Below are 112,065 nucleotides of genomic sequence, written 5' to 3' on the forward strand. Positions count from 1 at the left end.
CGCGCAGCAAGCGCTATTGCTACGAAGAGGGGCTGCGCTGCGCGTTGATCGTGCGGGTCCCGAAGAAATGGGCGCACCTGGTGGACATGCCGGCGGGTAGCCAGGTCGACACGCCGGTGACCTTCATCGACCTGGCTCCCAGCGTGCTGGCCCTGGCCGGGTTGCCCGCTCCAGCGCAGATGCAGGGCTCGGCGCTGTTCGCCGTCGCCGAGCCGAGGACGCAGCGCCATGCCTTCGGCATGCGCAACCGCATGGACGAGCGCTACGACTTCGTACGAACGGTCAGCGATACCCGCTATCGCTACATCCGTAACTACCTGCCGCACCGCATCTGTGGCCAGTACCAGGCATTCGGCTGGATGGCCGGGGGCTACCGGGACTGGTTGCGCCTGTTCCAGGAGGGCCGGCTCTCGCCGCAGCAGGCGGCATTCTTCGGTGAACGGCCCCACGAGGAACTCTACGACCTCCGGCAGGATCCGGACGAGGTGGCCAACCTGGCGGATTCGCCCGCGCATCGCGAAAAGCTCGAGGAACTGCGGGGTGTCCTCGACCGGCACATGCTGCAGATCAACGACAATGGTTTCATCCCCGAGGGTTCGCCGCTGGAGGGCTATCTCGAGAGCCGGAAGCCGGGCGCCTACCCACTGCAACGGATCATGCGCCTGGCCGTGATCGCCGCGCGTCGCGATCCGGCCTCGCTGGACGTGCTGATCGCCAGTCTCGACGACGAGAACGAAGTCATCCGCTTCTGGGCCGCGAGCGGGCTGCTGATGTTGCGCGAGCGGGCAGCGCCGGCGCGCGAAAGACTGTTGAAGACGCTCCACGAAGACACCTCGCAGACGCGCATCGTCGCCGCCGAGGCCCTGGTTCACCTGCATGAGGAAGGACCGGCGATCGCGTTGCTTGCCGGCTACCTCGACCCTGGGCGGGACAAGCCGCTGCGCCTGCAGGCGATCAACGCGCTGACCTATTGCGGCGCGCCGGCGCGAGCGGTGCTGCCGGCGCTCAAGACCTGCGCCGAGGACGACGACCAGGACGTGCGCAGTTCCTCCGAGTACCTGGTGCGGGTGCTGGAAGGGCGTTTCGATCCGGAGAAACCGGTGTTCGACCTGTGGTTCTTCCTGCGCCAGCGTGTCGTGGAGGCGATTAGGGCACGGCTTGGCTGAGGGTGGGAGTTTCCCGGCCGGATGACAGCGGCCGGGATATGTCGCGGGAAACGTACCGTGCTCAGCGAACGCCACGCGCCCGCAGGCTCGCCGGGCTGAAGTAGTCTTCGTTCGGGGCCGGCTGGCTGTAGTCGGTGGTGCCGGGCTGCTCGTTATCCAGCCATTGCACCATGTAGCGGCGCGACTGCAGGTCATGGAAGACATCCAGTATCGCCCCGGTGGCCGGCAGCTCGTAGAGTCCCGCCAGGTAGGCCATCGACACCCGCCACAGGTCGCCCCGGCTGTCGTACTGGTCCACCACCGCCACGCTCCAGCTGTCCTCGTCGAGGTACAGGGTGCGCTTGCTGTAGATATGGCGAGCGCCGGGCTTGAGCCTGCCTTCCACCACCCAGACCCGGTGCAGCTCGTAGCGGGTGTATTGCGGATCGAGATGTCCGGGCTCGATCAGATCCTTGTATTTCACCTGGGGACTGCCGAGCCGGTAGTTGTTGTAGGGGATGTAGATTTCCCGCTTGCCTACCAGCGACCAGTCGAAGCGGTCCGGCGCGCCGTTGAACATGTCCGTATCGTCCATGGTGCGCAGCCCGTCGGTGCTGCTGCCGGGGGTGTCGTAGGCGAACAGCGGGGCGCGGCGGACGCGGCGCTGTCCCGGGTTGTAGGTCCAGGCCTGGCGGGGTTCCTTCGCCTGGTCGAGGGTTTCGCGCACCAGGTTCGCCGCGCCGGCCATGCGCGCTGGCGCCTTGGTCAGCGTCTGGTAGTAGAACAGGGTGTTGTTCAGGCCGGCGAAGCTGCCGCCCTGCTGGTAGTACTTGAATAGCATGTTGTACTGGGTGGTGACCGGTGTGAAGCTACCGTCCCGCTGCACGGCGGCTTCCGAGGAGTTACGCACGAAGTAGCTGCCGCGGTAGCGGGCGATATGGTTCCACAGCGCTTCCAGCCCGTTGGCCGGGATCGGAAAGGGCACCCCGCCGAACGCCTCGGTGAAGCCGTTGCCGCCCTCCGCCAGCCTGGCGCTGGTGGCGTTGCGAAAGACGTTGTCGTAGACCCACTGCGGCGCTGCGCCGGTGCGCCGGGTGGGATAGACCGGCATCTGGAAGCTGTCCGGGTAGGCCTTGAACAGGGCGATCTCGCCAGGCGTCAGGTTGGCCTGGTACTGCGCCAGGTTGGCCTGGGTGATGGTGAACAGCGGCTTGTCCGCGGCGAACGGGTCGGGGCGGTGGCGTCCGGGAACATAGCCCGCCGGTGGCTGGGTCAGGCCGCCCTCCCAGGCCGGGATGGTGCCGGCGGCATTGCCGGCTCTCTCCGCGCCCAGGGGCGTCAGGTCGTTCTTCAGCCGCACCGCTTCCCCGGCGGGGACCGCGGCCAGGGCGGCGCTGGTGGCAAGCGCCAGCACGGCGCCGAGCAGGGGGTACAGGTTGCGCATGGTTGCTCTCCATGGAGAGGTCCGCCGGGCCGTCAGGGCACGGCGGGACCGGGTCAGAAGGAGTACTTGAGATTGAGGCCGAGGTTGTCGCGGTCGCGCATGTTGTTGCGCTGCCCGGCGCCGTAGAACTCGGTGTATTGCAGTTCCGCCTCGAGAGAGGCGCGGTAGCTGGCCCTGAGGCCGAGGGTGTGGGCCTTGCGGCCTTCGATGAAGTTGCCGGCCGAGGAGGAGTTGCCCTTGAAGTCCTCCTTGTAGACCAGGTATGGCGAGAGGTTGATGCCGGCCACCACGTCGTTCCAGGTACCCGACAGTTGCAGGGTGTAGCCGTAGGCGTTGCGGTCGACCTGGCCGTCGCGGCCGAAGCCGGCGCCCTTGTTGGCCCCGCTGGCGTAGTGGCGCACGCTGCCATCGAAGGCGGTGTACTTGAGACTGCTGCCGCGCAGGTGATCGCCAGCCAGTTCGGCCACCCCCGCCAGGCTGTCGAAGGACAGCGCCGGGCCGAAGTTGTAGAGGGCGCCGATGGAGGTGTTGAAGGACTCCACGCGTTCATAGTTGTGGACCGTGGAGCTTCCCAGGCTGATCGGCTGGCCGCCGACATTCACGATCTGGCCGGCATTCAGCCGGGGAGCCTGGCTCATCAGATCGCCGAGCAGATCGTCGGTTGCGGCGATGCCGATCGGCAGGTTCGGCCTGTAGGCCAGTTCTCCGAATACCGTGGCATTGCCCAGCGTGGTGTTGAAGCTCACGCCGAACATGCGGATATCCTCGGGATACTCGCGCTGGGCAACCAATTGGTTGGTCACATCGGCGACCGTCGCGCCGTTGATCAGTCGCAATGCCTGGGATGCGGCCGCATTGCCACCGCGAGCTGCGGCGGCGAGCTCGGCGTAGCTACCGAAGCCCCCGAGCGAGGCCAGCCGGTCGAGGTTCACTCCGGCATAGGCGTCGTCCAGGTGGGCGGTCACCGAGGGTTCCTTGGCGTGATAGTTGACGAAATAGAAGCCGAACTCGGTGGAGTTGAGCGATTCCGCGAAGTAGCGGAAGGCCACGCCGAACTGCCCGTCGTTGCGCGCGTTGATATCCGGGCCGACGCTGGCGACCTTGAGCACGCCGTTGCCGTCCAGGTAGGGATTGCCCTGCAGGCCGGCGACATGGTTGCCCGCCAGTTGGCGATACAGGTCCTGGAACTGGGGGTTGGCCAGCGAAGCGACCCTTGCGTAGGCCGTGTTGCCGCCATCGGCGAACAGGTCGGTGCCCGAGTAGAAGGTGCCTACCGGGTCGATCCGGGTTTCCTTCCAGTTCCACTGGTAGAAGGCATCCATCGACAGGTTGTCGGTCAGGCCCGCATTGAAGCTGATCGCCTCGATCGGGATCAGCACCTCCTTCACCTCGGAACCCGGCAGGTGGAAGGCCGAGGCGTCGACCGGGTTGGTGGTGTTGACGCCGCCGCGATAGAACAGGCCTTCGCCCCAGTTGAAGACCTGGCGGCCGAGGCGGGCTGTGAGTGGTCTACCGGCGACATCCCAGTTGCCATAGACGTAGGCGTCTAGAATTTCCGCGCGGTGCCCGGCGACATCCCGCGTCGCATCGGTGAAATGGTCGTCGCGGGGATACGACTGGCTGGGCAGGCGCGGCGAGTCGTTGTCGTAGTAGTCGTTGCGCTTGTCCATGATCTGCGTGTCGTAGAAGGTCGAGCCACGCAGGAACAGGCCATGGTTGCGCCAGGAGGCGCCGAGGTCGGAGGTGATCTTGTAGACCTCGGAGACCAGGCCGGGATCGAAGTTGCGGTTGCCGTCGTTGCCGTTGATGTCGTCGTTGTTCTTGTCGCGGCCCTGGACGCGCCACAGCGCGCCGTAGGAGATGGTGGTGTCCAGCGATCCGGAGACTTCGTTGTCGAGAAAGCTGAACTCCACTGCCTGGGCCTGTTCCGCCAGGCACAGCGGCAGCAGTCCGGCGAAAGCCAGGGCGGTACGCACTGGCGGCTTGAGAGAGAAGGTACCCATGGCGAAACACCCCTTGGTCTGATCATTGTTATCGGGCCTGTGGCCCTGTTGTTGTCGATCCGGCGTGTAGCGTCGTCGCTTCGTCGCTCGGTGACGGAGCGCCGTCACAGGCGCGTCGGGCCGCACCGCGAGACGGTGCTGCCCGGCGGCGGTATTTCAGTGCTTCGGTGCGTCGAGGGCGGCGTTGGCGCGAATGCACTCGGCGAAGTAATGCAGGCTGCGTTTCGGGGTCCGCGACAGGTCGTTGCGATCGACATGGATGAGCCCGAAGCGCTTGGCGAAGCCCTGGGCCCACTCCCAGTTGTCGGTCGCCGACCAGTAGAACAGGCCTTTCAACCGAGCTCCTTCCGCCTGGGCGGCCTGGGCCGCTTTCAGGTAGCTGGCCAGGTATCCGATCCGCTGGTGATCCTCCACCACGCCGTCGCGAGGCGCGGGGTCCGGCACGGCGAAACCGGTCTCGGTGATGTACAGCTCGGGGGCGTCGTAGTCGCGGTGCAGCCTGAGGAGCATTTCGGTAAGGCCATCGGGCTCGACATGGAAATAGTCGGTGCGCGGCAACTGCGCTGGCGCTTCGCCCTGGGCGACGCCGAGGGAGCCGCCGCTGTCCGGGCGAACGTAGATGCGGCTGTAGTAGTTGAGGCCGAGGAAGTCCGGTTTCACCGCGATCAGCTGCATGTCGCCTTCGCGCACCAGCGGTGCCACCAGCCGGTCGACGGGCGCCGGATAGCCCTTGCCGTAGAGGGGATCGACGAAGGCGCGGTTCCACAGTGCGTCCACCAGGTGGACCTGGGTGTCGTAGCGCTGCCCATGCTCGGCGCGCACCGGCTGCAGGTTCACCGTGGTACCGATGCGCGGCCGTCCCGGCAGGCTTGCCCGCAGGGCCTGGAACGCCAGGCCCTGGGCCAGGTTCTGGTGATGGATGGCGGCGAAGGCGGCACTCGCGGAGTCGAGTGCCGGGGCATGGACCTGCGCGGCATAGCCGCGTAGCGCGACGCTGTTCGGTTCGTTGAGGACGATCCACTGGTCGATGCGATCGCCCAGCCTGTCGGCGACGACCTCGGCGTAGTCGGCGAAGCGCTGGCAGATGTCGCGATCACGGAAGTCGCCGGCCCAGGTCGGCACGTCCCAGTGGAACAGGGTCGGCCAGGGGGTCAGGCCGCGTTCGAGCATCGCATCGACCATCCGTTCGTAGACCTCCAGCCCCGCGGCGCTGGCCGGTCCAGGACCGTTCGGCTGCACCCGGGGCCAGGCGATGGAAAAGCGGAAAGCCTGGACGCCGGCGTCGGCAAGTAGGGCTAGGTCTTGCGGGTAGCGCTCTTCGAAACCCGTGCAGAGCGCATTGGTCGAGCCGTCCAGCACGCCGCCGCGCTCGTCGCAGAACAGGTCCCAGTTGCTGCGGCCGCGGCCGTTGCGGCTCTCGGTCTGGGCGGCCGAGGCGGCTACCCCCCAGATGAAACCGGGATTGAAGGGGGCGGGGGATGGCGTCATGGCAAGCTCCTTTTTTCTGGTTGTGTGGCGTGACGGTTCGACGCCGCTAGGCGCCGGGCGGGGAGACGAGACGGAGAGGGCGCGTCGCGCCACGATGCTGGGCGAGGGAGGTGGCGCTCTCTGCTGTGGCGAACGGAGTGCGCGGAGGGAAGAGCGTCGGACATCTGGTTCCTGCCTTTCCGAGCCTGTTGTTGTTATTGCCCGTCCGATGCCGAGGCCGGCGGAAGAGGATGAGATCGGAGGGAGTCATTAAATTATCCGACCGGATAGATACCTGGCTGAAATGGTATTGTCAATGGGAGGGGACCTACGCCAGACTCCGGACCATCCAATCAGATGGGGCAGGTAGAAGCGGACCTATGAATCGACGAGTAGCCAAGCAGGAACGCAGCGAGCAGACCCGGACGGACATTCTGCAGACGGCGCTGGATCTCTTCTCGACGCGAGGGTTCGCCGCGGTGAGCCTGCGCGACATCGCCGAGCGGGTAGGGGTCAACCACGCGATGATCCGCTATCACTTCGGCAGCAAGGAGGAGCTCTGGCGGGACAGCGCGGCCTATCTGTTCGAGCGCCTGGCCGAGGAGATTCCGGCTCCGGACCTGGCGAGCGAGGCGGATCCGGTGGCGGCGCTCAAGCGCTACATCAAGGACTACGTCCACTACTGCGCCCGGCACCCGGAACACGCGCGCCTGATGGTGCAGGAGTCCATCGTGGCGTCGGACCGGCTGCAATGGGTGTCCGAGAACTACATCCGCCCCAATCATGCCCGGACCCTGAAGCTGATCGAGGGCGCCAGCCTGCCTGCCGGGCTAACCGGGATGGACCCGGTCATGCTCCTGTACATGGTGGTGGCGATCGCCCAGATGCCCTACCTGGTCACCGCCGAACTGCAGTTCTCCCACGAGCGCGATGTACTGACGAACGAAGCGATCGAGGCGCACGCCGACGCGGTGGTGAAATTCATCTTCCGTGATTGAGTGCCTGTCCGGACGGGCTACATGGAACGCAATGGACTGATATGCAAAGTTTTTTTCGCGCAGCGCTTGCCAAGGTCGGCGAATCCGTCCATAATTGCGTCCATTCCAGCGGTAAGTGACTTAAAACTCTTTTGAAATCAAAGAGTTATAAGGTCAAATTTATCCAGGAAAGAGAATTTCAGCGCCACGCCGATCGCGTGGCGCTTCGTTCAAAGGCTGAGTAGCAGAGTGGTTATGCACCGGATTGCAAATCCGTGAACGCCGGTTCGATTCCGACCTCAGCCTCCAATAGAAAAGCCCCGTAGCTCAATGAGTTACGGGGCTTTTTTCTTTCCTTGCCCGGGCGAAGCCCCAAGGCTTCGCAGCGCCCCCGTTATCTGCGTGACGGCAAGCCGGCTGGATGATCGCCGGCATGCGCCCGGGCCGCTCGATCCGCTTGCAAGGGTTCGATCCGTTCGGTGCTTTTTACCTTTGCGCGCAGTTTCCTTGCGCGCAACACGCCGAATTTTCCTGTTCCCGCGTAGCGGCAGCAGGCCGCGGCAGTTAGGATGCCTCGACCGCATCCCACTACAGGGAGAGTTTCCATATGCGCTCGCTTACACGAATGCTATGCGCCGGCCTGCTGCTCGGGAGCATGGCGAGCCAGGCAATCGCCGCAGGGATCGACGATATTTTCCACTCGCAGGATACCGACAAGGACGGCGCGCTTTCGCTCGAGGAGGCGCGCGCTGCCGCTCCGGAAGCTTTTCGCCGCCTTGATCGTGACGGCAATGGCATCGTCGACGCGGATGAAATCGCGGCGAACATGGTTGCCGAGGCCGGGCCGGGGATGGTCATTCCGCCGGTGACACTGGCCGCGGTGTCGAAGAGCACTGTCGAGCTTTGGGATGGCAACCGCGATGGCAAGGTCACCGGGCAGGAATATTCGGATTCGGCCGTCACCCTGCTGATGCTGGCCGATGCGGATGGCGACCGCCGGGTGACCCGCGAAGAGTTGCAGCGTTTTCGTGGTGAGCCCGCCGCTCGCTGATGGAACTGCCGCCCCAAGCCCGGCCTTGTGCCGGGCTTTTCGTTTCCGCCGGTGGCGTGCCGTGGGACGTCCGCGCCTGGCCGATCGGGGCGGCGCTGTTCGGCGCGGTAGTTCGGGGCGGCTCGCTTACCTGCCTGTCCGCTTCAGGGAGACCGGAAGACCCCAGGTCAGGTCCTGCATGCCTTCCTCGCCAAGGATCCGGGTCTTCATCGGTTGGATGCGGGCGAGCACCTGGCGGCCTGTCTCGGTCAGCGTCGGCTGCTCGCGAGCGATGAATTTCTTCGTCAGTTCCATCGGTGCCGGTCTCATGTAGACCTGGATGTCCTTCAGGGCACACTGGATATTCTGCGTGTCTACCGCCCTGCAACTTTTCCTGTCGTAGCTCACCGCCGGGGTCTTCAGGTGGAAGCGATCGCTGAGCAGGATCTGCCCGGGCTGTATGGTGAAGGACAGCGGGGCGTGGGCGTCGGGTATCTGCGCCTGCAGTTTGATGGACGGGACATCCTTGATCTTCGTGCCTTCGGTCCAGCCGCCGTCCGAGACTTTTTCCCGCTGGCTGTATTGCTGCGCGCTCCAGCCTACGCACTGGCCGGAGGCGACGTGCACGGCGTTGCAGACGTTCTGCGTGTAGGTATTGTCGGCATAGGCCGCATCGCGCCAGTAATTCTCCTTGACGAAGGTGCGATACAGCACGGCGGACAGGTTCACCAGGCCCTGCGGGCTGGCTTTCGGTTGCCCCTTGGGAGCCTCGACCTGGGCCAGGGTGCTGTCGATCCTGTAGTCGATCCCGCCAGACAGCAGGTAGGTCCCCGGCGGGACGATGTTGACCTCGAGGAAGTCCCACAGGTAGACGGCGTCCTTGATCTTCTCCAGGTCGTTGTTGGCGAAGGCCTGCATGTAGGCGATCCCGGGCACGTCCTTGTTCTTGAAGATGACCCGGTGCGAGTAGCTGGAAAGGTCGGTGACGCTCTTGTTGGGCATGAGCGCCGGCACCAGCACCACGGACATGCCCTCGCGGGTAGCCTCGTCGAGCATGTCCAGGAGCTGGTTGGTGGGGTTCTGCTGGGGGCTGCCGAGTCCGGTTCCGCCGAGAGGCGCACAGGCCGCCAGGAAGCCTGCGGGGGCCAGGAACGCGAAGGGGGTCAGACGCTGGGCGAGCGTTTTCATAAGATATCCTTATCCATACGAAACAATGACGGAGTGCGAACACAGGGAGAATCGTACTGTACTTCCCAAGCCCCAAAAAAGGGGGGGCCAGCATCGCCTGGCCGCCCCGGCACTCGCCAGGTGCGAGGCTTTCTCGCAAGTTGCGGAATACCAGGCCATGCATTGCTGCCGGTTCGACATCGAGGCAGAACGAGATCGGGATGGTATCCCGGCGCAAGGCAGCCCGGCGGAGGGAGACACTGTTCACCACCGGCCTGAACCCGTGCATCGGTGTGCTGCTGTGGGACGATAACTGGATAGTGCTGGGCCATTTGCAGGACTCCAGCAGAGGATCGTTCGAAAAGTCTTACCAAGCGGTGTTGGAAAAGATGCGCGCGGATTCCGCAGGCTCATCGGTCGTCTATGGGGGGATCGCCTATCACCGGCATTATGATGACAGCAGCATCGATCATCGGGAGACACTCAGGAATTTCCTTCGCCTCAATGGGGTCGTGGTCCAGACCGACTCGGTGGGAAGCAACGAGGATGCTGACTCGCCTTCGCTGAGAGTGGCTATCTCACGCTCCTCGAAATATCTCCATCCACAGATCAGGACGGCCCTGAAAAGATCGGCTGAACGCTTCCCCGACGATGCGGTTCCAAAGCCGCTCCAGGTGGCCAGGAGCGGCCAGTACGCCGGTCGGGTCCCGCTCAATGGCGCTCCTGCCATCGCGCTGGTGAGCGGTCAGAACACGGTGGAAACCTTCGACTATGGCAACTTCACTGACAAGATGAAGAAGAATGCACGGTACGCCCTGTAGAACCGCTGTCTCGGGCCTCGCCCGGATCGGATCCCTCGGTCATTCGTGATTTCCGATCAAATCTATTTTACCGCTCCGCCACTTTTTCCTCTTCCCGCGCCTGACTAACCTGCCGGTCCTTCAAGTGCGGGCGCCCGGCGCCCGTGTTATCCCTTCAAGGCGAACTTCATGAAAAACATTCTTCTGCTCAATGGCGGCAAACGCTTCGCCCATTCCGACGGCCGCCTCAACCAGACCCTGCACGAGGTTGCCCTGGCCCACCTGGATCGTCGCGGTTTCGATGTCTGCGAGACCTTCATCGATGGCGGCTACGACATCCAGGAAGAACTGGGCAAGTTCCTCCGCGCGGACGTGGTGATCTACCAGATGCCCGGCTGGTGGATGGGCGCGCCGTGGACAGTGAAACGCTATATCGACGAGGTGTTCACGGCAGGACACGGTAGTCTCTATGCCAACGATGGTCGTACGCGTTCCGACCATTCCCAGAAATACGGCAGTGGTGGGCTGGTCAGGGGCAAGCGCTACATGCTCTCGCTGACCTGGAACGCCCCGCAGCAGGCATTCGACGAACCGGATGATTTCTTCGAAGGAAAGGGCGTCGATGCGGTGTACTTCCCCTTTCACAAGGCCAACCAGTTCCTCGGGATGTCCGGCTTGCCGACCTTCCTGGCGGTGGACGTGATGAAGCGTCCGGATGTGCCGGCGACGGTGGCCGCCTATGAAGCGCATCTGGACAGGGTATTCGGCAACGCCGCTTGAAGTCGGGGCGGCTCCCGTGGCTTGTCGTCGGAGACGAGGGCGGACCGGGTGTGGTGTCGAACGATGCCGGCAAGCGATCCGGTTCCGGGCGTTTACCCGGCGCGTCGGGGCTGGTCTTAAATTCGAATTTTCCCCCGATCCGTCGAATTTGCTTTCATGAAGAACCGCCCGATCCGGCCGGTTTGCACGAATATTCGATTGGGCGCATCGTAAAATGAGCCCGCTTCGAGCGATTCGAAGCCACCCCGACAATGCCGCTGGCAGGATCGGTCCCGGCTCCCGGTGCCGCGAACGCCTGCCGCCGAATTCAGGAGATTCACATGTGTCCTTGCCCTCACTCCCAGGCCCAGGGAGAAACGGACGGAGAGGCTGAGTGGCATAACGCCGCGCTGGACTTCACCCATGCCATGAGCTACGGCGACTACCTGAGGCTGGACAAGGTCCTCGATGCCCAGTTCCCGCTGTCGCCCGACCACAACGAGATGCTGTTCATCATCCAGCACCAGACCTCGGAACTCTGGATGAAGCTGATGCTGCATGAGCTGCGAGCCGCCCGCGAGCACGTCAGGAGCGGCAAGCTGGGGCCGGCGCTGAAGATGCTGGCCAGGGTCTCGCGGATCTTCGACCAACTGGTGCATGCCTGGGCGGTGCTGGCTACCATGACACCGACGGAGTACAACACCATCCGTCCCTACCTGGGCCAGTCGTCCGGCTTCCAGTCCTACCAGTACCGCGAGATCGAATTCATCCTCGGCAACAAGAACGCCACCCTGCTCAAACCTCATGCCCATCGACCGGAGCTGCTGGCAGCCCTGGAGCAGGCCCTGCACACGCCGTCGCTGTACGACGAGGCGCTCCGCCTGATGGCCGCCCAGGGGCTGCCGGTGAGCCAGGAGCGGCTCGCCCGGGAGGCGGCCGCCGGCACCCGCTACGAGGCGTCGGTGGAGGAGGCGTGGCGGCAGGTCTACCAGGCGCCGGAGCGCTACTGGGACCTGTACCAGCTGGCGGAAAAGCTGATCGATCTCGAGGATTCGTTCCGCCAGTGGCGCTTCCGCCACGTGACCACGGTGGAGCGCATCATCGGTTTCAAGCCCGGTACCGGCGGCACCGACGGGGTGGGCTATCTGCGCAGCATGCTCGATACCATTCTGTTCCCCGAGCTGTGGCGGCTGCGTTCCAGCCTGTAGTGCCGGGATAGGCGCAGCGTGCTGCTGCGCCTCAGTCGTTGCCGGCGCTTCCCGCTTCCCACTCCTGCCGCAAGAGCCCCATGAGAACGACGTTCCAGCGTTCCCGGCCGACCCGGGTGGCGGAACGGCGCAAGCCTTCCTCGCGGAATCCCGCGCGTCGATAGAGATGACGGGCGGCGGAGTTCCAGTCGTACACGTTCAATTCCACGCGTTCGATGTCGGTATCGGCGAAGGCCTCGGCGAGGAGTGCATCCAGCATCCGCAGCCCCAGGCCCTGGCCGCGCGCGGTTGGCGCCAGGGCTATGCGAGCCAGGCGGGCGACGCCGTTGCGGCGGTCGAACAGCAATTGGCAATGGCCGATGACCTCGCCATCCCGGCAGGCGCTCCAGAGCAGGCGCAGCGGCGGTTGTCGGCGGCTTTCCGCGAGGTCGCCCTGCAACTGCCCGAAGGTCAGCGGATGCTGCAAGGCAGGCCCGGCCCATTGCACCAATTCCTTTTCCGTGGCGAACCAGCGCCGCAGCGTGGGAAAGTGTTCCGGCTGGAACGGGACGAGTTGCAGTTCCGAGGCGCAACCTGAGCCGGGTATGGGCATGCGGAGTGCCTAGCTCAAGTCATCGGGGGTAGCCGGCGCTTCACCGGAGACTTCTTGACGATGGCGGTATTGGTTTCCGCGTAGCCGTTGACCCGGTCCAACAGCGTGTCGAGCTGCTCCATCGAACGGACCTGGAGGCGGGCGATGAAACAGTCGTCGCCCGTGACCTTGTCGCATTCGGTGAATTCGGCGATCTCCTGGATCTGCCGTTCGACTTCGTGCAGCTTGCCGGGCAGGGGACGGATGCGCACGATCGCCTGGAACTGGTAGCCGAAGCAGCGGGGGTCGACGTCCAGGGTATAGCCGCGGATCACGCCTCGTTCCTCCAGCTTGCGCAGGCGTTCGGCGACGCTCGGGGCGGACAGCCCACCGATCTGGGCGAGAGCCTTGAGGGACAGCCGGGAATCGCCCATGAGGGCGTTGATCAGGCGTTGGTCGATATCGTCGATCATTTTCGTCTCGAAAGGTTTTTCGCCAGGATAACCTCGATAAAAAAGCACGCGACTCACTTTTGCCTTTTCCATGCGCTGGAGAGGCGGCGAGTGGCCTCGGATAATCATAGGCCTGTCTTGCGGGAGAGTGCTCATGAACGATCCGATCCGTCGCGGTACGCTGGAAATGACTTCGGCCATGCTGATCTGCGGCACCATCGGCTGGCTGGTACTGCTATCCGGTGAGCCGGTGCTCGACGTGGTGTTCTGGCGCTGCGTGTTCGGCTTCGCCGCCTTGCTGGCGGCCTGCGCCGCGCTCGGCCTCCTGCGCCGCGGGAGCCTGGGGCGCAAGGCATTCCTGCTGGCGCTGCTCAGCGGAGTGTTCATCGTCGGCAACTGGGTTCTGCTGTTCGCTTCCTATTCGCGGGCCTCGATCGCCATCGGTACCGCGGTCTACAACGTCCAGCCGTTCATGCTGGTCGCCCTGGGCGCGGCGTTCCTCGGCGAGAGGATCACGGCGCGCACGCTGGGCTGGCTGGGGTTGTCTTTCACCGGCATGCTGGCGATCGCCAGTGCCCACGATGACAGCGGTGGCGCGCGCGGCGACTACCTGCTCGGTATTCTCCTGGCGCTGGCCGCCGCGCTGCTGTATGCCTTCGCCGCGCTGATCGTGAAACGCCTGCGAGACACGCCGCCGCACCTGATCGCGCTGATCCAGGTGGGCGCCGGCGCGCTGATCCTCGCGCCGCTGGCCGATCTGGCCGATCCGCCCCGCGGCGCAGCGCCCTGGGCCAGCCTGGCGACGCTGGGCATCGTGCATACCGGACTGATGTACGTGCTGCTCTACGGCGCCATCCAGAAGCTGCCGACGGCGCTGACCGGTGCGCTGTCCTTCATCTATCCGGTCGCCGCGATCCTGGTGGACTGGGTGGTCTTCGAACATCGCCTGGGCCTGGCGCAGTGGCTCGGCGTGGTCGCCATCCTGCTCGCCGCGGCGGGCATGCAGCAGGGCTGGGGGGTGCGCCTGACGCGGCCGGCGATGCGCCGGGAATGAAAAAGCCCCGCGGCGGGCGCGGGGCTTTTGCATGGTGAGGTCAGCCGATCAGTTGCCGAAGACCTTGAAACGCTCGCTTTCGGCGATGAAGGCTTTTTCGCCCGCCGCGGCGGCGATCGAGCCGAAGGGCATCTGCGCGCGCAGTTTCCAGCTTTCCGGCAGGTTCCAGGTCTTGTGGGTCTGGGCGTCGACCAGCGGGTTGTAGTGCTGCAGGCTGGCGCCGACCTTGTGCTCGGCGAGCGCGGTCCAGACCGCGAACTGGGCCATGCCGCTGGCCTGTTCCGACCACACCGGGAAGTTGTCGGCGTACAGGGCGAACTGCTCCTGGAGCTGACGAACCACCGACTGGTCTTCGAAGAACAGCACGGTGCCGGCGCCGGCGGCGAAGGAGTCGAGCTTGGTTTCGGTGGCGGCGAAGGCGTCGGCCGGAACGATCTTCCTCAGTTCGTCCTTGGCAATGTTCCAGAACTGCTCGTGCTCGGCACCGAACAGCACGACCACTCGCGAACTCTGCGAGTTGAACGCGGAGGGGCTGTGCGCCACGGCTTCCTTGACCAGCTCGACGACTTTCTCCTGGGCGACGGGCAGTTGCTTGCCCAGGGCGTAGATGGTGCGGCGGTTCTTGATGGAGGCGAGGAATGCGTCAGACATGTGAGGCTCCTTGTTTGGAAATTGGATTGGATATTAGCGGCGGCTTCGATGAGATCAATGGGAAATAACCGGTGATTCCTATCGGCTGGTGCGATGAATGCCGGCAGCCTGCGGAAAGCCCTGCTGCCGGCCAGTGCTGGAGCGTCGGCAGGCTCATGGGGGCGGCGCATGAAAGTGGAATATCGAGAAAGTCGATGGGCATAAGGAGGTGTGCGAGCGGGACTTTTGATCCAGGTCAGTCTCCCGGTGGGTAAGAAGGGCGGCCAACCTTAAGTGATGGTGACCCGGGAGGCGGGCTCGGGGAGGGTATTGATTGTAGGATTGTCGGACAATTTATGGAGCAAACCATGTTCGAAAGGCTTTCCCCCACCACCATGCTCGCTATCAAGAAATATGCCTATTGGCTCTGGCTGCTACTGGCGCTGTCGATGCCGTTCAACTACTGGATGGCCCGGGGCAGCGAGCATCCGGCGTTCTGGGCATTTGCTCTGGTGTTCGCGGTATTCGGCGTCGGTCCGGTGCTGGACATGCTGTTCGGCCGCGATCCGGCCAATCCCGACGAGGAAACCCAGACGCCGCAATTGCTCGGCCAGGGGTACTACGTGCTGCTGACCCTGGCCACGGTGCCGGTGCTCATCGGTACGCTGGTCTGGGCCGCCGGGGTGTTCGTCGACTACCAGGGCTGGGACTGGCTCGGCCGCCTGGGCTGGATCCTGTCGATGGGTACGGTGATGGGCGCGGTCGGCATCGTCGTCGCCCACGAGCTGATCCACAAGGACTCGGCGCTGGAGCAGGCCGCCGGTGGCATCCTGCTGGCCGCGGTCTGCTACGCGGGGTTCAAGGTCGAGCATGTGCGCGGCCACCATGTGCACGTTTCCACTCCCGAGGATGCCTCCTCGGCGCGCTTCGGCCAATCGGTCTACCAGTTCCTGCCGCATGCCTACAAGTACAACTTCCTCAACGCCTGGCGCCTGGAGGCCGAGCGCCTGAAGCGCAAGGGCCTGCCGGTGCTCGGCTGGCAGAACGAACTGATCGGCTGGTACCTGCTCAGCCTGGCGCTGCTGGTCGGCTTCGGCTGGGCGTTCGGTTGGCTGGGCGTGCTGTTCTTCCTCGGCCAGGCGTTCGTCGCGGTGACCCTGCTGGAAATCATCAACTATGTCGAGCACTACGGCCTGCATCGGCGCAAGGGAGAGGACGGGCGCTACGAGCGGACCAACCATACGCATTCCTGGAACAGCAATTTCGTCTTCACCAACCTGGTCCTGTTCCACCTGCAGCGGCATTCCGACCACCACGCCTATGCCAAGCGTCCCTACCAGGTCCTGCGCCACTACGACGACAGCCCGCAGATGCCCAGCGGCTACGCCGGGATGGTGGTGCTGGCGCTGATCCCGCCGCTGTGGCGCGCGGTCATGGATCCCAAGGTCAAGGCCTACTATGCGGGCGAGGAGTACCAGCTATCGGCCGAGCAGAGCGACACTGCGGCCGCTTCCTGAGCCGGCCCCGGCGAGTCCTGCCGGTCCCGCCCGGATAGCTCTTCGTTCGGGCAGTCCCGCGTCGCGCCGGGTTGTCTATCCTTGGCTGTATCTCGGCAGGGAAAGGAGCCTGGGATGAACATTCGGCAGAGAATCATCGCAGCGGGCGCCATCAGCATCATGGCGGCCATCTTCCTTGGTGGCGTCGGCTTCTGGGGGCAGATCCGCTTGAGCAAGGCGTTGTCGGAGAACGAACTGAGCGTCAACGCCATGCGCAATCACATGGAAGGCGACATGATGCACGATGCGCTGCGCGCCGACGTGCTCGCGGCGTTCGTCGTGCAGCCCGGCGACAGCGCCGCCGGCGACCAGGTCCGGCAGGACCTGCAGGAGCACAGCCGGTGGTTCCGCAAGGTCGTCCAGCAGAACCTGGACCTGCCGCTCGACGATGCCACCCACCAGGCGCTGGTGGAACTGCAACCGGACCTGCAGGCCTACATCGGTTCCGCCGAGGGCATCGTCGAAAAGGCCTTGCGCGATCCGCTGGCGGCGCGCGCCGACCTGCCGTCGTTCGACGAGGCCTTCAAGGAACTCGAAGGGCGCAACGAAGCGCTCAGCAGCCTGATCGAGGCGCATGTCGAGCAGACACACCGCGAGCGCGAGGACAGCATGCGTTATTCGGCCTGGATGCTGGGAGGCGGGATTCTGGTCGCCTGCCTGGTCCTCGGCCAGCTCTGTCGCCAATTGTTGCGCGCCGTCCTGAAGCCGCTGCGCAAGTTGCTTTCCTCGGCCCGGGTGATCGCCCAGGGCAACCTGCAGGAGCCGATCGGCGTCGACAGCGACGACGAAGCCGGGCAGTTGCAGCGGGCGCTGGGCGAAATGCAGGAAAACCTGGGCAGATGATCACCATCATCCGTGAGGAAAGCGAGGAGCTCCACGGCACTTCCCAGGCCATCGGCCAGACCTCGCAATCCATCGTCCAGGGCGCCAGCCAGCAGGCCGACAGCGCCACCAGCATGGCGACGAGCATGGAGCAGATGATCAGCAACATCTCGCAGATCTCCGACCATGCCGACAATGCCCGGGTGATCTCGGCCAAGTCGGAGGAGCTGGCCAGCAGTGGCGGCCAGGTGATCCTCAATGTGGTGGAGGGGATGAGCCGCATCGCCGAGGTGGTCAACCAGTCCTCCAGCAGCATCACCGCCCTCGGCGAGTCGTCGGACGAGATCCATTCGATCATCCAGGTGATCAAGGGGATCGCCGAGCAGACCAACCTCCTGGCCCTGAACGCCGCCATCGAGGCGGCCCGGGCCGGAGAGGCCGGGCGCGGTTTCGCCGTGGTCGCCGACGAAGTACGTGGCCTGGCGGCGCGCACCACCCAGTCGACCCAGGAGATCACCGCGATGATCGAGCGCATCCGCGCCAGCACCGGGCAAGCGATCAGCAGCATGCAGGCCGGTGTCAGCCGGGTCAACGAAGGGGTATCGTTCGCCCGCCAGGCCGGGCTGTCGATCAACGAGATCCTCGAGGGAACTCGTCATGCCGCCTCGGTGGTGGACGAGATTTCCCAGACCATCCGCGAGCAGTCGCGCGCCAGCGACGAAATCGCCCAGCGCGTGGAGCTCATCGCCCAGCGTTCGCAGCAGAACACCCAGGCGATGCACGAGATGGCGGCCACCGCCCGGCGCCTCAACGAGGTGGCGGCAACCATGCGCTCCTCGGTCGAGCGTTTCAGGATCTGAACGCGATCAACCGGTCGACTCGGGCAGGCGCACGAACAGTGTGTAGCGCGCGCCTTCGATCGCTTCGAAGGCGATCAGCTTTTCGATCAGCGCCAGGTTGAGAACCTTGCCCGCGTTGAGCAGGAGCATTCCGTTGTTGGCGTTCAGGTTGCGCGCCAGCACCATGCCCGGCACCAGGTCGCGGGTGCCGTGGGGACTGACCTGAGGGTCGGCCAGGGTGACGTCGGCGAGGATGCTCGCGCAGACCTGGATGAACGGTTCGATCAGGTCCGGATCGTACAGCCGGCCAGCGTACTTGCGGATGTACATCAACGCTTCGTCGCGGTTCATCCGCCGCTCGAGGATCAGCCCACGCTGCAGTTCGACGAAGTCCACCGCCAGCTTGAGCAGGCGCGAGCCGAGCGGAATCGCCTCGCCCTTCAAATGGTCCGGATAGCCGCTGCCGTCCCAGTGCTCCTGGTGGTGGCGGATCAGGCGGGCGGCGTCCTGCATGGGTTCCAGCGACATCAGCAGCGATTCGCTGAGTTCCGGATAGCCGCGGAAACGGTCGCGGTCGTGATGGTAGAGCAGGTCCGAGGGCGCGCTGAGCAGGGTGTCGTTCCAGCTCAGCTTGCCGATGTTGTACAGCGCGGCGGCCATCGCCAGGTCGCGTGCGTCCGATTCGTCGACGATCCCGGTGGCGCAGCAGGCGCGGACCAGCTCGATGATCTGCTGGTTGGTCTGCTTGTCCTTGGGCAGGCGCTGGTTGACCAGCAGGGAAAAGACCTCGGTACCGACCACATAGCTGCGCTTGAGCTCCTCGTAGGCCAGGTCGAGCATGTCGGCGGTCTGCTGCAGCTCGGCGGTGCGCGCCTGCACGCGTTTCTCCAGCGTGGCGTTGAGTTGCTGCAGGCGATCGTTCTGTTCCTGGGTGAGCCGCTCCAGGCGCCGCCGCTCGCGTTCGGAGTGGAGATACTCGAGCGCCTGGCGCAGGGTCAGGAGCAATTCGTCGTCGTTCCACGGCTTGCTGAGGTAATGGTGGATGCGTCCCTCGTTGATCGCCTTGGCGATGGTCGGCAGGTCGGCATGGCCGGTGAGCAGGATCCGAATGGTCTCCGGGAAGCGGCGGTGGACTTCCGCCAGCAGGGCGGCGCCGTCCATGTTCGGCATCCGCGCATCGGAGACCACCAGGTCGACGGGACGACTGTCGAGCAGTTGCAGGGCCTGCTCGCCGCTTTCCGCCAGCAGCAGGTCGTAGGGCTGGTTGCGCAGCAGGCGCCGCAGGCTGCTGAGGATCAACGGTTCGTCGTCGACCAGCAGGACGCTGAAGCGGATCTCCGTCTCGCTGGAAGGAGGTGCGCTATCGTTCATGAGTGTCTGTCCACCGGATAAGGTCATGCCTGAATGTTTCAGGCAAGCATAGTCCTACTCCGGTCCGGGCGACGGCACGCAGGAGAGCCGTGCGGGCGGCCGGAGGAGCGGATCATGGAGACGTTACCCATCAGGAACCGGCGTCTGCTGGTGGTCGAGGAGCTCCAGGTGGAACGCGACCGCTTGTGCGCGGCGCTCGCCGGCGACTACGAGGTGGATGCCGTGGCCAGCGGCGAGGACGCGCCGGCCCGGGTACGTGCGGCGCTGGACGTCGACCAGCCTTATGCGGTGGCTTTCCTGGGCATGTCGCTGGTGTCCGGCCGCTGCTCGCTGCCCGGGCTGCTCTGGCAGCTCGATCCGCGCCTGCAACTGGTGATCTGTTCCCGCCCCGCCGAGTTCCCTCTGCTGGCCGCGCTGGCGGCGGAGGAGCGCCTGCTGCTGCTCGGCTCGCCGGCGCAAGGCGCGGAAGTGCGCCAGATGGCCGGCAACCTCTGCGCCAAGTGGAGCCTGGCGGCCTACCTGCAGTCGCAGGTGAGCCGGATGGAACGGGATATCCAGCGGATCACCGACGAGATCGGGCGGGCCAGGGACGCGCTGCGGAAGGAGATCGGCGAACGCCAGGAACTGGAGAGCCAGCTGGTCCAGACCGAAAAGCTGGCCTCGATCGGCCATCTGGCCGCCGGCGTCGCCCATGAGATCAACAATCCCATCAGCTACATCTCCTCCAACTACACCACCCTGGAGGATCATGTCAGGCGCTTGCTGGAAGTCCTCCAGGCCTACGAAGAGGCCCGCCCGGCGATTCGCGACCAGGCACTGGCGGACCGCCTGGAGCAACTTGGCGAGCGTGTCGAGCTGGCGTTCGTCAAGGAGGACGTCGCCGTGCTGCTGCGCGAGTCCCGCGAGGGGATAGGACGGGTGCGCAAGATCGTCCAGGACCTGAAGAACTTCTCGCGGGTCGACAGCGAGGACGACTGGCAATGGGCGAACCTGCACCAGGGAATCGAGTCGACCCTCAATATCGTCGCCAGCGAACTGAAATACCGGGCGGACGTGATCCGCGAATACGGGGAGCTGCCCGAAGTGCGGTGCTTGCCGTCGCAGATCAACCAGGTGGTGATGAACCTGGTGATGAACGCCGCCCAGGCGATGGGGCCGGAGCGGGGGCGCATCGTGATTCGCACCGGATGTGACAAGGAAAACGCCTGGATCGAGGTGGAGGACTCGGGGCAGGGCATCGCCGCCGATGTCCTTCCACGTATCTTCGACCCCTTCTTCACCACCAAGCCGGTTGGCAAGGGCACCGGCCTGGGCCTCTCGCTATCCTATGGCATCGTCCAGAAGCACGCTGGCACCATCGAGGTGCGCAGCCAGCCGGGCGTCGGTAGCGCCTTCCGCATCGTCCTGCCCCTGGAAGCGCCCGGGCACACCGGCGGAACCCGCGGAAATTAACTGTTGCGCCCGGTCAGGTAACGTAAGACAATGATTTATCTACCGTTTGGGGTGGGTCTCGGTTGGGATGCCGGTTTGGCTCTCACAGCCAGCTCACTTGAAGCGAGATCCTGCCCGGATGGCGAAATCGGTAGACGCAAGGGACTTAAAATCCCTCGGGGGCAACCCCGTGCCGGTTCGACCCCGGCTCCGGGCACCATCGTGTTTCCTGGCGTTCCGCCGATTCCGTAAGAAAATCCCTCCATATTTTCTTTCCGCAATTCCCGATCACTTCCGCAATTTTCTACTTCGCCGGCTTCACTTTCTTGCCTATCCGGTCGCGGATGTAGTGCTCGGTCATCGTTACCGTCGTGTGACCCAACTGGTCCCGGGCCTGCAGAATGTCGCCACTTGATTCGGCGGTATCGGTCCCTCCCTTGGCCCGCAGATCCCTGAACTGGAAAGCAGATTTTGGGATCCCGGCTGCATCCCTGGCCCTGTCGAAACGACCTCTGAGCATGTGATAGGTCATCGGCCGGCCGTCATCGATGACGACCAGGCGCGTCGAGCGGACGCGGTATCCAGTCTTCCTGGCCATAATCCTGTCGATCAGCAGCTTCAGTTCCCCGATCACCTCGATACGACGCTTCGCCAACGTCTTGCCTTGGCGAATTGCCAGAGTGCCGTCGCGGATATCGCGCTCATCCATCTTCAGGGTGTCGGCCACGCGCTGGGCCGTCAGGTAAGAAAGGTCCATGGCATCCTTCAGTCCCTGATCTGCCGCTTCATAGACCGCTGCATAGAGGTCATCCTCGACATACACATCACGCCCGCGCTCTCTGTTCCGTTTCACGCCTGAGCATGGGTGGCCAGTTTGGTGTAGCCCATCTCGCGCGCGTAGTTCCAGATGGCCGAAAAAAGCGAGATTTCCCGATTTGCGCGAACCGGCGCCGACCGCCGGAAGATCAGGTACTGCTTGATGTGCTTCGGCTCGATATCCCCGATGGCTGCAGGTGGGTCATCGAAGAACGCCAGCAGTTGCTTGAGCTCGCGGGCGTTGTCCTTCTGCGTTGTAGGGCTTTTCGTTGGCACGACGTCGATGAAATAGCGTTGAGCCACATAGCGAAACGTGAGCGTCTCCGCTACCTTTGCATCGGCTGTGCGCGCCCTCTCCAGGCGGGCGTATTCAGTGATCGCCAGGCCGTAGTCCGTTCCGAGGGATAGTTCCTGGCGTGGCTTGCCGCCGAGGTCGTAGTAGTAATAGATCTTGTTTCCGCGGCGTCTTTTGCGGAGCCGGGGAATGCTCCCCGGCTTGGTCGGCCGTCTTCCCATTTATCCTGCTTTCCTTGGAGTCCAGCCCGTCTTCTCGGGTTTCGCAGCCGTGGCCGGTGCCAGCAGGCTGGCGGTGATGACGCACGGCCAGTCGTTGGCCTTCACAGTGTGGCGAATGCCATTCTTTTTCAGCACCTCTATCTGCCTGGCCTTGGTGCGCGCCCCAGTCAGTTCGCACACCTCCTCGTGGGTCAAGAATGTGATGTTTTCCATGAGTTAGTGCCTCTTCCCGGCCTATAGCCGGACGCTTCCGCAGCCCTTTCCGTTGGGCCGCGGCATGGATGATTTCAGGTAGGATGCACCGGCTCACCGGTGACGGGACCAGCCTTGGCGGGCATGTGCCCCTGATCCGGTGGGCTTTCGCTGGGCGAAGGTCTGGCCGGGAATGGCGTTCCCGGCAGGATGCCCTGGGCGTCGGTGGCGCGTTGGACGATGTTGAGCGCCACTTGCAGCGCCGCCGCGTCGTCTTGCATGCGCATGAGCGCGGTCATCTTGGGCCGGTGCTCGGCACACACTTTGTCGCGAAGCTGACCGGCGGCGCGGCGAACAGCGTCGGCCGTGCCGTGGTGCTGGAGCACCAGGGCCATGACCAGTACCACGTCGACGCTGTGCATCTGCATCGTTGTGGTCCGCAGGAGTCAGCGGGGAAGGGCGATGCCTGGTTTCTGCTTTATCCGAAGCACCCCTTCTGCCATGCCGCCAGCGTGCGGAGGATCGGGAATATCTCCACCAGCCCTACCACGGCCAGGCCGAGGGCGGTGATGATGCCGAGGGCGGTCAGCGCTCTATACAGGGTCGGAGCCTCCCTCCTGCTCGCTCAGCAGGGCGCCGACTTCAGCCGCCAGGTCTTTCCCGCTCGGGTGTGCCGCTGCGAAATCGACAAGTCGCCGCAAAAGCCCCTCGCTGACCACCACATGGCCTGCGGGGACGGCTCTGGTGTTCCAGGTCTCGGCAATAAGCGGTCTCGGCTCGTCTCCACATGCGTAGCGTGCAACTCCGCTCGCGACGCATCCTTTGGATGCGCACACCGCAACTATTCCGCCGTCTTCCAACTCGACGAAACCGGCTTCTCCTCCGCAGTACGGGAAGGGTTTCAGTTCTTCAGCCATTGTCTTTTTCCATTTTCTCCGGCCAGCCCAATGGCAGCCCGTCATCCCGCGCCAGGTCCTGGACATTGATCATGGCCAGCAGGCTCTCGGCTTAGGAGTGAACGTCGTCGAGGTCCGTCGACCAGCGGTGCGGGGTGCTGTCATGGATGTTGTCCAGGGCTTCGACGATGCCGCGCAGGCGGGTGGCGCACTGCTCGAACAGTTGGTGTTGGGTAGAGGACATGGTGGTGTCTCCGGTTGCTTCGGCGCCGGCGGCCGGCAGCGGGAGCGCTTGCACGGTCCGATCCGTTGGATCGCGCGGGGCTGGGCGGGGGCAACGTGCTGCTATCTGAAGTGACAGGCTCTAAAAAACATCAAACCGAACTTTAGGTATGGTCGAGGCTATTGATTTTTTAATAAGTTAAATAAAAAAGGGGGGTGTATGAAAATCTCAAAGCATTTATTGGTTATGCTTATTTCTTATTCAGCATTAGCTGTTGCCGACTCAGAGATAAAGAGTGGGATGTATTTGCGGGTCGGTGATGGAGGGGTCTTCAATGTTTTTCTTGATAATCATGGAGAAAAGATATTTAGAATTAGGACGCTAGGTAGTAATGGGCACTCTTGCTCTCTGGGGGGAAGGGTTGATGGTTCTAGGATTATAGTGGAAGGGCCGTCATATGCAGATCGATGTGATATTGATGTAAAAAATACTGCTGGCAAAATCGAGTTGTCTAGAGGTCGGGAGAGTCTCGGGTGTAGAGACTACTGTGGACCTAGGGCTGGTTTCTATGGAAGTTACAAGCTTGCATACAGTTTGTGTGCATTTAGTTCTTACAGAAAGAGACTGTCCATGATTGAGGGCGCTTTAAGTTCGGGGGATAAAGACAAAGGGTATTTGCTCTCGAAGGAACTTTATGAGAAGTGCTCGCAGTTCATGGACTCTCTTTCGCGTATGGGGCTGATAAATAAAATATCCGCCTTGAGTTTGCAGCGGGGAGACAAGAAAACGTGTCGTAAAATGCAGGATGATGTGGGGTTCTTTGATTCTATAAAGCCTGAATACCTCCCGCAGGATGAAAGAGTAACGTATGAAGCATTACGTGATGAACATGCTAAGTTGCAGAGTGAGTGTTCGTAAGTTTTCTAAGCAGAGGGTTGCGTTATGGATGATGAAGATTTAAAAGAGCTGGAGAAGACTATATCTGATTTGCTTTCTCCGTATGGAAGTGTGGGGAAGGTAGGCGCCTCACTTGATGAATCGCCTATTACTATATATGCTAATCAAATCCCTTATTATATAAATGATACCTGGCTGGCTAACTGGAGTGTGGCTGCTCGTACAGGGATGGCTCAGTCGCTAATTGACTCTATAAATACGACTATTGGGCGGCCCATGGTCGTGTCTGATCACTATTTCAGAGGGCACGAAATTAGCATAAGAACGGTTCCTGAGACTGGTGGCAGTAATTTGATAACCATGTCTGATTTGTCGGCAAAGCTCAATTCTCAAATAAATACATTCATACAAGATAGGATTGATGAAGACAAAGAAGCAAAGGTTGCTCTAATCCAGCAGTCAATGGAGTCATTGGCTGCTGAACAAATTAATTCCGACTTTACGGCCAGGCATGAGCTTCCGGCTGGTTCTCGTCCAAACACCGTAACGATTCCTCAGGCAGGTGACTCTGCAATCACGGTCGGATATGGATTTGACTTAGGACAGCACGATGAGCAGGAACTGATTTCCATGGGGATACCGGTTTCTACCAGGGACAAGGTTCGGCCTGGTCTGGGCTTGAGTAGAACTGACCCTAATATATATTCTGCGCTTGCTTTAATCATCCCTCCATTTACCGATGATGATGGGATGGTGTTGTTCTCTACGAAACTAAATAGGGTGGCTGGCGCTGTTCGTAGCAAATTCTCTGACGTTTGGAGTGGGTTGCCTCCAGCCGTCCGGACGGTAGCGGTAGATATTTACTATCAATATGGTCAAGGAAAAGTCTTTCCTAATTTTGAGGCGGCAATAAGGCAGCATGATTGGGCTGCTGTAGTCTACGAGTTGAGAAATTGGGATGGTCATCCAAATGTGCCCGGCGACTACAGAACAAATCGCTTGAATGACAGGGCTGACTATCTTCAACAAGCTTTAGGTCTTCCGAACTAGTGGGGTGAAGATATGACTGATGCCATTAGTGCTGCGCAGGATCAAAATATTTATGTGGCGCCTGGCGCCTCGCTAACCACGCTGTACAAGGGGCTGTATAATATCTGCACCCCTGGCGCAGCATTTCCCGAGGCTGAGACGACAGAGGCTTGGGATATTCCTTTAAGGTTGCATCCAGATTTTGTTCCAGGTGGAGATGTAAATGCTGTTAACCAACAGTATGTGACGGCTCTTGCTCAGGAAACATCCAATATTTTGCTATTGGGGTTTCAGATGTCTCAAAATAAAGGTGTAGTGTGTGGCGATCTGGTTCCGCTCATTCAAAGTACTAGGGCTAATCTGGTTTCTGTGAAAGCAAAATATGGGGCAGGACTACTTGGGGTGTTAGGTCAAACGACAAATATTTTGCCTAATAGTGTCTCGATAACTCCCGGTACAGGAGGCGGTGCAACCGATAGCTCAGGCCTCCTAGTTGGCTATGGTGTGAACTTAGGGACCCTTACGGCTGCACAGCTTTCAGCAATGAATCTGCCACAAAGTATCAAGTCGCTCATCACTCCCGGAGTAGGTCTGCACTTAGGTGCTGTAAACTTCAGTGCAGTCTTCAACCAGATTCGCGATGGAGTGCGTTATGTGACGGGCATGGCTCTAACTCTGGCCTACCATGCTCTCTAGGTAATGGCCGGCTGTGCCGGCCTTCTCACTGTAACTGTTTACTCATTCTCTTAATTTCATATGGTTGTCGTCGATCGGCTCGTCCGCGCGGTTGTGCTCGATCGCCTTGTCGGACGGCACCGTGCGCCAGTCCGGCCAACTCCGCGCCTCATTCTTCGCCTGCTTGGCCAGCAGGGCGTCGATGATCTGCGCGGGAGTGGCGCCGGTGCGCCAAGCCCCGTCAAGGGCCAGGATCACAACGTCGATCCACTCGGCTAAGTCACCCGGGGCTTCCTCGATCTCGCGCAGCTCCTTACGGATGTGGTCGATGACGCCAGCGGCGCGCGACCCAGGTCCGAACGTGCGTTCGCTGAACCTGCGCTGGCGCTCCAGGTGCAGGACAAGACGGAACACGTCCAGCCGCCTGCGGGCGCGGCCAAGCGCGTAGGCCTCATCTTGGAACATCAGGAGGTGATCGCTGGTGCGTCCGGTCAGGACATTGAGATAGCGGCTGTGGAGCGCTTCAATGGCAAGGTGATCGTCGGGTGGTTCTGGTTCGTCGTCATGGCTGCACCTGCTGCTGTGAGCGGTTCCAGGGATGCCGGCGCCCGGGCTTGGGCTGCTGGCGCGGGGTGAGGAGTGCGTCGCGCAGGCTCATGCCGGCGGCGACGCGGCGGCGGACGGTCGAAACTGATACAGGAAACCCCGCCTCGGCCTACGGGCTACTACCGGAAGAAAATTTCTCGACGCTTTAACGACTCCCTGAGCGAAGTCGAAACCCTGAGCGCGCCTACAACTCGTGTCGCGCCCGGTTGATCCCCCAAGAGCCGACCCTGTAGGAAGGAAACCATGGCAACAGTCCTAGAACAAGAGACGACCCATGCCGCAAAGAGGCCAGAGGTTGACTTCGAGGTCGGTGCCGCGGGCGTTCGATATCGAGCTTAAATGGAAACCTCTCTTGTTCGAGCAGACGCTTGCCCTTTCCCGTATAAGTGTCCGCCCCGTTGATACGGGTCATCCCTGGACAGTTGTTGTAAGCTCTTGACGGTGTGTCCAGAGTGGTCGAAACGCTACGTCAGCCCTAGCCCCTGCACGCCGGCTCGGTCGTCTGGAAATGGACAAGCGGTGATTTGCCGCTATAGCCGATTACGAACAGAGGATGTTCAAGTTATGGAAACAAAAAAACGTCGGAGCCACATCTGGCTCTTCCACATCGTATTTTTCTGTCAGGCATGCGTCGCCGCCGAGGTTTCGGACGGATTGGAAGAACTTGCCCGAGGCACCGTTATTCTCACTTTAATGGGCACCTCAGCAACCGGCCACACGAGCGATTACATCAGTTCCAACAGCTATGCCTATGCCCGCGAGGACGCGGCAGCATTTATAGCCTCAGAAGGAGCCATCTACGGCGTGCAACTGGAGCGCGCCTGGAGGAAATATCAGGCCGATACTCCTGAACCCAGGCTGGAACTGAGTTCCTTTGCTGCCGGGCTATTGGCACGGAGTGAGATGCAGTGATGGCGGCAGCAAGCGCTTGGTCGGAAAACTGTGATATCACTATGCCTGGCCAAAGATGGCAAAGACACGGCTTCCTCTGTGATTTTCGTGGAACGCGAATCAAGGATGGCATTAAATCGGGGCTTTCCATGCCATCCAAGCTCTTACTGCTGGTCAAACTCCTGGTATGTCTGCCTGTCTATGCCGGGATTGACCTAACTTGGGACAGGCAGGACCACCCCGTCATTGCCAGCAGTTTCTACAGTTCGATATTGATGGTGACAACGAGCATCGGCACCAGTGACCCAAGAGAAGGTACAGAACTCTCTGGAGACGTATCCAAGGAGATCAGCAGCTACGACCGGAAACTCAAGCTGGCGCATGACGATGCGGCCGTTTTCATCGCTAGCAACGGCGCGATCCGCGGTGCGATGCTGCAAGCGGTGCTGGATACCTTGCGCCAGCGCGTCGAGCTTGCGCGCTACAGTGATCTGCAACTGGCGCTGGCAGTATTGGCCTATCCACCCCGCTAGCCGCTGGTGCCAGTGAAGGGACTATAGAAGATCCGCGGCTAGGGTGGCCCAGTTCTTTCTCTTCGTTCCGGGCCCCGTTGAGGTTGTCTGGATCGTAAGCTTACGAAGCGGAGCGCTGGGCTAACTTCGTCTGGGCGTGGATGTTGAGAGCTAGCTGTTCTGCGAGTGGTTGCGGTGTTGTTGGCTACCGAAACTGCGCGCTCGAAGCACGGAAGGAACGCCATGGATATCGAACGGACGCACGTTCACAGCCAGCACGGCATCAACTTCAGCTTGGCAATCATTCGCCTCGCATGGGCAGAGCGCAGCCGGCTGCTTCACATGAAATACTGTCCATCAGCGAAGGCCAGCCATGCGGTGGCTGATCTCGCGATTGAGATTTTCGACAGAATGCAGGCGACGGATCGAGCTTGTGTACTGAAAGTCTTTGTCTCGTTGCCCTTGACCCGAACCCAAGCCGACTCTCTAAACCAGCAGCGCGTCACCATCGCGGGTGTAATCGGTGGGCTTGCGGCAGTTGCAGGTAAACGTATCAACACCTTTGTTGGGATTGGTAGCGGCCTTGCTGTTCGTTGGGCTACTCAGCAGAGTTTGCCAACCTATCACGCTGGAGATGTCATTATCAGCGTTGAAGGGGAGGTGTCCGGCGGGATCGGGCCCCAGCATTCGGTCACGTCGCAGATCGTACCGAGTGTTGGAGAGCCCGCATGAATGATGTCCTTCAGTTCGCGATTTGGGCCGTGGTCATCACCGCAGTAGGCTACCTCGTCCGACCAAGAGGCATCCGCAAATGGCTGGGGGTCGTTGCGTTTGTTGCAGCCTGGGTGCTGATATTTTGCCTTTCTTCCACCAACCTAGTGGGCTTCGATCTTGGCATTCTAGGAATCTGCCTTGTTGTCCTCGGGGTCGACCTTTTCGTTCGTAGAGACCGTTTCTCGAAATCTGACGAGTAAGAGTTGTGGGTTAATAAGAAAGATATGTTCGTTCGAGTGCTAACTCAAGTTGAGTTTATTGAGCAGCTTCGTGCGCTTAGCACAGTGCTGTCGGCTAGGTAAGTGTCAAGTTTCTATAAGTTTGAGAGATAATGTCTGTGGAGATAGACCTGACTCCTGAGGTAAGAAAAGCACTGCACTCAGTTTACGAAGAGGTTATGTGGCTAGCTGGCCGACCGAATGTGACACCAAGTCGGGCGAGAGCTTGGCATACCCATGTCATGGCAGAGAGCTTAAAGCGTCACATTCGGAGGTTCACGGGAATGGTCGCACAAAGCTGTCATGGATAGTGGAGCGGACTTACGCTTGGAACACTATATACGAATCCAGATCACGCTGACGCAACTAGTTGACCTCCATTGAAGTCGGAAAGTATACGGTGTGGGTGGGTTTTTACGGGCACTAATAGATTGCGAGTCTGTTCATATCGTAACGAAGGGTGAAAACTATGCGGCTATGCGTGCAAAAGGGTGCTACGAGACGGCTAAGATTCAGCTTGTAGCTTGGGATGAAATTCACAAACAACGCCGGGATGAACTTTGGCGATTGATGTTGCGAAATGAAGTTTCAAACTACAATAGCTTCCGAGACTGACGGGAGTGGTTTGCCGAGAAATACTTATTTAAAGCGAGGTTGTTTTTTCTCCAAACGTCTTGGTCGGTTCGCCGATTTCCTGGCGTTCCGCCGCTCTCAGCCAAGACGTTCCTCCCTCTTTCTTCCGCAGTTTCCTGCTTCGTCGGTTCATCCGAGGCCTGACAGGCGGCGAGGTAGTTCCCGGTCCGTTTGCTGGCCAGCCGCTGCTACCGGTGGGCTCGCGGGGCGTCCCCCAGTCGCGGACATGAGGTGATCAGAACGGATAGGGAACCGCCCTGGCAGGCTTTCGGTCTGAGCGGGAACAGAAATTCATGACTAGATTCATGAACCCGCCCACCTGAATGCCACCGATACCGATGCTTTGCAGGATTTCCCCCGTTGTCCTTTCCTTTTTCTTCGCCATGGCGGCCGAGGCCGCTGGCAATCTCCAGGACCTGGCCGGTTCGACGATCATTGCCGCCGGCAAGCTCGAAGCCGTGAAATGTCCCGGCGCGGGACTGTACGAATGCGCCGACTGGCCCAGCGGGCTCTACCGCTTCGAGGAGCAGGACGTCTGCCTGACCATCGCCGAAGGCTGCGACTACAGCTGCGATGGAATCCTGAGCGAGAAGAGCGGTACGCAGTCGGTACTGGTTTCCGGGTCCTATCGGGAGCGGATTCGCAAGGTGGAAGGCGCCAAGGTCTCCTGTCCGCGCTAGGCGCGGTGAGACAGCTCCTGTCCGGCAGTGCTTCCGATGAGCGCGGCGGAATGTGCTAGGGTGCGCGCTTTCCTGGAGGAGCGCGGAGCATGGAGCACCCCTACGAACCCCCGCGAGCGACGCTTACCGAGGGCAGGCCGGCGGCGCGTGGTTTCCTGGCCGGCGGACAGCCGCTGTGGAAGGCTTTCTGGCTGTTCTTCGCCGTGGGTTTCGTGCTGGTCGGCCTCGTCGCCAGGCAGGCGATGGTGGCCATCGTCGATCCGCTGATGCAGGAGAGTGACGGCGAACACGCCGTGTCCCTGACCTTGTGGGGAATCATCGGCATCGAGCTGGCGAAGCTGGCCTACCTGCTCCTGAGCCTCGTCGTGGTCTGGCGCTGCGGACGCAATTCGCCGTGGGCCATCGCCCGGCATGCAGGGGTTGCCGTGGTGCTGGCGCTGATGGTCCTGGGCCTGTACTCGATCTATCTGGTGCTGGCTCTCCTGGCCACGCCTTGAGCCGCTTTCCTGCACGTGGGCGATGGCGCGGATGCCGCGCTTTTCGGCCGCCCCGGCGTCGGCCTAACGCTGCAGCCAGTCTTCCAGCTGGTCCGCCAGCATCGGCCGGGCGATGAGATAGCCCTGACCCTCGCGACAACCCCAGGCTTGCAGCAGATGAAGGGTTTCAGGGGTCTCGATGCCCTCGGCGATCACCCGATAGCCCAACTGGCTGGCCAGGCCGATCACCGCCTGGGTGACACTCTGCGCCTTCGGCGAGTCGCCCAGGTCGCGGGTGAACGACTGGTCGAGCTTGATGGCGGTGACCGGCAGGTCGCGCAGGTAGGTCCAGTTGCTGTAGCCGGTGCCGAAATCATCCACCGCGATGCCCATGCCCAGTTCGCGGGCGCGCAGCAAGACTGCCCTCACCGCCGAGGCGTCGCGAATGAGCACGCTTTCGGTGAACTCCAGCTCGATGGCCGAAAGGTCGAGCCCGTGATGCCTGGCGAGCCTGACGGTCTCCTCCAGGAAACCGCTGTCTTCCATTTCCGCCGCCGAGACGTTGATCGCCAGCGTGAGCGGGATGTTCCGTCCGTGCCAGAGAGCCAGTTGCTCCAGCGCATGGCGCAGCACCCAGTCGCTCAACGGGCGCATCAGCGCGGTCTTTTCCGCCAGGGGAACGAACTCGGCGGGGCTGACCGGCCCGAGTTGCGGGTGGCGCCAGCGCAGCAATGCCTCGACGCCGGTACATTGGCCCGTCGCCAGGTCGATCTTCGGCTGGTATGCCAGGTGGAACCCTTCCTCCGTACCGATAGCCTGGGACAGCGAGGCCAGCAGGGTGAAGGCGCGCTGCTGGGCCTGGTCCAGCGGCGGGTTGTAGCGCGCCCAGCCGACGCCGCGGTCACGGGCGTCGTCGGCCGCGCTGACCACCAGGCGCAGCCAGTCCTGCTCGCCGTGGGGATGGTCGGCGGTGAGTGGCAGCACGCCGAGGCCGGGATTGGCCTTGATCGGAATGCCGTGGCAGACCACGGGTTTCTCGAAGGCCTCCAGCAGGCGGATACAGACCGGCTCGGATTGTTCCTGCTGCTGCCGCGGCAGCAGCAAGCCGAAGCGGGTCGGGCTGATCTTGTAGAGGGTGCAGTCCGGCAGCTCGCTGCGGATGCGATCGCGCGCCGCGAGCATGAGGTCGTTGGAAAACGGATAGCCCAGCGTACGAATGATCGTATTGAGCAGGGCGAGAGGCAGGAGGTCGGCGGCGATGACGGTCAGCGCGCCGTCGCGCTGCAGGCGCAGGGAAACGTCTTCCTGCAGGCGCAGCCGATTGTAGAGGCCGGTCGGTTCGTCGATGTAGTTGGTCGAGCGCAGCGTATGGATGCGTGCCATGACCAGCCCGGCGAAGTGCTCGAGCATGGCGATGTCCCGCGCGGACAGCGGTCCGCGGGGTTCCCTGTCGATGACGCAGAGGCTGCCGAGGTTGAGTCCGTCGGTGGTGGTCAGCGGCGCTCCGGCGTAGAAGCGGATGCCCGGCTCGCCCAGCACGTAGGGGTTGTCGCGGAAGCGCGGATCGAGGCGGGCGTCGGCCACCTCGAACACTCCCTTGCCGAGGATCGCGTAGGCGCAGAACGAATCCCGTCGTGGCGTCTGGCGGATACCGAGGCCGATGCTCGCGCGAAACCACTGGCGCTGGTGATCGAGAATGGAAATGAGCGCGATGGGCGTCTGGAAATAGCAGGTGGCGGCGCCGAGGATCGCTTCGAACACTTCGTCGACACCTTCCTCCAGCAGGCCGAGCTGGTCGACGTAGGCCTGTCTGGCGGGCTCGTCGGCGGGATAGGGAGGAGTCGTCATGCTGGAGTCCTGGGTGACTGCGATGTCGCCCATCGACATTCAGTGATGTCATTGTGCCTTTGTTTGCCGGGCAGCGCTGATTTTCCCGGATTGAAGCGATGAAAGGGCGTGAGAGAGTCGTTCTTCGGCATGCCGGGGTGGCCATGGAGAGCGCTTTTCAGTACTGAGAAACCAGCTACCAGGAAATCGGACGTTTCCTATACCGGGCGGCGCTACCGCCCGTTAAAACGGAGCGATCCGCTTTTACCGAGAACAGACATGATCGACACGCTCTCCTTCGCTTCGCGCCTGTGCAAGTTCGTCATTCTCCTGGTCGCGTTGCTGGTCGGCGGCGCCAGTTGCTACCTGTGGCTGGCAGGTCGTCCTTATCGGGACGCCATATCGGCGTTCGTTCCCCTGGTGCTGCCGATGCTCGCGCTGGTGCTGGCGTTCGATCTCTTCCGTGCGCTCGTCCTGGGCCGTCGCTAGGGAGGTTGTCCGCCGGTTCGCCGGCATGCGCTGCATTTCCGTCACTCTGCCCCTGCCAATTCTGGCAGGTGGTGCCTCTTCATCGGCAACCGCTTGAACTGTAGGTCCTTTTTCCGCGCCGGCGTCTTGCCGCGGCGGAGCCAGCCTTGCCTATTCCCTTCGCTCATCTAGACATACTCCATGACTTCTCAGGGACAGGGAGGGGCTATGCAACGCATCGTCATCGTTGGTGGCGGGGTTGGTGGCACCATGCTCGCCAACCTGCTGGTGGCCAGGCTCTACGCGGAGGTCCTCGACGGCAGGGTGCAGGTCCTGCTGCTCTCGGACTCGCCCGATCACTACTACAAGCCGGCGTTCATGTACGTCGCCTTCCAGCAGTTCTTCCTCGAGGACCTGAAGCGACCGGAGCGTTCGCTGTTGCGCCCTGAGGTGGAGTTCCGGGTCGAGCAGGTGGTCCGCTTCGATTTCGCTCGCCAGGAGCTGCATACCCGCAACGGCAAGCGGCACGGCTACGACTACCTGGTCATCGCCACCGGCTGCGTACCGGCGCCCGAGCGTATCGAAGGCCTGCAGGAAGCCGGCGAGCATTTCTACCAGTACCGGCCGGCGCGCCGGTTGGCGGAGCGCCTGGCCAGCCTGGAGTCGGGACGGGTGTTCATCACGGTGAGCTTCCCGAAGACGCCGAATGTACCGCACCAGTGCGGCATCGCCCCGGTGGAGACCACCCTGATGCTCGATGACTACCTGCGCCGCCGCGGTGTGCGCGAGCGCGTCGAGATCGTCTATACCTATCCCACCACCGCCCAATTGCTACGCAACTGCCTGTTCCTGCAGCGGCCCACCGGCGAGATCCTGCCGAGTCTGTTCGAGCAGCGTGGCATTCGTTTCCAGCGTGGCTTCACCCTGGCCCGGGTCGATCCGGAGCGGCGCATCGCCTATTCCGAAGAGGGTGACGAGCAACCCTTCGACCTGCTCATGGCGACGCCGCCGATTCGCGCGGTGGATGTGGTCCGGGAGTGTGGCCTGTCGCAATCCGCCGCCGACGAAGGCTGGTTGCCGACGAACCATGAAACCTTGCAGGTGTATGGCGTCGAACGGGTGTATACCCTGGGCGATACCGTCGATCTGCCGGTAAGCAAGGCCGGAGGCGCCTGCCACAATCAGGCGCCGGTGATCGCCAGCAACATCGCCGCCGAGATTCGCCTCGGCAGTCCTTGCGCGACCTACGACGGACGGGTGCAGGCCGTCGCGCAGATGGGCCTGAACGCCGGCATGCCGCTCTGGTACGACTACCGGCACGACGTCCAGCCGACCCCGCCGACCAAGCTTGGCGGGCTGTTGCGCCAGGGTTTCAATCGCGGGCTGTACTGGGCCGTCGCCCGCGGAATGCTTTGACCCCACACGGGGAGGAGCCGACATGGAAGACCATCGACAGCCTCGCGCCGCGGCGCAGGCCGAGACACCCCTGTTTCCCGAGCAGACCCGGGAGAGCCTGCAGGCCCTGGTTGGCAAGCTGCAGCCACTGATCGAAGGGCGGCGGCTGGACAACCTGGTCGACCTGCTCTCGCTGCTTTCGGATCTCATCGACCTGCTCGATCCGGCCATGGTGGACAGGCTGGCGTCGCTCTTCGAACAGGCCACCAGTGTCGGCTGGTCCGTCGGCAACGCGGTGCGCGTGGCCAAGGCCGAGGTGTTGCGGGAGCAGCCGCCGAACCTGAAGGATCTGTTGCGGCTGTTGCGCGATGCCGATACCCGTCGCGGCCTGGCGCTGCTGCTGGGCAGCCTGCGCAGCCTGGGGCGGCAGCTCGCCGCGGAGCGGGAGGTCGCCCATGGTGCGTGACGACCTGCGCTGCCGTGCGGGCAACGAGACGCATTGGGACCCGACCGCCTACATGCAGTTCGCCCGACTTCGCCAACGGCCGGTGGTCGAGCTGCTCGACCATGTCGACCTGTATTCTCCGGAACGGATCTACGACCTGGGCTGTGGCACCGGGATCGCCACCGAACTGCTCGCCCGCCGCTGGCCGCAGGCCGAACTGCATGGCGTGGACAGCTCCGCGGAGATGCTCGAGGAAGCCGCGCGCCTGCCGATCAGGGCCAGCTGGGAGCGCGCCAACCTGCAGCATTGGTGCGCCGAGCGTCCGGCCAGCCTGCTGTTCGCCGCGGCGGTGCTGCATTTCATCGAGCGCCATTGCAGCCTGTTGCCGCGCCTGCTGGGCCAACTGAGCCCGGGAGGCTGCCTGGCGGCGCACATGCCGAACTGGCGCGATGCGTCCTGGTATCGCCTGATGCTCGATGCGCTGGACAGCGCCGGCCCGGGCGGCACGCCGCTCGGCAGCCCGACGTTGCGCTACCTGATGCAGCAGCGCAACGTGCTCTCCCTGGACAACTACTACCGCCTGCTGGCGCCGCTCTGCGCGGAGGTGGACATCTGGGAGACCGAGCACCTGCAGGTGGTGGACGGCAACGACCCGATCTTCGACTGGGTCAAGGTCTCCGCCCTGCGTCCGGTGCTCGGCGAACTGGACGAGGAGGCGCGCCGGCGCTTCCTCGACCGTTACCTGGACCTGCTGCACCGCTACTATCCGCAGGAGCTCGACGGCCGCACGCTGTTTCCGTTCCGCCGCGTATTCGTCGTCGCCAGCCTGCGCCGCTGAGCGCTCCAGGCCGACCGCCGCTCAATGGTCGGAGAGGAGGTCGACGGCGCCCGGCTTGTCGTGCGCGCCGAAGCGATCGACCAGCGTCGCGCTGGCGGCGTTCAGGCCGAGCACGTCGACCGTCACGCCGCGCTGGCGCAGGCCTAGCACCACCTTGTCCAGCGCCGCGACGGCGGTGATGTCCCAGAGATGGGCGTGACGCAGGTCGATGATCACCTGGTCCACCTGTTCTTTCAGGTCGAAGGCGGCGACGAACCGGGTCGACGAAGCGAAGAACAGTTGGCCGGTGACCTGGTAATGACGGTGCGAACCATCGGCGGACAGCTGGCTGTCGATGTCCAGGTAATGGCCGATCCTGTTGGCGAAGAACAGCGAGGCCAGCAGCACGCCGGCGATCACGCCGAACGCCAGGTTGTGGGTGGCGAGGACCACCCCGACCGTCACCAGCATGACCAGGTTGGTCGACAGCGGGTAGCGCCGCAGGTTGCGGATCGAGTCCCAGCGGAAGGTACCGATCGAGACCATGATCATCACCGCCACCAGGGCCGCCATGGGTATTTGTCCGACCCAGTCGCTGAGGAACACCACCATCAGCAGCAGCGCGACGCCGGCCACCAGTGTCGACAGGCGGTTGCGGCCACCGGATTTCACGTTGATGACCGACTGCCCGATCATCGCGCAACCGGCCATCCCGCCGAGCAGGCCGGTGGCGATGTTCGCCAGGCCCTGGCCCTTGCATTCACGGTTCTTGTCGCTGTCGGTATCGGTCATCTCGTCGACGATGGTGGCGGTCATCAGCGACTCCAGCAGGCCGACCACCGCCAGGGCGGCGGAGTAGGGCAGGATGATCAGCAGGGTCTCGAGGTTCAGCGGAACCTCCGGCCAGAGGAAGACCGGCAGGCTGGCGGGCAATTCACCCATGTCGCCGACGGTGCGGATGTCCAGTCCCAGATAGATGGAGAGGGCGGTGAGCACCAGGATGCATACCAGCGGAGAGGGCAGCAGCCGGCCGATCCGTGGCAGGTGCGGAAAGCCGTAGATGATCGCCAGGCCGGTGGCGGTCATCGCGTAGACCGGCCAGCCGACGTGCGTGAGTTCCGGCAACTGGGCCAGGAAGATCAGGATCGCCAGGGCATTGACGAAGCCGGTCACCACCGAACGCGAGACGAAGCGCATCAGGGAACCCAGGCGCAGGTAGCCGGCGAGGATCTGCAGCACGCCGCAGAGCAGGGTCGCCGCCAGCAGATACTGCAGGCCGTGATCCTTCACCAGGTTGACCATCAGCAAGGCCATGGCACCGGTGGCGGCGGAGATCATGCCGGGCCGTCCGCCGGCGAAGGCGATCACCACCGCCATGCTGAACGAGGCATACAGGCCGATCTTCGGATCGACCCCGGCGATGATGGAAAAGGCGATCGCCTCGGGGATCAGCGCCAGGGCGACGACCAGGCCGGCGAGCACGTCGCCGCGGAGATTGGAGAACCAGTTCTGTTTCAACGTCTGTAGCATCGGGATATCCAGGGGCGAGGCGACGCCTGTGTCCCGGCGGCAGCGGGGCCGCGGGCGGTGTCGAGAAAGAAAAAGGACGGACGAAAAAGCGTTCAGGCGGGCGAACGCGGGCCACGGTCACTCGGACCGTTGTCGGAGGGGGGCAGGGCTATGGCGGAGTAGGCAGCCAGGTCATGGGGCGTGGCGGATGATCGCTTGCAGGGGCGGGCAGCTTAGCCGATTCGACAGCCGAGACCAAGCCCGATTCCGGCCAAAGCCCGCGAGACCTCCTCGCCTCCCGCGGTCGGCGGCAGGGAACCAAACAAGCGAAACGGTTCTAAGCTGTCGAGGGATCGTCCTCGCATGGAGAGAACATGATCATGTTCAACACTCGTTCTGTGCTCGCGCTGGTCGTGAGCCTGTCCCTGATCGGTGGCACGCCTGCCGCCCTGGCCGACCCGGGCAATGGCAAAGGCAATCCGCACGGCAACCAGATGGACGGAGGAAAGGGTAACAAGGGCAACAAAGGCAACCAGGGTGGGAATGACAACCATGGCGGGCCCGGCAACAAGGGCGGCGGCAACGCCGGGCAGAAAGGCAACTCCGGGCAGAAAGGCAACGGTGGCGGCGACTGGAGTTCGGGGCCGCGCATCGACGTCGGCGGCGTGCGGGTGATCCTCGGCGACAACCGCGGCTACTGGAGCCCGGGGCCGGCGCTGCCGCCGGGAATCCAGAAGAACCTGGCACGGGGCAAGCCGCTGCCGCCTGGTATCGCCAAGAAACTCGACGGCCGCCTGCTGGGCCGGCTGCCGCACTATGACGGCTACGAGTGGATGCAGGCCGGTACCGATCTGCTCCTGGTGGCGGTCGCGACCGGGCTGATCTACGAAGTGCTGGACAACGTCCTCGACTGAGAGCCTTCGCTGCGCAGGGCGGATGGCGCCACGGGCGCTATCCGCCGGGATTTGCGCTGAAATGGCGGATAGCCGCGTCGCGGTTATCCGCCCTGCATCGTGGAAACCTTTTCCCTTGCTTCTGGTCAGGCGCGCAGGCGTTGCAGGGCATCGCCCAGTTGCGCGGAGAGGCCGTGGAGGTCGCGGCTGGCGGCTTCGGTCTGCTCCACCTGTTCCTGGTTGCTGGAGGCGATCGAGGCGATTTCCGTGAGGTTGCGGGAAATGTCCTCGGCCACTGCGGTCTGTTCCTCGGCGGCGGTGGCAATCTGGCGGTTCATGTCGCGGATCGACTCCACCGAGGTGGTGATCCGGCGCAGCATCGCGCCGGCGTTGGCGACCTGTTCGGCGCCGGCCTCGCTGCGCGACTGGCCGCTCTCGATGGCGCGCGCGGCATTCACCGCGCCGTTCTGCACGGTATCGATGATCTGGTGGATCTCGGCGATCGATTCGGCGGTGCGCTGCGCCAGCGTGCGCACCTCGTCGGCGACCACCGCGAAGCCACGTCCGGCCTCGCCGGCACGGGCGGCTTCGATGGCCGCATTGAGGGCCAGCAGGTTGGTCTGTTCGGCGATGCCGCGGATCACGTCGAGGACCTTGCCGATCCGGCCGCTGTCGCTTTCCAGTTGGCGGATCACTTCCACCGTGCGGTCGATTTCCCTGCGCATCTCGCCGATGCTGCGGATCGTTTCTTCCATCACGTCCTCGCCGCGCTGGGCGGAGTCGTCCGCCTCGTCGGCGGCCCTGGCCGCGTCGCCGGCATAGCGTGCGACTTCCTGGGCGGTGGCGGACATTTCCTGCATCGCCGTGGCGACCTGGTCGGTGCGGCTGAACTGTTCGCGGGTGCCGGCCGCCATCAGGCTGGCGATCGCGTTCAGCGAGCCGCTGGCACTGTCCAGCTCGCGGGTGCTGCGGCGCAGCCGGTCGAAGATGTCCACCAGGAAGTCGCGCAGGGTGTTGGCGGCCAGGGCCAGCTTGCCGAGTTCATCCCGGCGCTGGATCTCGATGCGCTCGCCGAAGTCGCCGTGGCTGAGCTGGGCGATATGTTCGATCAGGCGTTGCACCGGACGGACCAGGTTGCGGTTGACCAGCCACAGGCTGAGCAGGGCCACGGCGAGGCTGGCGCCGACCAGCACCAGGCTGCCGAGCAGCACGGTGTTCCGGGCTTCGGCGCTGATGGCAGTGGATTGCCGATCACTGGCCTGGTGCAACTCGTCGCGCAGGGCCTGCATCTGCGCGGTGGTGGCGCGGTCGATGCCGGTCACCGCCTGGTCGCCGGCGACGGGGTCGGCGCCGGCTGCGAGGAAGCGCTGTCGGCCCTGGCGGTAGGCGACGCCGAGCTGCCGATGTTCTTCTCGCAGGCGTTCGACCTGGGTCTTCAGCTCGCCTTCGGCAAGGTTGCCGAGCCGGCCGAGGATGTCCTGTACCGCCCGCTCCTGGGTTTCGAACTGGTTCCAGTATTTCGCCTGGGCCTCCGCCTGCCGCCCGCGCAGCAGGACGTTCTTCCATTCCTGGACCTGGCCACGGAACTGCAGGTTGGCTTCGTCGATCAGTTGCGCCGCCTGCACCGGACCGCCGAGCAGGTCGCGATAGGCGCGCACGTCTCCGGTCAGCGAGCCGAAGCAGGCCAGGGCGATGAGCAGCAGTGCCGCCAGGCTGCCGCCGAGCAGGACAAGGATTTGCGCACGTAGGGATTGTTGCAGCATGGAACGCCTCGATGGATTGCCAGGTTGGGCCGGCACGCAGGCTGCGACGGGGCAGCCGAGGACGTCCCTGTGGCCCGGCGAGGTGGGCATGGCGCGTGTTCCGGCTCGCAGAGTATCGACAGCGGATCTGACAACTTGAGGACGATGCGGAGGCCGGGCCAGAGCCGACGAAGGGATATAGCTGGCATGGATGTTCGGCGGGTGTTCGGTTAGTCTCTGTGATGCGTGTCACACTGTGCCAGTCGAAGGAACTGACTCATGGATGTCCCCCCCACCGTTCAGGATGAACAAGCCGTTTCCCGCCAGTTGCACTCGCTGAGCGTGCGCAATCTCGCGCATCTGGCCGCCGCGCTGACCCAGCTGGGCTTCGAGCTGTCGCGCAGTTCGGATCCCGGGACGCGCCAGGCGGCCAGCACCTTCATCGGCCAGTTGGCCAGCATCAACCAGGATATCGACCGGCAGATCGAGCTGCTCGGCGCGCTGAATGCCGACAAGGTCGGTTTCCGCCTGCTGGACGAAGTGGAATATCCGGAGGCGCCCGAGTGAGCGGGGCGAGGGACAGGCAGGCGGGACGGGAGCGTTGCGGGCCGAGAGCGGCAGTCTCTCGGCGTGACGGGAGTCAGTCTTCTTGGCGCAGATCGCTGAGCATCTGTTCCCAGTACTGGTTGGCCTTGCGGTTGAGGTCGAAGGCGGCCTGGCGCAGCTGGTCGTATTCGGCGCCGCTGTAGCCACTTTCGCGCAGTTTCTGGCGTGCGGCATCGGCTTCTTCGCGCAGGCGGTTGTAGGTTGCCTGGTCGTCGGCCCAGGTCCTGCCTGTGCGCCGGGTGTATTTGTCCTGGGATTCAGCCATGGGTTCTCCTTGCGGGCCGGGTGGTTCTCGGAAAAACACTGCGCTGAACAGACTTTGTCCGTCGGCAAAAATTCAAAAAAATCTGACAGGTTGTCTGTCTTCGCGAGTGGTACAAGCGTCCCAACCTTGATCGGCTGCCGATGAAATTTGTGCGTTCCTCGCCAAGTCGGCTAGCTTGTTCAGGCTTGCGTGTTGGCGCGTCCGTTCTCTCCGGTAAGCTGGAAAGGCGGCGGTCGGGCACCAGGAGGCGCGGCGGCGGCATGGCAACGGGTTTGACTTCATCTCTCCCGACAGGGTTTGCGAGTAAGGAAAGGCTATGAGAAACAGGGCGTCCGGCTTGGCGCTGGTGATTGTGGCGGGACTCGTGGCGGGTTGCGCAAGCAGTGGCTATCAGCCGGAAGTCGAGTGGCCGGCCGGCTGGCAGGTGATCACCGAGAGCATCCCGCTGGAAGCCGCCGAGGCCGACCAGCTCGGCTCGCGCCAACTGGCGACGAAGATCGGCCCGGGCGGCGAAAAGGAAGCGAGCATCGAACTGCTCAGCCTGAAGATGCTGGAGGAGGAGTCGGTGGAAATCGACGGCCAGTTCCAGAGCGTCTTCGACGTCGTCCAGTCGGGCTACCGCAAGGCCGGACTCGGCTCGCGCTGCACCACGCCGATCCGCTCCAATCTCGGCGGCCTGGCGTCGCTGGAGACCCATTGCCGGATCAGCCAGGGCAGCGAGGTCCTGCTGACCCAGATCGTGGCGATGGCCCTGGGGCAGCGGGCCATGTATTCCCTCGTGTATACCGCCAGCCCGGCCAACAGCGTGGTCTACCGGCAAAGCTACCTGCGCACCCGGGCCAGCCTGGTCCTGCGCTGAGGCGCCAGCCGGCCGTCTCCAGGGCGCGGCCGGCGCCGCTCAGGCTTCCTCGGGCGGGGCCTGGACGCTGAGATAGCGATGGGCGCCGCAACGCCGGCAACGTTGGCGCAGCATCAGGTCGGGGCCTACCGTGACCAGGCTGCCTGGGTCCCAGCGGCAACCTCGCAAGAAGCAACGCAAGCGCATGAATCCTCCCGGCGGGGCGCGGCCCCGTCCACAGAACAGGCAGTGGCGGCATGGTTCACTCCGGCTTGTTCTTGTGTGGAGATGCGGGCAGCCTGCGGCGAAGCCTCTAGAATGGGCAACCTAAATTCACCGGCTATTCGGCGGCGGGATTCATCACCCAGCTGGCTGCGGTGACCTGGGGGGCCAGGCACAGCTCGCCGACCATCTGCTCCACCAGCGAGTCCTCCTTGTGCAGGGTGAACACCACCGCGTTCACCTCCACGTTGCCGCTGCCTTTCAGCGCGTGGCTTTCCAGGCTCTGCAGGTTCAGGCGGTTGTCGCCCATGCGTTGCAGCAGTTGCATGCGCACCAGGGCTTCGTTGCGCGCCTCGCAGGACACGCTGATCTGGTAGAAGCGCTCCTGCTCGGCCTCGCCCGAGGTGTGGCGCTCCACCACGCGGCCGAGGGCGGGGAGGAACAGGTTGGCGATGACGATCAGGGCGGTGGTCAGGCAGGCCGCCAGGATGAACCCGCTGCCCGCCAGGACGCCGATCGCACCGGTGCTCCAGATGCTCGCAGCGGTACTCAGGCCGCGCACGCTGAGGCCGTCGCGCATGATCACGCCGGCGCCGAGGAAGCCGATGCCGCTGACCACCTGGGCCGCCATGCGGGTCACGCTGACCTCGTTGTCGAGCAGCAGCGGCAGGATCGAGAAGCTCGCGGCGCCGAGCGCGACCATCGCGTGGGTGGCCATGCCCGAGGAACGCTGCCGCCATTGCCGCTCGAGGCCGACCAGCGCGCCGAGGCAGAGAGCCGTCACCAGGCCGATGGCGATATCCGGGGTCATGCTGTGCTCCTGGCAGGAAAACCGCCCATTGTACCCTTTGCCAGCACTCGCCGCAGGTGAGGGCCGGCACATGCGGCTCGCCGCTTGCGTTTACCTTTACGTTAACGTAAACATGCACTTCGACTTCACCGATACCGGCGGACCGGTGTCCGTCGTCGCGTCCTTGCGGCGAGGGACGACGGTTCAGCGACATTCCCAGAACAACCACAACAAGGGAAAGCCATGAATCAGCCGAGCTATACCTCGGGTCGCCAGGACGTCGCCTTGCTGGCGATGACCGTCGGCGACGCCTTCGACACCGCTGCCGCGCGGCATGCCGAGCGCGAGGCGCTGGTGGTGCGGCACCAGGGGCTGCGCTACAGCTGGCGGCAGTTGGCGGAGCGGGTCGACACCTACGCCCGCGCCTTCATCGCCCTCGGCCTGCGCCCCGGCGAGCGTCTGGGAATCTGGGCGCCGAACTGCGCCGAGTGGTGCATCACCCAGTTCGCCAGCGCCAAGGTCGGCGCGGTGCTGGTGAACATCAACCCGGCATACCGCAGCAGCGAACTGGAATACGCGCTCAAGCAGTCCGGTTGCAGCTGGCTGGTCTGCGCGGACGCCTTCAAGACCAGCGACTACCACGCGATGCTCGGCGAGCTGCTGCCGGAACTCGCCGAGGGGCGTCCGGGCGAGCTGGCCAGCGAGCGCCTGCCGGAGCTGCGCGGCGTGGTCAGCCTGGCCGAGCGCGCGCCGGCGGGTTTCCTGCACTGGCAGGGCTTGCCAGGGCTGGCCGAGGCGGTGGGCGCGGAGGAACTGCGCCAGCGCCAGGCGTCGTTGCAGTTCGACGAGCCGATCAACATCCAGTACACCTCCGGCACCACAGGCTTCCCCAAGGGCGCCACGCTCAGCCACTACAACATCCTCAACAACGGTTACCTGGTCGGCGAGAGCCTCGGCCTTGGTGCGCAAGACCGCCTGGTGATCCCGGTGCCGCTGTACCACTGCTTCGGCATGGTGATGGGCAACCTCGGCTGCGTCACCCATGGCTCGACGATGATCTACCCGGCGCCCAGCTTCGACGCCGAGGCGACCCTGCTGGCGGTGGCCGAGGAGAGGGCCACCGCGTTGTACGGGGTGCCGACCATGTTCATCGCCGAGCTGGATCACCCGCGCCGCGGCGAGTTCGATCTCTCCAGCCTGCGCACCGGGATCATGGCCGGTGCGACCTGTCCGATCGAGGTGATGCGGCGGGTCATCGACGAGATGCACATGGCCGAGGTGCAGATCGCCTACGGCATGACCGAGACCAGCCCGGTGTCGCTGCAGACCGGGCCGGACGATGGCCTGGAGCTGCGCGTGACCACTGTCGGACGGACCCAGCCGAGGCTGGAGAGCAAGATCGTCGACCAGCAAGGCAGGGTGGTGCCGCGCGGCGAGATCGGCGAGCTGTGCACCCGTGGCTACAGCGTGATGCTCGGCTACTGGAACGACCCCCAGGCCACCGCCGAGGCCATCGACCCGGCGCGCTGGATGCACACCGGCGACCTGGCGCTGATGGACGACGACGGTTATGTGCGCATCGTCGGGCGCAGCAAGGACATGATCATCCGCGGCGGCGAGAACATCTATCCGCGCGAGCTGGAGGAGTTCTTCTTCACCCACCCGGCGGTGGCGGACGTCCAGGTGATCGGCATCCCCGACGAGCGCTACGGCGAAGAGATCGTCGCCTGGATCAAGCTGCATCCGGGGCACCGCGCCGATGACGAGCAACTGCGCGCTTTCTGCAAGGAGCGCATCGCTCATTTCAAGGTCCCGCGGCATTTCAAGTTCGTCGACGAATTCCCCATGACCGTCACCGGCAAGATCCAGAAGTTCCGCATGCGCGAGGTCAGCATCCAGGAGGTTCGCCTGCTGCCTCACCGCCGCTGAAGGTCGGCAGAGGGATGGAGCGTCGCCGCGCTCCTGCGCTAAGGTGGCGAGTGGCGCGCGGCTAGGCGAGAGAGACGGGTGAAGAGCGACGGGCAGGAGCGGACCACGGCCAAGGGCACCATCTCGGTGCGCCTGGTCGGCGAGGCGCTGGTGGAATGGCGACGGCGCGGTGGCGCCGAGCGCGAGATCCTGGAAGCCGCCGGCATCGAGCCGGAAGTGCTCGGCAAACCCTACGCACGGGTCACCTCCCAGGCCTACTCGCGGCTCTGGCTGGATCTCGCCCGGCGGATGGACGACGAGTTCTTCGGCATGGACTCGCGGCGCCTGAAAAGCGGCAGCTTCGCCTTCATGAGCCGCTGCGCGATCCACGAGCCGACCCTGGAACCGGCGCTGGGCGGTATTCTGCGCTTCCTCTGCCTGCAGTTCGACGATCTCCAGCCGCGCCTGCAGCGGCGCGGCGGCCTGGCGGAAATCGTCGTCGACGAGGCGCCCGGGCGACATGGCCGGGCGCTGGCCTATTTCACCCTGTGGATGATCACCCATGGCCTGGCCTGCTGGCTGGTCGGCCGGCGCATCCCGATCCTCGCCATCGACCTGCGTTGCCCGCAGCCGGACTACATCGAGGACTACCGGGTGATGTTCAGCGACAACCTGCGCTTCTCCCGTCCCGTCAGCCGCCTGCTGTTCAATGCCGACTGCCTGGCCCTGCCGATCCGTCGTGACAGCCGGGAGCTGCGGCGCTTCCTGCTCGGCGCGCCGGCCAACATCCTGGTCCGCTACCGCGATCCGCAGAGCCTGGCGGCGCGCGTCAAGGCCTACCTGCGCAGCCTGCGGCCGGAGCGCTGGCCGGACCTGGAGGCATTGGCCGGACACTTCTTCATGGCCTCCTCGACCCTGCGCCGCAAGCTGTCCCTGGAAGGGCAGAGCTACCAGGCGCTGAAGGACCAGGTCCGCCGCGACCTGGCCATCGCGCGGCTGGACGCCGGCGCGGCGAACTTCGCCGAACTGGCGCTGGAGCTGGGCTTCGCCGATGGCAGCGCGTTCCACAAGGCGTTCAAGAAATGGACCGGCTCTACACCCGGCCAGTACCGTGCGCAGATGCCGGTGGACGGAGGACGCTCGCCCCAGGGACAAGACTGATCCGCCCGGCCTGCTGTCCGCAACGCTCAGCCCACCCGCCGATTGCGCTATCCCGGGCGTGGCGCAGCCCGTTCGGCGCGTCCCGGCGGCCCTCGACTGTCCAAACCGCTCAGGCAGATTGAAGCCTTTCGACATTGCCCCCTGCCGGCCCCGGCGGGAAGATTCCGCTTGCTCCGTACAAAAACAAGCCGAGGAGTCCTTGCAATGCGCGACTACGCCACCACCGCCGCCGGGTTCGATCTGCAGCGGACCGCCGCCGCCACGCTTTCCGGCACGCTTCAGGCGCTCAACGCCTGCGTCGAGTGCTGCGACCGGCATGCCCTGCCGGGACGGATCGCGTTGTTCTGGGAGGGCAAGGATGGCAGTCGCGCCAGCTACACCTTCAGCGAGCTGAAAGCGCTCTCCGGGCGTTTCGCCAATTTCCTCCAGGCCCAGGGCGTACGCCCGGGCGATTGCGTCGCCGGCCTGTTGCCGCGCACACCCGAGCTGCTGGTCACCATCCTCGGCGCCTGGCGCCTGGGTGCGGTGTACCAGCCGCTGTTCACCGCCTTCGGCCCGAAGGCCATCGAGCACCGCGTGGCGACCGCCGGCAGCAAGGTGCTGGTCACCGACGCGGCCAACCGCGACAAGCTCGATGAACTCGCCGATCCGCCTCTGGCCGTCACCGTCGGCGGACCGAAGGGGCAGGGCATTCGTCGCGGCGATTTCAGCTTCTGGGCCGAGCTGGAGCGCTATCCGGCCGAATTCGAGCCGGTCCCGCGCAGCGGCGAGGATCCGTTCCTGATGATGTTCACCTCCGGCACCACCGGCCTGGCCAAACCGGTGCCGGTGCCGCTGAAGGCGATCCTTGCCTTCGTCGGCTACCTGCGCGAGGCGGTGGACCTGCGCCCGGAGGACGCCTTCTGGAACCTTGCCGACCCCGGCTGGGCCTATGGCCTCTACTACGCGGTCACCGGCCCCCTCGCCATGGGCCACCCGACCACTTTCTACGAAGGCCCGTTCAGCGTGGAAAGCACTTGCCGGATCATCCGTGACTACGGCATCACCAACCTCGCCGGATCGCCCACCGCCTATCGCCTGCTGATGGCTGCCGGCGCGGCCGCGGAAGCTGCGCTGAAGGGGCGCCTGCGCGCGGTCAGCAGCGCCGGCGAACCGTTGACGCCAGAGGTGATCCGCTGGTTCGCCGAGAGGCTCGGCAGCACCATCCACGATCACTACGGGCAGACCGAGCTGGGTATGGTGCTGTGCAACCACCACGCCCTGGCGCACCCGGTACGGATCGGTGCCGCCGGTTTCGCCTGTCCCGGCCATCGGGTGGTGGTGCTGGACGACGCGCTCAACGAACTGCCGCCCGGCCAGCCGGGCATCCTCGCCCTCGACCGGCGGCGTTCGCCGCTGATGTGGTTCCCCGGCTACCAGGGGCTGGAGACCGCTGCCTTCGTCGGCGACTACTACCTGAGCGGCGATACCGTCGAACTCAACGAGGACGGCAGCATCAGCTTCGTCGGCCGCGCCGACGACGTCATCACCACCTCCGGCTACCGGGTCGGCCCGTTCGACGTGGAGAGCGCGCTGATCGAGCACCCGGCGGTGATGGAGGCGGCGGTGATCGGCAAACCCGATCCGGAGCGCACCGAACTGGTCAAGGCCTTCGTCGTGCTCTGCGCCGGCCACCGGCCGACGCCGGAGCTGGCGGACGAACTACAGCGATACGTGCGCCAACGCCTGTCGGCGCACGCCTACCCGCGGGAGATCGAGTTCCTCGAGGAACTGCCGAAGACCCCCAGCGGCAAGATCCAGCGTTTTCTCCTGCGCAACCAGGAGATCGCCCGGCAACGCGAGGCGGCGCCCCTGGCGGCCGCCGCGAACTGATTCAGCAGGAGAAACGACGTGCGTATCGAAAATCGAGTGTTCCTGGTTACCGGCGGCAGCTCCGGCCTCGGCGCCGCCACCGCGAAGATGCTGGTGGAGCAGGGCGGCAAGGTGGTGCTGGCCGACATCAACGCCGAGGCCGGCGCGGCCAGGGCCGCCGAGCTTGGCGCCCAGGCGCGCTTCGTCAGGGCCGACATCGCCAGCGAGGCCGACGGCCGTCAGGCCGTGGCCACTGCACTGGAGGCCTTCGGCGGCCTCCATGGCCTGGCCAATTGCGCGGGCGTGGCGCCGGCCGAGAAGGTCCTCGGGCGCAACGGCATACACGCCCTGGAGAGTTTCCGCCGGGTCATCGACATCAACCTGGTGGGCAGTTTCAACATGCTCCGCCTGGCCGCCGAGGCCATGTCCCAGGGCCAGCCGGACGAGGGCGGCGAGCGCGGGGTGATCGTCAATACCGCCTCGGTGGCGGCGTTCGATGGGCAGATCGGCCAGGCGGCCTATTCCGCCTCGAAGAGCGGGGTGGTCGGCATGACCCTACCGATCGCCCGCGAGCTGGCGCGCTTCGGCATCCGCGTGATGACCATCGCCCCGGGCATCTTCGAGACGCCGATGATGGCTGGCATGCCCCAGGAAGTTCGCGATTCCCTCGGTGCCAGCGTGCCGTTCCCGCCACGCCTGGGACGCCCGGACGAATACGCCGCGCTGGTCCGGCAGATCATCGAGAACAGCATGCTCAACGGCGAAGTGATTCGCCTCGACGGCGCCATCCGCATGGCTGCCCGCTAAGCAGGAGGAACAGAACATGAACCGCGAAGACCCGATCGTCATTGTCAGCGCCGCCCGCACTCCCATGGGTGGTTACCTCGGCGACTTCAAGGAGGTGAGCGCCGCGACCCTCGGCGCCGCCGCGGTACGCGCCGCGGTGGAGCGTGCGCGGCTGCAGGCCGACGAGGTGGACGAGGCGGTGCTCGGCTGCGTGCTCGCCGCCGGCCAGGGCCAGGCGCCGGCGCGCCAGGCGGTGCTCGGTGCCGGGCTGGCGCGCGGCACACCGTGTTCGACGCTGAACAAGATGTGCGGCTCCGGCATGAAGGCGCTGATGCTCACCCACGATGCGCTGCTCGCCGGCAGCGCGCGGGTGGCGCTGGCCGGCGGCATGGAAAGCATGTCCAGCGCCCCCTACCTGCTGGAGCGCGCGCGCAGCGGCTACCGCATGGGCCATGGCAGGGTGCTCGACCACATGTTCCTCGACGGTCTCGAGGACGCCTACGACAAGGGTCGCCTGATGGGTACCTTCGCCGAGGATTGCGCCGAGGCCTACGGCTTCACCCGCGAGGCGCAGGATGAGTTCGCCGTGGCCTCGCTGACCCGCGCGCAGAAGGCCATGCAGGAGGGCCGCTTCCAGGCCGAGATCGTGCCGCTGACGGTCGCCGCCGGCAAGACCGAGCGCCTGGTGGACAGCGACGAGCAGCCGCCGAAGGCCCGGCTGGACAAGATCCCGACCCTGAAGCCGGCGTTCCGCGAGGGCGGCACGGTGACCGCGGCCAACTCCAGCTCGATTTCCGACGGCGCCGCCGCGCTGGTCCTGATGCGGCTTTCCGAAGCCGAGCGGCGTGGCCTGGCGCCCTTGGCGGCGATCCGCGGCCATGCCTCCTTCGCCGACGCGCCGAACCTGTTCCCCACCGCGCCGGTCGGCGCGGTGAAGCGCCTGATGCAGCGCACCGGCTGGTCGCTGGGCGAGGTCGACCTGTTCGAGGTCAACGAAGCTTTCGCCGTGGTTGGCATGGCGGCGATGCGCGATCTCGACCTCTCCCACGAGCGCCTCAACGTGCACGGCGGCGCCTGTGCTCTGGGCCATCCGATCGGCGCGTCCGGTGCGCGGATCGTCGTGACCCTGCTCAACGCCCTGCAGCAGCACGACCTCGACCGTGGTGTCGCAGCGGTCTGCATCGGCGGCGGCGAGGCTACCGCGCTCGCCGTCGAGCGCCTGCGCTGATGAATGCGTTGATGAAGAGGAGCCCGCGATGATCCCCCGTGAAGAAGAAGTCCAGATCCGCGACATGGCGCGACAGTTCGCCCAGGAGCGGCTGAAGCCGTTCGCCGCCGACTGGGACCGCGAGCATCGCTTCCCGGCCGAGGCGATCCGCGAGATGGCCGACCTCGGTTTCCTTGGCATGCTGGTGCCGGAGGAGTGGGGCGGCGCGCAGACCGGGCACCTGGCCTACGCCATGGCCCTGGAAGAGATCGCCGCCGGCGATGGCGCCTGCTCGACCATCATGAGCGTGCACAACTCGGTGGGCTGCATGCCGATCCACAAGTTCGGCAGCGCCGAGCAGAAGGAGCGCTTCCTCCGCCAGTTGGCCACGGGGTCGATGCTCGGTGCCTTCGCCCTGACCGAGCCGCAGGCCGGTTCCGATGCCAGCTTCCTGAAGACCCGCGCGCGCCGCGACGGCGACCACTATGTGCTGAACGGCGCCAAGCAGTTCATCACTTCCGGCAGCCACGCGGGGATGGTGATCGTCTTCGCGGTCACCGACCCCGAGGCGGGGAAACGTGGCATCAGCGCGTTCATCGTGCCCACCGATACGCCTGGCTACGAGGTGGTGCGGGTCGAGGACAAGCTCGGCCAGCACGCCTCGGACACCTGCCAGTTGGCTTTCAACGACCTGCGCATCCCGGCTTCGCTGCGCCTGGGCGAGGAGGGCGAGGGCTATCGCATCGCCCTGGCCAACCTCGAAGGCGGCCGCATCGGCATCGCCGCCCAGGCGGTCGGCATGGCGCGCGCGGCGTTCGAGGCGGCGCGCGACTACGCCCATGAGCGGGAAACCTTCGGCAAGCCGATCATCGAACACCAGGCAGTGGCCTTCCGCCTCGCCGACATGGCCACCCGTATCGCCGTGGCGCGGCAGATGGTCCACCACGCCGCCAGCCTGCGCGAAGCCGGCCTGCCGTGCCTGACCGAAGCCTCGATGGCCAAGCTGTTCGCCTCGGAGATGGCCGAGGAGGTCTGCTCCGCGGCGATCCAGACCCTCGGCGGCTACGGCTATCTCAAGGACTTCCCGGTGGAGCGCATCTATCGGGACGTGCGGGTCTGCCAGATCTACGAGGGCACCAGCGACGTGCAGCGCCTGGTGATCGCGCGCAGCCTGTAGGGGCGACCATCCGCCGTTTCCGCGGCGACGCACGCCCAGGCCCGACGGCGCGCCTTCTCCCTCCAGGGGAGGGCGCGGTGAGGCACCTCGGAAGCAAACGCCTGGGCGTCGTTCGCCCTACGCCCCTGGGCAGACGCTCACGCCGGCTGCGCCGCCTTGTTCTCGCGCGCGGTGACCTGCTGGCACAGCTCGATGATCTGTTCGCGCATCCAGCGGTTGGCCGGGTCCTGGTCGGTGCTCTCGTGCCAGTACAGGTGGGTTTCCAGCTTCGGCACGTCGCTCACCGGCAGCGCCGCGTAGTGCAGGTCGTGGTGACGGGCGAAGCGCTCCGGCACGGTCATCGCCATGTCGGTCTGCTGGACCACCGTGGACGCCATCAGGTAATGCTGCGAGCGCAGTGCGATCTTGCGCTGGATGCCCATCTTGCCCAGCGCCAGGTCGATGTAGCCGAGGCCGCTGCGGCGGCTGGAAATATGTATGTGGGTCAGGCCCAGGTAGTCCTCCAGGGCCAGCTTCGGCTTGCCCGCCAGCGGGTGACCGCGGCGCATGGCGCAGACGTAGCGGTCCTCCATGAGCTTGACGTGGCGCACCTGCGGGTCGGTGTTCAGCGGCGCGTCGACGGCGAAGTCGAGGCGACCGGCGGCCAGTTCCTTGGTGGTCTCGCGGCGCTTGGCGAGGAAGCTCTCGATATGCACGTTCGGCGCCAGGCGGCGCAGGCGCTGGAACAGCGGGGGGAGGATGACCGCCTCGGTGAGGTCGGTCATGCTGATGCGGTAGGTCTTGTTCGCCTGCTGCGGATCGAAGCTGCGGCTCTCCTGCACCGAAACCCGCAGCAACTGCAGCGCGTTGCGCACCGGGCCGATGATGTTCTGCGCCATCGGCGTCGGTACCATGCCCTGGGCGGTGCGCACGAAAAGCGGGTCGTTGAAGGTCTCGCGCAGGCGCGAGAGGGCGTTGGACACGGCCGGCTGGGTGATGCCGACGATCTGCCCGGCACGGGTCAGGTTGGCTTCGGTGTAGATCGCATCGAACACGATGAACAGGTTCAGATCGACTTTGTTCAGGTTCATGGCACTGGCTCCGCGACTTTTCTTGTTATTGGGGGTTTGGATGACCCCCATATGGATCATGAATGTTCATGGACGGAAAAAATAGACTGGGCAAATCTTAAGCCCTGTTCCGGCATCGTTACCAGCACCTTTGTCCGATGCCTCGCCTGCCAACCCGTCAGAAGGTATCCCCCATGGATTTCGCCTATTCCCCCAAGGTCCAGGAGCTGCGTGAACGCGTCAGCGCGTTCATGGAAGCGCATGTCTATCCCGCCGAGGCCGTGTTCGAACGCCAGGTCGCCGAGGGCGATCGCTGGCAGCCGACGGCGATCATGGAAGAGCTGAAGGCCAAGGCCAAGGCCGAGGGGTTGTGGAACCTGTTCCTTCCCGAATCCGAATATGGTGCCGGGCTGGCCAACCACGAGTACGCGCCGCTGGCGGAAATCATGGGCCGTTCGCTGATCGGCCCGGAGCCGTTCAACTGCGCCGCGCCGGATACCGGCAACATGGAAGTGCTGGTGCGCTACGGCAGCGAAGAGCAGAAGCGCGCCTGGCTGGAGCCGCTGCTCAGCGGCGAGATCCGCTCGGCCTTCGCCATGACCGAACCGGGCGTGGCCTCGTCCGACGCGACCAACATGGAGGCGCGCGCCGAGCGCCAGGGCGACGACTGGGTGATCAACGGACGCAAGTGGTGGACCTCCGGCGCCTGCGATCCGCGCTGCAGGATCCTGATCTTCATGGGCCTGACCAACCCGGATGCGCCGCGCCACCAGCAGCATTCGATGATCCTGGTACCGGTCGACACCCCTGGGGTGAAGATCCTCCGACCGCTGCCGGTGTTCGGCTACGACGACGCGCCGCACGGCCACGCCGAAGTGCTGTTCGAGAACGTGCGGGTGCCCTACGAGAACGTCATCCTCGGCGAGGGGCGAGGCTTCGAGATCGCCCAGGGGCGCCTCGGCCCGGGCCGCATCCATCACTGCATGCGCTCCATCGGCATGGCCGAGCGCGCCCTCGAACTGATGTGCAAGCGCGCGGTCAGCCGCACCGCCTTCGGCAAGCCGCTGGCGCGCCTGGGCGGCAACATCGACCACATCGCCGATTCGCGGATGGAGATCAACATGGCGCGCCTGCTCACCCTGCAGGCCGCCTACATGATGGATACCGTGGGCAACAAGATCGCCCAGAGCGAGATCGCCCAGATCAAGGTGGTGGCGCCCAACGTGGCGCTGAAGGTGATCGACCGGGCGATCCAGATGCACGGTGGTGCCGGGGTTTCCAACGACTTCCCGCTGGCCTACTGGTACGCCATGCAGCGTACCCTGCGCCTGGCCGATGGCCCGGACGAGGTGCACCGCGCGGCGATCGGCAAGTTCGAGCTGGGCAAGTACGTGCCCAGGGAGATGCTGCGCAGCGGTCGTTGAGTGCCGCCAGCAAAAAAGGCCCGCATCCGCGGGCCTTTTTCATTCCGGGGCCTCGGCCCCTTTCTCCTCGGCGTTGCGTTCCAGCTGCCATGCGCGGCGGCTGTGCAGCAGGGCGGCGAACTCGCGGGCCGCCCGCTCGTTGCGGAAACAGATTCCGCGCGTGCCCAGGCGGACCCGCCAGAAGGGTTCAGCGTGGGTGTCCAGACGTTCGATCCAGAGCGTTTTCGGCATGCGGGTCCTTGTCCTCGGCAGTGACTTTCGGCGTGCGGGTCTTCAGCAGGGACAGCAGGATGCCGCCCGCCAGAAGGCCGAAGGTTACGCCAAGCGAGAGGCCGGCGGGAATCTTGCCGATCACGCCATGCAGCATGATCTTCGCGCCGATGAACACCAGGACCAGGGCCAGGGCGTACTTCAGGTAGACGAAGCGGTGGATCATCGCCGCCAGCGAGAAGTACAGGGCGCGCAGGCCGAGGATGGCGAAGATGTTCGAGGTATAGACGATGAACGGGTCCTGGGTGATGGCGAAGATCGCCGGCACGCTGTCCACCGCGAACACCAGGTCGGCCAGTTCGATCAGCACCAGGGCGAAGAACAGCGGCGTGGCGTAGCGCACTAGCTTGCCGCTGGCGTCCGGCAGGCGGACGAAGAAATGATGTTCGTGCAGTTCCTTGGTCACCCGCATGTGCTTGCGCAGGAAGCGCAGCACCGGGTTGTGCTCCAGGTCGGGTTCTTCCTCGTGCTTGTTGAACAGCATCTTCACGCCGCTGAACAGCAGGAAGGCGCCGAACACGTACATGATCCAGTCGAATTCCTTCACCAGCGCGGCGCCCAGGCCGATCATGATCGCCCGCAGGACGATGGCGCCGAGGATGCCCCAGAACAGCACCTGGTGCTGGTAGCGGCGGGGGATGCCGAAGAAGCTGAAGATCATCGCCATGACGAACACGTTGTCCATCGACAGCGACTGCTCGACCAGGAAGCCGGTGTAGTATTCCACCGCGCTGGTCGGGCCGAAGGCGTACCAGACCCAGCCGCCGAAGGCCAGGCCGCAGGCGAAGTAGCCGGCGGACAGCAGCAGGCTTTCGCGCACGCCGATTTCGTGGTGGTCGCGTTGCAGCACGCCGAGGTCGAGAACCAGCAGGACGATGACGATGGCCAGGAAGGCCAGCCAGAACCAGGTAGCCGTACCGAGGAACGGTTCGGTGAGAAATGCATGCAGAGCTGCCATTGGGGCCCCTCGCTTCGAATTGTCGGATAGTCATGTGACTCCGACATGGCGGTAATCGCTTACCGTCAGAGGGGCCCGCAGTCACCCGGGAAAAATAAACCAGCCTCCGGAGTACGGCAAAGCGTCGAGGTTACAAAGTGCTACAGCGGGAGACGCTCAGTAGACCCATACCTCCACCCGCCGATTCTTCTGCCGGCCCGCTTCCTGTTCGTTGCTGGCGACCGGCAGCTCGTCGCCGAAGCCGACGATTTCGCGGAAGCTCACCCCGCCGCGGGCCAGCTCGCGGCGCACGGCCATGGCGCGCAGGCGCGAAAGCAGTACCGAGCGCTCGGCGTCGGACTTGGGGTCGCCGAAGCCGACCAGCACCGTCCGTTTGCGCATCTTCTGATTCTGCCGTAGGTAGTCGAGCAAACGCTGGACGTCGAGCAGTGCCTTGTTGTCGAGCAACGCGCTGCCTTCCTGGAAGCGGAAGTTCACCGTCAGGCGCCGCGCCTGTTCCGCCAGCTGGCGATACTCGGCGGGCATCTGCGGGCGCGGGGCGACCTGTACCGCCTGGATCCGCTGGGCGACGAAGCCGCTGCGGGTGACGATCGCCTGGCCGCGCGGGCTCTGGGCGAAGCGCACCAGAGCCTGGGCCCAGGGATTCTTCTCGCCGGGCTTCTGGTAGAGGAACAGGCGGCGCGAAAGCGGGTAGTCCTCGGTGGCGATCAGGCTCTCCAGCGGCGCCATCGGCAGCGATTCGCCATCGGCGACGGCCAGCGGCCGGGCGCCGCCCACCGAGGCGACGCCGACGAAGCCGATGGCGTGCGGGTCGGCGGCGACCGCGGCGGACAGCCGGTCGTTGGACTCGAAGCGCCGGGCGTCGGCGGAGAGACTCTTGCCGTGGCTCGCCAGGACCAGCTCCCTGAAGGTGTCGTAGGTGCCGGACTGCTCGTCGCGGGCGTACAGGCGGATGGCGCCGCCCTTGCCGCCGAGCGCTTCCCAGGTGCGCACCTCGCCGGCGAAGACCGCCGCCAGCTGCGCGGTGGTCAGCGAGGCCAGCGGATTGTCGGGGTGGAGGATGATCGCCAGCCCGTCGATGGCGATCACCTGTTCGGCATAAGGGCTGCGCAGGTCGCCGAAGCCGGCCAGGGCCCGGGCCTCGCTGTCCTTGACCGGACGCGAGGCCGCCGCCAGTTCGGCGCTGCGTTCGAGCAGGGCGGCGAAACCGGTGCTGGTGCCGTGGGCGGAAAGGTCCACCCGCACCTGGCGTCCGTCGGCCCCTCTTGCAATCAGGCGCAGCTCGTTCTCGCGCTCCCCGGGTGTGCGCTGGATGGCGTCGAAGCCTTCTTCTTCCAGCAGACCCTCCAGCAGCGCCGGCAACAGCTTCGCGCCGATGGTGTTGGAGCCTTGGATGTGCAGCGCCGGCGAGCCGTCCGGTGGAATCGGCAGCGGTTCGCCGGCGAATACCGTCCAGGGGAAGGCGTAACAGAGGAATCCGAGGAAAACCAGGCTCAGGGTACGGCTCCAGAGGTCTTTGTCACTGGCGCGCTGGCGGTGTGGCATCGCGGGCATCGTCTTCTATGGGGGAAGGGAATTTGCCGGCGAGATTAAGTCAGACGGGTGACGCTAAGGTTACAGCGTTGGGGAATCATGGCCCTGCGCCATTGTCTCGGTCAGGAAGTCGAGAAACACCCGGGTCTTGCCGGCCAGTTGGCGCGATGGATAGACCGCGTGGATCGCCGTCTCGTCGGCCTTCCAGTCAGCCAGCAATTCAACCAGGCGGCCTTCGGCCAGTTCCGCCTGTACGTACAGCCGTGGGATCAGGCTCAAGCCGAAGCCGGCGAGCAGGGCATCGCGCACCGCCAGGCTGGAGGACACCCGGTAACGGCCGGCGATAGGCACCGCTATGCACTCGTGGTCCTTGCGGAAGGTCCAGCGGTCGGCATGGCCGGAGAGGCTGAAGCGGATGCACTCGTGTTCGCGCAGGGCCTCCGGCCGCAGCGGCTGGCCATGCTGCCTGAGGTAGGCCGGCGCCGCGCAGAGCACGTGCTCCAGGACTAGCAGCGGGCGGGCGACCAGGCCGGAGTCCGCAACCCGGTCGCTACCGCGCAGGGCCAGGTCGATGCCTTCGGCGATCAGGTCCTGGCGGCCGTCCTGCAGGAGCAGTTCCAGGCGCAGGTCCGGATAACGCTGGAGAAAAGCCGGAATGGCCGGGGTCAGGCAGGTGAGGGCGAGGGTCAGCGGGGCGCTGACCCGCAGCAGGCCGCTGGGGCCCTGCTGCATCGAAGTGAGCGCGGCGTCGGCGGCCTCGAGGTCGTCGAGGATGCGCTCCAGGCGCTGCCGGTAGACTACGCCGGCCTCGGTCAGGCTCATGCTGCGGGTGGTGCGATTGATCAGGCGCACCTTGAGGTGCGCTTCCAGTTCGGCGACGTTCTTGCTCACGGCGGCCGGCGAGAGATTCATCTGCCGGGCCGCGGCGGCGAAGCCGCCATTCGCGGCCACGGCGCGGAAGACCTTGAGGGCGGTGAGGTGATCCACGGGGATAATTTACTGTCAGTAATCAATGAATCAGGGATTAAAGCATTATCAACCTGGGGTGTGCTGGCTAAAGTCTCGCCATAGTCCACGGTCCAAGAGGTGAATGACCATGCAACCCTTCGTCGTCGAACGTCTCGATCACATCGTCCTGCGGGTCCGCGACCTGGAACGCAGCATCGCGTTCTATCGCGATGTCCTCGGTTGCGTGGTGGTGAAGTGGCGCGACGACCTGGAGCTGGCCCATCTGCGCCTGGGAACGTCGATGCTCGATCTGGTCGCGGTGTCCGGGTCGCTCGGCCGGGAGGGCGGTGCGGCGCCGGGTGGGGAAGGGCGCAACGTCGACCATTTCTGCGCGCGCATCGAGCCGTTCGACGAGGCCGCGCTGGTCGCCCATCTCGAGGGGTTCGGCCTGGTCCCGCAGGTTCCCGCGGAAATCCGCTTCGGCGCCGAGGGCGACGGCTGGTCGCTGTACTTCTTCGATCCGGATGGCAATCGGGTGGAGCTGAAGGGGCCGCGGGTGGACAATCCTGTCTGAGGGAAAAGTCGCGCGCCGGATAGGGGGAGGCGTCGGCGAGATCGCCCGGGCCAGGTAGCGATCGACTGAAGGCCCATCCGCGGATGGGCCTTTCTCGAGGGCCCTCAGGCCAGTTCCAGCCAGATCGGCGCGTGGTCGGAGGGTTTCTCCATGCCGCGCAGGTCGTAGTCGATGCCGGCATCCCTGAAGCGTGATTGCAGCGCCCGGCTGGCCAGGATCACATCGATGCGCAGGCCGCGTTTGGGGGTGTCCTCGAAGCCGCGGCTGCGGTAGTCGAACCAGCTGAAGCGGTCGGTCACCTCCGGGTTCAGGGCCCGGAAGCTGTCCACCAGGCCCCAGTTCTTGAGGGTCGCCAGCCATTCGCGTTCTTCCGGGAGGAAGCTGCACTTGCCGGTCTTCAGCCAGCGCTTGCGGTTTTCCTCGCCGATGCCGATGTCGCAGTCCTCCGGGGAGATATTGATGTCGCCCATCACCACCAGCGCCTGCTCGGGCTTGAAGCTGTTTTCCAGCAACAACTGGAGGTCGGCGTAGAAGCGCTGTTTGGCCGGGAACTTGGTCGGATGGTCACGATTCTCGCCCTGCGGGAAATAACCGTTCATCACGGTGAGCGGATTGCCCTGGGCATCGGCGAAGGTACCCCAGATGAAGCGCCGCTGGGATTCCTCGCCGTCGCTCGGGAAGCCACGATGCAGTTCCAGCGGTGCCTGGCGGGAGAGCAGCGCGACGCCATAGTGGCCTTTCTGCCCGTGGTAGTGGACGTGGTAGCCGAGCGCCTCGATCTCGGCCTGGGGAAACTGGTCGTCGGCGACCTTGGTTTCCTGCAACCCGATCACGTCGGGCTGGTGCCGCTCGATCAGCGCCGCCAGTTGGTGCGGCCGGGCGCGCAGACCGTTGATATTGAACGAGACGATTTTCATGGTGGGCGTCCTGGCAAAAACAGGAATGCTAGCCCAGCCGGACGTTTCCTGGCGACCCCGGAGGCGCTGTGCTAGTGTCCGCCGGTACTCGATGGCTGTGTGGCTGCGCGCTTTGCCGGCCCGGTGGTCTGCCGCGAACGGGGATGGCCCGGCCATCCACACGAGCAAACGCCGTGGCGCAGCCGCGCGTCGCTGCGCCGACGGCCGACAAGGAACACCCGTCCATGCCCGATCAGGTCACCGATATCCGTCTGCTCGACGACGGCTACAGCCGTGAAGTCCGTTCACTTTTCTACCACGCCTACCGCCACGAACCGACCTTCGCCTACCTGATGAACGCCCAGCGCGCCGGCTACGACCAGCGTGTGCGCGCCAGCGTGCGGGAGTTGGTCAACCGGCATCTCGGTGAGGAGTTGCCGGCCATCGGCCTGTTCATGGACGACCGGCTGGTGGCGGCGGCGCTGATCACGCCACCGCAGCGGCGCCTGGAGATCACCGAAAGCTGGGCCTGGCGCCTGCGCATGCTGTTCAGCGTCGGCCTGGCCGCCACCCGGCGCTACCTGGACTACCAGCGGGCGGTGCAGGCCTGCCTGCCACCCGGGCCGCATCATCGCTTGCCGATGCTCGGCGTGCACCCGGAGTTCCAGGGCCGGCAGATCGGCGAGCAATTGCTGGCGGCGGTGCAGCGCTGGTGCGCCGAGGACTCCCGGTCACAGGGGCTGGTGCTGGACACCGGCAATACGCGCTATCTCGATTTCTACCAGCGGCATGGCTACCGGGAGATCGGCGAGGTGACGCTGGGGGCGGTGCGCGAGCATGTCCTGCTGCATCCGGGGGCATCCTCGAACGCCGCCTGAGGCATGCGGAAAAACCATGCCTGTCAGGCGCTTGGCGTCATAAAACCAGAACGGCGGGAGGTCGTCGCCGGCGTCCGCGCAAATCTGGACGCGCGCCAGCCGCCTGCGTAGCATCCGCGCCATGAGACTGACTCAAGGATTGCTCCGGTTCCCGCTGACCGGGCTGCTGTGCCTGAGTACGGCCGCCTTCGCGGAGAGCCAGCTCAGCGTGCGTGTCACCCCCGCCAACAGTGCCCTGAAGGCCAACATCGAGGCCTACGTGGGTAGCCTGGGCGAGCGGGACGAGGCGGCATTGCAGCGTTTTCGCCGCAACGCCGAGGCCCAGGCGGAAAAGGCCGCGCAGGCGCTCGGCTATTTCCAGGCGCAGGTCGACAGCGAGGTCAAGGACGGCAAGCCGCCGAAGCTGACGCTCAAGGTCACGCCCGGCGAGCCGGTGCGCCTGCGCCAGGTGAATATCCAGGTGCTCGGCGAGGCCGCCAGCCTGGAGAGCTTCCGCTTGCCGTCGGGCAAGCAGCTGAAACCGGGCGCGAAGCTGAACCAGGGCGTCTACGAGGACGCCAAGCGGCTGATCCAGAACCAGGCCTCGCGCTACGGCTTCTTCCAGGGCCGCTTCACCACCCAGCGCCTGAGCATCGATCCGCGCGCCGGCATCGCCGATATCGATCTGGTCTACGACAGCGGCCAGCGCTACACCTTCGGCAAGGTCCGCTTCGATGGCGACTCCATCATCGACGAAGAGCTGTTGCGGCGCATGGTGCCATTCAAGGCCGGCCAACCCTACGACTCCGAACTGATCGCCGAGCTCAACCAGAACCTGCAATCCAGCGGCTACTTCGAGGGCGTGCGGGTCGACGCCGCACCGAGCCAGGCGCAGGCCGACGGCGCTCGCCAGGCGATTCCGGTAGCGGTTCGGCTGGATGCGCGCAAGCCCAGGACCATGGGTGTCGGCCTCGGATTCTCCACCGACGTCGGCGCGCGCGCGCGGTTCAACTGGACCCGCCACTGGGTCAACGCCGAAGGGCACAGCCTGGGCTTCGAGTCGGAAATTTCCGCGCCCCGGCAGAACGTCGGCGCCTGGTACGAGATCCCCCTCGATCCACCGCTCACCGACAAGCTGCGCTTTACCAGCGGCTACCAGTTCGAAGACCTGGTCGACACCGAGAGCAAGCTGCTGACCCTCGGCGGCGAATGGCACAGCAAGCGCCCCGATGGCTGGCAGCGGGTAGTCTCGCTGAACTGGATGCGCGAGGAATACAAGCTCGGCGATGATTCCGGCCTGAGCAGCTTCCTCATGCCCGGGATCGGCTACTCGATCCTGGAGACCGACAACAAGGTCGACCCCAGCCATGGCTACCGCCTGCAATTCAACGTCAAGGGCGCGAAGGAGGGCTTCCTGGCCGACGCCGACGTGGTGCACGTCGACGCCATGGCCAAGGGCCTGACCAGCTTCGCCGGCGGCCATCGCCTGCTCGGCCGCCTGCAGGTAGGCGGGATCGCCACCAACGACTACAAGTCGATCCCGCCCTCGCTGCGCTTCTTCGCCGGCGGCGACCAGAGCGTGCGCGGCTACGACTACCGGACGCTGTCGCCGGAGAACTCCGATGGCGACAAGATCGGCGGCCGCTACATGATCGCCGGCAGTGTCGAGTATCAATATCCGCTGGCCGAGCGCTGGCGCCTGGCGACCTTCGTCGACCAGGGCAACGCCTTCAACTCGCTGGACTTCCCCTCGATCAAGACCGGGGTCGGCTTCGGCGTGCGCTGGGTCTCGCCGGTCGGCCCGTTGCGCCTCGACCTGGCCCACGCGCTCGACGACGACGGCGGTTTCCGCCTGCACTTCTCCATGGGGCCCGAACTGTGAAGGCGCTGAAGATCATCCTGCTGGCCGTGTTCGGCCTGCTTGTCCTGCTGCTCCTGGGGCTCGTCGCGCTGCTCGGCACCCAGGCCGGCAGTGCCTGGCTGCTCGATCGGGTGCCGGGCCTGCAGGTTGCCGGCTTCGACGGACGCCTTGGCGGCGCCTGGCGGGCGGAGCGTCTGTCCTGGGCGCAGGACGGCACGCAGCTGGTCCTCGAGCGGCCGGCGCTGGACTGGTCGCCGGGTTGCCTGGCGAGCCTGCGCCTGTGCCTGAAGCGGGTGGCGGCGGAACGGGTCGAACTGATCCTGCCGCCGAGCGACGACGGCGCCCCCAGCGGGCCGGTCGAACTGCCGACACTGCAGCTGCCGCTGAGCGTCGAACTCGGCGAGGTGGCGATCGGCAGCTTCCTGCTGGATGGCAACGAGCAGGTCGCCGACCTCGACCTGAGCGCACGCTGGTTGGCCGACGGGCTGCACATCGATGCGCTGAAGGCGCGCGGCTTCGGCCTCAGCCTGGAACTCAGGGGACGGCTGCAACCGAGCGGCGACTGGCCATTGCAGGCCGAAGCCGCGGTCGGCCTGCCCGCTCCCGAAGGCAAGCCATGGAACCTGGCCGTCCAGGTCGGCGGTGAACTGCAGAAGGCGTTGACCCTGAAAGGCCGCAGCAGCGGTTACCTGGACGGCAGCCTGGAAGGACAGTTGCAGGCGCTGGCGGAAAACCTGCCGGCACGATTGCTGATTCGCGCCGACGGTTTCAAGGGCGCGGCCGGGCTACCGGATACCTTGACCCTGAATGCCATCCAGCTCGATGCCGGTGGCGATCTCAAGAGCGGTTACCTGATCCGCGGTGGCGCGAGCCTGCCGGGCGAGGGCGGGGCGGTGGCGTTGAGCCTGGACGGACGGGTCGACGCCCTGGGCGCGGACATCCGCCAGCTGCGCCTGGACGCTGGCGGCGAGCAGCGCCTGGACCTGGTCGGACGTCTGGACTGGCGCGAAAGCCTGGCCGCCGACGCGACCCTGGACTGGCAGGACTTCCCCTGGCTGCGCCTGTATCCGCTGGCGGAGCCGCCACCGGTGACGCTGAAGACCTTCAAGGCGGAAGTGCATTACCAGGACCAGCGCTACCTGGGTAATTTCAGCGCGGCGGCGAGCGGCCCGGCGGGCGACTTCACGCTGGCCAGCCCGGTGTCCGGCGACCTCGTCCAGCTCAACCTGCCGTCGTTGCAGCTGCGGGCCGGGCAAGGCCAGGCCGAGGGGCGGGTGACGCTGCGTTTCGACAATGGCGTGGGTTGGGATACCGCCCTGCAACTCAGCGAACTGAATCCGGCGTACTGGGTCGCCGAGCTGCCAGGCTCATTGGCCGGTCCCTTGCGCAGCCGGGGAAGTTTTCGCGACGAGCGACTGGCGCTGGGCGTGGATCTCGACGTCAAGGGCCGCCTGCGCGGCCAGCCGGCGCTGTTCCAGGCGCGCGCCGAAGGCGAGGGGCAGCGCTGGGCGCTGGCCAACCTCGACCTGCGCCTGGGCGACAACAAGGTGCAGGGCAGCGGGGGGCTCGACCAGCGCCTGCACGGCCGCCTGGACATCGCCCTGAACCGTCTCGGCCAGCTTTGGCCGCAACTCTTCGGTCGTCTCGACGGGCGGCTCGACCTGGCTGGTAGCCTCGCGGCGCCGCAAGGCAGGCTGAGCCTCAAGGGACAGCAGATCGCCTACGCCGAGCAGCGCATCGCCGGCCTCGACCTACAGGCGAACCTCGATGCCCGGCAGAACGGCACCCTGGCGCTGGTCGCTTCCGGCCTGCGCAGCGGCGAAACCGACCTCGGCCTGTTCAAGGCCAATGCCCGCGGCGACCAGCGCCGCCAGCAACTGGAGCTGGACCTGCAAGGCACCTTGCTCAAGCTCGGCCTGGCCTTCGACGGGCAACTGGAGCACGGCAACTGGCGCGGTCGCCTGGCACGCGGCGCATTGAGCAGCGGTGGCCAGGACTGGAAGCTACAGCAGCCAGCGCGCCTGGAACGGTTGGCCGACGGCAGGGTCGATTTCGGCGCACATTGCTGGGTATCCGGCGCCGCCAGCCTGTGCGGCGGCGAGCAGCGCCTGCTGCCCGAGCCGCGGCTGCGCTACACCCTGCGCGACTTCCCGCTGGACAGCCTGAAGCAATGGTTCCCCGAGGATTTCGCCTGGCAGGGCAAGCTGAACGGCGACCTGCAACTGGACGTTCCGGCACGCGGCCCGAGCGGCGTGGTCAGCCTGGACGCCGGCAGCGGTACGCTGCGCCTGCGCGACCAGGGCCAGTGGGTCGACGTCGGCTACGACAGTCTGCGCCTGGAGAGCCGGCTGGCGCCGAGCCGCGTCGATACCTCCCTCGACTTCCGCGGACCGAAGCTCGGCGAGCTGCGGATGCAGGCGCAGATCGACCCGCGCCCGGCGAGCAAGCCGCTGAGCGGCGAATTCAGCCTGGCCGGCCTCGACCTGTCGGTGGCGCGGCCGTTCGTGCCGATGGTGGAGAAACTGCAAGGCAAGCTGAACGGTAGCGGCCGGCTGTCCGGTGGCCTGCTGGCGCCGCGGGTCGACGGCCGGGTGACGCTGAGCGACGGCGACATCGGCGGCGGCGAGCTGCCGACCAGCTTCGAGAACCTTTCCCTCGACGCCCGCATCGCCGGCGAAAGCCTGGAACTCGGTGGCGGCTGGCGCAGCGGCAGGTATGGCCAGGGCAGCCTGTCCGGCAACCTGAGCTGGGGCGAGGCGCTGAACGTCGCCCTGAACATCCGCGGCAGCCGCCTGCCGGTGGTGGTCGATCCGTATGCGCAACTCGAAGTGGAACCGGACCTGAAGATCGGCATGGCCGGCCAGGAGCTGGCGATCTCCGGCAAGGTCCTGGTGCCGCGCGGCGACATCACCATCCGCCAGTTGCCGCCGTCGACGGTCAAGGTCTCCGACGATGCGGTGATCGTCGGCTCCGAACAGCCCGAACAGCAGCCGCTGAAGATGAAGATGGACATCGATGTCGAGGTCGGCCAGGACAAGCTGGCGTTCTCCGGCTTCGGCCTCAGCGCCGAGCTGGCTGGCCACCTGCACATCGGCGACAACCTGGATACCCGTGGCGAGCTGAACCTGAACAAGGGACGCTATCGCGCCTACGGCCAGCGCCTGACGATCCGCAGGGCGCGGCTGTTCTTCGCCGGACCGATCGACCAGCCGTACCTGGACATCGAAGCGATCCGCCGGGTCGACGACGTGGTTGCCGGCCTGCGCCTGACCGGCAGCGCCGAGCAGCCGACCAGCGCGGTGTTCTCCGAACCGGCGATGAGCCAGGAGCAGGCGCTGTCCTACCTGGTGCTGGGACGGCCGATGAGCACCGGCGAAGACAGCAACATGCTCGGCGAGGCGGCCCTCGCCCTGGGCCTGGCCGGCAGCGCGCCGCTCACCGGGGAAATCGCCAGGCAACTCGGCATCCAGGACTTCCAGCTGGACACCGAGGGCACCGGCAACAGCACCAGCGTGGTCGCCAGTGGGAATATCACCGACAAGCTCAGCCTGCGCTATGGTGTTGGAGTGTTCGAACCGGCAAATACCATCGCCTTGCGCTACCAGTTGACCAAACGCCTCTATCTCGAAGCGGCGAGCGGCCTGGCCAGTTCGCTGGACCTGTTCTTCAAGCGGGATTTCTGACGGATGCGCTGATACGGAACATGCGTAACGCATAAAAGTGTGTCACTTTTAGCGGCGCATCGACGTCGTAGAATGGAGCGGGCGCCGACCGCCGCAGGTCGGGACCCGCAGCAACTCGGCACAAGGACTGGCTGACATGATTTCCGTCTATCAACTCAAACCGCGCTTCCAGAATCTTCTCCGCCCCGGCGTGCAGCGTCTCTACCAGCGTGGCATCACTGCCAACCAGGTGACCCTGGCGGCCTGCCTGCTGTCGCTGCTGGTCGGCGCGCTGGTCGCCGGTTTCGCCAACCATCTCTGGCTGTTCGCCCTCGTTCCATTGTGGATGTTCCTGCGCATGGCGCTGAACGCGGTGGACGGCATGCTTGCCCGCGAGTTCGGCCAGAAATCCGACCTGGGCGCCTACCTCAACGAACTCACCGACGTGATCGCCGACAGCGGCCTGTACCTGCCGTTCGCCCTGTTGCCGGGAGTCAATCCGCTGTGGGTGGTGCTGGTGGTGCTGCTGGCGGTGATCAGCGAGTATGCCGGCGCGCTGGGCACCATGGTCGGCGCCTCGCGCCGCTACGACGGGCCGATGGGCAAGAGCGACCGGGCGCTGTGTTTCGGCGTGATCGGCGCCGGGGTGGCCAGTGGCCTGTTGCCGCTGGCCTGGATCGACTGGCTGATGTTGCTGATCGCGGCCCTGCTGTTGCTGACCATCGGCAACCGCGTGCGCCAGGGCCTGGCCGAGCTGGCCGCGAGTCGGCGGGGCAGCGACGGTCAGGCCTGAGAGGGAACGGGCGAACGCCATGGAGGTGGGCGCCCGCAGGAAGCAACCCCGCCGGGATCCCGGCCGGGGCAACGACATAGGGACATCACATGCGCGACGTACAGGAACTGCGTTTCACCACCCACGACGGGGTAGAACTCTTCTACCGCCACTGGCCTGCCAGCCGCCCGGCGCCGGACGGCACGCGCCAGGCGGTGCTGCTGTTCCACCGCGGCCATGAGCACTCCGGGCGGATCGCCCACCTGGTCGACGAACTCGACCTGCCGGAACACGACTTCTTCGCCTGGGACGCCCGTGGCCACGGCCTCTCGCCAGGCGCCCGCGGCGACAGCCCGAGCTTTGCCACCAGCGTGCGCGACGTACAGACCTTCGTCGACCATATCCAGGCCGTCCACGGCATCGCCGAAGAGCGGATGGCGGTGGTGGCGCAGAGCGTCGGCGCGGTGCTGGTCTCCACCTGGGCCCACGACTACGCACCCAAGGTGCGCGCCCTGGTGCTGGCCTCGCCGGCGTTCCAGGTCAAGCTCTACGTGCCGTTCGCCCGCAGCGGGCTGAAGCTGATGCGCCTGTGGCGCGGCAACTTTTTCGTCAACAGCTATGTCAAGGCACGTTTCCTCAGTCACGATCCGCAGCGGATCGCCTCCTACGACAGCGACCCGCTGATCGCCAAGGCGATCTCGGTGAACGTCCTGCTCGGCCTCTACGAAGCTGCCGAGCGGGTGGTGGCGGACGCACAGGCGATCCAGATTCCCACCCAACTGCTGATTTCCGGGGCCGACTTCGTCGTCCATCGCGGGCCGCAAGAGCGTTTCTTCGAGCGTCTCGGCAGCCTGCGCAAGGAAAAGCACATCCTGCCCGGCTTCTTCCATGACACCCTTGGCGAGCGCGATCGTCACCTGGCCGTCGCCCGTGCCCGGCGCTTCCTCCTCGAGGCATTCGCCACGGCACCCGAACGACCGAGCCTGCTCGACGCCGACCGCCTGGGTCATACCTGCGCCGAGGCCGAGGCGCTGGCCGCGCCGTTGCCGAAGAACTCGCCGCGCGATCTCTACTGGCGCGCCACCCGTGCCGGCCTGCGCCTGGGCAGCCTGTGGTCGGACGGAGTCAAGCTGGGCTTCGATACCGGTTTCGACTCGGGCAGCACCCTCGACTATGTCTACCGCAACCAGCCCACCGGCGCCGGCCCGCTGGGTCGCCTGATCGACCGCAACTACCTGGACTCCATCGGCTGGCGCGGCATCCGCCAGCGCAAGCTGCACGTCGAGGAACTCCTGCGCCTGGCCATGCAGCGGTTGCGCGAGGAGCAGCGCGAGGTGCGCATCGTCGACATCGCCGCCGGCCATGGCCGCTACATCCTCGAAGCTCTGCAAGGCGTCGAGCCGCTACCGGAAAGCATCCTCCTGCGCGACTACAGCGAGATCAACGTGCGTGACGGCAGTGCCCTGATCGAAAGCAAGGGCCTCGCCGGCATAGCCCGCTTCGTCAAGGGCGACGCCTTCGATCGCGCCGACCTGGCGGCGCTGCAACCGAAATCGAGCCTCGGGGTGGTTTCCGGGCTCTACGAGCTGTTCGCCGACAACCGCATGGTCGGTGATTCCCTCGCCGGCCTCGGCGAGGCGCTGGAGGAGGGCGGCTACCTGGTCTACACCGGACAGCCCTGGCACCCGCAGCTGGAACTGATCGCCCGTGCGCTGACCAGCCACCGCCAGGGTCAGGCCTGGGTGATGCGGCGCCGGACCCAGGCGGAAATGGACCAGTTGGTGGCCGCCGCCGGCTTCCGCAAGATCACCCAGCGGGTCGACCAGTGGGGCATCTTCAGCGTATCGCTGGCGCAGAAGGTCGCCCGCTGATGGCGCCGCGCGAGCCGGGGGTACTGAGGCGGGCGGTGCTCTGGCTGCTGTTCCTCGGCCCGTTCTTCTTCGCCAGCTATGGCCTGGCCAATTGGTTGACCAGTCAGCGCGGCGACGTCGGCAGCCTGGTCTTCGACTGGGAGCGCGGGATGCCGCTGTGGCCCTGGACCATCCTGCCGTACTGGTCGATCGACCTGCTCTACGGCCTGTCGCTGTTGCTGCCGCGGGACAAGCGCGAGCTGGACACCCACTGCCTGCGCCTGCTCAGCGCCCAGGTGCTGTCGGTGACCTGCTTCCTGCTGTTCCCCCTGCGCTTCACCTTCGAACGGCCGGAATTGGGCGGTGTGTTCGGCTGGCTGTTCGACGTGCTGATGGGGTTCGACAAACCGTTCAACCAGGCACCGTCGCTGCACATCGCCCTGCTGGTCGTGCTCTGGGTCTGCTACGCGCGCTACGCCAGCGGCGCCTGGCGCTGGCTGCTGCACGGCTGGTTCGCGCTGATCGGGCTGTCGGTGCTGACCACCTGGCAGCACCATTTCATCGACGTACCCACCGGCGCGCTGGCCGGCTGGCTGTGCATCTGGCTGTGGCCGCAGGCGCAGCCCGCGCCCTTCGCCCGCGCCAGCCTGAGCCGCGACCGGCAACGGCGGCGGTTGGCCGCGCGCTATGGCCTCGGCGCGCTGGCCTGCGCCGGCGTCGCCTTCGCGCTTGGCGGTGCGGCGTTGTGGCTGTGCTGGCCGGCGCTGGCCCTGGCGCTGGTGGCGCTGAACTACCTGCTGTTCGGCGCCGCCGGCTTCCAGAAGGGCCGCGACGGGCGCCTGAGCGCCGCCGTGCGCTGGCTGCTGGCGCCGTACCTGTTCGCCGCGCGGATCAACGCCTGGCTCTGGACCCGTCGCCGGCCGCAGCCGGACGAGGTGCTACCGGGTCTCTGGCTCGGGCGCCTGCCGTCGTCCACGGAACTGGCCGACGGCCGCTTCCGCGCATTGCTCGACGCTACCGCCGAGCTTTCCTGCCAACCGCAGGGGCTGGCCTATCGCAACCTGCCGTTGCTCGACCTGGTCGCGCCGGACGTCGAGGACTGCCGGCGCGCCGCCGCGCTGATCGACGAACTGCTGGCGCAAGGGCCGCTGCTGGTGGCCTGCGCCCTGGGCTATTCGCGCAGCGCCACGCTGGTCGCCGCCTGGCTGCTGCTCAGCGGTCGCGCGGCGGACGTCGATTCGGCCGTGGCCGTGTTGCGCCGGGCGCGCCCGCAAGTGGTGCTGGGCGAAGCCCAGCGGCGGACCCTGGTGGCGCTGAGCGGGGCCGCGCCGGAGCTAGCGGCGGAATTGGGCGAGGTGCGCCATGCCTGAGCAATCCCTGGCCCTGGTGGCGGCGCTGCTGCGCCGTGGCCGCGAGATCGACCGGCTGTCCGCCGCGCTGACCCTGCTGGCCATCGGGCTGGGCCTGTACCAGGCCGTGCAGGGCGTCGGCTGGCGCTATTTCGCTGTGGCGATGCTGGCGATCGCCATGCTCGGCCTGTGGCAGAAGTACTGGGCGCTGCGGGTGGCCCTGGACGCCGAACTGTTCGAACGTTTCAGCCGCGTCGGCGACAGGCTGGAAGCGCAGACCCAAGACCTGGACCAGGCCCTGGCCGATCTCGGCCTGGCCCGAGCGGACGCCGCGGGGCGTACCTGGCACCAGCGCAGCCGCGGCGCCCTGCGCCTGCTACGCTGGCAGGCGCTGGCCTGTGGCGCCCAGTTCCTGCTGGCCTTGTCGTGCCTGTTGTCGATCCCTCTTTTCAACGCTCAAACCTGAAGAGTCTTCCCATGCTCGAATCCGTCGTTGCCTATGGCATCATCGCCGGCGCCCGCGCCATCACCGGCTTGCGCAGCCTCTGGCTGGGCACCACGCCGATTCCCAAGCAGCGTATCTACTACGCCAACCACAGCAGCCACGGTGACTTCGTCCTGCTCTGGGCCTCGTTGCCGCCGGAGGTGCGCCGACGCACCCGGCCGGTGGCCGGTGCCGACTACTGGAACAAGGCCGGCCTGCGCAGCTACGTGATCAACAAGGTGTTCAACGGCGTGCTGGTCGACCGCCAGCGCAGCGATGCCAATGCCAATCCGCTCGAACCCCTCGACCGCGCCCTGGACGACGGCGACTCGCTGATCATCTTCCCCGAGGGCACCCGCAACCTGGACGACGAGGTCAAGCTGTTGCCATTCAAGAGCGGTATCTACCACCTGTCCCTGGCCCACCCGGACGTCGAACTGGTGCCGGTGTGGCTGGCCAACCTCAACCGGGTCATGCCCAAGGGCCGCATGCTGCCGTTGCCGCTGCTCTGTACCCTGAGCTTCGGCAAGCCACTGGTGGCCACGGCGGAAGAGGGCAAGGAGGCGTTCCTCGAACGAGCGCGTATGGCCCTGCTGGACCTGGCGCCGGAAGAGGAGGCCTGAGATGAACGAACAGACCTGGATGCTCTTCGGCGGTATCGGCGCGCTACTGGTGCTGGCCTCGCTGGCCGGCTTCGTCCTCAAGTGGCGCGCCGGCCCCGGGCCGAACGCGGTGATCGACAACCTCAACGCGCGGATCAACGCCTGGTGGGCGATGGTCCTGGTGATCGGTTTCGCCTTCTGGCTCGGCCAGGCGGCGGTGATCCTGCTGTTCTACGGCGTGTCGTTCTACGCCCTGCGCGAGTTCATCACCCTCACCCCGACCCGGCGCAGCGACTATCCGGCGCTGGTGGCGGCGTTCTACTTCGTGCTGCCGATGCAGTACCTGCTGATCTACATCGACTGGTACAGCATGTTCTCGATCTTCATCCCGGTGTACGTGTTCCTGCTGTTGCCGATCCTCGCCTCGCTGGGCGGCGACACCAAGCACTTCCTCGAGCGCGCCTCGAAAGTGCAGTGGGGCCTGATGCTGGCGGTATTCTGCATCTCCTTCGTGCCGGCCCTGCTGACCCTCGACATCCCCGGTTTCGAAGGACGCAACCTGCTGCTGATCGCCTACCTGGTGATCGTCGTGCAGCTCTCCGACGTGATGCAGTACATCTGCGGCAAGCTGCTGGGCAAGCGCAAGATCGCTCCCAACCTCTCGCCGTCGAAGACCGTCGAGGGCTTCGTCGGCGGCATCGCCCTGGCCACCGCCATCGGCGCCTCGCTGTGGTGGATCACCCCGTTCAATCTCTGGCAGGCGGCGCTGATCGCGTTGCTGATCAACCTGCTGGGCTTCTTCGGCGGCCTGGTGATGTCGGCGATCAAGCGCGACCGCGGGGTCAAGGACTGGGGCCACATGATCGAAGGCCATGGCGGCATGCTCGACCGCCTGGACTCGGTGTGCTTCGCCGCGCCGATCTTCTTCCACGTGGTGCGCTACTGGTGGACGCCCTGAAGTTCGCCTGGCGCCGAGGGGAGCGGGGCGGCTGCCGATGGCGACCGCCCGGCTGCCGTTTCCCCGCCGTGTAGGCAGCTAAGAATTTGCGAGCGATATAGACCCGCAGGGCAAAAACCGCCACAGGCGGTATCCGCCGATACCCCCGGATAAGCGGCGGATAACCGCAAGCGGTTATTCGCCCTGCAACTCCAGGCGCCGCGTTATCACGTCGAGCCCGGGTTGGCCGACGGCAGCCTCCGCGAGGTCCTCGGCGAATGGCTGCCGCCGACGCTGCCGCTGCACGTCCTGTATCCCTCGCAGCGCCAGCTTTCGCCGCGGGTGCGGGGGCTGGTCGACTGGCTGGTGGAACTCTTCGGTCGCCAGCCGGCCGACGAGGCGCAATGAGACGCGGGTTTTGCGCACGAAGATTTTTCTCGATTTCAGCCGGAAAACCTCGATAGGATCGGCAGCCTTGGCCTGTCGCGCCGGGGTATCCGTCCGCTTTGCGGATGTGCGTCGCCGGTGGGCCGCAAACATTCGAACAAGAAGAAGGATCGCTGATGGAAAGCTTGCAGAAATGGGTGGTCGACCTGAACGGCTTGGTCTGGGGGCCGTTGATGCTGGTGCTGATTCTCGGCACCGGCCTTTACCTGATGCTGGGCCTGAAGTTCATGCCCCTGGTGCGCCTGGGCGTCGGTTTTCGCCTGCTCTGGCAGGGGCGCAGCAAGGATGACGAGAACAGCGGCGAGATCAGCCCGTTCCAGGCGCTGATGACCTGCCTGGCGGCCACCGTCGGCACTGGCAACATCGCCGGGGTGGCCACGGCGATCTTCCTCGGCGGTCCGGGCGCGCTGTTCTGGATGTGGTGCACGGCGCTGGTGGGGATGGCCACCAAGTTCTCCGAAGTAGTGCTGGCGGTGCACTACCGCGAGAAGGATGAGCGCAACGAACACGTCGGCGGTCCGATGTATGCCATCAAGAACGGTCTCGGCAAGCGCTGGGCCTGGCTCGGCGCGGCCTTCGCCCTGTTCGGCGGGCTCGCCGGCTTCGGCATCGGCAACATGGTCCAGGTCAACAGCATGGCCGATGCCCTGGAGGTCTCCTTCGGCGTGCCCGACTGGGCCACCGGGGTCGCCACCATGATCGTCACCGGGCTGGTGATCCTCGGCGGCATCCGCCGCATCGGCAAGGTCGCCGAGGCGCTGGTGCCGTTCATGTGCGTCGGCTACATCGTCGCCTCGGTGATCGTCCTGGTGGTCCATGCCGAGGCGATCCCCGGTGCGTTCCAGCTGATCCTCACCCACGCCTTCACGCCGATCGCCGCCACCGGCGGCTTCGCCGGCGCGGCGGTGATGGCGGCGATCCGCTTCGGCGTCGCCCGCGGGATCTTCTCCAACGAGGCCGGCCTCGGCACCGCCGGCATCGCCCAGGCCGCCGGCACCACGCATAGCGCGGTGCGTTCCGGCCTGATCGGGATGCTCGGGACCTTCATCGACACCCTGGTCATCTGCAGCCTGACCGGCCTGGCGATCATCACCTCGGGCGTCTGGACCAGCGGCGCCAGCGGCGCGGCGCTGTCCTCGGCGGCGTTCGAGGCGGCGATGCCGGGCGTCGGTCACTACATCCTGTCGCTGGCCCTGGTGGTGTTCGCCTACACCACCATCCTCGGCTGGAGCTACTACGGCGAGCGCTGCTGGGAATACCTGGCGGGGACCCGCTCGATCCTGCCGTTCCGCATCGTCTGGACCCTGGCGATTCCGTTCGGCGCCATGACCCAGCTGGACTTCGCCTGGCTGGTGGCGGACACCCTCAACGCGCTGATGGCGATTCCCAACCTGATCGCGTTGCTGTTGCTCAGCCCGGTGGTATTCCGCCTGACCAAGGAGTACTTCGCCAGGTCCTGACCGCATGGTCGCGGCGACGCTCAAACCCGAGGTTTTCGCTCGGGTAAACCGTGTTAGCATCGTCGCCGGCCCCGAATGCTTCCGCCACCGGCCTTGCGGCGGGTGGCCTCTCACCGACCAAGAAGGAACAACGCAATGGCTCAAGTGACTCTCAAGGGCAACCCGGTCAACGTCGACGGCCAGCTTCCGCAGAAAGGCGCCCAGGCTCCGGCCTTCAGCCTGGTCAGCGGCGACCTCGCCGACGTGACCCTGGAAAACTTCGCCGGCAAGCGCAAGGTGCTGAACATCTTCCCCAGCGTCGACACTCCGACCTGCGCCACCTCGGTCCGCAAGTTCAACGTCGAGGCCGGCAAGCTGGCCAATACCGTGGTGCTGTGCATCTCCGCCGACCTGCCGTTCGCGCAGAAGCGCTTCTGCGGCGCCGAGGGCCTGGAGAACGTGGTCAACCTGTCGACCCTGCGTGGCCGCGAGTTCCTCGAGAACTATGGCGTGGCCATCGCCAGCGGCCCGCTGGCCGGCCTGGCCGCGCGCGCCGTGGTGGTGCTCGACGAGCAGGACAAGGTGCTGCACAGCGAGCTGGTCGGCGAGATCGCCGACGAGCCGAACTACGCGGCGGCCCTGGCGGTTCTCTGAGCCCACGGCCAACCCGCTTCGTCCCATGACCGTCAGCCTGGCTGGCTGGTAACGGGCGAACCCGAATCCCTTGGCTGCTCGCCTAGGGTCATGAGCAGGGCGGATAATCGCGGCGCGGTCATCCGCCCTGCGTCGCAGAGACGCAGCGCTAGCGCGCGGCCACCTGGTGGCGCCGGCTGACGCTGGCGAAGGCGCTCTGGAACGCCCGCATCTCTTCCTCGCTACCGACCGTCACGCGCACCCAGTTGGGCCAGGCGGCCCACGGACGTCCTACATACACCCGCTGCTTTTCCAGCTCGGCGATGACCATCTCGGCGGGGCGGCGCATATCCACCATGAAGCAATTGGACTGCGAGGCGGTGCAGCGGAACCCCTGCTGGCGCAGCCAGGCGATGGTGCGCTCGCGGATCTCCGCGTTCTGCCGCTTGCGCCGTGGCACCAGTTCGCCCTCGCGCAGGCTTTCCAGGCCGGCGTGGGCGGTGGGCGAGGGCACCACGTTGTGGCCGCCGAAGCGCTCCAGCCGGGCCAGCAGCTCGGGATGTCCGATCGCCAGGCCTAGCCGGGCACCGGCCATGCCGTAGAGCTTGGAGAAGGTGCGCAGGACCAGCAGGTCCTTGCGCCGGGCGGCCAGGCCGATGACGCTCGGCGCATCGGAAAAGTGGATGTAGGCCTCGTCGACCAGTACCACGCTGTGCGCCGGCTTGCGCTCGATGGCCTGGACGATCCGCTCGTGCGGGGTGAGGGTGCCGGTCGGGTTGTTCGGATTGCAGATGTAGATCAGTCCGGCATCCTGCTGCGCCGCGGCGAGCATGCGTTCGATATCGTGGCTCGCCTCGCCGTCCAGGGCCACCGCATGCACCTGCGCTTCCTGGGCCTGTGCGGCGCTGGCCACCGAGTCATAGGAAGGATCGGCCATGACCAGGCTGCGCGCCTTGCCGGTGAACGCCGCGATGGCGTACTGCAGCGGCTGGCGCGAGCCGCAGTAGGCGTGCACGCATTCCGCGGGAACGTCGTTCTGCTCGGCGAACAGGCCGACCAGGGCATCCTGGGTGTCATAGTCGTAGCGACCGCAGAGCGGGGCGGCCTCCTGCATGGCGGCCCTGGCCCTGGCGGAGGGGCCGTAGGGACTTTCGTTGAAATCCAGAAATATTTCCTGCGGTTCCGCGGCAGTTTTCCTGCCGGTGCCGGCGAACGCCGCCGGACTCAGCAATGCGCTGCTGGAGGCCAGGGCGGTCAGGGTGACGAACGAACGGCGACTCAAAGCGGGCATAGGTTCACCTCCGTGTAGCAAGTAGGTCAGGCGTGCGGGTGGTTCCTCTCGGGCGTGTCTCACCAGAGAGGAGGACGAGGAGGGAACCGCTCCGTTTAGGGTGGCTTGATGATGGCGCCGGGAGGCGGGACGCCCCCGGCTAGAGCCGCCGGGGGCCAGGCCTGTTCTCAGAGGGTGAGGGTGAAGCGTCCGGTCAGCGCGCCCGGCAGGTGCATGGAGTCGGTGTGGCGTTCGCCGTAGGTGCTGTTCGACAGGCGCAGCTCGCGCTCATGGCTGAGATCTTCCAGGTGCGCGCCGAGGAAGCTGTACAGGCTGTCATCGAAGCGCATGGTGCTGACCGGCGCCTGGATCCGGCCGTTCTCCACCCAGAAGGTGGCGAAGCGGGTCAGCCCGGTCAGGCGCGCGGCGGGCATGTCCGAGTAGTTCAGGTACCACAGGTTGCCGATGTACAGGCCGGTGTCCAGGGCGGCGAGAATGCGTTCCTGCTCCAGGCTGCCGCCAGCCATGTCCAGCGCGCTCGGCGCTTCGCCGGCGTCGGCGCCATTGGCCTGCAGACCGTACTCGCGGGCGCTGCGCGAACTCACCAGGCGGCCGCCCGGACGGCCGCCGCCGATCAGCTCGACGTCGGCGCGTGGCGAGCCTTCCGCCCTGAACGCCGGTGACGGCGAGCCGGCCGGACGCTCGCCGAGGTTCAGCAGCGGGCTGAGCAGGGCATCGCCGTTGTGCAGGCGTTGCAGCGGGCTTTCCCCGGTGGCCAGGGCGCGCGCGGAGAAACCGCCCCAGCAGAGCATCTGCAGGACTTCCTCGAGTGCCGCCGGTGCCAGGTAGGCGCGGTAGTCGCCGGGCTTCAGCTGGCGCACCGGCTTGCCCAGGTGGCCAAGCTGTTCGCGCGCCTGCTCGAAGCGCCGGGCGAAGCGTTCGCCATCCCAGTGCTGGCCGGCGTAGTCGGCCTTGACCGCCTGGCCGTTGGCGTGGAACAGGCTCCAGTCGAAGTTGAAGCTGCTGCCGGCATGCCAGCCGAACGCCCCCCAGGAGTTGGCGAAGCCGCGGAACAGCGGCCCGGCGGCGTAGATACCGACCAGGTCGAGGTCGCGCGCCTGGCGCTCGATCCCGGCCAGCAGCTCGCCGCTGTCGGGAGGCGCGCCGAGGCTTTCGTCGAGGCGCTGCCAGGGGGTGGTATCCAGCAGCAGGTAGGGATCGGCGGGAATCCAGGCGAGGCTCCGGCGCAGTTGCCGGAGACCGTCGCCCAGGCGCTGGCGGTCTTCTTCCGGGATGCCGGAGAGGGTCAGGTCGAGGCTCGCCTGGCGCTCGTCGCGGATCAGCCGGAGCAGCGTGGTGGCCTGGCGCACCCGGCCGGCCTGGCGTACCCGCGCCCGGTTGAAGCGGATGAACTCGGAGTCCTCGGCGCTGTACCAGAGGGTGAAGTCCTCGCCCTCGGCCAGCTGCCGGCGCAGGTCCTCGGCGAGCGCCTCGAAATGCTGCCGCTGTTGCATCAGGTGTCTCCTCCGAATACGTCCACGTCGCTGAACACGCAGGCCGGCGAGGCATGGCCGACGCGGATCACCTGGTTCGGCTCGCCCTTGCCGCAGTAAGGCGTGCCGAGCACCTCGAAGGTGCTGGCGTCGCCCACCGCGCAGAGGTTGCGCCAGAACTGCGCGGAGATGCCCCGGTAGTTGGGGTTCTTCACCACGCCCTTGAGTTCGCCGTCCTCGATCAGCCGGCCCCATTCGCAGCCGAACTGGAACTTGTTGCGCGCGTCGTCGATCGACCAGGAACGGTTGTAGGACATCAGTACCCCGCGCTCGATGCCGCCGACCAGTTGGGCGAGGTTCCTGTCGCCGGGTTCCAGGTTGAGGTTGGCCATGCGGTCGATGGGCGCACGGTTCCAACTGCTGGCGCGGCTGTTGGCGACCCCTTCGAGGCCGCTGCGAAACTGCGACAGGGCGCCGCCGAGCGGGCGCAGCAGGCGTCCCTCACGGATCAGGAATTCCTTGCGCGCCGGGCTGCCGTCGTCGTCCTGGCCATAGCTGGCCAGCTCCTCGGGGATCTGCGGGTCGAAGCTGACGTTGAGCAGGCTGGAACCGTACTGGTAGCGGCCGAAGTCCTCGACCTTGATGAAGCTGGTGCCGGCATAGTTGCGCTCGTCGCCGAGGATGCGGTCGAGTTCCAGCGGGTGGCCGATCGATTCGTGGATCTGCAGGATCATCTGGTCCGGCATCAGCAGCAGGTCGCGGCGGCCATCCGGGGTGTTCGGCGCCGCCAGAAGTTGCAGGGCCTCGTCGGCGATGCGCGGCGCGGCGCCGACCAGGCCGAGGCGTTCGATCACCTCGGCGCCGCCCTGCTGGCCGGCGTGATGGCCGCCGAAGCTGCGGGTCTGGCTGTCGTGGCCGTCGTAGGCGGTGATGCTGGCGCCGGGATAGACGAAGCGCTGCTCGTGGTAGTGCTCGGCGCCGGCGCTGTTCAGGTACAGCTGTTCCTGGCGGCTGACTTCGAGGAACACGCTCCAGTTCACCAGGCGCTCGTCGCGCGGCACCCTGGCGGACTCCTCGGCGAGCAGCTCGTAGCACTCGGCGAGGGAGGGGAAGGGCGCGTCCTGGTTCGGTGAGCGGTAGTGCGAGCGGCCACTCGCCGGCGCCAACCCGCGCACGTCGAACAGAGCGTGCCGGGCGATCCGCTCGGCCTGCCGTTCGGCACGCTCCAGGGCGGCTTGCAGGCCGGCGAGGGAAAGGTCGCTGGTGGCGGCGTAGGCCTCCACGCCGTCCAGCCGCACGCAGAGCATGGCGCCACGGTCCTGGCGGAAGTGCGGCGGCTCGCTGACGTTGCGGCGCACCGCGAGGTATTCGCCGCTACGCTGCACATAGCGCAGCGAATGGAACCCGGCGCGGCTGCGGAGCGCGGCAAAGCGCTGTTTCAGATGATCGATCATCGTCTCGTCCCTGCGAAAACTGGCGGGCGGATGGGGAAACGGTCTATTTCAAGCCTTTGCCCGTAACGGAGCAAGCCGTTTGTTGTCATAGGCGGATGCCACCCTGCGCCGAGGCTGCCGGGCATTCCCCGGAAACATCTAACTATCGGTAAAGCAAGGGTAAATAGCGGGTAAAGAGGCTTTGCCTGGGCTCCCGCAATGCTTATCGTGCAGCCTGGAAAAAGCGCCTCCGTTCTAGCCTGAAGAAGAACCATGACTCCAACCACCGGTAAATCCAAGTTCCGTACCCTGCGCCCGTGGCTGATCACCGCCCTGGCCTTCGCCGCCGTGATCGGCCTGGTGATGTGGCTGGCCGCGCCCGCCTCGGCGCCGTCCTCCGACGGGCGACCCGGTCGCGGCGGCAAGCCGGGCGCCGCGCTGCCCAAGGCCAACGCGCTCACCGTCGGCGTGGCCAGGGTAGAGCAGGGCGACCTGGCGCTGCATTTCAACGCGCTTGGCACCGTCACCGCCTTCAACACGGTGAACGTCAAGCCGCGGGTCAACGGCGAGCTGGTCAAGGTGCTGTTCCAGGAGGGGCAGGAGGTCAAGGCCGGCGACCTGCTGGCGGTGGTCGACCCGCGCACCTACAAGGCGGCGCTGGCCCAGGCCGAGGGCACGCTGATGCAGAACCAGGCGCAACTGAAGAACGCCGAGATCGACCTGCAGCGCTACAAGGGGCTGTATGCCGAGGACTCGATCGCCAAGCAGACCCTGGATACCCAGGAAGCCCAGGTCCGCCAGTTGCAGGGCACCATCCGCACCAACCAGGGCCAGGTCGACGACGCCCGTCTCAACCTGGCCTTCACCGAGGTCCGCGCGCCGATTTCCGGGCGCCTCGGCCTGCGCCAGGTGGACATCGGCAACCTGGTCACCAGCGGCGACACCACGCCGCTGGTGGTGATCACCCAGGTCAAGCCGATCTCGGTGGTATTCAGCCTGCCGCAGCAGCAGATCGGCACCGTCGTCGAGCAGATGAGCGGTCCTGGCAAGCTGGCGGTCACCGCGCTGGACCGCAACCAGGAAAAGGTCCTCGCCGAAGGCGTGCTGGCCACCCTGGATAACCAGATCGACACCACCACCGGCACGGTCAAGCTCAAGGCGCGCTTCGAGAACACCGACGGCAAGCTGTTCCCCAACCAGTTCGTCAACGTGCGCCTGCTGGCGCAGACCCTCAAGGGCGTGCTGACCATTCCGGCCAACGCCGTGCAGCGCGGCACCAACGGCATCTATGTGTACGTGGTCGGCGCCGACAGCAAGGTCAGCCAGCGCAGCGTCGCCATCGGCACCAGCGAGAACGAGCGGGTGGTGGTGGAAAGCGGCCTGAAGGCCGGCGAACAGGTGGTGGTGGAAGGCACCGACCGCCTGCGCGACGGTATGGAAGTGCGTGTCGCCGAAGCCTCCCCGCAGGTCCTCGAGGGCGAGCCGCAGAAACCGCAGACCGGCCGTCCCAGCGGCCTCCAGGGCGACTCGGTGGGCAGCGGGAGCGCTGAATGAACCCGTCCCGCCCGTTCATCCTGCGGCCGGTCGCGACCACCCTGCTGATGGTGGCGATCCTGCTCTCGGGCCTGATCGCCTACCGCTTCCTGCCGATCTCGGCGTTGCCGGAAGTGGACTACCCGACCATCCAGGTGGTCACCCTGTACCCCGGCGCCAGCCCGGAGATCATGACCTCGTCGATCACCGCGCCGCTGGAGAACCAGCTCGGGCAGATCCCCGGGCTCAACGAGATGTCCTCCAGCAGCTCCGGCGGCGCCTCGGTGATCACCCTGCAGTTCAGCCTGCAGAGCAACCTCGACGTCGCCGAGCAGGAAGTCCAGGCAGCGATCAACGCCGCGCAGAGCCTGCTGCCCAACGACCTGCCGAACCAGCCTGTATTCAGCAAGGTGAACCCGGCGGACGCGCCGATCCTGACCCTGGCGGTGATGTCCGACGGCATGCCGCTGCCGCAGATCCAGGACCTGGTGGATACCCGCCTGGCGCAGAAGATCTCGCAGATCTCCGGGGTCGGCCTGGTCAGCATCAGCGGCGGCCAGCGCCCGGCGGTACGGGTGCGCGCCAACCCGACGGCGCTGGCCGCGGCGGGGTTGAGCCTGGAGGACCTGCGCAGCACGGTGACCAGCAACAACCTCAACGGCCCCAAGGGCAGCTTCGACGGCCCGACCCGCGCCTCGACCCTGGACGCCAACGACCAGTTGCGCTCGGCCGACGCCTACCGCGACCTGATCATCGCCTACAAGAACGGCTCGCCGCTGCGCATCCGCGACGTCGCCAGCGTCGAGGACGATGCCGAGAACGTGCGCCTGGCCGCCTGGGCCAACAACCTGCCGGCGGTGGTGCTGAACATCCAGCGCCAGCCGGGGGCCAACGTGATCGAAGTGGTCGACCGGATCAAGGCGCTGCTGCCGCAGCTGCAATCGACCCTGCCGGGCAACCTCGACGTGCAGGTGCTGACCGACCGCACCACCACCATCCGCGCCTCGGTCAAGGACGTGCAGTTCGAGCTGGCGCTGGCGGTGGCGCTGGTGGTGATGGTCACCTTCCTGTTCTTGCGCAACGTCTATGCCACCCTGATCCCCAGCTTCGCCGTGCCGCTGTCGCTGATCGGCACCTTCGGCGTGATGTACCTGTCCGGCTTCTCGATCAACAACCTGACCCTGATGGCGCTGACCATCGCCACCGGCTTCGTGGTCGACGACGCGATCGTCATGGTGGAGAACATCGCCCGCTACCTGGAGCAGGGCGACTCGCCGCTGGAAGCGGCGCTCAAGGGCTCGAAGCAGATCGGCTTCACCATCATCTCGCTGACCTTCTCGCTGATCGCCGTGCTGATCCCGCTGCTGTTCATGGGCGACGTCGCCGGGCGGCTGTTCCGCGAGTTCGCCATCACCCTGGCGGTGGCGATCCTGATTTCCGGCTTCGTCTCCCTGACCCTTACGCCGATGCTCAGCGCCAAGCTGCTGCGCCACATCGACGAGGACCAGCAGGGCCGCTTCGCGCGCGCCGCGGGACGGGTCATCGATGGCCTGATCGCACATTACGCCAAGGCCCTGCGGGTGGTCCTGCGGCACCTGCCGCTGACCCTGCTGGTGGCCATCGCCACCCTGGCGCTGACCGCGCTGCTCTACCTGGCCATGCCCAAGGGCTTTTTCCCGGTGCAGGACACCGGGGTGATCCAGGGCGTCGCCGAAGCGCCGCAGTCGATCTCCTTCCAGGCCATGTCCGAGCGCCAGCGCGCCCTTGCCGAGGTGGTGCTGAAGGACCCGGCGGTGGCCAGCCTGTCCTCCTACATCGGCGTCGACGGCAGCAACCCGACCCTCAACACCGGCCGCCTGCTGATCAACCTCAAGCCGCACAGCGAACGCGACGTCACCGCCAGCGAAGTGATCCAGCGCCTGCAGCCCGAGCTCGACCACCTGGCCGGGATCAAGCTGTACATGCAGCCGGTGCAGGACCTGACCATCGAGGACCGGGTCGCCCGCACCCAGTACCAGTTCACCTTGCAGGACGCCGACCCGGACGTGCTCGCCGAGTGGGTGCCGAAGCTGGTGGCGCGGCTGCAGGAGTTGCCGCAGCTCGCCGATGTCGCCAGCGACTGGCAGGACAAGGGCCTGCAGGCCTACCTGAACATCGACCGCGACACCGCCTCGCGCCTCGGCGTGAAGCTCTCCGACATCGACAGCGTGCTCTACAACGCCTTCGGCCAGCGGCTGATCTCGACCATCTTCACCCAGGCCACCCAGTACCGCGTGGTACTGGAGGTGGCGCCGCAGTTCCAGCTCGGCCCGCAGGCCCTGGAGCAGCTCTACGTGCCGTCCAGCGACGGCACCCAGGTGCGCCTGTCGAGCCTGGCGAAGGTGGAGGAGCGGCATACCCTGCTGGCGATCAACCATATCGCCCAGTTCCCCTCGGCGACCCTGTCGTTCAACCTGGCCAAGGGTTACTCCCTGGGCGAGGCGGTCGAGGCGATCCGTGGCGTCGAGGCCAGCCTGGAGCTGCCGCTGAGCATGCAGGGCAGCTTCCGTGGCGCGGCGCTGGCCTTCGAGGCTTCGCTGTCGAATACGCTGCTGCTGATCCTCGCCTCGGTGGTGACCATGTACATCGTCCTGGGCATCCTCTACGAGAGCTTCATCCATCCGGTGACCATCCTCTCGACCCTGCCTTCGGCCGGGGTCGGCGCGCTGCTGGCGCTGATGCTGGCGGGGCAGGAGATCGGCATCGTGGCGATCATCGGCATCATCCTGCTGATCGGCATCGTCAAGAAGAACGCGATCATGATGATCGACTTCGCCCTAGACGCCGAACGCAACGAAGGCAAGCCGCCCCATGAGGCGATCTACCAGGCCTGCCTGCTGCGCTTCCGGCCGATCCTGATGACCACCATGGCCGCGCTGCTCGGCGCGCTGCCGCTGATGCTCGCCGGCGGCGCCGGCGCCGAGCTGCGCCAGCCGCTGGGCATCACCATGGTCGGCGGGCTGCTGCTGAGCCAGGTCCTGACCCTGTTCACCACCCCGGTGATCTATCTCTACTTCGACCGCCTGGCCCGGCGCTGGGCGGCCTGGCGCAAGCAGCGCGGGCTGGACCTGAACACCGAGGCTGGGCTCGACGGGGACGCCGGGCGATGAGCCTGTCCACGCCCTTCATCCGCCGCCCGGTCGCCACCACGCTGCTGACCCTGGCGTTGCTGCTGGCCGGCACCCTGTCGTTCGGCCTGCTGCCGGTGGCGCCGCTGCCCAACGTCGATTTCCCGGCCATCGTGGTCAGCGCCAGCCTGCCGGGCGCCAGCCCGGAGACCATGGCCTCGTCGGTGGCCACCCCGCTGGAGCGCTCGCTGGGACGGATCGCCGGGATCAGCGAGATGACCTCCAGCAGTTCGCTGGGCTCGACCACCGTGGTGCTGGTGTTCGACCTGGAGAAGGACATCGACGGCGCCGCCCGCGAGGTGCAGGCGGCGATCAATGGCGCGATGAGCCTGCTGCCCAGCGGCATGCCGAACAATCCCAGCTACCGCAAGGCCAACCCCTCGGACATGCCGATCATGGTCCTCACCCTGACCTCGGAGACCCAGAGCCGCGGCGAGATGTACGACCTCGCCTCGACCGTGCTGGCGCCCAAGCTGTCGCAGGTGCGGGGGGTAGGGCAGGTGAGCATCGGCGGCAGCTCGCTGCCGGCGGTGCGGGTCGACCTCAATCCGGATGCCATGAGCCAGTACGGGCTGTCCCTGGACAGCGTGCGCACGGCCATCGCCGCGGCCAACAGCAACGGACCCAAGGGCGCCATCGAGAAGGACGACAAGCACTGGCAGGTGGACGCCAATGACCAGTTGCGCAAGGCCCGCGAGTACCAGCCGCTGGTCATCCACTACAACGCCGAAAATGGCGCCGCGGTGCGCCTGGGCGACGTGGCGAAGATCAGCGACTCGGTGGAGGACGTGCGCAACGCCGGCTTCTCCGATGACCTGCCGGCGGTGCTGCTGATCGTCACCCGCCAGCCCGGCGCCAACATCATCGAGGCCACCGACGCCATCCACGCGCAACTGCCGGTGTTGCAGGAACTGCTCGGGCCGCAGGTCAAGCTGAACGTGATGGACGACCGCAGCCCGTCGATCCGCGCCTCGCTCGCGGAGGCCGAGCTGACCCTGCTGATCTCGGTGGCGCTGGTGATCCTGGTGGTCTTCCTGTTCCTGCGCAACGGCCGCGCGACGCTGATCCCCAGCCTGGCGGTGCCGGTCTCGCTGATCGGCACCTTCGCGGTCATGTACCTGTGCGACTTCAGCCTGAACAATCTGTCGCTGATGGCGCTGATCATCGCCACCGGCTTCGTGGTGGACGACGCCATCGTGGTGGTGGAGAACATCGCCCGGCGCATCGAGGAGGGCGACCCGCCGATCCAGGCGGCGATCACCGGCGCCCGCCAGGTCGGTTTCACCGTGCTGTCGATGACGCTCTCGCTGGTCGCGGTGTTCATCCCCCTGCTGCTGATGGGTGGACTCACCGGACGGCTGTTCCGCGAGTTCGCGGTGACCCTGTCGGCGGCGATCCTGGTGTCCCTGGTGGTATCCCTGACCCTCACGCCGATGCTCTGCGCACGCTTGCTGCGCCCGCTGAAGCGGCCGCAGGGCGCCTCCCTGGCGCGGCGCGGCGACCGGTTCTTCAGCGCCTTCATGCTGCGCTACCGCGCCAGCCTGGGCTGGGCGCTGGAGCACTCGCGGCTGATGGTGGTGATCATGCTGGCCTGCATCGCGATGAACCTCTGGCTGTTCGTGGTGGTGCCCAAGGGCTTCCTCCCGCAGCAGGACTCCGGGCGCCTGCGTGGCTACGCGGTGGCCGACCAGAGCATTTCGTTCCAGGCGTTGAGTGCGAAGATGGGCGAGTACCGCAAGATCCTCTCTTCCGACCCGGCGGTAGAGAATGTGGTCGGCTTCATCGGCGGCGGCCGCTGGCAATCGAGCAACACCGGTTCGTTCTTCGTCACCCTCAAGCCGATCGGCGAACGCGACCCGGTGGAGAAGGTCCTCACCCGGCTGCGCGAGCGGATCGCCAAGGTGCCCGGCGCGGCGCTCTATCTCAACGCCGGCCAGGACGTGCGCCTGGGCGGCCGCGACAGCAACGCGCAGTACGAATTCACCCTGCGCAGCGACGATCTGACCCTGCTCCGCGAATGGGCGCCGAAGGTCGAGGCGGCGATGCGCAAGCTGCCGCAGCTGGTGGACGTCAACAGCGATTCCCAGGACAAGGGCGTGCAGACCCGCCTGGTGATCGACCGCGACCGCGCGGCGACCCTGGGGATCAACGTGGAGATGGTCGACGCGGTGCTCAACGACTCCTTCGGCCAGCGCCAGGTGTCGACCATCTTCAACCCGCTGAACCAGTACCGGGTGGTGATGGAGGTCGACCAGCAGTACCAGCAGAGCCCGGAAATCCTCCGCCAGGTCCAGGTGATCGGCAACGACGGCCAGCGCGTGCCGCTGTCCGCGTTCAGCCACTACGAACCGAGCCGGGCACCGCTGGAGGTCAACCACCAGGGCCAGTTCGCCGCCACCACGCTGTCCTTCAACCTGGCGCCGGGCGCGCAGATCGGCCCGACCCGCGAGGCCATCATGCAAGCCCTGGAGCCGCTGCACATCCCGGTGGACGTGCAGACCAGCTTCGAGGGCAACGCCGGCGCGGTGCAGGACACGCAGAACCAGATGCCCTGGCTGATCCTCCTGGCGCTGCTGGCGGTGTACATCGTCCTCGGCATCCTCTACGAGAGCTACGTGCACCCGCTGACCATCCTCTCGACCCTGCCTTCGGCCGGGGTCGGCGCGCTGCTCGCGCTGATCCTCTGCCGCAGCGAGCTGAGCCTGATCGCGCTGATCGGCATCATCCTGCTGATCGGCATCGTCAAGAAGAACGCCATCATGATGATCGACTTCGCCCTGGAGGCCGAGCGCAGCCACGGCCTGAGCCCGCGCGAGGCGATCCTCGAGGCCTGCATGATGCGCTTCCGGCCGATCATGATGACCACCCTGGCCGCCTTGCTCGGCGCCTTGCCGCTGATCTTCGGCATCGGCGGCGACGCCGCGCTGCGCCGGCCGCTGGGCATCACCATCGTCGGTGGGCTGATCGGCAGCCAGTTGCTGACCCTGTACACCACCCCGGTGGTCTACCTCTATCTCGACCGCCTGCGCCACTGGGTCAACCAGAAACGCGGCGTACGCACGGACGGTGCGCTGGAGACACCCCTATGAAACACACCCCCTCGCTGCTCGCCCTGGCCCTGGTCGCCGCCCTCGGCGGCTGCGCCATCGGCCCCGACTACCAGCGACCGGACCTGGCGGTGCCCGCCGAATTCAAGGAAGCCGAAGGCTGGCGCCGCGCCGAGCCGCGCGACGTGTTCCAGCGCGGCGCCTGGTGGGAGCTGTACGGCGACCAGACCCTGAACGACCTGCAGATGCACCTGGAACGTTCCAACCAGACCCTGGCCCAGTCGGTGGCGCAGTTCCGCCAGGCCGAGGCGCTGGTGCGCGGCGCGCGGGCCGCGTTCTTCCCGTCGATCACCGGCAACGTGGGCAAGACCCGCAGCGGCCAGGGCGGCGGCGACAGCACCGTGCGCCTGCCCGATGGTTCGACGGTGAGCAGCGGCGGTGGCTCTGGCGCCATCAGCAACAGTTATTCGACCAGCCTCGGCGTCAGCTGGGAGGTCGACCTCTGGGGCAAGCTGCGCCGGCAACTGGAAGCCAACCAGGCGAGCCTGCAGGCCAGCGCCGCCGACCTCGCCGCGGTGCGCCTCAGCCAGCAGTCGCAACTGGCGCAGAATTACCTGCAACTGCGGGTGATGGACGAGCAGATCCGCCTGCTCAACGCCACCGTCGCGGGTTACGAGCGTTCGCTGAAGGTAGCCGAGAACAAATACCGCGCCGGCATCGTCACCAGGGCCGACGTGGCCCAGGCCCGCACCCAGCTGAAAAGCACCCAGGCCCAGGCCATCGACCTGAAGTACCAGCGTGCCCAGCTGGAGCACGCCATCGCGGTGCTGGTCGGCCTGCCGCCGGCGCAATTCAACCTGCCGCCGGTGGCGAGCGTGCCGAAGCTGCCGGAGCTGCCGGCGATGGTACCGTCGCAATTGCTCGAACGACGGCCGGACATCGCCTCGGCGGAGCGCAAGGTGATTTCCGCCAACGCCCAGATCGGCGTGGCCAAGGCCGCCTATTTCCCCGACCTCACCCTCAGCGCCGCCGGCGGCTACCGTAGCGGCAGCCTGAGCAACTGGATCAGCACGCCGAACCGCTTCTGGTCGATCGGCCCGCAGTTCGCCATGACCCTGTTCGACGGCGGCCTGATCGGCTCCCAGGTGGACCAGGCCGAGGCGACCTACGACCAGACCGTGGCGACCTACCGGCAGACCGTGCTCGATGGTTTCCGCGAGGTGGAGGACTACCTGGTGCAATTGAGCGTGCTCGACGAGGAGAGCGGCGTGCAGCGCGAAGCCCTGGAGTCGGCCCGCGAGGCACTGCGCCTGGCCGAGAACCAGTACAAGGCCGGCACCGTCGACTACACCGACGTGGTCACCAACCAGGCCACCGCGCTGAGCAACGAACGCAGCGTGCTGACCCTGCTCGGCAGCCGCCTGACCGCCAGCGTCCAGTTGATCGCGGCAATGGGCGGCGGCTGGGACCGCGCCGATATCGAGCGGACCGACGAGCGGCTCGGCCGGGTCGAGGAGGGCCTGCCGCCTTCGCCCTGAGTTCTTCTCGCTGCCTGTTCCTGACGAATGCCTTTCCCCGCTATTGCGCTTGCATGACACACCGCCGTCCGCGTCTCGGCTAGAGTGCGGCGGCGGATGTGGAGGTGAATACGTGTCGGGGACATTTCCGGAAAAGCCCTCGCGCCGAGGCTGCTGGCTCGGCTGGTTGTGCCGCCTGGCCATGCTTGGCGGCGTCGCCGCGATGTTCTGGGCGCTGCTGCAATGCTTCGTCCTGCTGCACGGCGATCCGCCGCTCCAGCGCGCCCCGCTGCGGACGCCCTGGACCCTGCTGGCGCTCGGCCTGGCGCTGTTCCTCGCCGGTTTCTGCGGCGAGTACCGGCTGTGGCGGCGCCGCGCCGGTTGCTGAAGCCGGCGTCAGGAAGCGCCCGTCGCAGGGAACAGCAGGCGCAGGTGGGTCTTCTGCTGCGGTACGCTTTCCGCCTCGGCGCGGCCGCCGTGGTAGGCCATGATCGATTGCACGATGGCCAGCCCCAGGCCGGTGCCGGCCTGGGCGCCGGGCTGGCGGCCGGCGCGGCGGTAGAAGCGCTCGAACAGGTGCGGCAGGTACTCCGGCGGGATGCCCGGGCCGTCGTTGCTGACCATGAGTTCGGTATGGCCGGCGCGGCGGCCGATCCGCACGTCGATGCGCCCGCCTTGCGGAGTGTGGCGCACCGCGTTGGAGACCAGGTTGGAGATGGCGCGCTGGATCATCAGGTTGTCGCCATGGGCGAAACCGCTGCCGGACAGGCGCAGTTCGACGCCCTTGTCCTCGGCGACCATTTCGTACAGGTCGATGACCTTGGCCGCCTGCTCGTGCAGCGCCACCCGGCCGAACTGGGCCTGGATCGCCGGGTTGTCCACCTGCACCAGGAACAGCATGTCGGTGACGATCCGCGACAGCCGCTCCAGTTCCTCGGCGTTGGACTCCAGTGCCTCGCGGTAGGCCGCGCCGTCGCGGGTCTGGCTGAGCAGCACCTGGTTGCGCCCGAGCAGGTTGCAGATCGGCGCGCGCAGTTCGTGGGCCAGGTCGTCGGAGAATTGCGAAAGCTGGCGTACGCCATCCTCGAGGCGGCCGAGCATGTGGTTGAAGCTGCGCGCCAGGCTGTCCAGCTCACGCGGCAGGTTCTGCTCGGGGATGCGGTAGGAGAGATCCTGCGGGCTGACCTGGGCGGCCACCCGGCGGAAGCGATTCAACGGTTCGAGGCCGGCACGCACCACCCACCAGGCGGCCAGGGCGATCAATGGCAGGAGGAAGGGCAGGGCCAGCAGGGTGGCGCGGAGGAAGCCGTCGAGCAGGCGCTCATCGGCGTTGCGCTCGCTGCTCAGCAGCACCTGCACCGGGGTGCCGTTCTTCATCCGCAACGACGCGCCGATGCTCAGCAGGCGCTGGTCGCTGCCGGTGACCCAGCTCTGGAACACCGGCTGGCGGGCGTCCATCTGCAGGCTGGCGAGGAGGGCGCGGTTGGCCGCGACGCTGGCCGCGGCCTGGTCGCCGAAGCTCATCAGCGGCTGGCCGCTGCGGCTGTCGAGGATGCTCAGGTGCAGGCCGCTGTGGGCCACCAGTTGGTCCCGCAGGGCGTGCGCCTGCACGGCCGGGTCGCTGCGCAGGTCGAGGTCGTCCTCCAGGCTGTGGCGGATCTGTTCCAGCTTCAGTTGCAGGTTTTCCCGCTCGCGGGCTTCCAGTTCGCGGCCGAGGTTCCAGTGCGCCATGGCGCCGAGCGCCAGCGCCAGCAGCGCGCCGAGGGCGCCGACCAGCAGGGCCAGGCGCAGCGACAGGCGGCCTGGTGTCATCGACGCGCTTCCAGCACGTAGCCGACGCCGCGGATGGTGTGGATCAGCTTGAGGTCGAAGCCGTCGTCGATCTTCGCCCGCAGGCGGCAGATGGCGACTTCCACCACGTTGGAGTCGTTGTCGAAGTTCATGTCCCAGATCAGCGAGATGATCTGCGTCCGGGTGATGACGTCGCCGTTGCGCCGCATCAGCAGGTGCAGCAGGGCGAACTCCTTGGTCGTCAGGTTGATCCGCACCCGGCCGCGGAAGGCCCGGTGGCGGCTGGCGTCCAGCTCAAGGTCGGCGACCCGCAGGACGTCCTGCATCGGCGCCTGGTCGTGGCGGCGCAGCAGCGAGCGGACCCGCGCCAGCAGTTCGGGGAACTGGAACGGCTTGACCATGAAGTCGTCGGCGCCGAGATCGAGGCCGCGCACCTTGTCGGTCAGCCGGCCGTGCCCGGTGAGCATCATCACTCGCGCGCTGCTGCGTTCGCGCAGGCGGCGGAGCAGGTCCCAGCCGTCGATGCCGGGCAGGTTGACGTCGAGGATCACCAGTTCGTAAGGGTGTTGCAAGGCCATGTGCAGGCCGTCGATGCCATCGTTGGCGCGGTCGACGATGTAGCCGCTTTCGGTCAGGCCCTGGTGCAGGTAGTCGGCCGTCTTGACTTCATCTTCGATAATAAGGATGCGCATGTTCGCCCCTATATAAAGTATGGGTTCAGTTGCAAGTAAATGTGTGGATGCATTGCTATAAAGTTACATTCGCGAAGATCGCTTATATGTGCCGCTGGAAATGTAATTTCATATCATCCCGGCGCTTCGATGATGAATATCGAATAAGTGGATGGTTTTGCCGAAAGAAACCGGGTGTTCCGCGCTGATGGCCGTGGTGCAAGCCATGCCTGGCGTGAGAGGAGCGTCTATTTGTAAGCGCATGTTGCTCTTGACCCTGCTTTTCATCCAACTATCGCGAGCCTCTTCGAAGGTTGCCGGAGTGTAACCGCTAATTGTCCGCGGAGAATATTCATTACCGACTTGTAATTCTCTCGTCACCTTGCCGATAAGCCCTGATCCCTAACATCTGCCGCATTCCGGAAGTGCAACTTCGAATATCGTCCGGCGGTTATCGCCGACGAATGGTTGCGTGGCTCCGGAGCGTAGTGAATCGCCGTCGCCGACGGCGGTTGTCAGATGAGGAGCGGAACATGCCGATACATCGGCCACTGGCCAGCGCGGGGAAACGCGCCTGCTGGCTACTGATGGGAATCTGCCTGGGGTTGCCGGCGCTGGCTGCGCCCGCGCCGGCCAGTTTCAACGGGACCTCGGTCAGCCTAGAACAGGCGCTGGAACGGGCGTTGCAGAGCAACCCCGGGCTGGCGGCCGTCGGCCGCGAAACCGAGATCGCCGCGGGCGCTCGCCAGCAGGCCGGGTTGATCCCCAATCCGGAGCTGTCCTGGGATGTCGAGGACACCCGCCAGGGCAATCGCCAGACCAGCGTCAGCCTTGCCCAGCCGTTGGAGCTCGGCGGCAAGCGCGGCGCGCGGGTCGAGGTGGCGAAGCGTGGCAGCGAGATCGCCTGGACCCAGCTGGAAGTCCGTCGCGCCGAACTGCGCGCCGAGGTCCGCGGCGCCTACTATGCCGCGCTGACCGCGCAGGAGCGGGTGCGCCTGGCGAAGACCTCGCTGGACCTGGCCAGGCGCGCCCTGCAGGCCGCCGACCGGCGGGTCAAGGCCGGCAGCATTTCCTCGGTGGAGCGGGTCCGCGCCCAGGTCCTGGCGGACAACGCCCAGCTCGACCTGAGCCAGGCGGAGCTGGAGTTGCAGCGCACCTACGTACAACTGTCGAGCACCTGGAACGAGCCGCAGCCCGGCTTCGCCCGGGTCGGCGGCGAACTCGACGCGGTGCCGGCGAGCATCACCCGTGGCGCCTTGCTGCGCCATCTCGACGAGTCGCCGAGCCTGCGCCTGGCGGCCCAGGAAGTGGCGCGCGGCGAGGCCCAGGTCGACCTGGAGAAGCGCCAGCGGATCCCCAACCTGACGGTCAGCATCGGCAGCAAGTACGACCAGACCGCCCGCGACGGACGCGGCGAGCGGGTCAACCTGATCGGCCTGTCGATGCCGCTGCCGCTGTTCGACCGCAACCAGGGCAACATCTACGCCGCCCAGAGCCGCGCCGACCAGGCCCGCGACCTGCAGCGCGCGACCCTGCTACGGCTGCGCAGCGAAGCGGTACAGGCCTACGACCGGTTGCGCACCTCGGAGCAGGAGCTGGCGCTGGTCCGCCGCGACCTGCTGCCCGGCGCGCAGAGCGCTCTGGACTCGATGACCCGTGGGTTCGAGATGGGCAAGTTCAACTTCCTCGATGTGCTCGACGCCCAGCGCACCCTGGTCAGCGTCCGCGCCCAGTACGTGCGCGCGCTGGACGCCGCGGCGCAGGCGCGGGTGAGCATGGAGCGCCTGCTCGGCGAAGACATCGGCCACCTCGGCCAGTGAGATTTCCGGGGCGGGCCGCCGGCGCGCCCCCTGAACGGTTCGGGAGAACAGAATGGGCAAGAAGACGATTATCGCGGTGACCGCGCTGGCGCTGCTCGGCCTGGGCGGCGGCGCCTACCTGGAGCTGGGCGGCAAGGCGCCGGCCGGCGCCGGCGAAACCGCCGCGGAGGGCGAGGGCAACGGACCGCGCGGCGGCCTGCTGCTGCGCCAGGGCGACCTGACCCTGGAGCTGCTGGTGCCGGAGGATGGCAGCCCGCTCAAGGCCTGGGTCGAGCGTGGCGGCAAGGCGCTGGCGCCGCAGGACGTGGTCCTCGGTGCGGATGTCGAGCGCGCCACCGGCGAGGTCGAGGACCTGCTGTTCAAGGCCAGCGGCGACGCCCTGGTGGCCAACGCCGGGATCGCCGAGCCGCATGCCTTCACCGCGCGCCTCAAGCTGATGGCCGGCAAGCAGGGCTACGACTTCGCCTTCACCCGCGAGGAGGGCAAGCTGGAGCTGGACGCCGAGCAGATCGAAGCCGCTGGCATCACCCTCGACAAGGCGCGGCCGATCAGCCTGGCCCAGGTGGTCTCGCTGCCCGGCGAGATCCGCTTCAACGAGGACCGCACCGCGCACATCGTGCCGCGCCTGCCGGGGATCGTCGACAGCGTGCCGGCCAATCTCGGCCAGGCGGTGAAGCAGGGCGAACTGCTGGCGGTGATCAGCAGTCCGCAACTGTCCGACCAGCGCAGCGAATTCGCCGCCGCCCAACGCCGCCTGAGCCTGGCGCAGAGCACCTACAAGCGCGAACAGCAGTTGTGGAAGGAAGGCATCTCCGCCGAGCAGGAATTCCTCCTCGCCCGCCAGGGCCTGCAGGAAGCCGAGATCGCGGTGAGCAACGCGCGGGCGAAGATCGCCGCGCTCGGCGGCAACCCCAGCCTGCAGGGCGGCAACCGCTACGAGCTGCGTGCGCCGTTCGCCGGGGTGCTGGTGGAGAAGCACCTGACCCAGGGCGAGCCGGTGGACGGCACCGCCAACGTGTTCACGCTGTCCGACCTGTCCTCGGTCTGGGCCACCTTCAACGTGCCGGCGCAACTGCTCGGCCAGGTCCGCGTCGGCAGCAAGGTCAAGGTGCTCGCCCAGGCGCTGGACAGCGAGGTGGAAGGCACCGTGTCCTACATCGGCGACCTGCTCGGCGAGCAGACCCGCGCGGCCACCGCCCGGGTCACCCTGAGCAACCCCGAGAGCACCTGGCGCCCGGGCCTGTTCGTCTCCGTGCAGGTCGCCGAGGCGACCCGCAAGGAGGTCCTGACGGTCGCCGACGGCGCGGTACAGAACGTCGACGGCGAGGACGTGGTGTTCGTCCGCGTGGCCGATGGCTTCGTGGCCCAGCCGGTCAAGCTGGGCATCAGCGACGGCCAGCGCGTCGAGGTCCTCGAGGGCCTGCGCGCCGGCGCCGAAGTCGCCGCCAGCGGCAGCTTCATCCTCAAATCCGAACTGGGCAAGGGCTCGGCGGAACACGGTCACTGAGTCCCGGCCCAGGAGTCTTCGCATGTTCGAACGCATCATTCAATTCGCCATCGAGCAACGCTGGCTGGTCCTGCTGGCGGTGCTGGGGATGGCCGGGATCGGCATCGGCAGCTACCAGAAGCTGTCCATCGACGCCGTCCCGGACATCACCAACGTCCAGGTGCAGATCAACACTGCCGCTCCCGGCTACTCGCCGCTGGAGGTGGAACAGCGGATCACCTACCCGGTGGAAACCGTCATGGCCGGCCTGCCGGGCTTGCAGGAAACCCGTTCGCTGTCGCGGCCGGGGATTTCCCAGGTGACGGTGATCTTCGAGGAAGGCACCGACATCTACTTCGCCCGCCAGCAGGTCAACGAACGCCTGAGCACGGCGCGCGAGCAACTGCCGGAAGACATCTCGCCGACCCTCGGGCCGATCTCCACCGGCCTCGGCGAGATCTACCTGTGGACGGTGGAGGCCGAGGAGGGCGCGACCAAGGAGGACGGCAGCGCCTACACCCCCACCGACCTGCGCACCATCCAGGACTGGATCATCCGCCCGCAGCTGCGCAACGTGAAGGGCGTGGCCGAGATCAACACCATCGGCGGCTACGCCAAGCAGTTCCTCATCGCCCCGGACCCGAAGAAGCTCGCGGCCTACAAGCTGACCCTCGGCGACCTGCAGAACGCCGTGCTGCGCAACAACGAGAACGTCGGCGCCGGCTACATCGAGCGGCGCGGCGAGCAGTTGCTGATTCGCGCGCCGGGGCAGGTCAAGGACATGGACGACATCCGCGGGATCATCGTTTCCAACGTCGACGGCGTGCCGATCCGCATCCGCGACGTCGCCGAGGTCAGCCTGGGCAAGGAGCTGCGCACCGGCGCGGCCACCGAGAACGGCCGCGAGGTGGTGCTCGGCACGGTGTTCATGCTGATCGGCGAGAACAGCCGGGAAGTGGCGCAGGCGGTCGGCCAGCGCCTGGAGGAGATCAACCGGACCCTGCCCAAGGGGGTCAAGGCGATCACCGTCTACGACCGCACCACCCTGGTGGACAAGGCCGTGGCCACGGTGAAGAAAAACCTGGTGGAAGGCGCGGCGCTGGTGATCGCGGTGCTCTTCCTGTTCCTCGGCAACATCCGCGCGGCGCTGATCACGGCGACCATCATCCCGCTGTCGATGCTGTTCACCTTCACCGGGATGGTCAGCAATAAGGTCAGCGCCAATCTGATGAGCCTCGGCGCGCTGGACTTCGGCATCATCGTCGACGGCGCCGTGGTGATCGTCGAGAACGCCATCCGCCGCCTGGCCCATGCCCAGGCCCACCACGGCCGCCAACTGACCCGCGCGGAGCGCTTCCACGAAGTCTTCGTCGCCTCCAAGGAGGCGCGCCGGGCGCTGGTCTTCGGCCAGATCATCATCATGGTGGTGTACCTGCCGATCTTCGCCCTCACCGGCGTCGAGGGGAAGATGTTCCACCCGATGGCCTTCACCGTGGTCACCGCGCTGCTCGGCGCGATGATCCTCTCGGTGACCTTCGTCCCGGCGGCGATCGCGCTGTTCATCACCGGCAAGGTCAAGGAAGAGGAGAACTTCGTCATGCGCCGCGCGCGGCTGGCCTACGAACCGGCGCTGCGCTGGGTGCTCGGGCATCGCGCGCTGGTGGTCGGCGGCGCCCTGGGCATGGTCCTGCTCACCGGCCTGGTGGCCTCGCGAATGGGCAGCGAATTCATCCCCAGCCTCAGCGAGGGCGACTTCGCCATGCAGGGCCTGCGGGTGCCGGGCACCAGCCTGACCCAGTCGATCGAGATGCAGCAGACCCTCGAGAAGAAGCTGATGGGCAAGTTCCCGGAGATCGAGCGGATCTTCGCCCGTACCGGGACCGCCGAGATCGCCTCCGACCTGATGCCGCCGAACGCCTCGGACAGCTACGTGATGCTCAAGCCGCAAAGCGAATGGCCGGACCCGAAGAAGTCGCGGGAGGCGCTGCTGGAAGAATTGCAGGCCGCGGCCCTTGAGGTGCCGGGCAGCGTCTACGAGTTCTCCCAGCCGATCCAGTTGCGCTTCAACGAACTGATCTCCGGGGTGCGCAGCGACGTCGCGGTGAAGGTCTTCGGCGATGACATGCAGGTGCTCAACGACACCGCGGAGAAGATCTCCAAGGTGCTGCAAGGCATCGACGGGGCTTCCGAGGTCAAGGTCGAACAGACCTCCGGCCTGCCGGTGCTGACGGTGGACATCGACCGCGACAAGGCGGCGCGCTTCGGCCTCAACGTCGGCGACATCCAGGACACCGTCGCCACCGCCCTCGGCGGGCGCAACGCCGGCACCCTGTTCGAAGGCGACCGTCGCTTCGACATCGTCATCCGCCTGCCGGAAACCCTGCGCGCCGACCTGCCGGCGCTGTCCAACCTGCTGATCCCGCTGCCGCCGAACAACCTGGCGCGGATCGATTTCATCCCGCTGTCGGACGTGGCGCGCCTCGACCTCTCGCCGGGACCGAACCAGATCAGCCGGGAGAACGGCAAGCGACGCATCGTGGTCAGCGCCAACGTGCGTGGTCGCGACATCGGCTCCTTCGTGCTGGAAGCGCAGCGGAAGCTGCAGGCCGAGGTGAAGATCCCGGCCGGCTACTGGACCACCTGGGGCGGCCAGTTCGAACAGTTGCAGTCCGCCGCCAAGCGCCTGCAGGTGGTGGTGCCGGTGGCGCTGCTGCTGGTGTTCACCCTGCTCTTCGCCATGTTCAACAACGTCAAGGACGGCCTGCTGGTGTTCACCGGCATCCCCTTCGCCCTCACCGGCGGGGTGCTGGCCCTGTGGCTGCGCGGGATACCGCTGTCGATCTCGGCGGCGGTGGGTTTCATCGCCCTGTCCGGGGTGGCGGTGCTCAACGGCCTGGTGATGATTTCCTTCATCCGCAACCTGTTGCAGGAAGGACGCAGCCTCGACCAGGCGGTGTGGGAGGGCGCCATCACCCGGTTGCGCCCGGTGCTGATGACCGCGCTGGTGGCGTCCCTCGGCTTCGTGCCGATGGCCCTGGCCACCGGCACCGGCGCCGAGGTGCAGCGGCCGCTGGCGACGGTGGTGATCGGCGGCATCCTGTCCTCGACCATGCTCACCCTGCTGGTGCTGCCGGTGCTCTATCGCTGGACCCACGGGCGCGACGCCGGACCGCACGAGGAGGCGCCGGCGGCCGGCTGAGCCAGCGCGAAAGCGGGCCGGCAGGAGGGATTCCCGCCGGCCTTTTTCCGTTTTCCGTTGGCCGGATTCCGTTCGATTACCGCACGCCAGTGCCGGCCCGGATTGTCGCCGGCGGAGGGCTTGCGTAGTGTGGGCGGACGAACCGTGCCTGGCGCCCGGCGCCGCGCGGCGATAACGACAACGATCCCAGCCTGAGTGTCCTGCCCATGAATGCCTCCTTGCTCAGCGAGCGCAGCCGGGTGTTCGAACGCGCCGATCCCCATGCGGTGTCCGGCTACGTCAACCAGCACGTCGGTTCGCATCGCATCCGCCTGCCGGCCAGTGGCAGGCCACGAGCCAGCCTCGACCACCGCACCTTCGCCAGTCTCGACCTGTGCCGGATCAGCTACGGCGCGGCGGTTCGGGTCACCTCGCCGGCGCTGGAGAGCATCTTCCATCTGCAGATTCTCCTGCGCGGCCACTGCCTCTGGCGCGGCGGCGGGCAGGAGCACGCCCTGGCGCCGGGCGAGCTGCTGCTGATCAATCCGGACGATCCGGTCGACCTGACCTACTCGGCGGATTGCGAGAAATTCATCGTCAAGCTGCCCTGCGCGCTGCTCGAAGCGATCTGCGCCGAGCAGCGCTGGCGGCACCCGGGGCAGGGCGTGCGCTTTCTCCAGCAGCGCTACCGCCTGGAACAGCTGGAGGGCTTCGTCGGCCTGCTCGCCCTGGTCTGCCGCGAGGCCGAGGCCGGCGAGCGCCTGGCGCGGGTCGACAGCCACTTCGAGCAGATCCTCGGCAGCAAGCTGCTGACCCTGCTGAAGACCAACGTCAGCCGCGAGGACCCCGGCGATGCGCGGGGCGTCTTCGCCCGCATCGATGCCTACATCCGCCGCCATCTGCAGGACGATATCGAGGTCGCGGCGCTGGCTGGGCAGGCGCACATGAGTCCCCGCGCGCTGTACGCGCTGTTCGAGCGCCAGTGCGGCGAGAGCCCCCTGCAGTACATCCGCCGGCTGCGCCTGGAGCGCATCCGCGCCTGCCTGGCGGACCCCGACTGCGCGGTGCGCAACGTCACCGCGCTGGCCCTGGACTTCGGTTTCGCCCACCTCGGCCGCTTCGCCGAGCAGTATCGCCGGCAGTTCGGCGAGCTGCCGTCGGAGACCCTGCGCCGGCGTGCAGGAAACGGCCAGCGATCGGCAGGCAACGGATAGTCCTGCCGCACCGCGCTACCTAACCTGACCGGGCCTGAACAATAACAACGGAGGCCCTGGCCATGTCCCTGGGTAGCGACTACGTGCGTTCACTGCTGGAAGAAGACCCCGAGCGCGGGGTCTACCGCTGCAAGCGGGAGATGTTCACCGATCCGCGCCTGTTCGAGCTGGAGATGAAGCACCTCTTCGAGGGCAACTGGGTGTACCTCGCCCATGACAGCCAGGTCGCCGGGAACAACGACTATCTGACGACCACCATCGGCCGCCAGCCGATCGTCATCGCGCGCAACCGCGACGGCCAGCTCAACGCCTTCATCAATGCCTGCAGCCACCGTGGCGCGATGCTCTGCCGGCACAAGAGCGGCAATCGCAGCACCTATACCTGTCCGTTCCACGGCTGGACTTTCAGCAACTCCGGCAAGCTGCTCAAGGTCAAGGACCCGGCCGGCGCCGGCTACCCGCAGGGCTTCAATTGCGAAGGCTCGCACGACCTGGCCCGGGTGGCGCGCTTCGAGTCCTATCGTGGCTTCCTGTTCGGCAGCCTCAACCCCGACGTCAGGCCGCTGGCCGAGCATTTGGGCGAGTCGGCGAAGATCATCGACATGATCGTCGACCAGTCGCCGCAGGGCCTCGAGGTACTGCGCGGCTCCTCCAGCTACGTCTACGAGGGCAACTGGAAGCTCACCGCCGAGAACGGCGCCGACGGCTATCACGTCAGTTCGGTGCACTGGAACTACGCGGCGACCCAGAGCCAGCGCCAGCAGCGCGCCGCCGAAGGGCAGCCACGGACCATGAGCGCCGGCGGCTGGGCGCGGCAGGGCGGCGGTTTCTACTCGTTCGAGCATGGCCACATGCTGCTCTGGAGCCGCTGGGCCAACCCCGAGGACCGCCCTGCCTTCGAGCGCCGCGCCGAACTCGCCCGTGACTTCGGCGCGGCCCGCGCCGACTGGATGATCGAGAACTCGCGCAATCTCTGCCTGTATCCCAACGTCTACCTGATGGACCAGTTCAGTTCGCAGATCCGCATCGCCCGGCCGCTGTCGGTGGACCGCACGGAAATCACCATCTACTGCATCGCGCCGAAAGGCGAGAGCGCCGAGGCGCGCGCCCGGCGCATCCGCCAGTACGAGGATTTCTTCAACGTCAGCGGCATGGCCACCCCGGACGACCTGGAGGAGTTCCGTTCCTGCCAGCAGGGCTACCAGGGCAGCGTGGTCGGCTGGAACGACTTGTCGCGCGGCGCCGAGCACTGGATAGAGGGTGCCGACGCGGCGGCCGAAGCGATCGACCTGCGGCCGCGCCTGAGCGGTGTGCGCACCGAGGACGAAGGGTTGTTCGTGTTGCAGCACCGCTACTGGCAGGAGGCGCTGCTCGCCGCGCTGGAGCGCGAGCAGGCGCAGCGCGTGGCGCTGCGGGAGGTGGCGTCATGAGCCTGGGCTACGACGCATTGCGCGATTTCCTCTATCGCGAGGCGCGCTACCTCGACGACAGGGACTGGGACGCCTGGCTGGCGTTGTACGCCGCGGACGCCAGTTTCTGGATGCCGTCCTGGGACGACCGCGACCAGCTCACCGAAGACCCGCAGCGGGAGATCTCGCTGATCTGGTACGGCAACCGCGGCGGCCTGGAGGACCGGGTGTTCCGTATCCGCACCGAACGCTCCAGCGCGACCCTGCCGGATACCCGCACCTCGCACAACCTGAGCAACATCGAGCTGCTCGGCGAGGCCGACGGCATCTGCCGGGCGCGCTGCAACTGGCACACCCTGAGCTATCGCTACCAAACCGTGGACAGCTACTTCGGCAGCGCTTTCTACGACCTCGACGTGAGCGGCGAAAGTCCGCTGATCAAGGCCAAGAAAGTGATCCTGAAGAATGACTACGTACGCCAGTTGATCGACATCTACCACGTCTGACTCCCCGCGCCGGCGGGCTGTCGAGGGACATGCCATGAACCATCGGATCGCACTCAACTTCGAGGACGGGGTGACCCGCTTCATCCATGCCGCGCCCGGCGAGAGCGTGGCCGACGCGGCCTATCGCCAGGGCATCAACATTCCCCTGGACTGCCGCGATGGTGCCTGCGGCACCTGTAAGTGCCTGGCCGAGGCCGGCCGCTACGACCTCGGCCAGGACTACATCGACGACGCCTTGAGCGCCGAGGAGGCCGCGCGCGGCTACGTGCTGACCTGCCAGATGCGCGCCGAAAGCGACTGTGTGCTGCGCGTGCCGGCGTCCTCGACCCTGTGCAGGACCGGCCAGGCGCGCTACGAGGCGCGCATCAGCCAGGTCCGGCAGTTGTCGCCGAGCACCATCGCGCTGTCGCTGAAGGGCGAGGCCCTGGCCGGCCTGGCGTTCCTCCCCGGGCAGTACGTCAACCTCCAGGTGCCGGGCAGCGAGCAGCGTCGCGCCTATTCCTTCAGTTCGCTGGCGAAGGACGGCGAGGTCAGCTTCCTGATCCGCAATGTCCCCGGCGGCCTGATGAGCGGCTTCCTCAGCGGGCCGGCCAAGGCCGGCGACAGCCTGGCGATGGATGGCCCGCTGGGCACTTTCTACCTGCGCGAGATTCGCCGGCCGTTGCTGATGCTGGCCGGCGGCACCGGCCTGGCGCCGTTCATCGCGATGCTCGAGCGGATCGCCGAGCAGGGCAGCGCGCACCCGCTGCACCTGGTCTACGGGGTGACCCACGACGTCGACCTGGTCGGCCTGGAGCGACTGGAAGCGTTCGCCGAACGGATTCCCGGCTTCACCTGGAGCGCCTGCGTGGCCAGCGCCGACAGCGTCTATCCGCGCAAGGGCTACGTGACCGAGCACATCGGCGCGCAGCAGCTGCACGAAGGCGACGTCGACATCTACCTGTGCGGGCCGCCGCCGATGGTCGAGGCGGTCGAGCGCTACCTGCGCGAGCAGGGCGTGCGCCCGGCGAATGTCTACTACGAGAAGTTCGCCGCCAGCGCGGCCTGAACCCGAGCCAGCCAAGGAGATACCCATGAACGACAGATTCCGCGGCAAGGTCGCCCTGGTCAGCGGCGCCGCCCAGGGCATCGGCCTGGGCGTGGCCCGCCGGCTGCTGGCCGAGGGCGCGCGGGTGGTGGCGGTGGACCGCTCCGAGCTGGTCCACGAACTGGCCGGCGACGCCTGCCTGTGCCTGGTCGCCGACCTGGAGCGCTACGCCGAATGCCAGCGGGCACTGGAGCGGACGCTGGAGCGTTTCGGCCGGCTGGACATCCTGGTCAACAACGTCGGCGGCACGATCTGGGCCAAGCCCTACCAGCACTATGCCGAGCAAGAGATCGAGGCCGAGTTGCGGCGTTCGCTGCTGCCCACCTTGTGGTGTTGCCGCGCGGCGCTGCCGGCGATGCTGGAGCAGGGCAGCGGGGCGATCGTCAACGTCTCGTCGGTCGCCACCCGCGGGGTCAACCGGGTGCCCTATGGCGCCGCCAAGGGTGGGGTGAACGCGTTGACCGCCTGCCTGGCGTTCGAGACCGCCGACCAGGGTATCCGGGTCAACGCGGTGGCGCCGGGCGGCACCGCGGCGCCGCCGCGGCGGATCCCGCGCAACGCCGCGGCGCAGAGTGAGGAAGAACGGCGCTGGTATCGGCAGATCGTCGAGCAGACCCTCGACAGCAGCCTGATGAAGCGCTACGGCAGCATCGACGAGCAGGTCGCGGCGATCCTCTTCCTCGCCTCCGACGAGGCGTCCTACATCACCGGCGTGACCCTGCCGGTAGCTGGCGGCGACCTCGGCTGAGCGAGTCAGTCGGCGCTTTCGCTGAACTTCTCCAGGTACAGCCGCAGATGTTCCAGGGAGCGCTCGCGCAGCCACTGGCGGATCGCCTCGACCATCGGTGGCGGCCCGCACAGGTAGAGGTCGAAATTCTCCTCGCGCAGCTGCGTGGCGTCGAAGTGCTCGTGCAGATAGCCGCGCCGGCCGTCCCAGCCGGCGTCGGCCTCGCTGAGCACCGGGACGAAGCGGAAGCCGGGAAGCCGCTCGGCGTAGCCGGCGATGCGTTGCAGTTCGCAGAGATCGGTGGCGCGGCGTACCCCGTAGTAGAGATGCACCGGCCGCTGGCAACCGCGTTCGACCAGTTCGTCGAGCATGCCGAGGAACGCCGACAGGCCGGTGCCGCCGGCCGCCAGCAGCAGCGGGCGTTCCACCTGGCGCAGGTAGAAGGCACCCAGCGGCGCCTCGAAGCGGATCTCGTCGCCGACCCGGCAGCGTTGGCGCAGGTAGTCGCTCATGGCGCCGCCCGGGAGCAGGCGGATGAGAAACTGCAGGTGGTTCTGCGGATTCGGCCGGTTGGCGAAGGAGTAGGCGCGCCGGCAGTCGCTGCCGGGTACTTGCAGGCGCGCGTACTGGCCGGGCAGGAAGTCCAGCTGGCGGCCCGCGGCGTTGGCGTCGAGGCGCAGCAGGGCGGTGTCCTCGGCGAGCAGGTGCAGTTCGCGCACCACGCCGCTGTGGGTCTGCGGCGCGGCGGCGTGGCAGAGGGACGAGGCGAAGTCGAAGTAGAAGGTTGCGTCGGAGCGCACCCGGGTCTGGCAGGCGAGCACCTTGCGCTGCTCCAGGTCGGCGGCGGAGAGAGTGTCCTCGTCGGCGTAGTCCAGGCTGTAGCTGCCCGTCTCGCAGCGGCCCATGCAGGTGCCGCAGACCCCTTCGCGGCAGTCCAGCGGCAGGTTGATGCCATGGCGCAGGGCGGCGTCGAGGAGCAGGTCGTCGTGGCCGACGGGCAGGAACAGGGTCTTGCCGTCGGCGAAGCTGAGGGCGACTTTGTGATTCATCGTGACGGGGCCCGCCGTTCAGAGGTGGTAGAAGTCGAGGACCGAGTCGATCCGGTCGTTGAGCAGGACGATGTGCTTGCGCGCGATCAGCCAGGCCTCGCCATGGGGCTTCAGGCAGTAGGTGGCGTGGCCGAAGAAGCTGCCGGTCTGGTCCAGGCGCTGGAACAGGGTCTGCCAGTTGACCCGCACCCGCAGCAGGCCGTCGTCGTCCTCGGCGATGCGCACGTTGCCGATCTGGTGCAGGGTGCGCGGCATCGGCACGGTGGAGGCGGCCTTGCCGGTGCGGATGCGGAACACCCGGTCTTCCAGGCCGGCGCGGCTGGGGTAGTAGATCAGCGACATCTCGCGCTTCGGGTCGCGGGTGTAGCGGTGCTCGGACTCCCACTGCGGCAGGTGGAACTCGCACTGCTCGTCGAACAGCGCAAGGTAGCCGTCCCAGTCCTGGGCGTCGCAGAGCTCGGCGTGGCGGTAGAGGAACTGTTCGACGCGGTATTGCAGTCCGGCGTTCATGCGCGCACCTCCCTGGCTTGCAGGGCCAGGCGCTCCAGGCCATCGAGGAGGAAGCGCCGCCAATGCGCGTGCTGGTTGACGTAGAGGCCTTCGTGGGTGATCTCGGTACCGGTCAGCAGCGGCGCGATGCCCAGCGCCTGGCTGTTCGGCGTCGCGCCTTCGAGCCACTTGCCGTGGCCGCGGGAGATGTCGCTCCAGCGCTCCAGGCGGGCCTGGAAGCCACGCTGGGCTTCGCGGAACTCCACCAGGTCGTCGGGCGTGCCCATCCCGGAGACATTGAAGAAGTCCTCGAACTGGCGGATCCGGTTCTCCCGGTCGGCGTCCGACTCGCCCTTGACGCCGATGCACTGGCTGACGATCTCGGTACGGTTCCAGGCCAGCGGGCGGACGATGCGCAGCTGCGAGCTGATCTGGTCGATGACGAACAGGCTGGGGTAGAGGTTGAGGTTGCGCAGGCGATGCATCATCCACTCGGCGCGGGCCTGGCCGTATTCCTCCACCAGTCGCGGCATCACGCTGGCGTAGCCGGGGCGTACGGCAGGGTTGGGCATCTCGCTGAAGAGCACGCTGTGGCCGTTGGCGAAGGAGAACCAGCCGTCGTCGGTGGCCGCGTCGCCGGCGCCGAGCTTGCTGTAGTCGAGCGTGGCGGCCGCGCCGCCGCGCTCGGCGTCGACCTGCTGGCGATGCTGTACGGTGGCTACGTAGTTGTAGTGCACGGTGCTGACGTGATAGCCATCCAGGCCGTTTTCGTTCTGCAGCTTCCAGTTGCCTTCGTAGGTGTAGGTGGAGGTGCCGGGCAGCACTTCCAGTTCGCCGCTGGGCGACTGCGCCACCAGCATGTCGAGGAACACCCGGGCGTCGCCGAGGAAGTCCACCAGGTCGTCCTCGCCGGCGACGTCCAGGCTGACGAAGACGAAACCCTTGTAGCTCTGGATGCGCGCCTTCTTCAGGCCGCGGGTGGCCTTGTCGAAGCCCTCCGGGTATTCGCCCGGCGCCTTGACCTTCACCAGCCGGCCGTCGTTCTTGTAGCACCAGGCATGGAACGGACAGGTGAAGGTCGACTGGTTGCCCTTGCCGACCCGCACCAGGGTTGCGCCGCGATGCTGGCAGGCGTTGACCAGCGCGTGCAGCTGGCCGTTGCCGTCGCGGGTGACGATCAGCGGCTGGCGCCCGGCGCGCAGGGTGACGAAGTCGTGGGGCCTGGCCAGTTCGCTCTCGTGGCAGGCGTAGATCCAGTTCTTCTCGAAGATCAGTTCCATCTCCAGGTCGAACAGCTCCGGCTCGGTGAACATGTCCCGGGCAATGCGGAAGATGCCTTCCTCGGGACGGAAATCGAGACAGCCGCCGACGTAGTCGCGCCATTGCTCGAGGCTTCTGCGGGTAGCGTTCATGCATTCTCACCCTTGTTCGTTGTCGTTATGGGTGGCCCATTCAACGACCGCGAAGGGGCTCGGGCTATCCGCTTAGTCGGCGATGCGCATCCCGAAAATCCGTGCCCGGGAAGGGCGGGCCGGCAACGCCGGGAGCGATCTCCGCCGGACCCGGTGGCGGGCTTCCGCGGACGTTCTGTCCGGAAAGTCGGCGAACGCTATCCGGATAGTGGAGGATGCCGGGTGTCGGACTTGCGCCGGCACATGCCTTGCATTTTGCTGAAACCAGAGCGCCAGCAGAGCGCACCACCAGCCTTGCCGTGTCGAGTGCCGAACCATGAGGACGACCAATCCCAGCGCCGATCGTGGCGATCTCCATGCCGACCACCTGGACCTGGCCGCCGCCCGCTCCTGGATGTCGCGGGTCTGCGGGCCGCACCGGCTCGAGGCGCAGAGCCCGGGGCTGGTGCAGTTCCAGCACCACGGCAGCGTGCTGAAGTCGATGTGCACCACCCTGGGCTACATCGCCTACGGCACCGACGTCACCATCACCGTCGAGGATGCCGCGGCGTTCAACGCCTACAGCCTGAGCCTGCCCCTCAGCGGCGAGCAGGAGCTGAGCCGGGGCGGCCTGCGCCTGCTTTCCGACGTCCGCCGCGGGGTGATCATCGCGCCCAACGAGCGCCAGGAACTGAGTATCGCCGGGGACTGCCGCAAGCTGCAGGTGGTGATCGGCCGCACGGCGATGCGCAAGGTCCTGGAGGAGATGTTGCAGCGGCCGATCGATACACCCTTGCGCTTCGATCCGGAGATGGACGCCCTCGACGGCGCCTCGGCTTCCTGGTGGCGTACCGTGCGGCATGTCAGCGAGGAAATGGCGCGCAGCGAACTGTACACCCAGGCCTTCTTCAGCCGCGACCTGGAGCGCGCGCTGATCAAGGGGCTGATCCTGGCCCAGCCGAACAACTACAGCGAGGCCCTGCAACAGGGTCTCGCTGGCCGCCCGCCACATTACCTGCTGCGCGCCCGCGACTTTCTCCAGGCCAACGCCCGCGAGCCCTTGAGCCTGGAGGACGTGGAACGCGCCGCCGGGGTCTCGCGGTTCAAGCTGTTCGAGGGCTTCCGCCGCTACTTCGGGGTGTCGCCGATGAGCTACCTCAAGCACTACCGGCTCGCCGCGGCGAGAGAGGAGATCCTCGCCAGCGGCGGCGCCCGCAGTATCTCGACGATCGCCCTGGGCTGGGGCTTCAGCCACCTCGGACGCTTCTCGGTGGACTACCGCAAGCGTTTCGAGGAAACCCCGAGCATGACCCAGCAGCGCGCCGCGCGGCGCTCCTGAGGGGGCGCTCAGGCGTCGTCGCGGCCGATCAGCGCCAGGCAGCGCCGCAGGTGCGGCGAGCCGTCGCCCTGGCGCCGGCTGACGATGATCGGCGAGGTCAGGGAGGCGTCGGCCAGGGCCTGGTAGGCGACGTCGTCGCGGTGCTGCAACTGCACCGAGGCCGGTACCAGGGTCGCGCCGAGGCCGGCGGCGACCAGGCCGATGGCGGTCTGCATCTCGTTGGCCCATTGCGTCACGCGCAGGCTCAGGCCGTGGGTGGCGAACAGCGCCAGCACGTGGTCGGCGTAGCTCGGCCGCGGCTGGCCGGGGTAGAGCACGAACGGCTCGCGCGACAGGCGCTCCAGGCTCAGCGGCTGGCCGAGCAACGGGTGGCCGGCGGGCAGGGCGGCGACCAGCGGCTCTTCGCTGAGCACGCTCTGGCGGATCGCCGGGTCGTCGATGCGGATGCGCCCGAAGCCGATGTCGATGTGTCCGCTCTTCAGCGCCTCGACCTGCTGCAGGGTGGTCATCTCCAGCAGGCCCAGCTCCAGCTCCGGATCGCCGCGCAGGTGACGGATCAGCTCCGGCAGCACGCCGTACAGCGCCGAGGGCACGAAGCCGATGCCGAACCACTGGCGCTGGCCCTCGCCGATCCGCCGCGTGCTGTCGCAGAGGCTTTCCAGCTGTTCCAGCAGGGTCGCGCTCTGCTCGTGGAAGAAGCGCCCGGCCTCGGTCAGGCGCAGCGGCCGGCCGCGTTCCAGCAGGGCCACCCCGAGCGTTTCCTCGAGCTGCCGGATCTGCCGGCTCAGCGGTGGCTGGGCGATGTGCAGCTGCTCGGCGGCGCGGGTGAAGTTGAGGGTCCGGGCGAGCGCCTGGAAGTAGCGCAGGTGACGAAGCTCCATGATACCTCCAGGGTATGGTTCGAGAGGAACATGATATTGGACCCTGGCGAAGAAGACGATGGATGCTTGGTTGAGACTGCGGCGAAACCCGTTCGGTATCGAACGGGATCTGTACCACGAGCCGCCGAGAACCCGACCGCAACCCAGGTGGACCCCGAATGAGCCAAGCCGTCATCCAGAGCCTCGAGTCGATCATCGTCGACCTGCCGACCATCCGCCCGCACAAGCTGGCCATGCACACCATGAACCGGCAGACCCTGGTGATCCTCCGCCTGCGCTGCAGCGACGGCATCGAGGGCCTCGGCGAGGCCACCACCATAGGCGGCCTGGCCTACGGCAACGAAAGCCCGGAGAGCATCAAGAGCAACCTCGACGCGCATTTCGCCCCGTTGCTGCTGGGCCAGCCGGCGGATAACGTCAACGCCGCGATGCAGCGCCTGGACCGGCACATCAGGGGCAACACCTTCGCCCGCTCGGCGGTGGAAACCGCACTGCTCGACGCCCATGGCAAGCGCCTCGGCCTGCCGGTCAGCGAACTGCTCGGCGGGCGCCTGCACGACAGCCTGGAAGTGGCCTGGACCCTGGCCAGCGGCGACACCGGCCGCGACATCGAGGAGGCCGAGCGGATGCTCGACCTGCGCCGCCACCGGCACTTCAAGCTGAAGATCGGCGTCGGCGAGGTGGACGCCGACCTGGCCCATGCGATCGCCATCAAGCGCGCCCTCGGCGAGCGCGCCAGCGTGCGCGTCGACGTCAACCAGGCCTGGGACGAAGGCGTCGCCCAGCGCGCCTGCGCGGTGCTCGGCGACAACGGCATCGCCCTGATCGAGCAGCCCATCGCCCGCCACAACCGCGTCGGCCTGGCGCGCCTGAGCCGCCTCGGCGGCGCGCCGATCATGGCCGACGAGGCCATCGAGAGTGTCGAGGATGCCTTCCACCTGGCTCGCGAGGGCGCCGCCCCGGTGTTCGCCCTGAAGATCGCCAAGAACGGCGGTCCGCGCGCCGTGCTGCGTTGCGCGGCGATCGCCGAGGCGGCCGGGGTCGGCCTGTACGGCGGGACCATGCTCGAGGGCGGCATCGGCACCCTGGCCGCCGCCCACGCCTTCGTCACCCTCGACCGCCTGGCCTGGCACAGCGAGCTGTTCGGCCCGTTGCTGCTGACCGAGGACATCCTCGCCGAGGCGCCGCGCTACCAGGATTTCCACTTGCACGTGCCGCGCGCGCCGGGCCTCGGCCTGGCGCTCGACGAGGAGCGCCTGGCGCGCTTCCGCCGGCGCTGAAACCGTTCCGCAGACAGAGGAGAAACGCACGATGCTGTTCCACGTGAAGATGACTGTGAAGCTGCCCGCCGACATGGACCCGCAGCGCGCCGAGCGGCTCAAGGCCGACGAGAGGGAAATGGCCCAGCGCCTGCAGCGCGAGGGCAGTTGGCGGCACCTCTGGCGGATCGCCGGGCACTACGCCAACTACAGCGTGTTCGACCTGCCCGGCGTCGAGGCGCTGCACGACACCCTGAGCCGGCTGCCGCTGTTCCCCTACATGGACATCGAGATCGACGGGCTCTGCCGACATCCCTCGTCGATCCATGCGGACGACCGCTGAGATTCCCTTCCCACGCCTGACAACAACAAACAGAGGCAACCGCCATGACTGTGAATATTTCCCAGACTGCCGAGGTCCAGCGCTTCTTCGAAGAGGCCAGCGGCCAGCTCAACGAACGCGGCGACCCGCGCACCAAGGCCCTGGTGCGGCGCATCCTCGACGACACGGCGAAGCTGATCGAAGAGATGCAGGTCACGCCCGACGAATTCTGGAAAGCGGTGGACTACCTGAACCGCCTGGGCGGCCGCCAGGAGGCCGGCCTGCTGGCCGCCGGGCTGGGCCTGGAGCACTACCTGGACCTGCTGCTCGATGCCCAGGACGCCGAGGCCGGCCTCACCGGCGGTACGCCGCGCACCATCGAGGGCCCGCTGTACGTCGCCGGGGCGCCGCTGAGCGATGGCGAGGCGCGGATGGACGACGGCCGCGACCCCGGCACCGTGATGTTCCTCCAGGGCCGCGTCAGCGGTCCCGACGGCCGGCCACTGGCCGGGGCCATCGTCGATGTCTGGCATGCCAACACCCAGGGCACCTATTCCTACTTCGACAGCAGCCAGTCCGAGTACAACCTGCGCCGGCGCATCCGCACCGACGCCGACGGCCGCTACCGCGCGCGCAGCATCGTGCCGTCCGGCTACGGCTGTCCGGCCGATGGCCCGACCCAGGAGCTGCTCGACCGTCTCGGTCGCCACGGCCAGCGTCCGGCGCACATCCACTTTTTCATCTCGGCGGCGGGGCATCGGCACCTGACCACCCAGATCAACCTGGCGGGCGACCAGTACCTGTGGGACGACTTCGCCTATGCCACCCGCGATGGCCTGATCGGCGACCTGCGTTTCAACGACGACCCCGCCGCCGCTCGTGACCGTGGCGTGGAGGGCGGGCGTTTCGCCGAGCTCGATTTCGACTTCCAGCTCCAGGCCAGCCCGGCACCCGCCGCCGAGCGCCGCAGCCAGCGGCCACGGGCCTTGCAACAGTAGGACCGAGACCGGGGAGGGCGGCTGGTCGCTGGCAGCCATTCCGCCAGCTTCCGCTACGCGCGAAGGCGAAAAAAAGGCGCCATGACTGGCGCCTCAGGACTTGTCCAAAGGAGCAACCCAAAAAGGACAAGTGTATTGCTCGGTAACGATGCGGTTCAGCCGTTGCCGTCCTTGCGCTCCCCGCACTTGCTGCGGTCGGCTTTCTGCGCCTGGGCCTCCAGTTGCTGCTTCTGCAGGCGTTTCTCGCGCAGTTCCTTCTGCGCGGCACGGAATTCGGCGTTGTACTGCCAGGAGCGTTCGCTGCCGTCCTGGGCCTGGGCAGTGGCGGCACCGAGCGCCAGCAGGGCGGCAAGGGCCATCGGCATGATCTTCATGGCAAACCTCTCGGGTTGGCTCGCTGCGGAACGAGGTATTCGTCCCGATGGAGCCAAGAGTAAGAGCGGACGGATTACCCAAGGGTGAGGGGGAGATTACGTTTCCGATAACTTCGGCGACGCTCCGATGCCTGGCGGAACAGTCTGGCCGAAGCGGATTAAGCGCCAGTTAAGATTGCGGAAAAGTAATCCCTCCCTCATGTCCGCGTCATTTACCCGGTTCCAGAATCACCCCACGGTCAATGCCGGAAGCGGCAGGACTGCGCGGGGGCGCGATCGACCAGAAGTTCACGCACAGCCAGCGCCGCAGGGCATGGCCGCAGAAGAAAAACAGACATGAACCGATCTGGAGCAATCGCCATGCAAGGGGATGGAAAGAAACGACTGTGGACGCTTCCGCTGTTGCTGGGGGCCGGGCTGATGACCTCGGCCGTCGCCGAGGAGAGCGCCGAACGCAGCAAGGAAGGCTTCATCGAGGGCAGCGAGCTGAACCTGCTGCTGCGCAACTACTATTTCAACCGTGATTTCCGCAAGGGCCAGTCGAGCCCGGTCGGTGGCGGCTACAGCGAGGAATGGGCACAGGGCTTCATGGCCAATTTCTCCTCGGGTTTCACCCGGGGCACCGTCGGTGTCGGCATCGATGCCTTCGCCCAGCTCGGCGTGCGTCTGGACAGCGGCGGCGGGCGCTCCGGCGCCGGCGGCAGCGTCGACCTGCTGCCCTACGACAGCCAGGGGCGCGCCCAGGACGACTATTCGCGGGCCGGCGGCGCGGTCAAGCTGCGCTGGTACGGCACCGTGCTGCGGGTCGGCGACGTGTTCCCGGAGACCCCGGTGGTGCAGTTCGGCAACAGCCGGCTGTTCCCCTCCAGCTTCCGTGGCTTCACCCTGGTCAACGACGGCCTTGTGGACGGGCTGACCCTGCAGGCCGGCAAGCTCGACTCGATGACCCAGCCCAACAGCACCAGTGCCCGCGACGACTTCTACGGCTTCTATGGTGGACGCATCGACTCGCCTTGGGTGGCCTATGCCGGCGGTGACTACCAGGCCACCGAGCACTGGAACCTCAGCCTCTACAGCAGCCGGCAGAAGGATGCCTGGGACCAGTACTTCGCCGGCACCAGCTTCAGCTATCCGCTGGACGAGAACCTGTCGTTGCTCGGCGGCGCCAATTACTACAAGGTCAAGGACGAGGGCAAGCAGGTGATGGGGGAGCTGAACAACAACATCTGGAGCGTGCGCGGAGGTTTCTCCTACGGTCCGCACCAGGTGCTGCTGTCCTACCAGCGCAACAATGGCGACAACGATTTCGACTACCTGCGCCAGACCGACTCGATCTACCTCGACAACTCGATCCAGTACAGCGACTTCAACTCGCCGAAGGAGCGCTCCCTGATGCTCCGCTACGACCTCGACATGGCGGCCTTCGGCGTGCCGGGGCTGAGCTTCATGACCCGCTACGGCAAGGGCTGGGACGCCGACTACTCGGGAGCCAACAGCGTGTACATGCGGCGCGACGAGAACGGCAACCCGCTGACCAACCAGGGGCGCTGGGAACGCAACGTCGAAGTGAAGTACGTGGTGCAGAGCGGCGCGGCCAGGGACCTGTCGTTCCGCGTGCGCCAGGCCACGGTGCGCTCCGACAGCTTCGAGTCGGACCTCGACGAAGTCCGCCTGATCGTCGAGTACCCGCTGCAGGTCCTCTGAGGGCCCGGCGCCGCCCCGCCCGGGGCGGCGTGCCGCGACAGCCCGTTGCTGGCGGCTGCGCGGCTGCGCTGCTACCTTCCTCTGGGTAGGCAGGCCGAAGGACGGCCCCTGGCCTGGCCTCGACCTGCCGCCCGGCGCTGCCATGCGAACCTCGGCGACGCCATCACACCCATGCCGCCCGGGCACCGGCGTGCCCGAGGCAGCCCAGGCTACGGGCGCCGCGTAGCCAGCCAAGCGGGAGCAGACATGGCCTCGTGGACCTTGGTGGACGCCAGCGTAATCGCGCTCCGCCATCCCTACACCTTCTACAAACCGGACGCCGAGACCATCGACCGGGTCGCGGTCGGGGAAAGCGTCAAGCTGATCTTCGCCTTCGATACCGACAACCCGGACGCGCCGCGCGCCGAGCGGCTCTGGGTGACGGTGGAGGGCATCGAGGCGAATGGCGCCTTCAGCGGCCGCCTGGACAACTATCCGCAGTACATCCGCGACCTGTCGCTGGGCGAGCGTATCGTCTTCGAGGCGCGGCACATCATCAATACCGAGCACGACCCACGGGAAACGCCGATCTCGCGCTATGCCCGGCGCTGCTTCGTAACGCGCCGGGTGATCGACGAGGGGAAGGCGGTCGGCTATCTCTACCGCGAGGCGCCGGAGGAGGAGAACGACAGCGGCTGGCGGCTGATGGCCGGCGACGAGTCGGACGACTACATGAACACCGCCGGCACCACAGCCTACGTCAGCCTCGGCTCGGTGCTGAACGCCGACGACAGCATCCTGCCGCTGCTCGACGCGCCACCGGGCCGGGCCTTCGAGCGCCTGGCCGACGGTTCCTTCATCGAGGTACAGGGGCCGGAGGGCTGAGTCAGCCTGCCAGTCCGGCGAGGAAGCGCTCCAGGCGTTCGGCCAGGGCCAGGTAGTCTTCCGGAGTGCGGTTGCTGCCCATCTTCCCCGACCTGACCCGCTTCGCATCGCTGCGTTCGCGTTCGGCGCGGCTGCCCAGCGCCAGGCGCAGGGCGCTGGCCCGCGTCGGCGACTCTTCCAGCAGCGGGCGCGCCATGCTTCGCGCGGCGTCCTCGTCGCCATACTGCAAGGCCAGGAGCACGGTGTTCGGGTCGCTGCTCGCGCCAAGCCGCAGCAGGCGTTCGGCCAGGGCCGCGTCGAGATGCGCGGCGCCGATCCGCAGACTGTCCTCGTGCACCGCGACACCCTGGTCGAGCAGCCATCCGGCAGCCTCCAGGCGACCGCGCGCAAGGCATGCTTCGAGCACACCGCCACGTCCGCGCAGGGTTTCGGCGAAATCGCAGCCGGCCCCGCGCAGGCGTTGCAGCAGGTCGATGTCGCCGGCTTGCGCGGCTTCGGCCAGGGCCAGCTGGCGCAGCCGCGGCTCGGCGGCCAGGCGGCCGTCGGCAAGGGCCGGCCGCCAGTCGAGGATGCGCTGGCGCAGCAGGACTTCCAGGCGGCCCTTGAGCGCCTTGCCGGTCTCCCCGGCGGACTCCAGGGCGTCCAGCGCTTCCAGCAGCTCGTCGGCCACGCCGCAGGCGTTCTCGGCGTCGAACGGATCCTGTTCGAAGGACAGCAGGCGGAACAGCCCGCCGACGTCGTCGGCCAGGCGTGTCGCCGAGTCCTGGTGCAGGCGCCCGGCCCAGGCTGGCGGCAGGCCGTGGCTCCAGGCGATCACCGCGCCGTACTCGGGAC

The 112,065-nt window shown here is 66.3% G+C and carries 100 protein-coding genes, 2 tRNA genes and 3 pseudogenes (2 of these 105 only partly in view); 68 read left to right on the forward strand and 37 right to left on the reverse strand.

The window, feature by feature from the left end; genetic code table 11:
• Window positions 1-1,166 carry the 3' portion of a sulfatase-like hydrolase/transferase gene (locus tag PSPA7_RS12570; RefSeq protein ID WP_003149454.1) on the forward strand. Its footprint begins 751 nt before the window's first position, so 1,166 of the gene's 1,917 nt are visible here — the last part of the coding sequence; its start codon lies off the left edge, out of view; its stop codon occupies window positions 1,164-1,166.
• 61 nt (window positions 1,167-1,227) lie between these two features.
• Here PSPA7_RS12570 and PSPA7_RS12575 read toward each other — a convergent pair whose 3' ends face one another.
• The 3 genes from PSPA7_RS12575 to PSPA7_RS12585 form a co-directional block, all read right to left on the reverse strand.
• Window positions 1,228-2,589 (reverse strand): DUF1329 domain-containing protein, encoded by a 1,362-nt coding sequence (locus tag PSPA7_RS12575; RefSeq protein ID WP_012075484.1) that lies wholly within the window; start codon window positions 2,587-2,589, stop codon window positions 1,228-1,230.
• A 53-nt stretch (window positions 2,590-2,642) separates the two neighbouring features.
• Complete coding sequence (locus tag PSPA7_RS12580; protein ID WP_012075485.1) at window positions 2,643-4,592, reverse strand: DUF1302 domain-containing protein; 1,950 nt, start codon at window positions 4,590-4,592, stop codon at window positions 2,643-2,645.
• 156 nt (window positions 4,593-4,748) lie between these two features.
• Window positions 4,749-6,080 carry a glycoside hydrolase family 1 protein gene (locus PSPA7_RS12585; RefSeq protein ID WP_012075486.1) on the reverse strand — a complete coding sequence of 444 codons (1,332 nt, stop codon included), beginning with the start codon at window positions 6,078-6,080 and terminating at the stop codon, window positions 4,749-4,751.
• A 359-nt stretch (window positions 6,081-6,439) separates the two neighbouring features.
• Between PSPA7_RS12585 and PSPA7_RS12590 the strand changes: the two genes are divergently transcribed.
• From PSPA7_RS12590 to PSPA7_RS12600, 3 genes are all read left to right on the forward strand, one after another.
• Entirely contained in the window at window positions 6,440-7,057 is a 618-nt protein-coding gene (locus tag PSPA7_RS12590) for a TetR/AcrR family transcriptional regulator (RefSeq protein ID WP_012075487.1), read from the forward strand.
• 214 nt (window positions 7,058-7,271) lie between these two features.
• Window positions 7,272-7,345, forward strand: a tRNA-Cys gene (locus tag PSPA7_RS12595).
• 298 nt (window positions 7,346-7,643) lie between these two features.
• Window positions 7,644-8,087: an EF-hand domain-containing protein gene (locus PSPA7_RS12600; RefSeq protein ID WP_012075489.1), complete on the forward strand. Its 444-nt coding sequence runs from the start codon at window positions 7,644-7,646 to the stop codon at window positions 8,085-8,087.
• 126 nt (window positions 8,088-8,213) lie between these two features.
• Here the strand turns inward: PSPA7_RS12600 and PSPA7_RS12605 are convergent, their stop codons facing one another.
• Window positions 8,214-9,254 carry a hypothetical protein gene (locus PSPA7_RS12605; protein ID WP_012075490.1) on the reverse strand — a complete coding sequence of 347 codons (1,041 nt, stop codon included), beginning with the start codon at window positions 9,252-9,254 and terminating at the stop codon, window positions 8,214-8,216.
• 200 nt (window positions 9,255-9,454) lie between these two features.
• On the opposite strand from PSPA7_RS12605, the gene PSPA7_RS12610 reads away from it, so the two are divergent.
• From PSPA7_RS12610 to kynA, 3 genes are all read left to right on the forward strand, one after another.
• Window positions 9,455-10,054, forward strand: coding sequence for a hypothetical protein (locus PSPA7_RS12610; protein WP_041025337.1), 600 nt, complete (start codon window positions 9,455-9,457; stop codon window positions 10,052-10,054).
• A 168-nt stretch (window positions 10,055-10,222) separates the two neighbouring features.
• Window positions 10,223-10,813 carry an NADPH:quinone oxidoreductase MdaB gene (mdaB, locus tag PSPA7_RS12615; protein WP_003149479.1) on the forward strand — a complete coding sequence of 197 codons (591 nt, stop codon included), beginning with the start codon at window positions 10,223-10,225 and terminating at the stop codon, window positions 10,811-10,813.
• A 320-nt stretch (window positions 10,814-11,133) separates the two neighbouring features.
• Complete coding sequence (gene kynA / locus PSPA7_RS12620) at window positions 11,134-12,000, forward strand: tryptophan 2,3-dioxygenase (protein ID WP_012075492.1); 867 nt, start codon at window positions 11,134-11,136, stop codon at window positions 11,998-12,000.
• Between the two features lie 31 nt (window positions 12,001-12,031).
• Here kynA and PSPA7_RS12625 read toward each other — a convergent pair whose 3' ends face one another.
• Together PSPA7_RS12625 and PSPA7_RS12630 are read right to left on the reverse strand one after the other, a co-directional pair.
• On the reverse strand, window positions 12,032-12,592 hold the full coding sequence (locus PSPA7_RS12625; RefSeq protein WP_003149483.1) for a GNAT family N-acetyltransferase: 561 nt from the start codon (window positions 12,590-12,592) through the stop codon (window positions 12,032-12,034).
• Window positions 12,593-12,606: 14 nt separating this feature from the next.
• Window positions 12,607-13,044, reverse strand: coding sequence for an Lrp/AsnC family transcriptional regulator (locus PSPA7_RS12630; RefSeq protein ID WP_003149485.1), 438 nt, complete (start codon window positions 13,042-13,044; stop codon window positions 12,607-12,609).
• Window positions 13,045-13,177: 133 nt separating this feature from the next.
• On the opposite strand from PSPA7_RS12630, the gene PSPA7_RS12635 reads away from it, so the two are divergent.
• Window positions 13,178-14,077 (forward strand): DMT family transporter, encoded by a 900-nt coding sequence (locus PSPA7_RS12635; RefSeq protein WP_012075494.1) that lies wholly within the window; start codon window positions 13,178-13,180, stop codon window positions 14,075-14,077.
• A 48-nt stretch (window positions 14,078-14,125) separates the two neighbouring features.
• Here the strand turns inward: PSPA7_RS12635 and PSPA7_RS12640 are convergent, their stop codons facing one another.
• Window positions 14,126-14,728 carry a nitroreductase family protein gene (locus PSPA7_RS12640; protein WP_003149489.1) on the reverse strand — a complete coding sequence of 201 codons (603 nt, stop codon included), beginning with the start codon at window positions 14,726-14,728 and terminating at the stop codon, window positions 14,126-14,128.
• 347 nt (window positions 14,729-15,075) lie between these two features.
• On the opposite strand from PSPA7_RS12640, the gene PSPA7_RS12645 reads away from it, so the two are divergent.
• The 3 genes from PSPA7_RS12645 (at window position 15,076) to PSPA7_RS32995 (ending at window position 17,945) form a co-directional block, all read left to right on the forward strand.
• Window positions 15,076-16,224: an alkane 1-monooxygenase gene (locus tag PSPA7_RS12645; protein ID WP_012075495.1), complete on the forward strand. Its 1,149-nt coding sequence runs from the start codon at window positions 15,076-15,078 to the stop codon at window positions 16,222-16,224.
• Between the two features lie 114 nt (window positions 16,225-16,338).
• Window positions 16,339-17,106, forward strand: coding sequence for a HAMP domain-containing protein (locus PSPA7_RS32990; protein WP_012075496.1), 768 nt, complete (start codon window positions 16,339-16,341; stop codon window positions 17,104-17,106).
• A gap of 134 nt (window positions 17,107-17,240) precedes the next feature.
• Window positions 17,241-17,945, forward strand: a complete 705-nt coding sequence (locus PSPA7_RS32995; RefSeq protein ID WP_374119477.1) for a methyl-accepting chemotaxis protein — start codon at window positions 17,241-17,243, stop codon at window positions 17,943-17,945.
• Between the two features lie 6 nt (window positions 17,946-17,951).
• Here PSPA7_RS32995 and nosR read toward each other — a convergent pair whose 3' ends face one another.
• Entirely contained in the window at window positions 17,952-19,295 is a 1,344-nt protein-coding gene (nosR, locus tag PSPA7_RS12655) for a response regulator c-di-GMP phosphodiesterase, NosR family (RefSeq protein WP_003150696.1), read from the reverse strand.
• 33 nt (window positions 19,296-19,328) lie between these two features.
• Here nosR and PSPA7_RS12660 point away from each other — a divergent pair, with 33 nt between their 5' ends.
• On the forward strand, window positions 19,329-20,747 hold the full coding sequence (locus tag PSPA7_RS12660) for an ATP-binding protein (RefSeq protein ID WP_079262173.1): 1,419 nt from the start codon (window positions 19,329-19,331) through the stop codon (window positions 20,745-20,747).
• 112 nt (window positions 20,748-20,859) lie between these two features.
• A tRNA-Leu gene (locus PSPA7_RS12665) sits at window positions 20,860-20,946 on the forward strand.
• A gap of 84 nt (window positions 20,947-21,030) precedes the next feature.
• Here the strand turns inward: PSPA7_RS12665 and PSPA7_RS32005 are convergent.
• The 5 genes and pseudogenes from PSPA7_RS32005 to PSPA7_RS32810 all read right to left on the reverse strand — a co-directional run bounded on the left by PSPA7_RS32005 (window position 21,031) and on the right by PSPA7_RS32810 (window position 23,390).
• Window positions 21,031-22,058 (reverse strand): annotated as a pseudogene (locus tag PSPA7_RS32005) (tyrosine-type recombinase/integrase).
• Entirely contained in the window at window positions 22,059-22,271 is a 213-nt protein-coding gene (locus tag PSPA7_RS12675; protein ID WP_003150692.1) for a DUF4224 domain-containing protein, read from the reverse strand.
• 74 nt (window positions 22,272-22,345) lie between these two features.
• Complete coding sequence (locus PSPA7_RS12680; protein WP_012075499.1) at window positions 22,346-22,678, reverse strand: DUF7740 domain-containing protein; 333 nt, start codon at window positions 22,676-22,678, stop codon at window positions 22,346-22,348.
• A gap of 165 nt (window positions 22,679-22,843) precedes the next feature.
• Window positions 22,844-23,167: a hypothetical protein gene (locus PSPA7_RS31000; RefSeq protein ID WP_058168203.1), complete on the reverse strand. Its 324-nt coding sequence runs from the start codon at window positions 23,165-23,167 to the stop codon at window positions 22,844-22,846.
• 91 nt (window positions 23,168-23,258) lie between these two features.
• Window positions 23,259-23,390, reverse strand: coding sequence for a hypothetical protein (locus tag PSPA7_RS32810; RefSeq protein ID WP_255286381.1), 132 nt, complete (start codon window positions 23,388-23,390; stop codon window positions 23,259-23,261).
• A 198-nt stretch (window positions 23,391-23,588) separates the two neighbouring features.
• Between PSPA7_RS32810 and PSPA7_RS32010 the strand changes: the two genes are divergently transcribed.
• From PSPA7_RS32010 to PSPA7_RS12700, 3 genes are read left to right on the forward strand one after another with little or no spacing between them, the layout of a single operon-like run.
• Window positions 23,589-24,287, forward strand: coding sequence for a hypothetical protein (locus tag PSPA7_RS32010; RefSeq protein WP_138009453.1), 699 nt, complete (start codon window positions 23,589-23,591; stop codon window positions 24,285-24,287).
• Window positions 24,288-24,311: 24 nt separating this feature from the next.
• Window positions 24,312-25,316, forward strand: a complete 1,005-nt coding sequence (locus PSPA7_RS12695; protein ID WP_003150688.1) for a pesticin C-terminus-like muramidase — start codon at window positions 24,312-24,314, stop codon at window positions 25,314-25,316.
• Between the two features lie 12 nt (window positions 25,317-25,328).
• Window positions 25,329-25,991: a DUF3218 family protein gene (locus tag PSPA7_RS12700; RefSeq protein WP_003150685.1), complete on the forward strand. Its 663-nt coding sequence runs from the start codon at window positions 25,329-25,331 to the stop codon at window positions 25,989-25,991.
• Window positions 25,992-26,033: 42 nt separating this feature from the next.
• On the opposite strand, the gene PSPA7_RS12705 is transcribed toward PSPA7_RS12700, so the two are convergent.
• The gene (locus PSPA7_RS12705) at window positions 26,034-26,435 is read right to left on the reverse strand and encodes a dATP/dGTP pyrophosphohydrolase domain-containing protein (RefSeq protein ID WP_023442840.1); all 402 of its coding nucleotides are present in this window, start codon (window positions 26,433-26,435) and stop codon (window positions 26,034-26,036) included.
• A 705-nt stretch (window positions 26,436-27,140) separates the two neighbouring features.
• On the opposite strand from PSPA7_RS12705, the gene PSPA7_RS12710 reads away from it, so the two are divergent.
• From PSPA7_RS12710 to PSPA7_RS12735, 6 genes are all read left to right on the forward strand, one after another.
• A complete protein-coding gene (locus PSPA7_RS12710) occupies window positions 27,141-27,488 on the forward strand; it encodes a DUF2388 domain-containing protein (protein WP_012075502.1) in 348 nt (115 codons plus the stop codon).
• On the forward strand, window positions 27,488-28,000 hold the full coding sequence (locus PSPA7_RS32640; RefSeq protein ID WP_228380091.1) for a DUF2388 domain-containing protein: 513 nt from the start codon (window positions 27,488-27,490) through the stop codon (window positions 27,998-28,000). Before PSPA7_RS12710 ends, PSPA7_RS32640 begins: the two co-directional genes overlap by 1 nt.
• Before the next feature lie 222 nt (window positions 28,001-28,222).
• Complete coding sequence (locus PSPA7_RS32015; RefSeq protein WP_023442838.1) at window positions 28,223-28,711, forward strand: hypothetical protein; 489 nt, start codon at window positions 28,223-28,225, stop codon at window positions 28,709-28,711.
• Entirely contained in the window at window positions 28,708-28,953 is a 246-nt protein-coding gene (locus PSPA7_RS12725; protein WP_003150680.1) for a hypothetical protein, read from the forward strand. The genes PSPA7_RS32015 and PSPA7_RS12725 overlap by 4 nt, the downstream gene beginning before the upstream one ends.
• A gap of 989 nt (window positions 28,954-29,942) precedes the next feature.
• Window positions 29,943-30,284: a hypothetical protein gene (locus tag PSPA7_RS12730; protein WP_012075507.1), complete on the forward strand. Its 342-nt coding sequence runs from the start codon at window positions 29,943-29,945 to the stop codon at window positions 30,282-30,284.
• Window positions 30,285-30,373: 89 nt separating this feature from the next.
• Window positions 30,374-30,781, forward strand: coding sequence for a hypothetical protein (locus PSPA7_RS12735; RefSeq protein WP_003150678.1), 408 nt, complete (start codon window positions 30,374-30,376; stop codon window positions 30,779-30,781).
• A gap of 63 nt (window positions 30,782-30,844) precedes the next feature.
• Here the strand turns inward: PSPA7_RS12735 and PSPA7_RS12740 are convergent, their stop codons facing one another.
• The gene (locus PSPA7_RS12740; protein WP_041025468.1) at window positions 30,845-32,608 is read right to left on the reverse strand and encodes a cyclic di-GMP phosphodiesterase; all 1,764 of its coding nucleotides are present in this window, start codon (window positions 32,606-32,608) and stop codon (window positions 30,845-30,847) included.
• 258 nt (window positions 32,609-32,866) lie between these two features.
• Between PSPA7_RS12740 and PSPA7_RS12745 the strand changes: the two genes are divergently transcribed.
• The 4 genes from PSPA7_RS12745 to PSPA7_RS12760 all read left to right on the forward strand — a co-directional run bounded on the left by PSPA7_RS12745 (window position 32,867) and on the right by PSPA7_RS12760 (window position 35,733).
• Window positions 32,867-33,076 (forward strand): hypothetical protein, encoded by a 210-nt coding sequence (locus PSPA7_RS12745; RefSeq protein WP_003150676.1) that lies wholly within the window; start codon window positions 32,867-32,869, stop codon window positions 33,074-33,076.
• Window positions 33,077-33,283: 207 nt separating this feature from the next.
• Entirely contained in the window at window positions 33,284-34,471 is a 1,188-nt protein-coding gene (locus PSPA7_RS12750) for an NAD(P)/FAD-dependent oxidoreductase (RefSeq protein ID WP_003150669.1), read from the forward strand.
• Between the two features lie 22 nt (window positions 34,472-34,493).
• Window positions 34,494-34,916, forward strand: a complete 423-nt coding sequence (locus PSPA7_RS12755) for a DUF1641 domain-containing protein (protein ID WP_003150667.1) — start codon at window positions 34,494-34,496, stop codon at window positions 34,914-34,916.
• Window positions 34,906-35,733 (forward strand): methyltransferase domain-containing protein, encoded by an 828-nt coding sequence (locus PSPA7_RS12760; protein WP_012075509.1) that lies wholly within the window; start codon window positions 34,906-34,908, stop codon window positions 35,731-35,733. Before PSPA7_RS12755 ends, PSPA7_RS12760 begins: the two co-directional genes overlap by 11 nt.
• 21 nt (window positions 35,734-35,754) lie before the next feature.
• Here the strand turns inward: PSPA7_RS12760 and PSPA7_RS12765 are convergent, their stop codons facing one another.
• The gene (locus tag PSPA7_RS12765; RefSeq protein WP_003150666.1) at window positions 35,755-37,242 is read right to left on the reverse strand and encodes a SulP family inorganic anion transporter; all 1,488 of its coding nucleotides are present in this window, start codon (window positions 37,240-37,242) and stop codon (window positions 35,755-35,757) included.
• A gap of 359 nt (window positions 37,243-37,601) precedes the next feature.
• Here PSPA7_RS12765 and PSPA7_RS12770 point away from each other — a divergent pair, with 359 nt between their 5' ends.
• Window positions 37,602-38,135 (forward strand): anti-virulence regulator CigR family protein, encoded by a 534-nt coding sequence (locus tag PSPA7_RS12770; RefSeq protein WP_034080471.1) that lies wholly within the window; start codon window positions 37,602-37,604, stop codon window positions 38,133-38,135.
• Between the two features lie 125 nt (window positions 38,136-38,260).
• Here the strand turns inward: PSPA7_RS12770 and ctpH are convergent, their stop codons facing one another.
• Window positions 38,261-39,967, reverse strand: coding sequence for a methyl-accepting chemotaxis protein CtpH (gene ctpH / locus PSPA7_RS12775; RefSeq protein WP_079262174.1), 1,707 nt, complete (start codon window positions 39,965-39,967; stop codon window positions 38,261-38,263).
• A 168-nt stretch (window positions 39,968-40,135) separates the two neighbouring features.
• On the opposite strand from ctpH, the gene plzR reads away from it, so the two are divergent.
• The gene (gene plzR, locus PSPA7_RS12780; protein WP_003150663.1) at window positions 40,136-40,423 is read left to right on the forward strand and encodes a type 4 pili assembly inhibitor PlzR; all 288 of its coding nucleotides are present in this window, start codon (window positions 40,136-40,138) and stop codon (window positions 40,421-40,423) included.
• A gap of 73 nt (window positions 40,424-40,496) precedes the next feature.
• On the opposite strand, the gene srfA is transcribed toward plzR, so the two are convergent.
• Window positions 40,497-40,727: a stress response facilitator SrfA gene (gene srfA / locus PSPA7_RS12785; protein WP_003150659.1), complete on the reverse strand. Its 231-nt coding sequence runs from the start codon at window positions 40,725-40,727 to the stop codon at window positions 40,497-40,499.
• A gap of 316 nt (window positions 40,728-41,043) precedes the next feature.
• Here srfA and PSPA7_RS12790 point away from each other — a divergent pair, with 316 nt between their 5' ends.
• Window positions 41,044-41,586, forward strand: coding sequence for a DUF4946 domain-containing protein (locus tag PSPA7_RS12790; RefSeq protein ID WP_003150657.1), 543 nt, complete (start codon window positions 41,044-41,046; stop codon window positions 41,584-41,586).
• A 39-nt stretch (window positions 41,587-41,625) separates the two neighbouring features.
• On the opposite strand, the gene PSPA7_RS32900 is transcribed toward PSPA7_RS12790, so the two are convergent.
• Both PSPA7_RS32900 and PSPA7_RS12795 read right to left on the reverse strand, forming a co-directional pair.
• Window positions 41,626-41,772, reverse strand: coding sequence for a PSPA7_2676 family Cys-rich small protein (locus tag PSPA7_RS32900; protein ID WP_012075513.1), 147 nt, complete (start codon window positions 41,770-41,772; stop codon window positions 41,626-41,628).
• 133 nt (window positions 41,773-41,905) lie between these two features.
• The gene (locus PSPA7_RS12795; protein ID WP_012075514.1) at window positions 41,906-42,598 is read right to left on the reverse strand and encodes an MgtC/SapB family protein; all 693 of its coding nucleotides are present in this window, start codon (window positions 42,596-42,598) and stop codon (window positions 41,906-41,908) included.
• A gap of 222 nt (window positions 42,599-42,820) precedes the next feature.
• On the opposite strand from PSPA7_RS12795, the gene PSPA7_RS12800 reads away from it, so the two are divergent.
• The 6 genes from PSPA7_RS12800 (at window position 42,821) to PSPA7_RS12825 (ending at window position 50,667) form a co-directional block, all read left to right on the forward strand.
• Window positions 42,821-44,506: an AMP-binding protein gene (locus tag PSPA7_RS12800; protein ID WP_012075516.1), complete on the forward strand. Its 1,686-nt coding sequence runs from the start codon at window positions 42,821-42,823 to the stop codon at window positions 44,504-44,506.
• Window positions 44,507-44,584: 78 nt separating this feature from the next.
• Window positions 44,585-45,646, forward strand: coding sequence for an AraC family transcriptional regulator (locus PSPA7_RS12805; RefSeq protein ID WP_012075517.1), 1,062 nt, complete (start codon window positions 44,585-44,587; stop codon window positions 45,644-45,646).
• A 204-nt stretch (window positions 45,647-45,850) separates the two neighbouring features.
• Window positions 45,851-47,518 carry an acyl-CoA synthetase gene (locus PSPA7_RS12810; RefSeq protein ID WP_003155000.1) on the forward strand — a complete coding sequence of 556 codons (1,668 nt, stop codon included), beginning with the start codon at window positions 45,851-45,853 and terminating at the stop codon, window positions 47,516-47,518.
• An 18-nt stretch (window positions 47,519-47,536) separates the two neighbouring features.
• A complete protein-coding gene (locus tag PSPA7_RS12815; protein WP_012075518.1) occupies window positions 47,537-48,304 on the forward strand; it encodes a 3-hydroxyacyl-CoA dehydrogenase in 768 nt (255 codons plus the stop codon).
• A 16-nt stretch (window positions 48,305-48,320) separates the two neighbouring features.
• Window positions 48,321-49,511, forward strand: a complete 1,191-nt coding sequence (locus PSPA7_RS12820; RefSeq protein ID WP_012075519.1) for an acetyl-CoA C-acyltransferase — start codon at window positions 48,321-48,323, stop codon at window positions 49,509-49,511.
• A 28-nt stretch (window positions 49,512-49,539) separates the two neighbouring features.
• Window positions 49,540-50,667, forward strand: coding sequence for an acyl-CoA dehydrogenase family protein (locus PSPA7_RS12825; protein ID WP_012075520.1), 1,128 nt, complete (start codon window positions 49,540-49,542; stop codon window positions 50,665-50,667).
• Window positions 50,668-50,804: 137 nt separating this feature from the next.
• Here PSPA7_RS12825 and PSPA7_RS12830 read toward each other — a convergent pair whose 3' ends face one another.
• The gene (locus tag PSPA7_RS12830) at window positions 50,805-51,737 is read right to left on the reverse strand and encodes a LysR family transcriptional regulator (protein WP_003149336.1); all 933 of its coding nucleotides are present in this window, start codon (window positions 51,735-51,737) and stop codon (window positions 50,805-50,807) included.
• Window positions 51,738-51,910: 173 nt separating this feature from the next.
• Here PSPA7_RS12830 and PSPA7_RS12835 point away from each other — a divergent pair, with 173 nt between their 5' ends.
• Entirely contained in the window at window positions 51,911-53,140 is a 1,230-nt protein-coding gene (locus tag PSPA7_RS12835; RefSeq protein WP_003149338.1) for an acyl-CoA dehydrogenase, read from the forward strand.
• A 39-nt stretch (window positions 53,141-53,179) separates the two neighbouring features.
• Here the strand turns inward: PSPA7_RS12835 and PSPA7_RS12840 are convergent, their stop codons facing one another.
• The 4 genes from PSPA7_RS12840 to PSPA7_RS12855 form a co-directional block, all read right to left on the reverse strand.
• Window positions 53,180-53,371: a hypothetical protein gene (locus PSPA7_RS12840; RefSeq protein ID WP_003149340.1), complete on the reverse strand. Its 192-nt coding sequence runs from the start codon at window positions 53,369-53,371 to the stop codon at window positions 53,180-53,182.
• Window positions 53,328-54,368, reverse strand: a complete 1,041-nt coding sequence (locus PSPA7_RS12845; protein ID WP_003149342.1) for a TerC family protein — start codon at window positions 54,366-54,368, stop codon at window positions 53,328-53,330. Before PSPA7_RS12845 ends, PSPA7_RS12840 begins: the two co-directional genes overlap by 44 nt.
• A 156-nt stretch (window positions 54,369-54,524) precedes the next feature.
• A complete protein-coding gene (locus PSPA7_RS12850) occupies window positions 54,525-55,922 on the reverse strand; it encodes a substrate-binding domain-containing protein (RefSeq protein WP_012075521.1) in 1,398 nt (465 codons plus the stop codon).
• A 60-nt stretch (window positions 55,923-55,982) separates the two neighbouring features.
• A complete protein-coding gene (locus tag PSPA7_RS12855; RefSeq protein WP_079262175.1) occupies window positions 55,983-56,897 on the reverse strand; it encodes a LysR family transcriptional regulator in 915 nt (304 codons plus the stop codon).
• A 94-nt stretch (window positions 56,898-56,991) separates the two neighbouring features.
• On the opposite strand from PSPA7_RS12855, the gene PSPA7_RS12860 reads away from it, so the two are divergent.
• Window positions 56,992-57,423 carry a VOC family protein gene (locus PSPA7_RS12860; RefSeq protein ID WP_079262176.1) on the forward strand — a complete coding sequence of 144 codons (432 nt, stop codon included), beginning with the start codon at window positions 56,992-56,994 and terminating at the stop codon, window positions 57,421-57,423.
• A 104-nt stretch (window positions 57,424-57,527) separates the two neighbouring features.
• On the opposite strand, the gene xthA is transcribed toward PSPA7_RS12860, so the two are convergent.
• Window positions 57,528-58,340, reverse strand: coding sequence for an exodeoxyribonuclease III (xthA, locus tag PSPA7_RS12865; protein ID WP_012075524.1), 813 nt, complete (start codon window positions 58,338-58,340; stop codon window positions 57,528-57,530).
• Window positions 58,341-58,483: 143 nt separating this feature from the next.
• On the opposite strand from xthA, the pseudogene PSPA7_RS12870 reads away from it, so the two are divergent.
• From PSPA7_RS12870 to tpx, 12 genes and pseudogenes are all read left to right on the forward strand, one after another.
• A pseudogene (locus PSPA7_RS12870) lies at window positions 58,484-59,197 on the forward strand (GNAT family N-acetyltransferase).
• Between the two features lie 121 nt (window positions 59,198-59,318).
• Window positions 59,319-61,058: an autotransporter assembly complex protein TamA gene (locus PSPA7_RS12875; RefSeq protein WP_012075526.1), complete on the forward strand. Its 1,740-nt coding sequence runs from the start codon at window positions 59,319-59,321 to the stop codon at window positions 61,056-61,058.
• Window positions 61,055-64,720: a translocation/assembly module TamB domain-containing protein gene (locus PSPA7_RS12880; RefSeq protein ID WP_012075527.1), complete on the forward strand. Its 3,666-nt coding sequence runs from the start codon at window positions 61,055-61,057 to the stop codon at window positions 64,718-64,720. Before PSPA7_RS12875 ends, PSPA7_RS12880 begins: the two co-directional genes overlap by 4 nt.
• 136 nt (window positions 64,721-64,856) lie before the next feature.
• Window positions 64,857-65,492, forward strand: coding sequence for a CDP-alcohol phosphatidyltransferase family protein (locus PSPA7_RS12885; protein WP_012075528.1), 636 nt, complete (start codon window positions 64,857-64,859; stop codon window positions 65,490-65,492).
• A gap of 89 nt (window positions 65,493-65,581) precedes the next feature.
• Window positions 65,582-67,342, forward strand: coding sequence for a bifunctional alpha/beta hydrolase/class I SAM-dependent methyltransferase (locus PSPA7_RS12890; protein ID WP_012075529.1), 1,761 nt, complete (start codon window positions 65,582-65,584; stop codon window positions 67,340-67,342).
• Window positions 67,342-68,691 (forward strand): phosphatase PAP2/dual specificity phosphatase family protein, encoded by a 1,350-nt coding sequence (locus tag PSPA7_RS12895; protein WP_012075530.1) that lies wholly within the window; start codon window positions 67,342-67,344, stop codon window positions 68,689-68,691. Before PSPA7_RS12890 ends, PSPA7_RS12895 begins: the two co-directional genes overlap by 1 nt.
• Window positions 68,684-69,136: a hypothetical protein gene (locus PSPA7_RS12900; protein WP_012075531.1), complete on the forward strand. Its 453-nt coding sequence runs from the start codon at window positions 68,684-68,686 to the stop codon at window positions 69,134-69,136. Before PSPA7_RS12895 ends, PSPA7_RS12900 begins: the two co-directional genes overlap by 8 nt.
• A gap of 11 nt (window positions 69,137-69,147) precedes the next feature.
• The gene (locus PSPA7_RS12905) at window positions 69,148-69,777 is read left to right on the forward strand and encodes a lysophospholipid acyltransferase family protein (protein WP_012075532.1); all 630 of its coding nucleotides are present in this window, start codon (window positions 69,148-69,150) and stop codon (window positions 69,775-69,777) included.
• A 1-nt stretch (window position 69,778) separates the two neighbouring features.
• Window positions 69,779-70,714 (forward strand): phosphatidate cytidylyltransferase, encoded by a 936-nt coding sequence (locus PSPA7_RS12910; RefSeq protein WP_012075533.1) that lies wholly within the window; start codon window positions 69,779-69,781, stop codon window positions 70,712-70,714.
• Window positions 70,715-70,903: 189 nt separating this feature from the next.
• Window positions 70,904-71,101: pseudogene (locus PSPA7_RS12915) on the forward strand (LysR substrate-binding domain-containing protein); the annotation flags it as partial.
• A 155-nt stretch (window positions 71,102-71,256) separates the two neighbouring features.
• Window positions 71,257-72,600, forward strand: a complete 1,344-nt coding sequence (locus PSPA7_RS12920; protein WP_033999175.1) for an alanine/glycine:cation symporter family protein — start codon at window positions 71,257-71,259, stop codon at window positions 72,598-72,600.
• Window positions 72,601-72,735: 135 nt separating this feature from the next.
• Window positions 72,736-73,233, forward strand: a complete 498-nt coding sequence (gene tpx, locus PSPA7_RS12925; protein ID WP_003152652.1) for a thiol peroxidase — start codon at window positions 72,736-72,738, stop codon at window positions 73,231-73,233.
• 148 nt (window positions 73,234-73,381) lie between these two features.
• Here the strand turns inward: tpx and ptaA are convergent, their stop codons facing one another.
• The 3 genes from ptaA to PSPA7_RS12940 all read right to left on the reverse strand — a co-directional run bounded on the left by ptaA (window position 73,382) and on the right by PSPA7_RS12940 (window position 77,429).
• A complete protein-coding gene (ptaA, locus tag PSPA7_RS12930; RefSeq protein WP_012075535.1) occupies window positions 73,382-74,503 on the reverse strand; it encodes a pyoverdine biosynthesis transaminase PtaA in 1,122 nt (373 codons plus the stop codon).
• Window positions 74,504-74,670: 167 nt separating this feature from the next.
• The gene (locus tag PSPA7_RS12935; protein WP_012075536.1) at window positions 74,671-75,996 is read right to left on the reverse strand and encodes a TldD/PmbA family protein; all 1,326 of its coding nucleotides are present in this window, start codon (window positions 75,994-75,996) and stop codon (window positions 74,671-74,673) included.
• Window positions 75,996-77,429, reverse strand: coding sequence for a TldD/PmbA family protein (locus PSPA7_RS12940; protein WP_012075537.1), 1,434 nt, complete (start codon window positions 77,427-77,429; stop codon window positions 75,996-75,998). Before PSPA7_RS12940 ends, PSPA7_RS12935 begins: the two co-directional genes overlap by 1 nt.
• 252 nt (window positions 77,430-77,681) lie before the next feature.
• On the opposite strand from PSPA7_RS12940, the gene muxA reads away from it, so the two are divergent.
• The 5 genes from muxA (at window position 77,682) to PSPA7_RS12965 (ending at window position 87,060) form a co-directional block, all read left to right on the forward strand.
• Entirely contained in the window at window positions 77,682-78,962 is a 1,281-nt protein-coding gene (gene muxA / locus PSPA7_RS12945) for a multidrug efflux RND transporter periplasmic adaptor subunit MuxA (protein ID WP_012075538.1), read from the forward strand.
• Window positions 78,959-82,090 (forward strand): multidrug efflux RND transporter permease subunit MuxB, encoded by a 3,132-nt coding sequence (gene muxB / locus PSPA7_RS12950; protein ID WP_012075539.1) that lies wholly within the window; start codon window positions 78,959-78,961, stop codon window positions 82,088-82,090. The genes muxA and muxB overlap by 4 nt, the downstream gene beginning before the upstream one ends.
• The gene (muxC, locus tag PSPA7_RS12955; RefSeq protein ID WP_012075540.1) at window positions 82,087-85,197 is read left to right on the forward strand and encodes a multidrug efflux RND transporter permease subunit MuxC; all 3,111 of its coding nucleotides are present in this window, start codon (window positions 82,087-82,089) and stop codon (window positions 85,195-85,197) included. The genes muxB and muxC overlap by 4 nt, the downstream gene beginning before the upstream one ends.
• Window positions 85,194-86,693, forward strand: coding sequence for a multidrug efflux RND transporter outer membrane subunit OpmB (gene opmB / locus PSPA7_RS12960; protein ID WP_012075541.1), 1,500 nt, complete (start codon window positions 85,194-85,196; stop codon window positions 86,691-86,693). Before muxC ends, opmB begins: the two co-directional genes overlap by 4 nt.
• Before the next feature lie 112 nt (window positions 86,694-86,805).
• Window positions 86,806-87,060, forward strand: a complete 255-nt coding sequence (locus PSPA7_RS12965) for a hypothetical protein (protein WP_033999188.1) — start codon at window positions 86,806-86,808, stop codon at window positions 87,058-87,060.
• 8 nt (window positions 87,061-87,068) lie between these two features.
• Here the strand turns inward: PSPA7_RS12965 and PSPA7_RS12970 are convergent, their stop codons facing one another.
• Window positions 87,069-88,484: a sensor histidine kinase gene (locus tag PSPA7_RS12970; RefSeq protein WP_012075543.1), complete on the reverse strand. Its 1,416-nt coding sequence runs from the start codon at window positions 88,482-88,484 to the stop codon at window positions 87,069-87,071.
• Complete coding sequence (locus tag PSPA7_RS12975) at window positions 88,481-89,155, reverse strand: heavy metal response regulator transcription factor (RefSeq protein WP_003089900.1); 675 nt, start codon at window positions 89,153-89,155, stop codon at window positions 88,481-88,483. Before PSPA7_RS12975 ends, PSPA7_RS12970 begins: the two co-directional genes overlap by 4 nt.
• A gap of 512 nt (window positions 89,156-89,667) precedes the next feature.
• Here PSPA7_RS12975 and PSPA7_RS12980 point away from each other — a divergent pair.
• From PSPA7_RS12980 to PSPA7_RS13015, 8 genes are all read left to right on the forward strand, one after another.
• Window positions 89,668-90,954: a TolC family protein gene (locus tag PSPA7_RS12980; RefSeq protein WP_012075544.1), complete on the forward strand. Its 1,287-nt coding sequence runs from the start codon at window positions 89,668-89,670 to the stop codon at window positions 90,952-90,954.
• Between the two features lie 52 nt (window positions 90,955-91,006).
• On the forward strand, window positions 91,007-92,461 hold the full coding sequence (locus tag PSPA7_RS12985; RefSeq protein ID WP_012075545.1) for an efflux RND transporter periplasmic adaptor subunit: 1,455 nt from the start codon (window positions 91,007-91,009) through the stop codon (window positions 92,459-92,461).
• 22 nt (window positions 92,462-92,483) lie between these two features.
• Window positions 92,484-95,639: an efflux RND transporter permease subunit gene (locus tag PSPA7_RS12990; RefSeq protein WP_012075546.1), complete on the forward strand. Its 3,156-nt coding sequence runs from the start codon at window positions 92,484-92,486 to the stop codon at window positions 95,637-95,639.
• A 206-nt stretch (window positions 95,640-95,845) separates the two neighbouring features.
• On the forward strand, window positions 95,846-96,832 hold the full coding sequence (locus PSPA7_RS12995; RefSeq protein WP_012075547.1) for an AraC family transcriptional regulator: 987 nt from the start codon (window positions 95,846-95,848) through the stop codon (window positions 96,830-96,832).
• A 62-nt stretch (window positions 96,833-96,894) separates the two neighbouring features.
• Window positions 96,895-98,262, forward strand: a complete 1,368-nt coding sequence (benA, locus tag PSPA7_RS13000; RefSeq protein WP_012075548.1) for a benzoate 1,2-dioxygenase large subunit — start codon at window positions 96,895-96,897, stop codon at window positions 98,260-98,262.
• The gene (benB, locus tag PSPA7_RS13005) at window positions 98,259-98,747 is read left to right on the forward strand and encodes a benzoate 1,2-dioxygenase small subunit (protein WP_003156888.1); all 489 of its coding nucleotides are present in this window, start codon (window positions 98,259-98,261) and stop codon (window positions 98,745-98,747) included. Before benA ends, benB begins: the two co-directional genes overlap by 4 nt.
• 34 nt (window positions 98,748-98,781) lie before the next feature.
• Entirely contained in the window at window positions 98,782-99,795 is a 1,014-nt protein-coding gene (benC, locus tag PSPA7_RS13010; protein ID WP_003156889.1) for a benzoate 1,2-dioxygenase electron transfer component BenC, read from the forward strand.
• A 25-nt stretch (window positions 99,796-99,820) separates the two neighbouring features.
• Window positions 99,821-100,582, forward strand: coding sequence for a 1,6-dihydroxycyclohexa-2,4-diene-1-carboxylate dehydrogenase (locus PSPA7_RS13015; RefSeq protein ID WP_012075549.1), 762 nt, complete (start codon window positions 99,821-99,823; stop codon window positions 100,580-100,582).
• 5 nt (window positions 100,583-100,587) lie between these two features.
• Here the strand turns inward: PSPA7_RS13015 and antC are convergent, their stop codons facing one another.
• From antC to antA, 3 genes are read right to left on the reverse strand one after another with little or no spacing between them, the layout of a single operon-like run.
• Entirely contained in the window at window positions 100,588-101,610 is a 1,023-nt protein-coding gene (gene antC / locus PSPA7_RS13020; protein WP_012075550.1) for an anthranilate 1,2-dioxygenase electron transfer component AntC, read from the reverse strand.
• Window positions 101,611-101,628: 18 nt separating this feature from the next.
• Entirely contained in the window at window positions 101,629-102,120 is a 492-nt protein-coding gene (gene antB, locus PSPA7_RS13025; protein ID WP_012075551.1) for an anthranilate 1,2-dioxygenase small subunit, read from the reverse strand.
• Window positions 102,117-103,511 carry an anthranilate 1,2-dioxygenase large subunit gene (gene antA, locus PSPA7_RS13030; RefSeq protein ID WP_012075552.1) on the reverse strand — a complete coding sequence of 465 codons (1,395 nt, stop codon included), beginning with the start codon at window positions 103,509-103,511 and terminating at the stop codon, window positions 102,117-102,119. Before antA ends, antB begins: the two co-directional genes overlap by 4 nt.
• 316 nt (window positions 103,512-103,827) lie before the next feature.
• On the opposite strand from antA, the gene PSPA7_RS13035 reads away from it, so the two are divergent.
• Complete coding sequence (locus PSPA7_RS13035) at window positions 103,828-104,829, forward strand: AraC family transcriptional regulator (RefSeq protein ID WP_012075554.1); 1,002 nt, start codon at window positions 103,828-103,830, stop codon at window positions 104,827-104,829.
• 8 nt (window positions 104,830-104,837) lie between these two features.
• Here the strand turns inward: PSPA7_RS13035 and PSPA7_RS13040 are convergent, their stop codons facing one another.
• Window positions 104,838-105,710 carry a LysR family transcriptional regulator gene (locus tag PSPA7_RS13040; protein ID WP_012075555.1) on the reverse strand — a complete coding sequence of 291 codons (873 nt, stop codon included), beginning with the start codon at window positions 105,708-105,710 and terminating at the stop codon, window positions 104,838-104,840.
• 158 nt (window positions 105,711-105,868) lie between these two features.
• Here PSPA7_RS13040 and PSPA7_RS13045 point away from each other — a divergent pair, with 158 nt between their 5' ends.
• The 3 genes from PSPA7_RS13045 to catA are packed head-to-tail and all read left to right on the forward strand — an operon-like array spanning window position 105,869 to window position 108,289.
• Entirely contained in the window at window positions 105,869-106,990 is a 1,122-nt protein-coding gene (locus PSPA7_RS13045; protein ID WP_012075557.1) for a muconate cycloisomerase family protein, read from the forward strand.
• Between the two features lie 31 nt (window positions 106,991-107,021).
• Complete coding sequence (gene catC / locus PSPA7_RS13050; protein WP_003157155.1) at window positions 107,022-107,312, forward strand: muconolactone Delta-isomerase; 291 nt, start codon at window positions 107,022-107,024, stop codon at window positions 107,310-107,312.
• A gap of 44 nt (window positions 107,313-107,356) precedes the next feature.
• Entirely contained in the window at window positions 107,357-108,289 is a 933-nt protein-coding gene (catA, locus tag PSPA7_RS13055; RefSeq protein WP_012075558.1) for a catechol 1,2-dioxygenase, read from the forward strand.
• A gap of 155 nt (window positions 108,290-108,444) precedes the next feature.
• On the opposite strand, the gene PSPA7_RS13060 is transcribed toward catA, so the two are convergent.
• A complete protein-coding gene (locus tag PSPA7_RS13060; RefSeq protein WP_003157156.1) occupies window positions 108,445-108,663 on the reverse strand; it encodes a hypothetical protein in 219 nt (72 codons plus the stop codon).
• Window positions 108,664-109,023: 360 nt separating this feature from the next.
• Between PSPA7_RS13060 and PSPA7_RS13065 the strand changes: the two genes are divergently transcribed.
• A complete protein-coding gene (locus PSPA7_RS13065; RefSeq protein WP_041025339.1) occupies window positions 109,024-110,367 on the forward strand; it encodes an OprD family porin in 1,344 nt (447 codons plus the stop codon).
• Window positions 110,368-110,613: 246 nt separating this feature from the next.
• On the forward strand, window positions 110,614-111,231 hold the full coding sequence (locus PSPA7_RS13070) for an immunity protein Imm33 domain-containing protein (protein ID WP_012075560.1): 618 nt from the start codon (window positions 110,614-110,616) through the stop codon (window positions 111,229-111,231).
• A gap of 1 nt (window position 111,232) precedes the next feature.
• Here the strand turns inward: PSPA7_RS13070 and PSPA7_RS13075 are convergent, their stop codons facing one another.
• Window positions 111,233-112,065 carry the 3' portion of an SMI1/KNR4 family protein gene (locus PSPA7_RS13075; RefSeq protein WP_012075561.1) on the reverse strand. Its footprint extends 421 nt past the window's final position, so 833 of the gene's 1,254 nt are visible here — the last part of the coding sequence; the start codon falls outside the window, past its right edge; it ends in the stop codon at window positions 111,233-111,235.

Source organism: Pseudomonas paraeruginosa PA7, from assembly GCF_000017205.1.
In the GTDB taxonomy this organism is placed as follows: Bacteria; Pseudomonadota; Gammaproteobacteria; order Pseudomonadales; family Pseudomonadaceae; genus Pseudomonas; species Pseudomonas paraeruginosa.

Coding starts and splice junctions, on each gene's coding strand:
- PSPA7_RS12825 (WP_012075520.1), top strand. CDS start 49,540: ATGATCCCCCGTGAAGAAGAAGTCCAGATCCGCGACATGGCGCGACAG.
- PSPA7_RS12860 (WP_079262176.1), top strand. CDS start 56,992: ATGACCATGCAACCCTTCGTCGTCGAACGTCTCGATCACATCGTCCTG.
- PSPA7_RS12735 (WP_003150678.1), top strand. CDS start 30,374: ATGGAGCACCCCTACGAACCCCCGCGAGCGACGCTTACCGAGGGCAGG.
- PSPA7_RS12575 (WP_012075484.1), bottom strand. CDS start 2,589: ATGCGCAACCTGTACCCCCTGCTCGGCGCCGTGCTGGCGCTTGCCACC.
- PSPA7_RS12890 (WP_012075529.1), top strand. CDS start 65,582: ATGCGCGACGTACAGGAACTGCGTTTCACCACCCACGACGGGGTAGAA.
- PSPA7_RS12745 (WP_003150676.1), top strand. CDS start 32,867: ATGATCGACACGCTCTCCTTCGCTTCGCGCCTGTGCAAGTTCGTCATT.
- PSPA7_RS12770 (WP_034080471.1), top strand. CDS start 37,602: ATGTTCAACACTCGTTCTGTGCTCGCGCTGGTCGTGAGCCTGTCCCTG.
- antA (WP_012075552.1), bottom strand. CDS start 103,511: ATGAACGCTACCCGCAGAAGCCTCGAGCAATGGCGCGACTACGTCGGC.
- PSPA7_RS32900 (WP_012075513.1), bottom strand. CDS start 41,772: ATGCGCTTGCGTTGCTTCTTGCGAGGTTGCCGCTGGGACCCAGGCAGC.
- srfA (WP_003150659.1), bottom strand. CDS start 40,727: ATGGCTGAATCCCAGGACAAATACACCCGGCGCACAGGCAGGACCTGG.
- PSPA7_RS12995 (WP_012075547.1), top strand. CDS start 95,846: ATGAATGCCTCCTTGCTCAGCGAGCGCAGCCGGGTGTTCGAACGCGCC.
- PSPA7_RS12635 (WP_012075494.1), top strand. CDS start 13,178: ATGAACGATCCGATCCGTCGCGGTACGCTGGAAATGACTTCGGCCATG.
- PSPA7_RS12830 (WP_003149336.1), bottom strand. CDS start 51,737: ATGAACCTGAACAAAGTCGATCTGAACCTGTTCATCGTGTTCGATGCG.
- PSPA7_RS12640 (WP_003149489.1), bottom strand. CDS start 14,728: ATGTCTGACGCATTCCTCGCCTCCATCAAGAACCGCCGCACCATCTAC.
- PSPA7_RS12725 (WP_003150680.1), top strand. CDS start 28,708: ATGAATGATGTCCTTCAGTTCGCGATTTGGGCCGTGGTCATCACCGCA.
- benA (WP_012075548.1), top strand. CDS start 96,895: ATGTCCCTGGGTAGCGACTACGTGCGTTCACTGCTGGAAGAAGACCCC.
- PSPA7_RS12975 (WP_003089900.1), bottom strand. CDS start 89,155: ATGCGCATCCTTATTATCGAAGATGAAGTCAAGACGGCCGACTACCTG.
- PSPA7_RS12980 (WP_012075544.1), top strand. CDS start 89,668: ATGCCGATACATCGGCCACTGGCCAGCGCGGGGAAACGCGCCTGCTGG.
- muxB (WP_012075539.1), top strand. CDS start 78,959: ATGAACCCGTCCCGCCCGTTCATCCTGCGGCCGGTCGCGACCACCCTG.
- PSPA7_RS12765 (WP_003150666.1), bottom strand. CDS start 37,242: ATGCTACAGACGTTGAAACAGAACTGGTTCTCCAATCTCCGCGGCGAC.
- PSPA7_RS12875 (WP_012075526.1), top strand. CDS start 59,319: ATGAGACTGACTCAAGGATTGCTCCGGTTCCCGCTGACCGGGCTGCTG.
- PSPA7_RS12680 (WP_012075499.1), bottom strand. CDS start 22,678: ATGCAGATGCACAGCGTCGACGTGGTACTGGTCATGGCCCTGGTGCTC.
- PSPA7_RS32010 (WP_138009453.1), top strand. CDS start 23,589: ATGAAAATCTCAAAGCATTTATTGGTTATGCTTATTTCTTATTCAGCA.
- muxA (WP_012075538.1), top strand. CDS start 77,682: ATGACTCCAACCACCGGTAAATCCAAGTTCCGTACCCTGCGCCCGTGG.
- PSPA7_RS12850 (WP_012075521.1), bottom strand. CDS start 55,922: ATGCCCGCGATGCCACACCGCCAGCGCGCCAGTGACAAAGACCTCTGG.
- PSPA7_RS12990 (WP_012075546.1), top strand. CDS start 92,484: ATGTTCGAACGCATCATTCAATTCGCCATCGAGCAACGCTGGCTGGTC.
- PSPA7_RS12970 (WP_012075543.1), bottom strand. CDS start 88,484: ATGACACCAGGCCGCCTGTCGCTGCGCCTGGCCCTGCTGGTCGGCGCC.
- PSPA7_RS12585 (WP_012075486.1), bottom strand. CDS start 6,080: ATGACGCCATCCCCCGCCCCCTTCAATCCCGGTTTCATCTGGGGGGTA.
- catC (WP_003157155.1), top strand. CDS start 107,022: ATGCTGTTCCACGTGAAGATGACTGTGAAGCTGCCCGCCGACATGGAC.
- PSPA7_RS12790 (WP_003150657.1), top strand. CDS start 41,044: ATGAGAAACAGGGCGTCCGGCTTGGCGCTGGTGATTGTGGCGGGACTC.
- PSPA7_RS12625 (WP_003149483.1), bottom strand. CDS start 12,592: ATGCCCATACCCGGCTCAGGTTGCGCCTCGGAACTGCAACTCGTCCCG.
- PSPA7_RS12730 (WP_012075507.1), top strand. CDS start 29,943: ATGCTTTGCAGGATTTCCCCCGTTGTCCTTTCCTTTTTCTTCGCCATG.
- PSPA7_RS12935 (WP_012075536.1), bottom strand. CDS start 75,996: ATGCAACAGCGGCAGCATTTCGAGGCGCTCGCCGAGGACCTGCGCCGG.
- ptaA (WP_012075535.1), bottom strand. CDS start 74,503: ATGCCCGCTTTGAGTCGCCGTTCGTTCGTCACCCTGACCGCCCTGGCC.
- PSPA7_RS12600 (WP_012075489.1), top strand. CDS start 7,644: ATGCGCTCGCTTACACGAATGCTATGCGCCGGCCTGCTGCTCGGGAGC.
- PSPA7_RS13045 (WP_012075557.1), top strand. CDS start 105,869: ATGAGCCAAGCCGTCATCCAGAGCCTCGAGTCGATCATCGTCGACCTG.
- PSPA7_RS12605 (WP_012075490.1), bottom strand. CDS start 9,254: ATGAAAACGCTCGCCCAGCGTCTGACCCCCTTCGCGTTCCTGGCCCCC.
- PSPA7_RS12740 (WP_041025468.1), bottom strand. CDS start 32,608: ATGACGACTCCTCCCTATCCCGCCGACGAGCCCGCCAGACAGGCCTAC.
- PSPA7_RS12835 (WP_003149338.1), top strand. CDS start 51,911: ATGGATTTCGCCTATTCCCCCAAGGTCCAGGAGCTGCGTGAACGCGTC.
- PSPA7_RS12905 (WP_012075532.1), top strand. CDS start 69,148: ATGCTCGAATCCGTCGTTGCCTATGGCATCATCGCCGGCGCCCGCGCC.
- PSPA7_RS12590 (WP_012075487.1), top strand. CDS start 6,440: ATGAATCGACGAGTAGCCAAGCAGGAACGCAGCGAGCAGACCCGGACG.
- PSPA7_RS13070 (WP_012075560.1), top strand. CDS start 110,614: ATGGCCTCGTGGACCTTGGTGGACGCCAGCGTAATCGCGCTCCGCCAT.
- antB (WP_012075551.1), bottom strand. CDS start 102,120: ATGAACGCCGGACTGCAATACCGCGTCGAACAGTTCCTCTACCGCCAC.
- PSPA7_RS12920 (WP_033999175.1), top strand. CDS start 71,257: ATGGAAAGCTTGCAGAAATGGGTGGTCGACCTGAACGGCTTGGTCTGG.
- catA (WP_012075558.1), top strand. CDS start 107,357: ATGACTGTGAATATTTCCCAGACTGCCGAGGTCCAGCGCTTCTTCGAA.
- mdaB (WP_003149479.1), top strand. CDS start 10,223: ATGAAAAACATTCTTCTGCTCAATGGCGGCAAACGCTTCGCCCATTCC.
- PSPA7_RS12760 (WP_012075509.1), top strand. CDS start 34,906: ATGGTGCGTGACGACCTGCGCTGCCGTGCGGGCAACGAGACGCATTGG.
- PSPA7_RS12810 (WP_003155000.1), top strand. CDS start 45,851: ATGCGCGACTACGCCACCACCGCCGCCGGGTTCGATCTGCAGCGGACC.
- PSPA7_RS12940 (WP_012075537.1), bottom strand. CDS start 77,429: ATGATCGATCATCTGAAACAGCGCTTTGCCGCGCTCCGCAGCCGCGCC.
- PSPA7_RS13060 (WP_003157156.1), bottom strand. CDS start 108,663: ATGAAGATCATGCCGATGGCCCTTGCCGCCCTGCTGGCGCTCGGTGCC.
- PSPA7_RS12800 (WP_012075516.1), top strand. CDS start 42,821: ATGAATCAGCCGAGCTATACCTCGGGTCGCCAGGACGTCGCCTTGCTG.
- nosR (WP_003150696.1), bottom strand. CDS start 19,295: ATGAACGATAGCGCACCTCCTTCCAGCGAGACGGAGATCCGCTTCAGC.
- PSPA7_RS12710 (WP_012075502.1), top strand. CDS start 27,141: ATGGAAACAAAAAAACGTCGGAGCCACATCTGGCTCTTCCACATCGTA.
- PSPA7_RS12750 (WP_003150669.1), top strand. CDS start 33,284: ATGCAACGCATCGTCATCGTTGGTGGCGGGGTTGGTGGCACCATGCTC.
- PSPA7_RS13035 (WP_012075554.1), top strand. CDS start 103,828: ATGAGGACGACCAATCCCAGCGCCGATCGTGGCGATCTCCATGCCGAC.
- PSPA7_RS31000 (WP_058168203.1), bottom strand. CDS start 23,167: ATGGCTGAAGAACTGAAACCCTTCCCGTACTGCGGAGGAGAAGCCGGT.
- PSPA7_RS13065 (WP_041025339.1), top strand. CDS start 109,024: ATGCAAGGGGATGGAAAGAAACGACTGTGGACGCTTCCGCTGTTGCTG.
- benB (WP_003156888.1), top strand. CDS start 98,259: ATGAGCCTGGGCTACGACGCATTGCGCGATTTCCTCTATCGCGAGGCG.
- PSPA7_RS12675 (WP_003150692.1), bottom strand. CDS start 22,271: ATGGAAAACATCACATTCTTGACCCACGAGGAGGTGTGCGAACTGACT.
- PSPA7_RS12695 (WP_003150688.1), top strand. CDS start 24,312: ATGGATGATGAAGATTTAAAAGAGCTGGAGAAGACTATATCTGATTTG.
- PSPA7_RS32995 (WP_374119477.1), top strand. CDS start 17,241: ATGATCAGCAACATCTCGCAGATCTCCGACCATGCCGACAATGCCCGG.
- kynA (WP_012075492.1), top strand. CDS start 11,134: ATGTGTCCTTGCCCTCACTCCCAGGCCCAGGGAGAAACGGACGGAGAG.
- PSPA7_RS12795 (WP_012075514.1), bottom strand. CDS start 42,598: ATGACCCCGGATATCGCCATCGGCCTGGTGACGGCTCTCTGCCTCGGC.
- PSPA7_RS12845 (WP_003149342.1), bottom strand. CDS start 54,368: ATGGCAGCTCTGCATGCATTTCTCACCGAACCGTTCCTCGGTACGGCT.
- xthA (WP_012075524.1), bottom strand. CDS start 58,340: ATGAAAATCGTCTCGTTCAATATCAACGGTCTGCGCGCCCGGCCGCAC.
- PSPA7_RS12885 (WP_012075528.1), top strand. CDS start 64,857: ATGATTTCCGTCTATCAACTCAAACCGCGCTTCCAGAATCTTCTCCGC.
- PSPA7_RS32810 (WP_255286381.1), bottom strand. CDS start 23,390: ATGTCCTCTACCCAACACCAACTGTTCGAGCAGTGCGCCACCCGCCTG.
- PSPA7_RS12580 (WP_012075485.1), bottom strand. CDS start 4,592: ATGGGTACCTTCTCTCTCAAGCCGCCAGTGCGTACCGCCCTGGCTTTC.
- PSPA7_RS12985 (WP_012075545.1), top strand. CDS start 91,007: ATGGGCAAGAAGACGATTATCGCGGTGACCGCGCTGGCGCTGCTCGGC.
- ctpH (WP_079262174.1), bottom strand. CDS start 39,967: ATGCCCACCTCGCCGGGCCACAGGGACGTCCTCGGCTGCCCCGTCGCA.
- PSPA7_RS12820 (WP_012075519.1), top strand. CDS start 48,321: ATGAACCGCGAAGACCCGATCGTCATTGTCAGCGCCGCCCGCACTCCC.
- opmB (WP_012075541.1), top strand. CDS start 85,194: ATGAAACACACCCCCTCGCTGCTCGCCCTGGCCCTGGTCGCCGCCCTC.
- PSPA7_RS12630 (WP_003149485.1), bottom strand. CDS start 13,044: ATGATCGACGATATCGACCAACGCCTGATCAACGCCCTCATGGGCGAT.
- antC (WP_012075550.1), bottom strand. CDS start 101,610: ATGAATCACAAAGTCGCCCTCAGCTTCGCCGACGGCAAGACCCTGTTC.
- tpx (WP_003152652.1), top strand. CDS start 72,736: ATGGCTCAAGTGACTCTCAAGGGCAACCCGGTCAACGTCGACGGCCAG.
- PSPA7_RS12705 (WP_023442840.1), bottom strand. CDS start 26,435: ATGTTCCAAGATGAGGCCTACGCGCTTGGCCGCGCCCGCAGGCGGCTG.
- PSPA7_RS32640 (WP_228380091.1), top strand. CDS start 27,488: ATGGCGGCAGCAAGCGCTTGGTCGGAAAACTGTGATATCACTATGCCT.
- PSPA7_RS12910 (WP_012075533.1), top strand. CDS start 69,779: ATGAACGAACAGACCTGGATGCTCTTCGGCGGTATCGGCGCGCTACTG.
- PSPA7_RS13040 (WP_012075555.1), bottom strand. CDS start 105,710: ATGGAGCTTCGTCACCTGCGCTACTTCCAGGCGCTCGCCCGGACCCTC.
- PSPA7_RS12755 (WP_003150667.1), top strand. CDS start 34,494: ATGGAAGACCATCGACAGCCTCGCGCCGCGGCGCAGGCCGAGACACCC.
- PSPA7_RS12660 (WP_079262173.1), top strand. CDS start 19,329: ATGTTTCAGGCAAGCATAGTCCTACTCCGGTCCGGGCGACGGCACGCA.
- plzR (WP_003150663.1), top strand. CDS start 40,136: ATGGATGTCCCCCCCACCGTTCAGGATGAACAAGCCGTTTCCCGCCAG.
- benC (WP_003156889.1), top strand. CDS start 98,782: ATGAACCATCGGATCGCACTCAACTTCGAGGACGGGGTGACCCGCTTC.
- PSPA7_RS12610 (WP_041025337.1), top strand. CDS start 9,455: ATGGTATCCCGGCGCAAGGCAGCCCGGCGGAGGGAGACACTGTTCACC.
- PSPA7_RS12700 (WP_003150685.1), top strand. CDS start 25,329: ATGACTGATGCCATTAGTGCTGCGCAGGATCAAAATATTTATGTGGCG.
- PSPA7_RS12645 (WP_012075495.1), top strand. CDS start 15,076: ATGTTCGAAAGGCTTTCCCCCACCACCATGCTCGCTATCAAGAAATAT.
- PSPA7_RS32990 (WP_012075496.1), top strand. CDS start 16,339: ATGAACATTCGGCAGAGAATCATCGCAGCGGGCGCCATCAGCATCATG.
- PSPA7_RS13015 (WP_012075549.1), top strand. CDS start 99,821: ATGAACGACAGATTCCGCGGCAAGGTCGCCCTGGTCAGCGGCGCCGCC.
- muxC (WP_012075540.1), top strand. CDS start 82,087: ATGAGCCTGTCCACGCCCTTCATCCGCCGCCCGGTCGCCACCACGCTG.
- PSPA7_RS12895 (WP_012075530.1), top strand. CDS start 67,342: ATGGCGCCGCGCGAGCCGGGGGTACTGAGGCGGGCGGTGCTCTGGCTG.
- PSPA7_RS12840 (WP_003149340.1), bottom strand. CDS start 53,371: ATGCCGAAAACGCTCTGGATCGAACGTCTGGACACCCACGCTGAACCC.
- PSPA7_RS32015 (WP_023442838.1), top strand. CDS start 28,223: ATGGATATCGAACGGACGCACGTTCACAGCCAGCACGGCATCAACTTC.
- PSPA7_RS12900 (WP_012075531.1), top strand. CDS start 68,684: ATGCCTGAGCAATCCCTGGCCCTGGTGGCGGCGCTGCTGCGCCGTGGC.